A 115,343-nucleotide genomic window follows, 5' to 3' on the forward strand; every position below is an offset into this window, starting at 1 on the left:
ATTTCTTAGTTCCGAAATTTGTTGATAATACCATTGCCGAAAAAATTACAGAAGGCCTGGCGGGTTTTTTTGAAGAAGTGGAAGCTGATGCGGAACATAGCTTACGACACGAAATCACACAGAAACTCTATGCTTTTTCCACCGAAATCAGGGAAGATAAGAAATGGGAAGAACAGTTGCAAACCATCAAGAATGATTTTCTGACAGGCGAAAAGCTGAACAGTTACGCAAATGACATCTGGCAATCCGTTAAGAATGCGGTTCTACACGAACTTGATGCAGAGGATTCGGCTTTAAAGAAATATCTGACTAAAAATTTGGTTGATTTATCCCAAAATCTGCGCACGGATCTTACGCTGAAACAGAAAATTGATGGCTGGGTGCGTCATACGGCTTACAAATATATCTTACGCAATACCCATCAGGCTGGCAACCTCATCAGTACCACGGTAGCTACGTGGGAAGGGCGTGAACTTAGTGAAAAACTAGAATTGGAAGTCGGTAAAGATCTACAGTTTATCCGTGTAAATGGCACATTAGTCGGTGGCTTGGTAGGTTTGCTGATTTATTCGGCGGTTCATTTATTCAGTTAACTAATTTTTTAGTTTCATTCAAAATCCGTTCGTTAATATCCCGGATTAGTTTGGGCCCTTCATAAATAAAACCGGTATATAGTTGTACGAGGCTTGCACCAGCCGCAAGCTTTTCCAACGCGTCATCCGCTGAATGAATGCCGCCCACGCCAATAATGGGGAAAGCCTTGTGGCTTTTTTCGGAAAGAAAGCGGATGACTTCCGTGGAACGATTGCCTAACGGTTTACCAGAAAGGCCGCCACTTTCATTCTTGTCTTCGGACAACAGGTTTTCGCGCGAGAGGGTAGTATTGGTGGCAATCACGCCAGCGATGCCTGTATTCTTTACGATATCAATAATATCCAGAAGCTGCTCCTCGGTTAAATCTGGGGCGATTTTAAGCAGGATAGGTTTCGGTTGGTCTTTTTGTCGGTTAATTTGCTGTAGCGTGCCCAAGAGTTTAGTTAAAGGTTCTTTTTCCTGCAAGGCCCGCAGGTTTGGCGTATTTGGCGAACTTACATTAACTACAAAATAATCTACATAATCATACAGTTTCTCGAAACATACCTTGTAATCGTCAACCGCACGCTCGTTCTCCGTAATCTTGTTTTTACCAATATTGCCACCGATCAGCACGTTTTTATTCTTCTTCAATCGTTCTACGGCGATGTCAACCCCCTCATTATTAAAGCCCATCCGGTTGATGATGGCGTGATCTTTTTTTAGCCGGAAAAGTCGTTTTTTTGGATTTCCGGGTTGTGGTTTTGGCGTGATGGTACCGATTTCAATAAAACCAAAACCCAAATCTGAAAGTTCGCTGAACATCTTGGCGTCTTTATCGAAACCTGCCGCCAAACCCACCGGATTCTTAAATCTCAGGCCGAAGACTTCACGTTCCAATCCCGGATCCGAAATAGGTTTTGGAAGTAGAAATTTCGTGAAAAAAGGGAAATTCTTTAATAAAGTAAAAGTAAAATGATGTACTTTTTCAGGATCGAATTTGAACAGGATTGGGCGGATAAGGCTTTTGTACATGGAGAAAAGTTTTACAAAAATACTAAAACAAAACCAGTGAAAAAGCATCAGCAATCAAAAAATCGGTTCCTGGCATTACCTAAGGTTTGAAGAAGAACTGTAAGGCTTAAAAGCTGATGTTAAAGTATTTTTTGAACTGTGGATACAATATGTGATAAGGGAAAAAGATAAAGATTAATCCGTAGATTACACTCTTCCAGTCGGCTAGAACGAAGAATTTGGTGTATAGATGGAAGGAAACTAAAAAGATTATGGTGAAGGTAAGATATCTTCTGCTGAACGCGCCTAGGACGCATAATGCCTGAAGTATTATCCCAAAAACTGTAAGGACCATCCAAAGGTTTTCAAATTCATACAAGTCGGCCATCCAGTTTGGGATAGGCTGCCCAATAATATAGTAATTATAAGCAGAGTTTACAAGTGCGGCATTTCTTTCGTACCAAGATAGGTCTGGTGATTGAAGCAGGATGTCTTTGGCTATCGACAGCAGTTTCCACACGCCTGCTAAACTATAAGTGATTAAAATGCCCGAATACACATACTGAACGTATTTATAGTCTTTTGCGAGGAGTTTCCTTGGCAGTAAAAACATTGAAAAGAAATAAAACAGGATCAGCACATGACTGTGATGTCCCATGCCGCTATATCCCGCAATGGGCAGGTTCACCAAGAAAACTAATGCAAAGGTAAAAAGCGAGATCAAATATTTTTGCTGAAATAACCCCCAAAGTAAAACCGCCGCCAAAAGAACACAATAAGCGCCATAATAATATACAGAAGGAAAGCCCGGAAAAACTATTTGTTGGATCCATACTTGCGGGTTATAAAATACAGGTGCCCTTTGATGATAATCTAGGAAGTATAGCCACTGTTCGAACAGCCAGTATAGGGTAAATACTCTTACCGCATAATAAGAAATCTGATAATTATATACCGTTAGTTTTTTGTAATCCATTAGAAAGCGGTAATAATTGTTTTTGTGGTGCTGAAGTTTCTTTTGCCAATTTCCTGCGCATTGAATGTTTCTTTAACCAAAATATAATAATCGAATCCCGGCGCGGTGATGTCAGCAAACAGCCTTAATTTCTTAAGGTTTTCCTGCTTTTCAGTGTTATTGGCAATATTGTTTCCGTAGCGGTTGATGATTGCGAATTTGATGTCCGCATCATACACTTCAGATGCCGACTTCATTGTGATGGCGAGTGTGTCTTTATTCTGTACACCATATATCTTGAAAACAACATCCTGTTTAGTGGCGCCGAATGGTTTTGAAAATAATTTCCAGCTGTAAAAAGGATAGATTTCGGGCTTGCCCTTTGAGATTAAAAGATAACTGGCTGCTGTCAAGACGAGGCTGATGAAAAATAGATGAGGTGTATATTTTTTCATTCTGCTAAAGTATTATTTCTTGATGATAAATGGCGGTTTACCAATAGAGATGAAAAGCTAAGCACAAAGCACAAAAAAACTCCTCAGCGTACTGAGGAGTTTGTGTGGGTCCTGAGGGATTCGAACCCCCGACCCTCTGGGTGTAAACCAGATGCTCTGAACCAACTGAGCTAAGAACCCTTTTACCAAATTTCGTTTCTCATTTTGGTGTTGCAAATATACAACGTTTTTTTATTTCTGCAAATTTTTTTCAAGAAATTCGCCTACAATAAAGTTGCTTCCGCCTATGAAAATCATCTCGTCTGTTTTAACATGTTGTTTTGCAGAGAGGTATGCTGCCTGAAGTTCATCAAAGATTTTATAATTAATTTTTGATTTTTTTAATTGCTCCTCATAAAATTTTGGGTGCAGCCCACGGTTGAGGTACGGTTTAGTGAAATAGTAGGTGGCATTGCCCGGTAAAATCTGTAGGACTTCGTCTATCTTTTTATCCTGAACAAAACCTAGTATCATATGTTTGTGTTTCGGGATCTCATTCAACTGGTTGAAAACTTCTTCCAAGCCGGCCTGGTTATGGGCGGTATCACAGATCGTGAGCGGCTGTTGCGAAAACTCAAACCAGCGGCCGAAGAAATGGGTGTTCCGTTGTACGTTCAGCAAGCCGTTTTCTATATGTTTCTCGGATATAACTAAACCTTTGTTTCGCAGTTTTTCGACAAGTGCTATAACAACCTTTATATTCTTCTGCTGATAATTCCCCTTTAAATCTGATGTATAGGCCGCATCCACAGTCGTCGCATCTACAAATTCGGCGCCTGTCTGTTCAGCCTGATCTTTTATTATTCTTTTTACAGTCTCCTTATCATCTCCAGAGATGATGGGGATTTGGGCCTTGATAATCCCTGCTTTTTCTGTCGCTATTTCTTCAATGGTGTCGCCGAGGATGTTCTGGTGGTCCAGTGCCACATTGGTAATAGCGGTAAGCATGGGGGAAATGATATTGGTAGCATCCAGCCGGCCGCCCAGGCCTACTTCAATGATGGCATAATCTACTTTTTGCTGGCTGAAGTATTCAAAAGCCATGACTGTAGTAAATTCAAAGAAAGAAGGGCGGATGTCCGCTGGCAACACCTTCAGTCGGTTGATGAAGTCGTATACGAAGTTTCTGTCCGCATTCAGCCCGTTTATTTTTATCCTTTCAGTAAAATCTACTAGGTGTGGCGAATTATACAGCCCAACTTTATAGCCTGCCTCCTGAAGGATTGAGGCCAGCATGTTGCTGGTAGAGCCTTTTCCGTTCGTACCGCCAATATGGATGGTCTTAATCTGATCCTGCGGATTCCCAAAGAATTCGCATAGCCTTCTGATATTATCCAGGCCGGGTTTATAGGCTTTTTGGCCATCGGTTTGGTAGTTGGGAGCCTGTACGTACAGCCACTCCACAGCATTCTGATAATCCTGATCTGTCATGTTGCAAAAATCAAAAAAACTTCGCCAATAGCGTAATTTTCGGGTAAGAAAAGATGGTTTTTTTAAAAAGTAATCCGATAAGTTCCGGTGGAAGAAGTAGCCGCACGTTCCGCTTTCACATATTGTTTTACCCAACTTACGGAAGTGGAAGTCACGCAGTGATCTGAAATCCCGCCCGACCGTCTGGCAGAAATTACATTGCCTGCTTTATCTACCGTGTAAGAAATGTGTATGGTACCACTTGCCGAACAGTTATGGGAAGGTTGTGCGCCACCGCGCCCCATGGTACCGGGAATAAAACCAATCAGGTTTCGGTCTACCCCTATTTTACTGTCGCCATTGCCATCTCCGCCAAGAGGGTCACCCTGGTTTCCGGTGGTGCCCGTCGTACCTTGTGTAGTGTTTTTAGTTCCGCGCCCTTTTATTAAATTGCCTATGGCTGCATTGCCACGGCCGTCACCTGTAGAAGTGGTAGGTTTGGCAACGGCGGTTTTGGGTGTCGTAGCCTTAGGTTTGGTGTTTTTTTGGGTTTCTGGTGTAGGTGTAGTGGTGTTGGCACTTTTGCCAGTAATCATTTTTTCTTTTACAACAGGTTGTGGTGTCTGTACTTTTGGTTCGGGTTCGGTGACTGTTTGCTGTACAGGCTCGGGCACTGCGGTTTCCGGTGCGGCGGAAATGCTGCCTTCCTGGTCGGCGGGTTCTTCTTCCGTAGCTCCTTCCTGTTGGTCCCCGAAGTTGATCAGCATTGTGGTAATCTCTTCAGGTTTATAAGTAACAGTGGTGAACTGATAGAAAAATATGGTTAGAAAGACCAGGGCCGAGAGCAGTGCTGTGATGACGGCACTGTTCCTGCGGTCGCGGTATTCGCTTTTTTTATGTTCGGCAGCAAAACTCATTAATCATTTTGGATGGTTGCGATGGCCAGATTGAATTTATGGGTTTCTGCGATACCCATTACAAATACGACATCTTTATGCTTGGTATTTTCGTCAGCACGAATGGTAAATGAAGGGTTTTCTTCATCTTTCAAAGCGTTTACCAATACATTTTCGAGTTCTTCTTTAGCAATTTCCTCATCATTAAGGTAATACTTGCCGTCTTCTTTAATGGTAACAGTAGAAGGGTCCTGAACGCTGGGGTTGGTAGCATCAGTCTTTGGCAGTTTTACATCAATCGCACTTTGGCTGATGGCAGAACTTGTAATCATAAAAAAGATCAATAACAGAAATATAATATCTGTCATTGAGGCCATGCTGAATTCGGCGTTTACACGGTTTCTGCGTTTCAGTTCCATTAAAGCGGTTTATTTAGGGCGTCCAGAAAATCGTTTACATGGGTTTGCACTTTTAACACCAAACGGTCTACGTTAGTTACCAGGATATTATAGAAAAAATACGCTGGTATGCCTACGAATAACCCGACCGCGGTAGTAGCCATGGCGGTGTAAATACCCGAAGCGAGCAGTTTCGGACTTACGGCGCCGGTAACATTGGAAATCTCAAAGAAAGCCATGATCATCCCTACAACCGTCCCTAAGAATCCCAACATGGGTGCGGCACCCGAAGCGGAAGCCAGGATGTTGAGGTTCTTCTCAAGTTTGGAAACCTCCAGCTGGCCCTGGTTCTGCATGGCGTTTGAAATGTCAGAGATTGGGCGGCCTATCCTCGCGAGCCCTTTTTCTATCATACGTGCTTCTGGTGAGTCGATGGTGCGGCAATAGTCCATGGCGGTCTGTATTTTACCGTCTTGCACGAAATCTTTAATGTTTTCCAGAAAATTAGGGGTTTCTTTTGAGGCTCTTTTGATGAAGAAATACCGTTCAAAAAAGATGTAAACGGCTAAAATCCCCAGTAAAAAGATAGAAACCATGATGGCATTTCCCAAAATACCGCCGCTGAAGAGTATTTCCCAAAGAGAGAAAACGTGTTCTTCAGCCGTGTTGCCAGGCAAAGTTGTGATCTGTAAAAACATTGTTTGGTTTTTAAAATATTAAATGGAACGGCGAAGGTACCGATATATTGTAACATCACCCCAACATTAAAGAATATAAGGAGGTGGGCTAATCTTCATCCTCTACCTGGATGATATCTGGTTTGAAATGGCATTTCAGTTTGAAAGGGATCGGCTCATCAGCGCCGGTGTAAAAATCGCTGATCTCGCCTTTCCAGCAAAGCTGTAGGTCGCCTTCCGCGGTAAGATCGTAGCTGAGTTCATTATTGAAAAGATAGGCCTCTTCGTCATCATAAAGATCTACTTCGGTGTATATTTCGTCATCAGAATCGTTTATCTGGAAGGATTTTCCTGCAATTTCATCACCATCGATCAGAAAATCAGATATGGTAAGCCGCAACTGTGGGAAATTATACTGCAGGGAGTCATCTTCAACATGATCCACTGAATCATCAGTGATGACATCCACTTCCAGAAAGTGCTGCTTATTGCTATAAACGGCTTTACAGTAAGTGCTGCCGAGGTGGTATTTAAGGGTTTCTTCAGGATGGTAGATTTTTAAAATCCCTTTCATTTCTTTTTAAAAAATAGTGTGTTAAATATTGTTGATAAAAACTTCTTCAACAAAGATAAAAAATTGATTGATTGCGCAAAATTATTACTTTTAAAAGATTTCCACACCGAAAATCCCGCCATCTTCACAGAAAATGATATAATTTAGCCTCTTTAAATTTACGCATGAAAAAGTTTCTTTCCACGTCTTGCTTCATCATTGCAGTTTCAGTAGTGTTTATAGGCTGTAAAAAGACAGATTATCCGCTCACCAAGGAAACTCCGTCGGATATAGATACTGTGGCTGCCAATTATTATGAACAGTATCTAAAGCTTTACCCAATGGAGGCCACTTCCCAAGGGGATTTGCGCTACAATGACCAGTTGCCTATAAATATTGATAAAGATTTTATTTCCGGTGAAATTTCTTTCTATAACTCGGTGCAGAATGATCTAAAGAAAGTGGATTATGAAAGCCTCAGCGACGAGAAAAAAACCATCTACGATGTGCTGGATTATACGCTGGCAGATAAAATTGAACGCTACGCCTATCATCCCGAATACATCCCGTTCACCCAGTTTTCTGGCTTGCCGCTGGAGTTTCCTTTGCTCGGCAGCGGCCAGGGCAGCCAACCTTTCCGTACCGAAAAAGACTATAACGACTGGCTGAGCCGGGCAGAGAAGTTTCCGCTCTGGATGGATACGGCTGCGGAGAATTTCCGCCAGGGCATAAAACAGCGCTATGTGCTCCCTAAGAAACTGGTGGTGAAAATGATTCCGCAAATGGAGGCGGAAGAACTTATTTCTGAAGATTTCGAAAAGAACATCTTTTACGGCCCGGTAAGAAAGTTCCCGCCGAAATTCACCCCCGCGCAGAAAGAGAAATATACCGCTTTGTTTAAAGAACTGGTTTTACAGAGGATCATCCCTGCGTATAAAAAGATGGGTGATTTCCTCGAACGCGAATATTTGCCTAAAGCCCGCGATACCGATGGCATCAATGCATTGCCAAATGGTAAGGAAATCTACGCTTATTATACCAAAAGCTGGACGACTACAGGGAAAACCCCCGAAGAAATTAACAAAATCGGCCAGAACGAGGTCGCCAGGATACGTGCTGAAATGGACAAAGTAAGACAGCAAGTCAATTTTGCCGGAACGCTGGAAGAATTCATCGCGCATATGAAAAACGATCCAAAAGCATTCCCCTATAAGCGCAGTGAAGAGATTCTACAGGCTTTTAATTCAGTTTTACAAAAAATCAGTCCGAAGCTGAAAACCATGTTTACGGTAACACCCAAAACCCCTTTTGAAATAAGACAGACCGAAAAGTTCCGCGAAGCCAGTGCCAGCGCGGAATATGTGGTAGGTACGCCCGATGGTAAAAGGCCAGGCATATTCTATATCCCCATCCCGGACCCAATGAAATTTAATGTGACTTCAGGTATGGAATCGCTTTTCCTACATGAAGCTATTCCGGGGCATCATTACCAGATTTCTCTTCAGCAAGAGAATACCGATCTGCCAGGTTTTATGAGATTCGGTTGGTTTGGGGCGTTTGGTGAAGGTTGGGCGCTGTATTGCGAATCATTAGGTGCTGAATTTGGCCTTTATACCGATCCGTACCAGAAAATGGGCTCATTAAGCGACGAAATGTTGCGTGCGGTACGCCTGGTGATCGATACTGGCCTACATACCGGTACCATGACGCGTGAGGAGGCAATTGCCTATTTCCTAAATAATATTTCCTATGATGAAGCCGCCGCCACTGCCGAGGTGGAACGGTATATGGCCATGCCCGGCCAGGCACTCAGTTATAAGATCGGTTCGCTGAAAATCCGCGAATTAAGGGATCAATATCAGCAACAACTTGGCAGCCGTTTCAGTTTGGCAAAATTCCATGATGAACTTTTAAACCAAGGATGTTTGCCACTTGATGTCCTGAGCCGTAAGATGGAACTTTGGGCAAAAAGACAATAATGTTTAATGATTAAACCCTTTTAAGTTTAAATTTTACACGTATTTTATAAAAATTGCGGGTTATGGGTATTAATTACCATTAATTCTTGTAAATAATTTATAGATGTAAGAATGTATTTGTTAACTTTATCCAGTAAAAAACTATGTCACCCATGGAAGCCAGTTTTCCTTCCTCATCATTTCTCTTGAATCAGCATCTTTACGGCAGCATTCTCCACAAAGCACCGTTTGGTTACTCTTTAATGAATGCCGCTTATGTGATTGAGCATACCAATGAAACCTGGCTGGAGATTGTCGGCAAACGTCAGGAAGAAGTAGTGGGTAAATCAATTTTCGATGTATTCCCGGAAGCTGTAGAGCAGCTTAGCACGATTTTCTCCGAGGATAACCCGCGCGAGACATCTTCTGCGGAACACCGCCTGAAGATCAAAAGAAGTGGCGATGCCGGCGCTGTGTATTTCAATCTCGTATATCAGTCAATTTATGATGAGGTTGGGAATTTTCAGTATTATTCCATCGTTATAATTGATATCACACACCTGGTAAAAATTAAGAACAAGGTGAAAGAGGAAGCAGAGCGCTTGCGGTTGGCCACAGAAAGCTCCTGCACCGGGACTTGGGACCTGAACCTGAAGACGCATGCACTCGTATATTCACCCTCACTGGCAAAGATTTTTGGGTATAATGAGCAGGAAGTGGTTACCCATACACAACTGCGCTCACATCTTATGGAAGAAGACCGCATTAATGTGGTAGACAAAGCCTTTGAAGCCGCCATAAAAACCGGTATCTACCGTTGCGAAGCACAAATAACCGACCGTTTCGGCAACCAAAAATGGATTTTCACCAACGGAAAGATTTTTTACGACGAAGAAGGACTGCCGGACCGAATGCTCGGGATCATGCAGGATGTTACCGAACGTAAACAAAGTGAGATCCGGCAGTTACAAAGTCACCACGAACTAAATACAGCTATTGAAGCTACGAAACTTGGGCTGTTTGAGATGAATCCTGAAACCTTCGAAAAATCAAACTTTTCCCCACGGTTCCTAGAGATTTTAGGCTATGATCCCAAGACAGAAACTGTGGATACGCATGTTCTAGAGCGGCATATTCACCCAGACTTTGTTCATATCCGCACGCAGGCACTTCAGAAAGCCCGCGAAACCGGCGATCTGCACTATCAGACCAAAGTAATCCTTCGCAATGGCAGCATAAAATGGATCGAGCTTTACGGTCGGTTACTTTCTTCTCAAAAAGGCAGCCATGCTTATATTTCCGGCACCATCCGCGATATTACCGACCTTAAGGATTATGAGGAAAAAATAAGCGAAAGTGAAAGGAAATACCGCTTTTTAGCTGATGTAATGCCACAAATAGTGTGGATTCGTGAAGCAGATGGGCAAATGACTTATGTAAACAAATCTACCTTAATCTTTACAGGGCGCCCTTATGAAAACATTACTAAAACCGATGCCTGGGCTGAAATCATACACCCCGAGGATAAAGATGAAAGTCAACGCCTCTGGGAAAAAAGCATTACCGAACTGAAACCGTTTTTTTGTGAACACCGTTTCCGCAATGCCGCCGGTGACTACCGTTGGTTCATGAGCCGCGCCTATCCAGAAGTGGATGAAAACGGCGTCGTGACAAAATGGGTAGGCACCAGCACCGATATTGATGAAATGAAGCGCCAGGAAAGACAGAAAAACGATTTCATCAAAATGGCTAACCATGAACTGAAAACACCAGTAACCACCATAAAAGGTTATGTGCAGTTGCTTAAAAAGATGCGTGGCAATTCTGAAGATCAGTTTCTGGTAAACTCTTTAGGCACTATCGAAAATCAGGTAAATAAATTAAACGCGCTTATTGGCGACCTGTTGGATATTTCGCGGATGGAATCCGGAAACCTGCCACTGAATACCTCGGAAATCTCCATCGTAAAGCTGGTTACAGAAACCATTGAAGATATTAAAGCGTCCGAGCAGAGCCACGACATCATTTTCAGCCTGAGACATGCCGGTGACATCGAAGTGACTGCCGATAAAGACCGTCTTACGCAGGTGCTTAACAATCTGCTTACCAACGCGATAAAGTATTCGCCACAAGCCAATAAAGTGCATGTTGCCCTTTACGTAGAAGATGGGCAGGCCATTGTTTCCGTAGAAGATTTCGGTATCGGGATGGATAAGGAAGAGTTGGGCAAAATATTCCATCGGTTTTACCGTGTATCCGGCGATGATGAGAAAACATTCCCCGGCTTTGGCATCGGTTTATACATCGTGAAGGATATCCTGAAAAGACATGGCGGTAAAATTTGGGTAGAGAGTGAAAAAAACAGCGGAAGCAAATTCTTTTTCTCGCTTCCTGTATCGCAGAAAATATAAATAACAGCGAATATGTATATACTGGTAGTTGATGACAACAAAGATATCTGCCAACTTATTGAGAACATTCTGCTATCAGAAGGTTATCCGGTGAAGTCATGCCGCAATCCGCTGGAGGTAAGCAAAATCATTAGTCAAGAGAAACCAGATCTAATTATTACCGATATGCTGATGTCGGGCTTTGATGGCCGAACGTTGACAAAACAGGTAAGAAACTCCCCGGAAACCCAGGATATCAAGATAATGATGATGTCGGCTCATCCCGATGCCGTCGCTATAAGCGAGCAGATTGGCGTGGATGATTTTCTGACCAAACCATTTGAAATTGATGATTTGGTAGATAAAGTGGCCAGTTTACTTAAATAGTTTGGCTATACACTTTGATTCGGGAACAGCATTTTCGTAATGAAATCTTTTTCCCGGTTGCCGCGCGCAGGCGAATATTCGCGGCCATAGAAGATGATCTGAAGATGAAGGCGGTTCCAGGCAACTTCCGGAAAAATCTTTTTTGCGTCGCGCTCGGTTTCCACCACGTTTTTCCCTTCCGTAAGTTTCCACTGTTTCATCAGCCTGTGGATATGCGTATCTACCGGAAATGCGGGCACGCCAAACGCCTGGCTCATCACCACCGACGCCGTTTTATGGCCTACACCGGGCAGCGCTTCCAGTTCTTCAAAAGTTTGCGGTACAATGCCCTGGTGCTTTTCGATAAGCATCTCCGCCATTTTCTTTAAATTTTTCGCCTTCGTATTGCTGAGTCCGATTTCTTTGATTAAAAATTTAATTTCATCCTCTTCCAAAGCCGCCATTTTAAAAGGGTCGCCCGCCACTTCAAAAAGTTTTGGTGTGATCTCATTCACTTTTTTATCGGTGGTTTGCGCGGAAAGCGCCACCGCCACCAGCAATGTGAACGCATCTGTATGATCAAGCGGAACCGGGACTTCCGGATAGAGTTTCTCAAGTTCAGTCATCACGATTTGGGCTCTTTGCTTTTTTGTCATTTAAATTTTAAATTTGGTCAAAATTAAACATTATGCTAAAGGTTGGCGACAAACTCCCCGAATTTGAAGGTGTAAATCAGGACGGCGAGACAATTAATTCTAAAAATTTTATAGGTAAAAAACTCATCGTTTTCTTTTATCCAAAAGCAAATACGCCCGGCTGTACCGCACAATCCTGCGATTTAAATAATCATTTTTCCACACTTAAAAAAGAAGGTTACCAGTTACTTGGTGTTTCTGCCGATCCGGTAAAAGCACAGAAGAAATTTCATGAAAAATTCGGGTTCCAATATCCATTGCTCGCCGATGAAACCAAAGAGGTCATCGAAAATTTCGGTGTTTGGCAACTCAAAAAATTCATGGGTCGCGAATTCATGGGCATCGTTCGCACGACTTTTATTTTCGACGAAAATGGCGTCTGCACGCGTGTAATCGAAAAAGTAAAGACCAAAGAAGCCGCGAAGCAGATTCTGGAAGAGCAGTAATTAGCTTAACATCCGCTGCGCTTTCCTCACACCTTCAACAAGAATATCGATTTCCTCAAACGTATTATACACCGCAAAACTCGCGCGCACGGTGCCGGCAATTTCGAAGAATGCCATGATCGGCTGCGTGCAGTGGTGTCCGGTTCTTACAGCGATTCCGATTTTGTTGAGAATCATACCGACATCTGACGCGATCCCGATTCCTTCCAGATTAAATGAAACGACGCCAGTTCTGGTCGCTTTTTCACCATAAATTCTAAGACCGTCCAGCTCCAGAAGTTTCTGCTGCGCGTATTCCAGCAAAGCATTTTCATGATTCTGCAAATGCTGGTGACCGATGCTTTCAATGAAATCTGCCGCTGCACCAAGCGCGATGTTTCCGCCTACATTCGGTGTGCCGGCTTCGAACTTGAACGGAAGATCTGCGTAAGTGGTTTTATCAAAAGAACAGGTCGCAATCATCTCGCCGCCACCATGAAACGGCGGAAGTTCCCGCAGGATTTTTTCTTTGCCATAAAGGATGCCCGTTCCCATCGGCGCGTACATTTTATGCCCGGAAAACACATAAAAATCACAGTCGAGTTGCTGGACATCAATCTTAAAGTGCGGGGCCGCCTGCGCACCATCAATAACGATAAGCGCATCCGAATTTTTCCGTGCGAGTGCAATGATTTCTTCTACCGGATTCACTACGCCAAGTGCGTTCGATACATGGTTCACCGAAATCAGACGTGTTTTTTCGCTGAGGTTTTTTTCAACAAAATCAATTTGCAAGATACCATCGCTGTCGATCGGGATTACCTTCAGTTTTGCGCCGGTACGTTCGCAAAGCATCTGCCACGGCACGATATTCGAGTGGTGCTCGAGGTAAGAGATAATGATTTCATCGTCTTTTTTCAGCCAGGCCGTCAGCGAATAGGCGAGCAGATTGATGCCTTCCGTAGTTCCCCTGGTGAAAATGACCTCAAAGTCGTGCTCAGCGTTGATGAATTTCTGGATCTTGCGTCTCGAAAGTTCCATTTCTTCGGTCGCTAACTGACTTAACGTATGAATACCGCGATGCACGTTGGCGTTAATTTCTGTGTAATATTTTTGCCACGCATTTAAAACAGCTAATGGTTTCTGCGAAGTGGCGGCATTATCAAGGTAAACCAGTGGCTTTCCGTTAACGCTTTGATCTAATATCGGGAACTGGTTTCGTATATGTTGAATGTCGAACATTTGAACTTATTTAGAATGCCTCAAATTTACGGAATTTTATCCGGCCTTCAGCTTTAGTCTGTATGGCATCATTACAAAAAAAAGTTCCGGAAAACCTCCGGAACTTTATAATGATGTACTTTTCAACTTAAATCTTAGAAAGCAGATTTCTGAAATTCGTTTTCTCGTCGATGATTCTGCGCAAATCGGCTACCGGAACTCTTTCCTGCTGCATCGTGTCGCGGTCTCTCAAAGTAACCGTGTTGTCCGTCAATGTATCGTGATCGATCGTGATACAGAACGGCGTACCGATCGCATCCTGACGACGGTAACGTTTCCCGATGCTGTCTTTGTCTTCATAAATTACGTTGAAATCAAATTTCAGTTCGTTGAAGATTTTCTCGCCATATTCGCCTAATCCGTCTTTTTTCATCAAAGGTAAAATCGCTGCTTTTACCGGCGCCAACGCAGGCGGAAGCGAAAGGACTGTTCTTTCCGAGCCGTCTTCCAGAACCTCATCTTTCAGTGAATTTGAGAAGATGGCGAGGAAAAGGCGGTCCAGGCCAACCGATGTCTCCACTACGTACGGAACATAGTTTTCGTTTCTTTCAGCGTCGAAATACTGCAGCTTGCGTCCGGAGAATTTCTCGTGCGCGCTCAGGTCGAAATCGGTTCTCGAGTGAATGCCTTCCAGTTCTTTAAATCCAAACGGGAATTTAAATTCAATATCAGCCGCGGCATTTGCGTAATGTGCCAGTTTTTCGTGATCGTGGAATTTGTAGTTTTCTTCGCCCAAGCCTAAAGCCAAATGCCAGTTCAGACGTTTCTGCTTCCACTCTTCATAGAAACCGAGTTCGGTTCCCGGCGGAACGAAAAACTGCATTTCCATCTGCTCGAATTCGCGCATCCTAAAGATGAACTGTCTCGCAACAATCTCATTTCTAAAGGCTTTCCCGATTTGCGCAATTCCGAAAGGCAGCTTATGACGCGAAGTTTTCTGCACATTCAGGAAGTTCACGAAAATCCCTTGTGCGGTTTCGGGCCTCAGATACAGGTCGGTCGCACTTTCCGAGGCGGCGCCAAGTTTCGTCCCAAACATCAGGTTGAATTGTCGCACCTCGGTCCAGTTTTTAGAACCAGTGTCAGGATCGGCGATTTCGAGTTCTTCGATCAAAGCTTTCACATCGGCCAAATCGTTGTTTTCGAGCGATTTTGCCATTCGTGAAAGGATGGTTTTCTGTTTTTGGCGGTATTCCAGAACGCGGCCGTTGGTGGTTTCAAACTCATTCTTATCAAAAGCATCACCGAATCTTTTCGCGGCTTTATCTATTTCTTTCTGGGCTTTTTCCTCCAATTTCGCGCAGTAATCTTCAAGCAAAACATCAGCGCGAAAACGTTTTTTCGAGTCTTTATTGTCGATCAAAGGGTCATTAAACGCGTCAACGTGGCCGGAAGCTTTCCAGATTGTGGGATGCATGAAGATGGCAGAGTCGATGCCCACGATGTTTTCATTCATCTGCACCATGGCTTTCCACCAATATTGCTTGATGTTGTTTTTCAGTTCGGCGCCGTTCTGTCCGTAATCGTAAATTGCTGAAAGTCCGTCATATATCTCACTCGAAGGGAAAATAAAACCATATTCTTTCGCGTGCGAGATCAGTTTCTTGAAAACATCTTCCTGTTTGGCCATCGTAATTAATTTTGCAGCAAAAATAGGGAATTTTTGCCGGATTTTAAGGAGCCGGGAACCTGCTCTCCGCTATATCTTTTGCGGTGATTCCGGCTCCGCTCCATCACCGCAAAAGGATGCCGCTGCGATCAGGGCTATGGGTTCGGTTTCCCTTGGAAGTTTCAGCCAAAAAAAGACGGAATAAGTTCCGCCTTTACGATTGAAAGTCTATTTCTTAGAAATTGTAGCTCAGTGCCATTCCGTTGCCGGCAGTTTCGAGTTTGAAATAGGGCTGAAAAGCGGTGCTTTCGCCGTTTTCAAGTTTTAATGCTTTTTCAGCATTTTTACCTGAAGCAATCGCAAACGGAATCCCGATCGCTACAAGACCGGCACCAATTCCCACCACAGTCCAGGCAGCGCTGGCATCTCTTTTATAGGTCATGCCGTTTCGGGTTTCAGTTTTATTTCCCTGCAATGCGGGGATGATGCCGAAACCAATGGCAAATCCGCCCGTGTACGCGAAAATTTGACCAACCGTGCTGTTGGTTCTGGCTTTACTGAATGCAGTGCGGGCTTCAGGATTACTGAAAACATCACGGTACTTGGAAAATCTGTATTCCTGACCATCTTTAATAAGTCTGTTACTGGAAATGGAAACCTGCCCAACTGCCTGTTGAAAGCACATTGCAAGCGCTAAGAGTAAAAATTTATTCATGTATTATTTTTCGGTGAATCTATTTAAAATTTCTGGATTATCGTGTATATATGATTATCTTCATTTTTATGCGCACAAGATGCTTTTTATAAATGATTCTTTACATATCAATAAATATTTATCGGATAACCGCGGAATGTATAGTTTTTTAGTACTTTTATCTCAAACACAAATTATATGTTAGTGAAAGTCTATGGCAGCGCGATCTTTGGCGTTTCCGCACAAACCATTACCATTGAAGTTAACGTAGATGATCATGGGATTGGCTATCATTTGGTTGGTCTGCCCGATAATGCCATTAAAGAAAGCAGCTACCGCATCTCAGCCGCGCTGAAAAATGTCGGCTACAAGATCCCTGGCAAGAAAATCACCATCAATATGGCCCCCGCTGACTTGCGCAAAGAAGGTTCGGCCTATGATTTAAGCATTGCACTGGGTATTTTGGCAGCTTCGGGACAAATCTTGGCAGAAGATATCGGCAGTTATCTCATTATGGGAGAACTATCACTTGATGGGAGCTTATTACCTATAAAAGGGGTGCTGCCGATTGCCATCAAAGCGCGTGAGGAAGGCTTTAAAGGCATTATTCTGCCAAAACAGAATATCCGGGAAGCCGCCGTTGTAGACCAACTGGAAGTATATGGCATTGTGAATATCAAGGAAGTTATTGATTACTTTAATCAAGGTGTTCCGCTGGAACGTACGATCATCGATACGAGAAAGGAGTTCCAAGAAAAAATCAATTTCTTTCCTACCGATTTTTCGGAAGTCAAAGGGCAGGAAACCGCCAAGCGGGCGATGGAAGTGGCTGCGGCAGGCGGCCACAACATCATTTTAATCGGTCCGCCCGGCAGTGGGAAAACGATGCTGGCAAAGCGTGTACCGAGTATTTTGCCACCGCTTACCTTGCGAGAGGCGTTAGAAACTACTAAAATCCACTCGGTGGCGGGGAAGATTGGTGCTGAAACTTCGCTGATGACGGTAAGGCCATTTAGGAGTCCGCACCATACCATTTCGGATGTAGCACTGGTTGGCGGCGGAAGTTATCCACAGCCAGGAGAAATTTCCTTAGCCCATAATGGTGTCTTATTTCTTGATGAAATGCCCGAATTTAAACGAACTGTTCTGGAAGTGATGCGGCAACCGCTTGAAGACCGTGAGGTTACGATTTCCCGCGCAAAATTTACGGTAAACTATCCAGCAAGTTTCATGCTGGTGGCAAGTATGAACCCAAGCCCGAGCGGGTATTTTCCGGATGATCCGAATAACACTTCGTCTCAGTTTGAAATGCAGCGCTATATGAATAAACTTTCGGGGCCACTGCTCGACCGTATCGATATTCATATTGAAGTACAGAAAGTGGAGTTCGAACAGCTTTCAGACCGAAGAAAAGGCGAGAAAAGTGAGGAAATCCGCAAAAGAGTCCTGAATGCCCGGGCAATACAGACCGAAAGATACCGCGATGCAGACATACATTACAACGCGCAGATGGGTCCCAAAGAACTCGAAAAGCATTGTGAATTGGATGAGACTTCACAAAAACTGATAAAGACCGCAATGGAAAAACTGAATCTTTCTGCCAGAGCCTACGACCGCATCTTGAAAGTCGCTCGTACAATCGCAGACCTGGAGGCATGTGAAGCCATCAGTCCCTCACATATTGCGGAAGCTATACAATACCGCAGCCTGGATCGTGAGTTCTGGAATGTTTAAATAAGCTTTAACTAGTGACAAATGGCTTGATAATCTTTCTATTACGCTCCTTGTTTTCATAACCCAGGTTATAAGAGAAACCAATCCCAAGGGTCTGTTTTAATTGCAGTTTCCGGATCTGGTCATGGTCGTAAAGCAAATCGAGTGTTACAACTGTAGAGATATAGCGGTTGAAGCGGAAATTCAGCGTTCCGTTATAGGCAATATCCACACGTTCTGGATGGTCGATATAATTGCTGAAGAAATTGACCTGATTAACAAGATTGATGTCTTTGTAAATCTTCAAACGGTAAAGTACATTCAACAGTGCACCCAGTTCGGATCTTATGCTTTGCCCGTCACGCTCCAGACCATAACGCCCGGCTTTCTGCAGATAGGGATCTGTGACGATGGTGAATTTGCCATTAACTGGGCGGAAAATCACCTGGAAATTTTCATTAGGATTATAGGAGATACCCAAACCTGCGTTCAGGTAGCCCGGTGCCATAAATCTTGATATGCGGTCCGCAAATGTGGGATCTGGCGTTACGCTGTAATTATAGCCTGGTGAAAACTGCGACAAAAACTGAAAACCCGTAGATAAATAATAGTTTCTGCCAATATCATATCCGTAATTCGTCATGAAGTTAATGTAATCTTCTGTCTTTCTCGAGGATTCTCCTTCAGAAGCTACAAAACCATAACCCAGTTGGATGTGGTTTTCAAGGAAATGCCGGTGATTTTTATAGCTGATGTTGTAATTAACTTTTCCGATGACGCCGATGTTATTATTCCCTCCGGAATTCCAGTTAGAAAATGAAGACTGGTTGAAGACCAAATTGTTCTGCCCGAAATAAAACCAGTGGCGCGGCTGTTTCAATTTAAGGAAATTGTAGGGCGTCACAGGGATTTCTGTAGTGATGTTGGAGATCACCACTTGATCGCGTATTACAATGGTATCTTTAAAATGCACATCAAGATTAATGAGTTTGGGATTGGCCAAACTGTCCAGATCCAACGCGACCGAATCCCAGCGGCGTTGCGAAATAGAATCTATCTCCTTTAAGACCGAACGATGCTCTTGGGCGCTGGCAATACCGAAAATACAGAACGAAAATAGGGTGACAAGCTGTTTCATAGGCTGCAAAGTTAGTTAAAGTATTAAAAACCTTCAAACGGTTATGGTTTCACCTTTTTTGACTGAAAATTTTATCAGGTAATTAAATTTCTGGCCATTTTTGCTTACATTTAAAATTGGCAATGGTTTTGCCAAAAAGAAGCCATGTTTAAAGAATCTCTCAGTTACCATGCTGTCTTATACGCCGCGCTGATGCTGGCTGTCATGTGGCTGGGTTTCGTGCTACAGTCGCTGGGCTTCATCAGTGGCTGTTCGGGCGCCATTATCCCACTGCACCCCGATGGGCTGAAGGGGATTCTCTTCTCACCGTTTCTTCATGGTAATGTAGAGCATATTTTTGGTAATTCTGTGCCGGTTTTCGTACTTGTTTTTCTGTTATTTCAGTTTTATCCTTTTATCGCACGTAAAGTTTTTTTTCTGGGGTGGTTCTCATCATTGTTTTTAGTATGGCTTTTACCACCGATTAATATTTTTACAGGGAACTACGATTTTGTGTGTATCATTGGGGCAAGCGGTATTGTATATGTGCTGGCATTTTTTATTTTCTTCAGTGGTTTATTCCGTTGGAATATGAAGTTGTTTTCCGTATCAATGGTGGTCGCACTGTATTATGGCAGTTTGGTCTGGGGCATCCTCCCGGAGGAATTTTTCTCTCAGCTGGAAGAGCCGAGCCGCATTTCTTGGCAGTCGCACTTGTCGGGCGCGGTCGTAGGCGTAATACTGGCCTATGTTTTCCGTAAAAGTGGTGATAGGAACAAGCGTTTTATTTGGCAATATCCCAATTATTACAGCGAAAAAGATGACAAACTGTGGCAGGATTACAAAGAAAAATATCCAGATGACTTCTCGGAACTGCCTTACCGGAAAAAAGATGATGCCTGGGACAGGCTTGATGAAATTCGGCGGAAATAATTTACCTTTGAAAGGATTAACACTGTACACAAATGTTCTCTGAAGAAACCCTCTATTCCATAGCCCTGCGACGCTGCCCGCTTATTGGTGATATCGTGTTCCGGAAATTGGTAAGAGAGGCGGGCTCGGCAAAAGAAGTCTGGGAACTTTCAAAAACCGGGCTGAAAAACATCCACGGTATTGGGCAGAGAATTTCACACGAAATTGGTCATGATGACCACCTGAAATTCGCGGAAAAAGAACTGGCTTTCTGTGAAAAAAATCAGATTAAAATCCTGCTCCGTCACCAGAATGAACTGCCCACATTGCTTGCGGAGTGCGACGATGCCCCTGCAATCCTTTATCAGAAAGGTGATTTCAACCCACAGCTAACACCCATCAGCATTGTTGGTACCAGAAACATGACGGCTTATGGGAAAGCATTTATCCACCGTTTTCTAGAAGAATTACCCTCACAGCCCGTTGTTACAGTAAGTGGACTGGCCTTAGGCGCAGATACAGAAGTGCATCACATCTCTCTTGAACAGAACATCCCTACCGCGGCTGTGCTGGCGCATGGCTTTCATATGTTGTATCCGGCAAAGAACCGTCGGCTGTCCGAAAAAATCTTGGCTGAAAACGGTGCGTTGTTTACCGAATTCAATTCTTCACAAAAACCCGACCGTGAAAATTTCATCCAGCGAAACAGGATCATTGCCGGTCTTTCGCCTGCGACAATTGTGGTAGAAACTGCTTTCGGTGGCGGCTCTATCAGTACCGCCACTTTCGCCCACCAGTATAACCGCGATGTCTTTGCCCTGCCGGGAAGGATCACTGATAAATACAGTCAGGGTTGCAACCAGCTCATACAGTGCAATAAAGCGGCGGTTATATCTACCGTCTCCGCTTTGAAGGAACAATTGGGTTTGAATAATAAAGAAACGGTAGCTGAGTTATTCCCAACATCTGAAATCAGGAAGCAATTGAATGATAACCAAATAGCTATCATGAATGTGTTGGATAAAAATGTGGCCTATACGCTGGATGAGATTTCGGACCGTATGGGAGTCGCGTCTTACAAAATACTGCCCGATTTGCTGGAACTTGAGATTTCCGGTTACATCAAAGCACTTTCGGGAAGGCAATATCTGGCACTTTAAAAAGATATAATTTTTAAAAATTTATAAATATTCAGTTAACATTCAATTATTATTATATTTAATGCATAAATTGTTAAATTAATAAAAATAAAGTGCTAAATTGTTAATATTTTATCAATTATTAAAATATTTATTGCAAGTTTTGAAAAAAAAATTAAATTTGTTGACAATAATACTCAACCTTTATGGAACACTACAATGCAGAACAAAAAATTCAGGATTTTATCGCCGAGATAGAAGCCAGAAACCCTAACGAACCGGAATTTCTTCAGGCAGTGAAAGAAGTTGCAGTTACTGTAATTCCTTTTATCGCCACTAAAAAACAATATGACGGGATGAAACTCCTAGAGCGTATGGCTGAGCCAGAGCGTACCGTTATTTTCCGCGTGCCTTGGGTAGACGATAAAGGTGAGATTCAGGTAAACCGCGGTTTCAGGATTCAGATGAACTCTGCGATCGGGCCTTACAAAGGCGGTATCCGTTTCCATCCTACCGTTAATTTATCTGTACTGAAGTTTCTTGCATTCGAGCAAACATTTAAAAACTCGCTTACCACATTGCCAATGGGTGGTGGGAAAGGTGGTGCCGACTTCGATCCACAAGGGAAATCTGATATGGAGATCATGCGCTTCTGCCAGGCTTATATGACAGAGCTTTGCAAACATATCGGCCCAGAAACCGATGTGCCGGCTGGCGACATTGGTGTAGGCGCCCGCGAGATCGGATATCTTTTCGGACAGTACAAGAAAATACGAAACGAGTTTACCGGCGTACTTACCGGTAAAGGACTAGCATATGGTGGTTCCCTTATCCGTCCGGAAGCTACAGGATATGGCGTAGTATATTTCGCTGAGCAGATGCTGAAGACGATCGGGCAGGATTTTAAAGGAAAGACAGTCGCCGTATCCGGCTTCGGAAACGTGGCGTGGGGTGTAGTGAAGAAAGCTACCGAACTTGGTGCTACTGTAGTTACCATTTCAGGGCCAGATGGTTATATTTATGATAAAGACGGCATCAGTGGTGAAAAAATAGACTTCCTGCTTGAGCTGCGTGCTTCCGGAAATAACAGAGCGGAGGATTATGTTAAAAAATTCCCTTCTGCTGAGTTTCATGCAGACAAGCGCCCATGGGAAGTAACATGTGATGTTGCGATTCCAGCAGCTACACAAAACGAACTTTTCCTTGAAGATGCGCAAAAGCTGGTAAATAACGGTGTGATTTGTGTGACTGAAGCGGCCAATATGCCATCCACACTTGAAGCGATTAATCACTTCCTGGACAATAAAGTGCTTTTCTCTCCAGGAAAAGCCTCTAACGCCGGTGGTGTAGCCACTTCCGGTCTTGAGATGACTCAGAATTCAATCCGTCTCAACTGGTCGTCTGAGGAAGTTGATGCACGACTGAAAGAAATCATGATCGGAATCCACAAAGCCTGCCGTGATTACGGTACAGAGGAGGACGGATATGTAAACTACGTGAAAGGTGCCAACATCGCAGGTTTCGTAAAAGTTGCCGAAGCCATGCTCGCACAAGGTGTCGTATAATATAAAGCCGGATTGTCTCCGGCTTTTTTAATGATATTCCTGACCCGGGATTTAGGGTAAAAAGTAAAATGAAGGGAAAAGCGCTGATATTCAGTGCTTTTTTATTTTTTATGAAGCTGTTGCTGCATCTGTTCTACAAATTCGTAGGCTGCCGGACAGATGAGGATGTTCTTAATAGTCAGGTGGTTGATTTGATAGATTTTCTTGCGGTCGGTGTGCGGAAATTCGCGACAGGCTTTGGGCCGCACTTCGTAGATGGAGCAGGTGTTATCCGTATTTAAAAACCAGCAGGGCAGGGTTTGCAATACCTTATCAAGGTCTTCATCTGTACGCAGATATCTTGCCTCGAAATCGGCTGGCTTCATACGCAGTGTTTTTGAAATGCGCTCGATATCTTTTTCGGTGAACAATGGGCCGGTGGTTTTGCAGCAATTAGCGCATTGCAGACAATCCACACGGTCGAAAACGCGCTCGTGGGCTTCCTGCACGGCATAATCGAGGTTTTTAGGCGGTTTCTTTTTCAGGTTTTCGAGAAATTTTTTGTGTTCTTTCTGTTTTAAACCTGCCTGGGTTTTGTAAAACTGCAAATCCATGGTGCAAAAATAGCGGTTTCTTTATTACCGGTGTTACAAATATTACCTGCCCCGCAGCCCCGATAGTAACGGTTACCCCGCAGGGAGGCGGCGGAGCGAAGCGGAGCCGCCGACCGAGGAGTATGAGTGGATAGCGGGAATTGTCTGCCCAAAGAAATTAATACTAATTTTGTGTCATGAAACAACTGCAAACACGTGAGGATATAGAGTTGCTGGTCAACAGATTTTATGAAAAAGTGGCTAAAGATGACACCATCGGTTTCTTTTTCACCCAAATTGCTGAGGTAAAGTGGGAGCATCATCTGCCCAAGATGTATGCCTTCTGGGAGTCGCTGCTTTTCGGGCAAGCGTCATATAAGGGAAATCCTATGGCGGTACATTTCCCGATAAATGAATTAAAGGCAATTGAAAAACATCATTTCGAGCATTGGCTGCGCCTCTGGACTGAAACGGTGCAGGAAAACTTTTGCGGCGAGATAGCCGAAAATGCGGTGTACAAAGCCACAAATATTGCCAACCTGATGGCTCATAAAATGGCTATGGCGCGCCGGTAATCTTTACGGAAATATTACTGTAAAGATATACGCTGCCAAATTCACTAAAAGTACAGTCCCGTAAAGGTGGTTGGTCTTGCCCCGACTTAATGAAAGCATGACGATGAATATGGATAAAGCCAGCAGAATGGTAGATTTTAGATCAAGTCCCAATACAAACGGAATGTCGAAAATAATACACATTAAAGCAACTGCTGGAATGGTGAGGCCCACACTTGCCAAGGCAGAGCCCAAGGCAAGATTTATAGAGGTCTGAATTTGGTTTTTTGCTGCCGCGCGAACCGCCGCAAGACCCTCGGGTAACAAAACGACCGTCGCAATAATTACCCCAACTAATGCACGGGGAGCTCCAATACTTTCAACAAGATTTTCAATTACTGGTGAAAGTCCTTTCGCAATGAAGATTACTGCGGCCAAACAAATCACTAATAAGACCAGGCTTATAACTGTCTGAAGATTGCTTGGCGGATCGGCTTCATGGGTAGTCTCGTCTGCCTCTGTTATGATGAAGTAGTTTCGGTGCCGAACTGTTTGAAACATCAGGAACGCACCATAAATTACCAGACAAGCTAAGGAAACAAATATAAGCTGTGGACTGTTATAGAATGGCCCCGTAACACTGGATGTGTAATTTGGTAATATTAATGTTAAGACCAGAATGGCTACTAAACTTACCAAATAAGTGGTAGCAGAACTTCTACTAAGGAACTGCTCGCTATATTTACGGCTTCCTACAAGAATACAAACTCCTAAAATACCGTTTAGGATGAGCATCACGGCCGCAAAAACCGTATCTCGCGCGTAGGTAAGCGCACCTTCGCTGCCAGAAAGCATAAAGGAAATAATAAGTCCGACTTCTAAAATGGTAATACAAATTGCGAGAATGATGGTACCGTAAGGTTCGCCTACTTTATGAGCCACGACTTCAGCATGATGAACAGCAGAAAGTACTGTTGCGAACAACAAAATAGCCCCGAGTATATTGGTAATAATGGTGTTATTTAAAAATCCGCCCAAGTAGAATATAGCGGCGATGATGGGGAAGACGGTATGCCATTGTAGTAGTTTTCTGTATTTCATAAAATGCGATTTTCACAATAATACAAAAATCATCTTAAAAAAACTATTCTGGCAGGAAGAAATTTATCTTTTTATCACTTCCAAAGATAATAATTCTGAAAATCAGTTAGCATGTGAAGAAATAATCCGAGTGATACAATTCTGTATTTACCTTTAAGAAATAGTGTACCAAGAAAATATAATAAAACCATCGGATACGTATGTAATACATGAAAACCAACACTGCCGCGGTTAGGATCAAAGATAGGATTGGCCAATAAATGATCTGCATCTACCAACATGGTGCCCAACATCAGCAGATATGCGCGCCGCCAGTTTTCCCTGAAAAAGATGCTGGCGATGAAATAAGGGAAAATAAAATGTAGGAAATAATGAACCGATTCTCGGAGATAGAACAGCTGTTCCATTAAAAATTTCCTTTTAAAAATTTTTGCCTCAGTTCATCATCAAATCTTTCAATCGCATACCGAAGCGTGGTGCGTGGCATGTGTTGATAATGTTCTTTCAGGAAATCAATAAGTTCGTGCTGGTTTTTTTTGCCCATTTCGCGCAACAGCCATCCGTTTGCTTTATGCATCAGGTCGTGTGGGTGCTGTAAATTATTAGTAACTAGCTCTTTAACTAATGGAAAAGAATTCTTTTTGATATGATACATTGTAGAGACTACCGCTATTCTTTTACTCCAAAGATGGTCTTCATGAGCCAACTTCCTTAGAATATCATCTTCATGGTTTTCATAGCAATATCTACCCAAAATCTTATAGCAGGAGTTATCTACCAAATCCCAATTATTAATGAATTTTTTGTGCGTAAGATAAAACTGTATAATTTCTTCCTGATTCTGCAGATCAATTGTTTTTTCAAACTTTTCCACCAGTATCAGTAAAGCAGTAAGCCGGTGTTCATGTATTTCTGAAGATAAAAGAAGCCCCAGTTCTGGCAAAGTGATTTTATCAGAAAACTGTTTTACAACTTTTCGCTGATGGGGTACCGTTACCCCAATAAACTGGTCGCCTTCCGCATATTGGCCGGGACCACATTTAAAGAATCGTGGGAGATAAGCGGCTTTTTCAGGTTCGGCTAAAGCACCCAACGCAGTTTTTATCTCATGCACAGTACTCATCTTTACTCAGGGTCATTATCGTAATATTCGAACAGAAAATCGTTATAAGGAAATCTGGAGATGTGAATTTTGAGGACTTCATCATAAATGAGTTTCTTCATTTCCTCGAAATTTTCTTTTTTAAGCGCAGAAATAAATACAGTCGGATATTTAGATTTTGACATCCATGTCTTCTTCCATTCATCAAGAGAGATGTTTTCACGCGTTTCTGGCGTAAGGTCATCCTCAGCCTTTTTCACATAGGTGAACCCGTCTATTTTATTGAATATCATGATCATGGGCTTCTGATGTGCGTTGATCTCCATCAGAATTTGGTTAACCGACTCGATATGATCCTCAAAACTTTCATGCGAAATATCCACCACATGTATCAATAAATCTGCCTCGCGTACCTCATCGAGGGTTGATTTAAAACTTTCTACCAACTGTGTCGGCAATTTTCGGATAAAACCCACGGTATCAGTAAGCAAGAATGGCAAATTACCGATGACTACTTTTCGAACGGTGGTATCAAGTGTAGCGAAAAGTTTGTTCTCCGCGAATACCTCAGATTTTGAGATGGCGTTCATCAGTGTAGATTTACCCACGTTGGTATAGCCAACCAGCGCCGCACGAACTACTTTGCCGCGGTTATTGCGTTGGGTAGCCATTTGGCGGTCGATGGTCTTCAGTTTCTCTTTTAGCAGGGAAATTCTGTCACGGATGATTCGGCGGTCGGTTTCGATTTCTGTTTCACCGGGTCCGCGCATACCGATACCCCCTTTTTGCCGTTCGAGGTGGGTCCACATTCGGGTAAGCCTTGGGAGTAAATACTGGTATTGTGCAAGTTCCACCTGTGTTCTGGCGTATGATGTTTGTGCACGTTGAGCAAAGATATCCAGAATCAGGTTGGTGCGGTCGAGGATTTTAACCTCTATCTCACGTTCAAGATTTTTTAATTGGGAAGGCGAAAGTTCATCATCGAAAATCACTGTACCGATATTGTTTTCCTTTACGAAATCGCGTACTTCCTGGGCTTTTCCGCTTCCGATAAATGTTTTGGGATCGGGTTGGGTGAGTTTTTGGGTGAAACGTTTCACTACAGTTGCGCCGGCCGTGAGCGCCAGAAACTCAAGTTCGTCAAGGTACTCGGTGAGTTTGTCTTCGTCCTGATTTTGGGTAACGACACCGACTAATACGGCGTCTTCATATAAATGTTCTTTGTTTTCGAGCATAGTGTATTTTTTCGCTGGGGTTAGACAAAATTAGGTTTTTTCTCCGTTATAAATGAGTTTACAGATGATAAGAATAGTCGTCGCGATCACTGCGATGCTGTTGGTGACCATCATAGAAATGTGCTCTTGTATGATCCCGTACCAAAGCCATAAGCCAGAGCTTACCACGCCGATGATGCATGTTACCAATGAGATCTCCACAGCAGATTTCTCTTTTAATATCTTGATAATCTGTGGGATGAAGAGTGAAGAGGAAAGCCCACCGGCGATAAAACCTATAATTTCGGGATTGATGTCCATTGATTTTTTTAAAGGGTTTTATTCCATTTTTATGCCGTGATTCATTTACCTTTGATCATAAAATAAGGTTGATGAGTATAGAAATAATATCAAATTCATTAGAAACTGAACGTCTGAACTTAAAACTTGTGGATATAGAAGATGCCGGGTTTATTTATGATTTGTATAATCAGCCAAGGTTCTTACAGTTCATAGGGGATAGAAAGATACGTTCCGTACAGGATGCGGCACGGTATATCATAGAAAAATTCCGGCCGCAGATTGAAAGTTTAGGCTATGGTAATTATGTCGTCATCCGGAAAGAAGATGGTACGAAACTGGGCTCTGTAGGCGTATTTACAAGGGATGGGCTGAATGTTCAGGATATTGGGTTCGCAGTGTTGCCACAGTTTGAAGGTTTTGGCTATTTTACTGAAGCGGCCATGAAGGTTTTAGAAGTGATACATGCTCAGTTTGGGGTATCAAAAGTTTCTGGGATTACGGCTTTAGATCATTACGCCTTACAAAATGTTTTACAAAAGCTTGGGTTGAAATATATTAAATTAATCCGACTGTCTGGTGAAGATGAAGATTTGATGTATTTTGAAGGATTGGTGCAGCATTGTATTCAATAAAAAAGGAAGCCTGCTGCTTCCTTTATATTAATTAATGTAACTCTTTGGCGCTCGCTTCGCTCGTGCCAAAGTAACATTTACTCCTTCCAGTCAACTACCGCACGGATGAACGCCTCGGCGTTTTCAAGCGGGATATCGGGCAGGATCCCGTGGCCTAAATTTACAATATAGCGGTCTTTCCCGAAGCGGTTGATCATTTCTGTTACCATTTTTTTTATAGTTTCTGGCGAAGAATATAGCCTTGAGGGATCGAAATTCCCCTGGAGGGTTTTATCGGCTGTTAATTGGCGGGCGTGTTCGGGCCGGATTGTCCAGTCTACACCGAGCGCAGAAGCTTTTGAAGCTGCCATTTCTTCCAGGGCAAACCAGCAGCCTTTACCAAATACCACCACGTGCGTCAGTGGGCTCAATGCCTGTACAATTTGGTTGATATAAGGCCAGGAAAACTCCTGATAATCATAAGGGGAAAGCATGCCGCCCCAAGAATCGAATACCTGTACAGCAGAAACGCCTTTCTCAACTTTACGTTTAAGGTAGGCGATCGTGGTATCGGTAATTTTCTGTAGCAGCAGATGCGCGGCTTCAGGGTGTTGGAAGCAGAAACGTTTGGCTACATCAAAAGCTTTCGAGCCCTTGCCTTCCACACAATAGCAAAGGATCGTCCAAGGTGAGCCAGCAAAACCGATGAGTGGGATGTTGTTATCAAGTTTCTGAAGTGTGAGCTCGATGGCGTCGAATACATAACCCAAAGTATCATTAACATCCGGAACCTCTATGTTCTGTACCTGTTCCAAAGTGCGGACCGGCTTTTCAAGCCACGGGCCAACACCTTCGCGCATTTCAAAATTAAGGCCCATCGCTTGCGGAACTACCAGAATGTCAGAGAATAATATGGCTGCATCTAAAGGATATCTTCGGATCGGCATCATGGTAATCTCCGCGGCAAGTTCTGGTGTTTGGCAACGGGTGAAAAAATCATATTCATCGCGAAGCGCACGGAATTCCGGCAGAAATCTCCCTGCCTGTCTCATCATCCAAACAGGTGGCCTTTCTACAGTTTCGCCTCTTAATGCTTTTAAATAAAGGTCATTTTTAATCATATCTAAATTTTTAGCCAGCTATCGGATGCTGTGTGCTGAGATAAGTTTCAGCAAGTCATCCAGGTTGCTTTCTGTGCTGGTAATAATAGGGTTTTTTGTAAATTTCCTAAGTTCGTTTGCGGTAGTTTCTCCGATTGAAAAAATCTGTAAGCCATCCAGTGAATTGAACTTCGCAAAACTACGAACTCCGCTCGGACTAAAAAAACACACGGCGTCATAATTTCCTGGAATATCGGGATATAGCAGCGTAGTTTCGTAAACGGGGATCTTACGGTAAGAAATATTCTGTAGCGGTAACGTATTGTTCAGTACATTCAGAGCCAAATTCCCACAGAAATGCAGGAAGCGCTCCTTAGAACTGTTTTCTATAATAAACTCTGAAAGTTCCTTGGCGTGTCTTGTAACTTTAAAGGTACCGAAACCGTTTTTACGCACTTCCTTTTTAGTAGCAAGTCCTACAGTGTATATTTTATTGAAGTTTTTGCTGGTGAAGTTTTCATCGGGTACAAATCCGTTCTCAAAAAAACTCCGTACGCCATTTACGCTGGTGAAAATCAGTGAATAATCTTTAAGGTCAAATGGTGAAACCTGCAAGGGAGAAGTCTTGATCACTTCCACGAAATCATAAGAAAAATGACTCCCTAATTTTTTGGAAATCATCAAGCTATTGAACTTTTTTGTAAACAGGACCTTCATTTTCAGCTGTGCCGGTTAAATACTGTTTTTAATTTCTTCCATTAAAGCTTTGCCGCCGTTAGCCAAGATCTTTTCTGCCATTATTTTCCCATGGTCTACGCCGGGTTCCCAATCAAAAATCTCATCAGTTTCGATGCAGTTTTGCCCATCCAGCGAACACAGTCGCCCGATGAATCTCACCTGTCCCTGTTCGTTGATTTCTGCAAAAGCACCAATTGGCGCAGTACAGCCGCCTTCAAGGGTGTTCAGGAAGCTACGTTCGATATTGATGCAGATGCGGGTTTCATGGTGATTGATGTCTTCAAAAACGGCTTTCAGTTCCACATCATCCTTACGTCCACAAATGGCGACTACGCCTTGCGCGGGTGCGGAAACCATCATCGGAAGGTGTTCGTAATCAATTGATAAGCCCATTCTTTCAATGGCTGCGAGAGAGAATAAAGTAGCGTCGAAATTCTGTTCCTCGAGTTTTGCGAGCCGCGTCTGTACATTACCGCGAATGTCGGAAAACGCTGTCTCCGGGAATTCTTTCAGCCAGAAGGCACGGCGGCGCAGGCTGCTGGTGGCGATTTTCAGTTTATGAAGTTCGAGGGTGGCCGCATCTTTTCTTCTTACCAGCACATCCTGCGGATAATCGCGTTCAAGAACCGCGAAAATTTCGATGCCTTCGGGCATTTGGGTGGGGATGTCTTTTAGGGAATGTACGGCAATATCTACTTCATTATTCAGCAGGGCAATATCCAGGTCTTTGGTGAAGACGCCTGTAATACCCAGTGTATAAAGAGGTTGGGTAAGGTTTTTATCACCGGTGGAAACTACGGGGGCAATATCGGTCAGCAGGTTCTTGTTCTGCAGATGTCGTGCTACTTCGCGGGCCTGCCACATTGCGAGCGGGGAGTTGCGGGTCCCTATTTTAATGCTTTTCATTGAACTCGTTATTGGGCTGTTCTACTAATATCTCGTGCATCAGGCGGCTGACTTCCTCCGCTTTCCACGGATTGTCGATGATGTATTTGGCAAACCTGTTGGTGATTTTCTGGATCATCTTATCAGAAAGTTGCATGTCGTACACATCCACATATTTATGTTTTTTGTGGATGTTGTGCATCTCATTACGCTCCATGTTTTTTAGCACGGCCTTGAAGTGATGGATGTTGGGCGCGAGCTTGCGTTTCTTTTCCCACTCCAGGAAGTCCTTGGTCATTTCACGGATGATTTTTTCGGCTTTTGGGATTTCTTTTTGGCGCGAAGCCATGGTTTCATTGATTTGGCGCGAGAGTTCATCTACATCCACCAGTTTCACGTTTTCGTTTTCGGTAATGTTTTTCTCCACATTATTGGGGATGGAGAGGTCAATCACCAGCGTTTCTTTACCGTTTGGGAAGTGGGTTTTATTGATAATCGGGTGTTGCGCGCCTGTGGCGACAATTAAAATATCGGTTTGCGTAAGTTCTTGTGGCAGTTGCTCGAACCCGATGTGGGGTATTTTATATTTCTCTGCGATTTTCTCTGCTTTATCGGCGGTACGGTTGGCTACTTTTACTTTAGGTTTGTAAACGTGTTTTACCAGATTTTCTACCGTATTCTGCCCAATTTCGCCTACGCCTAAAAGCAAGATGTTTTTTTCAGCGATCTTCGGCTGATTTTTAAGGATGTAATGCACTGCCGCGTATGATACCGAAGCGGCACCGTTTGAAATGCCCGTCTCGTTCTTGATTCTTTTGGAAATTTGAATGGCGGAATTGATGGCGCGTTCCAGATAAGGATTTGCGTTTCGCTTTACTTTTTTGAACCGATGGTACGCGTTCTTGATCTGCCCAATGATTTCGAAATCACCAATAATCTGGCTTTCGAGACCGGCGGCAACTCGGAAAAGGTGGTTCAGTGCTTCCTCATGTTTTAGGATATTCACATACTGCATGAATTCTGTAAGGCTTACGCCTACGGTTTTGCAGTAAAGTTCGGCAATCAGCAGGTAGTTTGGAGAGGTAGTGTAGATCTCCGTACGGTTACAGGTAGAAACTACAAAAGCGTCACCCAGGTTCTTTTCATGAATTTCATTCACAAAATGCTTGATATTCTCATCAAAAAATGAAAATTTGCCCCGCGTTTCGGCATCAGCTTTTTCAAAACTGACACTCAGAACGGAAAAATTAGCGGTTTTGTGAATGTTTGAATCGTGGTTCATAAAGCAACCGCAAATTTATGATTTTTAATTGAATTGGCGAAAGCATAGGCTTTTGGACCTCACGTTTTATAAATGAACTTATTTGCTACAACAGCCGAATATTTTTATGGGATAAGAAAATAATAATCAGTTCTTAAAGTTATGAAAGATAATATGGTTTTTAATAAAATTTTAACCAAAAATCGACTTTGGTAATTCTTAGAACTGTTCTAAATTTATATCTTTGTACACTTAAAAAAATCACGAGAAAAAATGGGTTTATTCGATATGTTCACGCAGGATATTGCGATTGATTTGGGAACTGCAAACACACTGATTATACATAATAATAAGATCGTGATCGATCAGCCATCAATAGTGGCGATTGAGCGTTCCAGCGGCAAACCGATTGCAGTAGGCGAACAGGCAAAGCACATGCAGGGGAAAACCCATGAGGATATTAAAACCATCCGCCCACTGAAAGATGGGGTTATCGCAGATTTCCACGCTTCCGAGCACATGATCAAGGAGTTCATCAAGCAGATCCCGGGGATTAAAGGGAAACTCTTTCAGCCAACTTTGAAAATTGTAATCTGTATCCCTTCCGGCATCACCGAGGTTGAAAAACGTGCGGTAAGAGATTCTGCACAAAAAGTGAACGCGAAGGAAGTAAGGCTGATTTATGAACCAATGGCTGCGGCAATTGGGGTAGGCATTGATGTGCAGAAGCCTGAAGGTAACATGATTATCGATATAGGAGGAGGGACTACCGAAATCGCCGTAGTAGCGCTTGGCGGTATTGTATGTGATAAATCCGTAAAAATCGCTGGCGATGTATTTACCAATGATATCGCTTACTATCTGCGCACCCATCATAATCTTTATATTGGAGAAAGAACCGCGGAACGTGTAAAAATTGAGGTAGGATCCGCCGTTGAGGATCTGGATGTGGAGATGGAAGACATTCCGGTGCAGGGCCGTGATTTGATTACCGGTAAGCCAAAGGAAATTATGGTGAACTATAAAGAAATCGCACGCGCCCTTGATAAATCAATTATCCGTATTGAAGATGCGGTGATGGAAACCCTATCTCTTACGCCACCTGAACTGGCCGCCGATATTTATAAGACCGGTATTTACCTGGCTGGAGGCGGCGCGCTACTGCGCGGTTTGGCAGACAGGCTGCATAAAAAAACGGGCTTGCCGGTTTTCGTAGCGGAAGACCCACTAAGGGCCGTAGTACGGGGTACTGGTATCGCACTAAAGAATATGGATAAATTCAATTTCCTTATTAAATAAATTCAATAATATTTCAATTCGCTGTTAACTGATGGGTTTTTTGCTGCGATTATTTTCGAAGAACGGTCTCTTCGTTTTCTTTGTGTTTCTGCAGCTGGTTGCTTTAGTACTAATTTTCAGCCGTAATTCCATGCAGCAATCATGGTTGGCGGGTCAAACCGCGGCCTTCAACTCGTGGGTTTCGGGTTATATTGACGAGGGTGCTTCTTATCTGAAACTCAAGCAGATTAATGAGCAGCTGGTCTTGCAGAACAAAACCCTGATGGAACAGGTGTATGGTAAGAATGCAGCCGAAATACCTGTGTTCCGTAAAGTACACGATACCATCGGTGGCGGGCAAATCTATACTTTTGTAGATGGGGAAATTGTATTCAACAGCATTAACCGGAAAGACAATTATTTTACCATAAACCGTGGACTGAGAGATGGCGTACAGGCGCAGATGGGCGTAATGGCGCCCAATGGCATTGCCGGTATTGTGATAAACGCGACTAATTCTTATGCCTTGGTCCAGTCAGTTCTAAGTGTGAATAAAATTAAAATCAACGCCTCATTGAAGAAATCAGGCTATTTTGGGACGCTTACCTGGCGAGGTGATGATTCGCGCATCATGCATCTTTCAGATATCCCTAAATATGTTCCGCTACAGGTTGGCGATACAGTAATTACAGATGGCAAATCGGCTATCTTCCCGCAGGGGATCATGATTGGGCGTGTCGCGGGATATGAAGTGGACAGTAAGACTGGTTTTTGGGATATTTCTGTGGAACTGAGTGAAAAAATGGGCAACCTGAGTAAAATTTATGTAGTAAAACACCTTAAAAAAGCAGAAGTAAAACGCATTCAGGATACATTGCAGGCCACCATAAAAAGAGAAAATGATTAGCAGAACGCTGTTTACCGATATTTTGATGATTGTATTGTTGATCGCATTACAAATCTTTGTGCTGAACCGTATTACGCTTTTCGGTAAATATACGCCCGTGCTTTATCCGGTTTTTGTAATGTTCTATCCCTTCTTCAGAAACCGGTACCAGTTTCTTGGGTTGAGTTTTCTGTTAGGGTTGGGCATTGATGCATTTCTTTATACCTGGGGGATTAATGCTTTTGCCACTACGCTAATTGCTTATTTTCGTACGCTGATCTTCCGAACATCTACCGATACTTCTACGGATTTCTTCTCATTTCAGTCACTGCAATGGTCGCAGTATTTGTTTTTTATTCTTTCCAGTATTTTTCTACATCAATTATTGGTTCAGTATATTGAGTTTTTCAAATTCAGCCGTTTTCTAGAGATTTTCCTCAATGTGGCTGCAACCAGTGCCATTTCATTTGTATTCATTATATTATATACCTTAGCGTTTAAAATCAAACAGAAAGTTTGAAATCACAGTATCTTAAAATTACTTTTACACTGGCCATAATTGCAATAATCTTCATTGCGAGGCTTTCCTATTTGCAACTGTTTACCGATCGTTACGCGCTTAATGCGGCGAACACCTCCATCAAAACAGAATACATCATCCCACAGCGCGGCATTATTTTCGACCGCAACGGTAAAATCATGGTAGGCAACCAACCGTCCTATGAAATTTCTTTTACAGAAGCACTCATCCGGCCAGATTTTGATACGCTGGCGTTCTGTAATCTCATGAGAATCACCAAAAGTGATTTCATTAAGACGGTGAATGGCATTAAGAATGAAAAATATTACTCAAAGCTCACCCCCATGACTTTCATGAAGAACCTGAGCCGGGAGGATATTGCAAGAATCCAGGAAATCATCTTTAAATATCCCGCCTTTAACATTGTTTCCAGACCACAGCGCCAATACGAGGTTTCTACCTCAGGGAATCTCTTGGGTTATACTAATGAAGTGAATGAGAGAGACATTAAAAAAGATTCCCTGTATTATCTTCCAGGCGACTTCATTGGCAGGTCTGGGGTTGAAAAATCCTATGAAAAGGTGTTGCGTGGGGAAAAAGGCATACAGTATATCCAAAAAGACATCCGCTTAAAAAGTATCGGTTCCTATAAAGGTGGCGCGCTTGATAAAGAAGTGGTTACGGGGAAAGACATCACACTGACTATTGACTATGATTTGCAGCGGATAGCCGAAGAAATGTTGGTGAACAAACAAGGCGCCATCGTAGCGCTGGATCCTACCAATGGCGAAATATTAGTGCTCGCCACCGGCCCGGATATTGATCCTAACCTGTTTACCGGCCCCAATAAGACCAAGAATCTCTATCGCCTACAGATGGATACTATTTATAATAACCGGCCTACATTCGACCGATCAATCCAGGCAGCATATCCACCAGGCTCCACCTTTAAATTGCTTACGGCTGCAGCGGCCATGCAAATGGGCGTGATGGATGAAAATACCATTTTCCCCTGTGGTGGCGGTTTCAATTACCGTGGTTTAAGAGTGAAAGGTCACGGTGGTGCAGATCCGCTGATCCCGGCCATTCAGGTGTCCAGTAACTGTCATTTTTCGTATGCTTTTATCGCGATTATGAATAAATACCCCGGTAATCCCAGCAAAGGGGTAGATGAATGGAAGGAAATCATGAGCAGTTTCGGGTTGGGTGAATTTTTAAATAATGATTTGGCTGTAGGCGCACGCGGCAGAATCCCAAGTGGTGCTTTCTATGAGAAAAGAAGTGGCAAGAAAGACTGGAGTTCTGCTTATACGATGAACGGCTCAATATTCAACGGAATGGGGCAGGGTGATGTTCTGCTGACGCCTTTGCAAATGGCAAACTCTATAGCGGCGATTGTAAACAAAGGTTGGTATTATACGCCACATATCGTGAAGTCTATTGACGGGAAACCAAACCCCGATCCCCGTTTCAAGGTAAAACATAAGACCTTGGTTGACCCTAAACATTTCGAACCAATCATTAAGGGGATGGAAGCTGTGGTGCTTAATGGTACCGCACGGGGGTTGAAATCAAACGATTTTACCATGCTTGCCAAAACAGGCACGGCACAGGTCCCCCAGGGAAAAGATAATTCTATATTTGTACTCGCGGCGCCGGCTGACAAGCCAAAGATTGTTATTGCTGCGGTGATGGAGCATGCCGGTTTTGGCGCTACTTGGGCTGGCCCGGCGGCTACGGTGATTGCCGAAAAATATCTTACCGGTGACCTGAAACGCGAACATCTATATAACAAGATGGTAAACGCGAGTTTCATGCCCGAGTACCGACGCCAATGGGTGGCGGAACTGAAACGTAAAGGCCTCTATAAAGAAACAGATAAAGATGTTGTAGCCCTGGAGCAGGTTCAGGATAGCCTAAAGTTCATTAAAAGTGAAGTGCTGCGCAGCAAACTAATCCTCAAGAGAGACTCTATCCAACGCAGACTACAAACCAAAACAAAAGCAAAATGAAGTGGGCAGAAGGAATTGATAAACTGAGTATTTTTCTTTATCTGGCAATTTCTGGTTTTGCAGTAGCCAACATTTATAGTGTTGACCAAGGCTTGGGGCAAAAGCAGTTTATATTTTTCTGTATTTCGCTGATTGTGGGCTTAATCATCTTTTTGATGAGGACGAAGTTTTTCGAAAACTTTGCTGGCATATTTTATTTCTTGGGTGTCATTCTACTGATCGGGCTTTTCCCGTTCGGCACTGAGATTCTGGGACAGAAGAACTGGTATAAAGTAGGCGGATTCACGATGCAGCCGGTGGAGTTTGCGAAGATTGGCGTAGCGCTGATGCTGGCTAATTACGTGTCGGGCGGTGACTTTAATCTGAAATATAAGAAATCGCTCTATGCATCGCTTGCCATCATCGGGGTGCCAGCGCTGGTGGTGCTTATCATACCTGATGTAGGTTCTTTACTTGTCTTTACGGCTTTCTTCATTGCGCTTTATCGTGAGGGTTTGAATGGTTGGTTTTTTGGTGTCGGGGCAATCTTGGCGGGTGTTTTCCTTATTGCATTGGGGGTGAATCCGTTATATGTAATCGCGGGCTTAGCCATTATTTATCTGCTTATTGTTTTCTTTAATAATAACAGAATTCATTGGAATGTTGTTTCTGTTTCTGCGATGGTTGCATCTTTTCTGTTATTAGCAGGCTTGGCATACGGTGCGCCGACCATCCTGGAAAAACTGCCGAAACACCAGCGCGAACGTATAGAAGTGCTTTACAAAGGTGAAAAAGCTTTTCGCGATACCTCAGGTTACAATCTATTATATTCTAAAACAGCGATTGGTTCTGGCGGTTTCTTTGGTAAGGGGTATATGGAAGGCTCCGTAACGCGTGGCAAATTCGTGCCTGAGCAGGAAACGGATTATATTTTCTGTACGGTTGGCGAAGAGTGGGGCTTTTTAGGCGCATCTTTATTGGTTGCTTTTTATGCGATCTTCATCGGCAGAATCTATTACCTGTCCGAGAAGCAGAAGTCTGCATTTAACCGTGTTTTTGGCTATAGTTTCGCGTCTATTCTCTTAATGCATTTCGCGATCAATTTGGGGATGGTGATGGGGCTGTTTCCTACGGTAGGTATTCCTTTGCCTTATTTCAGCTATGGGGGAAGTTCTTTCCTGGCATTCTCGATCATGACGTTTATCTTCTTTAAACTGAACTACACCGACCGTAACAGTCTGGTATAATAAAAGGCTATATTCATTCTGACCTCATAGGTACTTGTCGTCAAAAACATTGATATCGCCTGTATCTGCTATTTAATGGATATGTTTTAGCCAACATATGAAAACTTAAATGCACAAAAAAAGCTGCTTTTACAGCAGCTTTCGATCGGATCAATTATTATTTTTAATTATTTGCGAAATTTATATTTACAGAGTCTGGGTTGATTACCCGTTTTGCGAAACGGTATTTTGGTCCCCAGTAAGAATCATTCAGCGATGAAATCATTACCCCGCGGGAGGTGGCAGCGTGAATGAATTTTACTTCTCCGTCAGCAGTTACGTTTTCCACGATTCCTACGTGAGAGATACGGCCTCTACCTTGCGAAAAGAATACAAGGTCACCTTTCTGTAGGTTTTCTTTCTGTACACTTTCACCTTCCTGTGCTTGTGAAGCGGCTACCCGTGGAAGCGTCATACCTGTTACCGTTCCGAAAACTGAAAGTACGAAAGCTGAACAATCAATCCCGCTACGGCTCATTCCGCCATATTTATAAGGAGTCCCTAGGTACGTTTCGGCTTCAGCCAGGATGTCATCAATCCTTTTGGTAAACCGGATGGTTTTGGCGATTTCATCATTTTTCAGCGTAGCTTCCATGGTTCTGGCAGCGGCTAATTTTTCTTCTGCGAAATTGCTTACAAGTTGAGATTTAGCGACTTCTAATTTTTTATTTTCAATAGATGCAAGTTTGGCACCTGATTTGTATTGTTCTTTGTAGGTTGCCGGAGCAGATACTACATAATTTGTTACACAAGACTGTAAAGAAAAAACAGCGGTAATAGCAACTAAATAATACAGAACTCTTCTCTTCATATATATTTGATTTTCTGTGTTAATAACTGATACTTCGTTTTAAATGCAAAGCAAAATTAGGTATTCAGGCTCGCGTAGGGGTTAAAACACCCTTTATTGAAAGCTATTTTAACACATTTTAACACTATTTTTTGTATTGTTAAAAGAAAAGAAATTGCAACTCCCTTATTTTAGGGGGTTGCATTTTTGTTTGTTTTAAGATTTGTTAACATTTAAAGTTTCTATATAAATGATTATTGATTTCTATTACACAAATTTTTAACGGTCTTGCGCATTAAAAACTCCGGACGCAATGCCGGAGTTATGATTGTATTAAACTTATCTATCTGGTAAATAGCAGTTCACGGTATTTTGTCATAGGCCAAAGTTCATCATCAACCATCATTTCCAACGCATCAGATGACTCGCGGATGACCTCGAAAAACGGTTTTACGTCATTACAGAACTTTTCCGCCATTTGTTGAGAATTTTCGCTGTCTTTTGCAATCTTTATTGCTTCAAGGAGGTTTTCCACTTCTAATTTAATGACTGAAACATGCGTAGATATCTGCGAAATCATATTCATCTGTTCCTTGGCCAGGTCGCGGAAGTCTTTTTCACCAAATATTTCCTTTAAACCTTTTACATTTTCAATAAGGCGGTTCTGGTAGTTCAGGGCGCATGGGATGATGTGGTTGCGGGCAATATCTGCCAGCACAGTAGCTTCAATCGCAATTACGGTAGCGTACTTCTCTAATTTTACTTCGTTACGGGCTTCAATTTCACGGTGTGTGTAGATGCCGAGTTCTTCATAAAGCTCGATGAATTTCGGATCGAGTTCGCGGCCCAGCGCTTCCGGAGTGGTCTTTAGATTGTTTAGGCCTCTTTTCTGAGCTTCTTCAGCCCAACTGTCAGAATATCCATCACCTTCAAACATAATGTTTTTTGACTCCTTTATATATTCACGAAGTATATTGAAGATCGCTTCGTCTTTTTTAAGGCCTTTCTCAAAAATAAGTTGATCCACCTCTTTTTTGAAGGTGCGGAGTTGTTTCGCCATGATGGAATTCATCACAGTCATTACTTCCGCGCAGTTTGCCGAGGAGCCTACCGCCCTGATTTCAAATTTATTTCCGGTGAAAGCAAAAGGGGAGGTTCGGTTTCTGTCTGTGTTATCCAGAAGGATTTCCGGGATTTTGCCTACGACATTCAGTTTGAGCTCCGTTTTTTCCTCGGGTGATAACTTGCCATCAGTAACTTTTTCTAATTCCTCTAAAACACTGAAGAGTTGTGTGCCGATAAAGGCAGAAATGATTGCCGGTGGCGCTTCGTTCGCGCCTAAGCGGTGGTCGTTACTTGCCGATGCGATGCTGGCGCGCAGCAAATCTGCATAATCATGAACCGCTTTCAGTGTATTTACAAAAAAGGTAAGGAACTGTAGGTTTTTCTTTGGGTTTTTCCCCGGACTTAATAGGTTTTCTCCAGTGTCGGTGGCTAGACTCCAGTTGTTGTGTTTTCCGCTTCCGTTTACACCGGCAAAGGGTTTTTCATGGAAAAGTATATGGAAGTGGTGTTTGTGCGCAACCCTGGCCATGATGTCCATTAATAGAGAGTTATGGTCTACCGCTACATTTACTTCTTCGAACATGGGGGCAAGCTCAAACTGGTTTGGTGCTACTTCATTATGACGGGTAGTTACAGGAATGCCCAGTTTCATCGACTCGATTTCAAGTTCTTTCATGAAGTTCATTACCCTGGTTGGGATAGATCCAAAGTAATGGTCGTCAAGTTGCTGTCCCTTTGCGGGGGAATGCCCCAGAAGAGTTTTCCCGGTAATCACCAAATCTGGCCGAGACTGATACAGTGCGGAATCTACCAAGAAATATTCCTGTTCCCAACCCAGTGTTGGGGTTACCTTGGTGACATTTTTATCAAAATAAGATCTGCAAACATCCGTGGCGGCTTCGTCAACGGCATGGAGTGCACGTAATAACGGCGCCTTGTAATCAAGCGTTTCACCAGTGTATGAAATAAAAATAGAAGGAATGCAAAGCGTGGTGCCCATAATAAAAGCGGGTGAGGTCGGGTCCCAGGCAGTGTAGCCTCTTGCTTCAAAAGTGTTTCTTATTCCACCATTAGGGAAGGAGGACGCGTCCGGCTCTTGCTGAATAAGCATGTTACCGCTGAATCTTTCAATGGCTCTGCCTCCACCGTCTTCAATAGGTGTGAAAAATGAATCGTGCTTTTCGGCGGTGGAACCTGTAAGTGGCTGAAACCAGTGTGTGTAGTGTGTGGCGCCTTTCGAAAGCGCCCAGTCTTTCATGGCAACCGCTACCTGGTCAGCAATGTGACGTGGGATTTTGCTTCCTTTTTTAATGGCGTCCATAATGGATCGAAACGCTTCCTTCGTCAGATATTCCCTCATGGTTTCTTCAGAAAAAACGTTGGCGCAGAACAGTTCTGACAGTTTTGCCGGTACAGTGACCGCATTGTCTTGTCTGAAATTTTTGAAAGACAGGGTTTCTAATGCTTTAAATCTTAAATGTGACATGGTTCGGTGATTTTTATGGGGGTAAATGTACAAAAAAATGCTTTTTCACAATAAAAAAGTTTAAAAATATAGGGGGTGATAAATAATATCTGTTTCTGGTGACTTTTTTGTGCTTGTATAAACCTGCTTAAAATCAGGTCTTATGGAAATTTCGGGGATATGTGGTATCTTTGCCAAAAGATACACTATGGTAAACTCTCGTGCTCGCGAAACTACTGAAGCTATTGAAAGGCTCTATGTTTCAATGCGACATTTATTCTATCGCGGTTTTTTCAAGCCATCCGGCATCTCCGGCGAAAGTCTCCGTTCACTGTTAATGACGATCAACCCAGAAATCTACGGAACAATGGGTGTCCCGAACAAAATAGAACTAGATGGGTTATTGTATGTGCTGGACCGTCTGCCCGAAGGCATTGAGGAATGTTCATTCATCCACCTCACTTCTGATGAAGGTTTTGAGAAAGGCAGTTTTGAAGTCATTGTCCCCAAGAAACGCCGCCGCAACTGTTACCGGATTGATGAGCACCAAATGAATATTGAGGTGCTTTTGGGCCGTTCCGAAATCTATGATATCCTTACACACCTTACCTTCTTATATATAGAAGCCGATAAAATTCGGGAACTGGCCTTTGTGGCTGACGAGAACGACCGTCCTACGCGCGCCTGGAAAATCATTGAGGAAGTCGCAAAAGGCAGCAAGAAATACAGCCGTAAAGAAAAGGAAGTCGCGCTGATTCACCTTTCCTCATTACTAGGAAGAACTTTTGATGAAACACTGAACGCGTATAATAACTTCGGTGATGATGCCAACCCAGACAGGTTATTTAAGATCATCTATCATCTCGGGAACGAAAGTTTCAATGATTACAAGAAGATCCGTGAACGCGAGGTGCACTTCTCGGCCATCCTTCGCGAACGTGTAGGCCATCATTTCTTTGGTGAAAAATGGGCGAACAAAGTAAAAACCGTATTGGCGGAAAATAACCTGCACATGCGGCCGCTGCATATTATCTCCGCAAACATGCATTCGGTGAAAAATATGCTGTACGCAAATGATGCACTGGATAAAAAACTTTCAAAGACAGTAGATTACAAACTCTACGAAGAAATTTCAAATAAAAAATCATTACAGGAAAAAATACTGGTGCACAGCCAGAAGGCAGGCCTGATATATATTGACGACCAAAGCGGTAGCAATATCGATGTACAGATCATTGACCTTGCCAAGACAGATCTTACAAACACCCCTTTCGGTGAGCTGGGCTTCCAGGGGGAAGATGTGGTGATGGTGTTCGACTATGCTTTTGGTGAGCAAGCCTATGAAATTATGGACGAATTGCTGCGTCCTTATGATTTTAATGAGGAGATATATACCATGAAGGTGAAGTCGATCTCTATTATGGGGAAAGCCGGCATCCTGATGGGCGGCAAAGGGGACATCATGATCCCGACTTCACACGTCTTTGAAGGAACCGCGGACAATTATCCGTTCGAAAACGCGCTTTCACTCGCAGATTTCGAGGATGATGAGCTTCAGGCTTTCGAAGGAGGCATGGTAACCGTACTGGGCACTTCGCTACAGAACAAAGATATTTTACGCTATTTCATGGACACGTCTTGGAAGGCAATTGGCCTAGAGATGGAAGGTGCGCACTATCAGAAAGCCATACAGGTCGCTTCGAAGATCCGTCATCACATTTCAGAAGACCTCTTCGTAATGTATGCCTATTACGCTTCCGATAACCCGCTGGAAACCGGCTCTACGCTTTCATCAGGCGGTTTGGGGCTTACCGGTGTAAAGCCAACCTACCTAATCACCCTTAAAATTCTCGAGAAGATTTTAAGCAGTGGCAAACCACCGATGCCTCAATAGCATTTTTTAAAAGAAAGACCTTTTTACTTTGCAGTGAGAAGGTTTTTTTATGGTGCTACCGCGGCCTCCAGATAAAAATTCTTATCTTTCAGCTCCAAAAAAATAATTTTAAAGATGAAGAAAGGCTTTCTTTTAATGCTCTGTTTTGCTTACGGATTGTTTTCGGCGCAGCAAGGTCCTTATTATCAGCAATATGCCAAATATAAGATGGATATTGATGTAGATGCGGCAAATTTCACATACAAAGGCAACCAAACCATCACTTATACCAATAATTCACCAGATGAACTGAAGGTGGTTTACTTCCATCTTTATTGGAATGCCTTCCGGCCTGGCTCTATGATGGACCAAAGAGTACAGAATCAGGGGAAAAACGGGGATTCCCGGTTGCAGCGTGACGGTATTTCGCGCCTAGCCTCGATCCCAGAAGGTGAAGAAGGCGCCCAGAATATCCGTTGGATCAGACAGAATGGTAGGGACCTGAAGTTTGAAATCCAGGAAACCATCATGAAAGTGGTGCTTAACACACCTTTGAAACCCAATTCATCCACAACTTTTACAATGGAATGGGATGCGGTAATTCCGCACCAAATTCGCCGTGCAGGCAGAAATAACCGTGAAGGGATTGATATGACCATGACGCAGTGGTACCCTAAAATCGCTGAGTATGACTATGATGGCTGGGCTACATTCGATTATATCGGCAGAGAGTTCCATGCACCGTTTGCTGATTTTGACGTGACCATTAAAATTGACAAAGATTACGTAATTGGTGCCGGCGGAACATTAGAGAATCCTTCTGAAGTTAAAGGATACCAAGCTAACGCATCTGTTAAATCTGATAACAGGAACAAAGCTACATGGCGCTGGACGGCTAAAAACTTGCTTGATTTCGCCTGGGCAGCCGACCGCGACTATACCGTAGAGGAGTTTACAATCTTAGACGGTCCGAAAGTATATTACGTATATCAGAAATCTGAGCGTACCGCACTTTGGGAACAGACAAAACCCTATGTCACCAAATTCTTTCAGTTGATGAATGCGACCTTTGGTCGTTACGTTTATCCATCATACTCCTTTATACAAGGCGGCGACGGCGGTATGGAGTATGGGATGTGCACGATGATTCTGGGTGAAGGCCGCTCACTGGAAGGTTTAGTAGGCCTCATGGTGCATGAAGGCGGGCACTCATACAACCAGCAGATCCTGGCATATAATGAAAGCGTAAGACCTTGGATGGATGAGGGGTTCACCAGTTATTACGATGATTATGTGATGCATCAACTTTTTCCACCGGCAGAGCCAGTGGCAAACCCGTTTGTAGGCTCCATTAAATCTTATGTGAATTTTACCAAGACAGGTAAAGAAGAACCGGCGGTTTGGCTGGCAGACCATCATGATAACGGCAGCGCCTATTCGATCGCGTCTTACGTAAAAGGAGACCTTTTCCTAGTGCAACTTGGGTACATCATGGGCGAGCAAAATCTTTCTTTAGTAATGAAAGAATTTTACAATCAATGGAAGTTGAAACACCCGACAGACCGTGATTTTATGCATATCGCACAGAAAATTTCCGGGATGGACCTGAAGTGGTTTCATCATTATTGGATCAACACCACCAAAACCATCGATTATGCCATTAAAAATATAGAATATGGCCCCGAATCCACGACTATTACCCTGGAAAATAAAGGGCAAATCCCGATGCCGATAGATTTCTCGGTGATGACAAAGGAGAAGAAAGTGATCAATTACCATATCCCGTTGAACATGACGCATACCTGGAAGACCAAAGACATCTACGGAGATTTCTCTACGCTTGCTTATTGGCCCTGGACCCAGAAAGAATATCGCGTGACCGTTCCTTACACAAAATCTCAACTTTCTGCCGTAGGCATAGATTTCTCTCAACGTATGGCCGATGTGAACCCTGAGGATAATTTTGTAGAAACAGATAAAGATCCGAAACCGAAAGCGAAATAGTGCTATGACCACGATTGTAATCAACATTGGGAATACGAATATCCGTTTCGGACTTTTTAATGACGATACCTGCGAAATTTCCTGGATTCTCAATACCAAACCTTATCGTACCAGTGATGAGCTGATGATTCAGTTCATGATGATGTATCAGACTCATAAGATTGATGCTGAGAAGGTCGATAGGATCATTATCGGTTCCGTAGTCCCACAGCTCACCCATGATGTTGGCAGGGCCATGCAGAAAATTCATGGTAAAAAGCCTGTAGTTGTAGACAGGAATACACCTTCCGATGTACAGCCCAAATCACGGCAAATGGGTACGGATATTTACGCAAATCTGGTAGCCGCACACCACCTTTACCCTAACAGGAAGAAGATTATCTTTGATTTCGGTACTGCACTTACCGCAAGCTGTATTGATGAGCACGGAGAAACACTGGGAGTCATTATCGCCCCCGGCATCATCACTTCATTAAACTCCCTGATCCATGATACTGCCCAACTGCCGGAAATTGAATTGGTGAAACCGAAACAAGTGCTGGGATTAGATACGGTTTCATGCATGCAAAGCGGCATGGTATACGGTTATTTGGGGATGGTAGAAGGTTTTATAGCGCGTATTAATGAAGAAGTGCAAGACAATTGCTATGTCATCGCTACCGGCGGTGTTTCGCACGTTTATAAGCCACTTACCGAAAAAATTCACATGGCTGATCGCCTGCATACGCTGAAAGGACTCTACTTTTTAGGTGAATCTGCTTCTCAATGAATTGCTGTGCGGATGGTAAACCACTTTGCGTAAATGAATATGGTTTTTAGAACACTCAACGCTTAATTATTTTGTCTAAATACCTTTAGGAATGTACTTTACAATAATTAAGATAATTCGTTAAACGAACGTATCATCTTTTACTTTTGAAGAAATCTTTCACCAATTGTGAACATTCGTCCTCTAAAATGCCCAGTACAATTTCGGTTTTTGGGTGAAGTGACAGGTTTTTATTGATGAAGCCGCGCTGTTGGTCCCGTGCGCCAATTATTACTTTCGAGATTTGCGACCAACTGAGTGCCCCGCTGCACATCACGCAAGGCTCCATAGTTACATAAAGCGTGCAGTTTTGCAGATACTTACCACCCAGATAGTTGGCTGCCGAAGTAATGGCCTGCATTTCCGCGTGGGCTGTAACATCATTTAGTGCTTCAGTAAGATTGTGGGCTTTGGCGATAATTCTGTTGTTTGATACGATGATGCTACCAATCGGTACCTCGTCTTTCTCTAGTGCATGATAGGCTTCCTGTAGCGCAATCTTCATAAAATATTCATCCGTAAACATAGGCGAATCAAGTTTTCAAAGTAAAGCTGACCGAAGAAATTGAAAAAGTTTTTCTAAAAGGTAGAAAGTAAAGATTTCTACTCCAAATCCATACTTATCGGAAGCCGGAACCGATAGCGGACTGGTGTGCCGTTAAGTTTGGCCGGTGTAAATTTGTTTGGCAGCAGATACATGGCAATTTCAGCTTGCCGGTTAAATGTAGAATGATCTCCTTCTGCCTGGACTTCGGTGATGCTGCCATCGCGGTCCACCACAAATACCAACTGTGTCTTAAATGTTTTTGCTTCGGGCAGTATGGCGTCATGATAAAATAAATCAGCGATCTGTGTACGCAAAATCCCCAGGCCACCTGGGTATTGCGCTTCGTAATCAAGCGATTGCCTGTCGGGGTTTTTTAAAGAAAGATTTGGTAGTTGCTCCCCTTGTATTCGGGCTAAGTCTTCCCGGTTTTTCACTTTAATCAAGGTATTGATGTAGGCGGTGTTTTCTATGCTGTCGAGTTTCTGCATGAACTCGGTATAGTCTTTCCTAATGGCAGGTTTGCGGTCTGCGGGTTCTTTGTCGTATTTTTTCCGGAACTCTCTGTCGAGCATCAGCCGCTGATAGTCAAAGAACTGTTTGGTGGCACGGAACTCTTCGTTTTGTTGCGCTGCCAAAAAGCTGCACCACAATAATGTTATCAATATAAAGTTCCTGTAAAACAACGTTTGAAAATTTATTAAAACATCCCCAGTTCAAAGCGGGCTTCCTCGCTCATCATATCCTTATTCCAGCTGGGTTCGAAGGTAAGCTCCAGATCTACTTCGCGTACGCCTTCCACTTCCGATACTTTTTCGCGCACCTCAGCCGGTAAGCTTTCGGCCACAGGACAGTTGGGGGTAGTTAAAGTCATAATTACCTTTACATCGCCCTCCTCAGAAATCTGTACGTCATAAATAAGCCCAAGTTCGTATATGTCAACAGGAATCTCCGGGTCATATACCGTTTTCAGCTGTTTGATAATATTTTCGCCAATATCGGCTATCTGATCGTCTGTATAAGTCATGCTAAATATCTTTTGGGTAAATAAGTTATTCCAGCCGTTGCAGAAGAGGTTCTTGTCGCATCCGGCGGAATATGTTTGCCAAAGTTAACACATCTTTTTCACAATATTGAACAATTCTAAATAAGTCTTTTTCTATATGATAGATTGATGCTACCATTGAGCCATCTATGTCATCTTTCGGTGTTGGGATCTGGAAGACGTGCGCAAGTAATTCAAGCGAGATATAAGATTTGTAATCACCGAATTTCCACAGTTCCATCGTGTCCAAATGTGGGATTTCCCAGGGTTTTTTACCAAACATCTGGAAGGGTACCGGTGGCTGCATTCCGTTGATTATGAAACGCCGCGCTATCCACGGGAAATCGAACTCTTTACCGTTGTGGGCACACAAGATCACATCCCGAAGCTTCGGCCGGTTAAAAATCTGTCCAAACTCGTCCAAAAGTTTGGCTTCATCATCTCCATAGAAGCTTTTGATCAGCAGTTTTTCGCTTTTATCTAACATCCCTACACTGATGCAGATGATCTTGCCGAACTCTGCCATAATGCCGCCACGTTCAGCATAGAAGGCTTCGGCAGTGTAATCTTCCCGGCGCTGCACCTTGGTCTTTTTGTCCCAAAGCGTTTGTCCCGCCTCACCAATATCTTCCCAATTGCTGTATTGCGGAACGGTCTCTATATCGAGAAATAATACTTTTTCCAGCGGAATATGATGCAGCATGATATGTGTTTTTGGTGATTACTCTGTTTTGGTTTCCTGTGCTTTTCGTACAGAAACTACATAATTATAAGTCAATTCATGTTGTTCATCTGTCAACTTGGCTTTTGGCGCCATACTGTTCATAATACCTACCCAATCCTGGGCGGAGTAAGCAGCGGGATTTGGCAAATCATGGCAGCGCGCGCAGGAGTTTTCAAAAATAGTTTTTCCCATCGCCAGGTGTTCGGCGGACAGGGTTTTGCTGTCCTCTACTACCTTAGGTTTCGGCGTACACGATACAGTGAAGATGATCACTAAAATTGATGATGAGAAGACGGCTTTCTTTAGTTCTTGGATACTAGGATTGGTCATAGAATGTTCGTTTCATTCAAAAATAAACAAATTTCCTCAACAAATCTTTAAAGCAGTTATTCATTTTAAATATTTCAGGCAGCGATCAGCACAACTTTATATCACATATTTTGTATTTTTGGGTAATGACATCTTTTTCAATACCACAACTTGTACAGGGGATCCTTAGCGGTAACAAACGGTTGCTTGCCAAAGGCATCACGCTGATTGAAAGTAAAAAAAGCGAGCACCGCCAGCTCGCTGATGAGCTTTTGCATGAAATACTGCCACATACAGGAAGTTCGGTAAGGGTAGGTATTACCGGCGTACCGGGCGCGGGTAAATCAACATTCATTGAAAATTATGGTAAACTTCTGCTTGAAAATGGCAAGAAAGTAGCTGTTCTGGCCATAGATCCCAGTTCATCGATTAATAAAGGCTCTATCTTGGGTGATAAGACGCGTATGGAAGAGCTGGCCAAAGAAGTCAACGCGTTCATCAGACCTTCCCCAAGTTCAGGATTTTTGGGTGGTGTCGCAAATACTACTTTTGAAACCATGCTGCTCTGCGAGGCTGCGGGATATGATTATATCCTGATAGAAACCGTCGGTGTGGGCCAAAGTGAAGTGTTGGTAGCAGATCTTACCGATGTGTTCCTGTTTCTGAAAGTCATTGGCACGGGTGATGAACTGCAGGGAATAAAACGTGGGATCATGGAAATGGTGGATGTCGTCTTCATAAATAAGGTTGAAGAAAACAACCTGCTGAAAGCTAAGAATACAAAAACAGAACTGCTGCGGGCGCTACATTTTCTGCCCGAAAAGGAAAAAGGATGGAAGGTACCGGTGCTGCTGGGCTCAGCTTTGAACAATGAAGGTTTGAATGAAATCTATCAAAAAGTGAATGAATTTGTTAACCTAAAAAACGCAAATGGCACTTTTTTAAAAGTACGTGAGCAGCAGGCTGAAAAACGTTTTGATTATTGGGTCCACGAGTATATCCTACAGAAGGCTCGAAGTGAAAACTCGGATGAATTTTACCAGAAGCACAAAAAAAATGCTTCATCCCTGGCATCTAATCCCAGTTCTGAAGCAAAAAAGTTTGTCGAACGTCTTTTAGGCAAACCGGCTACGGAGTAACAGGGTTCTCCATGATATACCCATCATAGGAAATAGGTTGCCGGTCGTTCGAATCTATCGATACATAGGCTTTGCCGTTAGCGAAAACTTCGATAATTATACGTCGCACCTCATTGTTGTCGTTAGGAGAGATGGTATAGATGCGGCTTCCTTTCTTACCCTCGGCCTGCACTAGCGAAAAATCTTTAGAAGTAAAGCGGTAAGAGTTTTTACTGGTATCATAACTTGGGGTGTACATTCTGCCAAAGTAAGGCAATTCAACCAGTAACTCATTACTCTTTAGACGGATTGTATAGCCATAATCCAACTGAAGCATCCGTGTGGAACTTGAGTTCGGTAAAGAATTCATTACATTCACTACATCAAAATTGGTAGGAACGGCGCGCTGTGCCATAAAAGTAAACTCCCCGGACTGTAAAAGTGCATTTACTTTTTCTCGCGGGATGTTAGTGGTTGACCCACAGGCTGATAAAAGCATCAGCATCATGACTGATAAATATAAGGTTAGGTTTTTCATCATCTTTTTTAATACATTTAAAGCAAATATAATGCAAGGCGCCAAAAAATAGCTTTTTAATTGGAATAAAAATTGTAAACAAGAAAAAAAACAGAAATTTAAAGTTATGAAAAACGTAAATAAACTATTAGGGATCGGGTTTTTGTCGCTTACCATGTTGGCATGTACTACAAACCCGATTACCGGCAGAAAATCTCTACAGATAGCCAACGATCAGGAGATTTCGGCTATGGCATTACAGCAATACCGCGAAACGTTATCAAAATCTAAAGTAATATCCGGCACCAGCGCCGCAAACAGTGTGAAAAATGTAGGCGCTAGAATTAAAAATGCAGCCAATAATTATTACCGAAGCATTGGTCGGGCTGATGATATGAACAACTATCAGTGGGAATTTAATCTTATTGATGATAAACAAGTTAATGCCTGGTGTATGCCCGGCGGAAAAGTAGCTGTATATACCGGCATATTACCCATTACCAAAAATGATACTGGTTTAGCAGTGGTTATGGGCCACGAAATTTCTCACGCGCTCGCAGGTCACGGCAATGAAAGAATTTCCCAGGCCATGGCTGCGCAGTATGGTGGCGCCATCTTAGGAGGGGTAACAAGTGGCCAGATGGCTACCATCTTTCAACAGGTTTACCCTATCGGAGCACAGGTCGCATTGTTAAAATATGGCCGTGCACAGGAACTGGAAGCCGATGAAATGGGACTTTATCTAATGGCAATGGCCGGATATGATCCACGGCAGGCGCAACCGTTCTGGGAAAGGATGGAGGCCTCAAGTGCCGGTAACAGACCTCCGGAGTTCTTATCAACCCACCCAAGTCCTGAAAGTCGACGTTCAGACATTCAAAAAAGGCTTCCAAAAGCATTAGAGTATTATAAAGCCGCAGGCGGTAAAATATAGAACAGACAGTAACACTAAAGCCTTCCTGAAAATTAATCATTCTTGGGAAGGTTTTTTAATCATCCATAAAATGAAAAATTTACACTTTATAGGTTTCCTGCTATTGGGACTTGCTTTTTTGCTGTACTATCTGCTACCGGAGTTTTCTTTCGTGAAACTGTTTGAACCCATCAGTCTGATGGGGATACTTGCCGGTATCGGTATCGGGCTGATCATCGGGGGTATCGTAGGCTATGTAAGTAAAGGTTCGGCGCTGAAGGAAGAACATAGACGCCGTGAACTTGCCCAGCTTCGGAAAGAAAAAGAAGAACTGGAAAAACAGGCACTGGCTAACCAGCACGCTGCTGAAAAGCTTAAAAACGAAAATCCCCAGAATTTTTATTAATCTGAGGATTTTCTTATTTCTATAAAAGAAGTGCTTAAAACTTATAGCCAAGGCCTAGCATGAACAGGCTGGGGCGGTTATCATACACTATTTGTTGGTTCTCATCTGCGACAGTCGTTACAAATTCTCGTTGGTCCTTAGAGAAAGCTCCTTCGTATTTGGCTGAAACGATCAGGTTTTTAAGTTCGCTTTGCAGACCAAATTGATAGCCCACTGTGAAGTCTTTGGTTTTTACCTGTTCTACAAAACTACGGAAATTATCTCCTTTGCTTAAGTTAAAAGTACCAACGGGTCCTATAAAAGCGCTTAATGTATTCCCCAATAATCTGTACCCTAACAAAACGGGTACATCAATTCGGTTTGTTTTGGCTTCCAGGGTAGTTTCCTGGCCCGTAACATCCGTAACAGTTGCTTCATTTTTAAAGGTAGAATAATAAATCTCGGGCATCAGATAAAGTGACATGGGCAAATCTGCCTTTAGGGAAAGGCCTATATTGAAGCCGGTGATGTTCTTGCCTTTTTCAGAAATAGCAGTATTGGTGGCATCTTTAAAATTTTTCCAGGTAGCGGAACTTGTCGGGATAAGTACGTTGGCTTTTCCGGCGAATGAAAGCTGTGCCGAGGCAAAAATGCTGGCTCCCAGCATCGCTATGGTGAATATTTTAGTCATTATTATTAGGTTTGGTTACAACCTTATCAATTGACGTTTTGTTGGTCTCAAGGAAGTACTCGCGCAGTTCTTTGAAAAGTTCCGAAGAGTAAACGAAATCAATCAGGTTCTTATTGCCTGCATTAATCAGGATGTCTTTATTGCCTTCCCATTCCTTGATGCCTAATCGCAGATATACAATTTTCTCGCCAATTGTCATCACCGAGTTCATGTCGTGCGAGTTGATGATGGTAGTTGTATTATATTCTTTGGTGATCTCCATCAGCAAATCATCAATGATATTCGAAGTATAAGGATCGAGCCCCGAGTTCGGTTCATCGCAGAACAAATATTTCGGGTTGTTTACGATCGCGCGTGCAATTGCCACCCTTTTCTGCATGCCGCCTGAAATTTCAGAAGGATATTTACGGTTGGCTTTTTCAAGATGTACACGGCCAATCACTTCAAGCACGCGTCTTTTTTTCTCGCGGTAAGACAGGTTGGTGAACATATCTAACGGGAAGGCTATGTTTTCTTCCACCGTCATGGAGTCAAATAGTGCGCTCCCCTGGAATACAGTGCCGATCTCTGACCGTAGTCCCTGTTTTTCTTCGCGTGACATGTTGTTAATGTTTCTGCCATCGAAAAGTATTTCCCCCGAAGTCGGCTGAAATACATTCAACAAACTTTTAAGGAAAACTGTTTTTCCCGAACCACTCTGCCCGATGATGAGGTTTACTTTACCCGTTTCAAAAGTGGTACTGATGCCTTTTAGAACCTCTATGCCATCGAAACTTTTCTTTAAATCTTTTACTTCAATCATCAGCTGAGGAACATTTGGGTTAAAATTAAATTGGTGATAATGATGGCTACGATCGTCCATACTACCGCTTGTGTACTTGCGCGGCCCACTTCTAACGAGCCACCTTTTACGTTATACCCGAAAAACGCGGGGATGGTGGCGATAAGGAACGCGAATACCGCTGTTTTAAAGAAAGCATACCAAATGAAATGTTGTGGCATATACATCTGTATCCCGGTAATATAATCTGCCTTGCTCCAGCTTCCGGTAGCAACACCTGCCAGGTAACCACCCCAGATACCAAATACGATACTGATCGCGATAAGTAATGGGTTAAAGACTACGCTGGCAATTATTTTAGGTAAAATAAGGAAGTTTGGGGAGTTTACGCCCATAATGTCCAGCGCGTCAATCTGTTCCGTCACGCGCATGGTCCCGATACTTGAGGCGATATATGAGCCTACTTTTCCGGCTAAGATTACCGATATGATGGTAGGAGCAAACTCCAGTATCAATACCACTTTGGTAGCATAACCGATGAACGAATTAGGGATTGGGAAGGTGGATGCCTTGAAGTTGTTAGACATCTGAATAGCTACAACCGCCCCTACAAATATAGAGGTGAAGAGTACGAGCCCGAAAGAATTAACGCCCAAATCATTGATTTCCCGCATGAAAAGTTTACCGAAAACAGATGATTTCTGCGGGCGTTTTATGGTTTTTGACATCAGGAGGAAATAACCGCCCAACTCGCCCAAAAATTTTTTTAACATTTCGCTAAATTAATGTTTTATTTATTTCTAAAATTCTTAATTGGCATTTTTATCTCCGCCCAGAACTAAAAACACTGTTTTAAAGATAATCACCAAATCGAGCATGAAACTCCAGTTTTTTACGTAAAAAGCATCCGCCAGTATACGTTTCTGCATTTTAATATCCATATTTCCGCTGTCGCCCCGAAGCCCGTTTACCTGCGCAAGCCCGGTTACACCCGGTCTCACCAAACTTCGTACCGAATATCTGCCAATTTTAAGTTTATAGAAGTCATCCACCAGCAACATATGGGGACGTGGTCCTACAACCGACATCTCACCTTTCAGTACGTTGATGAACTGTGGCATCTCATCCAGACTGGTTTTGCGTAGAAACCTGCCGATTTTTGTAATCCGCGGGTCATTTTTACCAGTCGTTGTCTGTACAGCATCTTTGTATGCATACATCGTACGGAATTTAATACAGTTAAACACCCCATCATGAAAGCCATATCTTTTCTGTATGAAAAAAACGGGTCCTTTGCTGTCAAGTTTTATCAAAAAGGCAATTAATGGGAATAGCCAACTGGCGATGAGGACTAGGATAACTATGGAAAAGGCAATGTCAAAAGTCCTTTTCAGGACAATGTTCGTGAGGAAATCTAACGGAAATTTTGAGCGCAGCAATATCGGCTGCATATCGATATAAGCCAAGTCGTATTGAAAAAAATTATTTCGGGAAGCGCTTGGGACTAATGATATGCGTACTTTATGAAGTTCGGCCAGTCTGTAAATCTCCCGTTCTTCGTGTTTTTCAAAACCTGCTGTGGAAAGATATACTGTGTGGATCCCATGCAGGTGCCAAAAATCAATCAGTTGATCGAAATCCAGAGTCTGCTGGTCCGGATATTCAAAAATTTTAAAACCATAATCTTTCCTTTGCTTCAAGATGTCTTTAAGGATTTCTGTGGAAGCATCTTTGCTCAGGAACATTACATTCCGGTAGTTGATCCCCAGCGTCCGCAGATACTTCAGCATGAAAAATATAATAGATTTCACGAAGAACAGCATGAAAAACAGCCAAATGGCGATATAAAACTGATCTCTACCCAAGAAATTATTGTTACTTACTTTGGCCATTAGCATGACGCCAAAAATAAAGATGAATATATGGGTGATTAACCGCTCGAGGTAGATGGTATATGTAAGATTCCGTGCGACGGAGTAAAGTTTGGTGCGCCCACTCAGTAAGATCCAGAAGAATGTCAGCAAAAGTATCGTGAAGATGTTCTGCTCCCAGACATCTGCTGTATATTGTTCCTTATGATTCCTTATGAAATAAAAAAGAAATACCCCGGCAATAACCAGTACATCCAATAAAATGATGACAAGTTTAAAGTACCTGGAATACCGAATTTTCTGCATGAAACCGAATTACATCAGGTAAATTTACCATATTTTATGGAATATTCAAATATTTATGTGTCTGTACTGAAGCCTGCCATTTAGGGTTTGCAAGGATAAAGTCGGTGATCTTAGGATACATTTCATTACGTTTGCTCCACTCGCTTTGTAGATACAGTCTACATGTGGGTGCTACTTTGGCAGCCTGTTCTTCTGCGAACTTAAAGTCATTATTGTTGAACACGATGACTTTCAACTCTTTTGCGAGATTGTAAATTTCGGGGAGCGGTAAACCAGTTTTTTTGGGAGAAAGGGTAATCCAATCCAAAGTACCGCTTACAGGGTACGCGCCAGAAGTTTCTATATGTATCGTACAGCCCAGTTCCTTCAATCTGCCGGTTAGTATATCGAGATTCCACATCAGTGGTTCGCCACCGGTTAAAATAATGGTTTTGCAGTGTGCCGCGGCAGTTTCGGCGATATATTCGGCACTCATCAGCGGGTGCAGGTCTGGGTCCCAACTTTCTTTCACGTCGCACCAGTGGCAGCCTACATCGCAGCCACCCAGACGAATGAAATAGGCGGCTTTGCCGGTATGGGCACCTTCGCCCTGTAAGGTATAAAAATGCTCCATCACCGGAAGCATTTTCCCTTCTTTCATTAAGATATTTTCTTCTTCTTTAGTCATTATAAACAGAGGTTTTGTATGCCAGGATGGTGTTTTTCATCAGCATGGCGCGCGTCATGGGTCCTACGCCTCCCGGTACAGGAGTGATGGCAGAGGCGATTGCACGGCAGCTTTCAAAGTCTACGTCACCGGCCAGGTAATAGCCCTTTGGCGAATCATCATCAATCCTGGTAATTCCGACATCGATGATGATGGCCCCTTTTTTAATCATATCCGCTTTTAGGAAACCAGGGTCACCCAGGGCGGTGATTACGATGTCGGCGTTTTTAGTAAACTCCTCGATATGAGGGGTGTAGGAGTGTGTGAGTGTTACAGTAGCGTTGCCTGGGAAATCCTTGCGCCCCATCAGGATACTCATGGGTTTGCCGACAATTCTGCTGCGACCAATGATGACGCAATGCTTACCCTTTGTATCAATCTGGTATCTTTCAAGAAGTGTGAGGATGCCGAATGGCGTTGCCGGTAGAAAGGTATCCATTTCAAGAGCCATTTTCCCGAAATTTTCCGGGTGAAAGCCATCCACGTCTTTCCTGGGGTCAATCGCCATAATGATTCTTTCTTGGTCGATCTGTGGTGGTAATGGCAACTGAACAATAAAGCCATCTACTTCTTTAGAAAGGTTCAATTCATGTATTTTCTCGAGCAGTTCAGCTTCTGAAACCGTACTCGGGAATTTTATCAGGGAAGAACGGAAACCTACTTCTTCGCAATCCTTTATTTTGTTGTTCACATAGGCAATGCTGGCACCGTTGTGTCCTACAAGGATCGCCACTAGATGTGGTGGACGGCGTTTTGCAGCTACTATCTTCTTAACTTCTTCGCGGATTTCTTTCTTTATTTCCTTTGAAACTTTAAGTCCATCGAGAATCTGTGTCATTTTTACTTTTTTTTAGATTTATCTCTGCGTTTTATAATAATTCATCAACCCGTTGGTGGAGGAATCGTGTGAGGAAATATTTTCCGTGTCTTTCAGTTCCGACAAAATTTTTCCTGCCAGCACTTTGCCAAGTTCTACCCCAAACTGGTCAAAGCTGAAGATGTTCCAAATAATCCCTTGAACGAAGATTTTATGCTCGTAAAGCGCAATGAGCTGACCTAGTGAAAACGGATTTAACTCATTGAAAATGAAAGAATTGGTAGGGGAGTCTCCGCTAAAGACTTTATAATTTAAAAGTTTTTCAATTTCTTCAGTTGATTTGCCCGCAACTTCCAGTTCGGCTTTAACTTCATCTTCATATTTACCGAATGCCAGCGCCTCTGTCTGCGCAAAAAAGTTGGCCAGCAGCTTGTCCTGATGATCAGACACGTTGTTGCAGGATTTGGCATAGGCAATAAAATCTGCCGGAATAAGTTCAGTCCCCTGATGTATGAGCTGGTAAAATGCGTGCTGACCATTAGTCCCAGGTTCGCCCCAAATAATAGGGCCGGTCTCGTACTCTACGTATGCGCCATTTCTGTCTACTGACTTTCCGTTACTTTCCATATCTCCCTGCTGTAGATAAGCCGGGAAACGATCCAGGTACTGTGAATAAGGGAGTACCGCATGTGTGCTGGCTGTGTAGAAATTGCGGTACCAAATACCTAAAAGCCCCATTAAAACGGGTACATTTTCTTTAAAATCGGCTGTTTTAAAATGTATATCCGTTTCGTGTGCCCCCTTTAATAACTGCTCGAAATTATCATATCCTATAGAAAGTACAATGCTTAGCCCGATCGCACTCCACAAGGAGTAGCGTCCGCCAACCCAATCCCAAAACTCAAATATATTTTCCTCCGCGATGCCAAACTCTTTCACCGCTGGAACATTCGTTGATAACGCTACGAAATGCTTCGCTACATCCTCTTGCTGTGCGCTTCGCAGAAACCAATCTTTGGCAGATTCCGCATTCGTCATGGTTTCCTGTGTGGTAAATGTTTTTGATGCGATGATGAAAAGCGTAGTTTCCGGATCGAGGTTTTTCAGCGTTTCGGCGATGTGATTGCCATCTACATTAGAGACAAAATGTACATTCAAGCGGGTTTTAAAATGCTTCAATGCGGAACACACCATTACAGGACCTAGATCTGATCCGCCAATACCAATATTTACTATATCGGTCATCTGTTTTCCTGTAAATCCTTTATGATCGCCGGATATCACACGTGTAGAAAAAGCCTTCATGTGATGCAGTACTTTCCTAACGGCCGGTTTTATGTTTTCACCATCTACCATTATGGGCTCTTCCGTGAAATCGCGCAATGCCGTATGAAGTACCGCCCGGCCTTCGGTTTCATTAATTTTTTCTCCCGAAAACATCGCACTTATGGCATTCTTTAATTGGGTTTCCTCGGCCAGTTGCAGCAGTAGGTCAATAGTCTCTTGATTGATGAGATTCTTCGAGTAATCAAACAGATAACCATCACGCTTTACAGAAAATTCCGAGAAACGGTGAGGGTTTTCCTGAAATAACTTCCTAAGTTCAAAATCGTGCTGGGAAAAATGTGCTTCAAGATTTTGCCAGGCCTGCGTGTGGAGAGGGTTGATTTTAGGTAGCATGCTGTTACGGATTTGGATTAGATGTTTGTTTTTTAAATAGATGTAAATACTGCGCAAATTTACGGAAAATAAAAACCTCCGTGAAATTCGCGGAGGTGTGTGTTTCTGAAATTTATCGGCTAACCGACTTGCTTGTTCTTTATATATGTAGGAAGATTACCAGCGCCGCCGTACCAGTTGCAATAATATGCTTCTTTCTTACTGGTTAGGATATGTGTGTCGTGGCTGCTTACTTTTCAATCGCCAGGTCTATCACTTCGCTCATTCGGCTTACGTAATTTATCTTCAGATTTTTAAGGTAATCTTTCTTGATGTCTTCTACATCTTTTCGGTTCGCTTCAGAAAGTATGATTTCGGTGATTCCGGCGCGTGTCGCCGCAAGCAGTTTTTCCTTAATACCACCAACCGGCAGCACTTTTCCGCGCAGGGTAATTTCCCCGGTCATCGCAAGATGTTCTTTTACTTTCTTATTCTTAAAGCTTGATACAATGGATGTCAGCATCGCGATCCCTGCCGAAGGGCCGTCTTTTGGTGTAGCACCTTCCGGGACGTGAACGTGTATGTTTTTCTTCTGGATATCTTCCGCTGTAATGCCAAGTTCCTCGTGTTTGGCTTTAATGTATTCCAGCGCGATTGTGGCGGATTCTTTCATTACGGTTCCCAGGTTTCCGGTCATCGTCAGGTTTCCTTTTCCTTCGCTGAGGATACTTTCGATAAATAAGATGTCACCACCCACCTGTGTCCACGCCAGGCCGGTCACCACGCCGGGTACACCGGTAATCTCTGAAAGGTTTTTCGGACGCGGAACCCCAAGGATTTCATCAATTTTAGTTATGCTGATCTTCGGGTCGTACGTTTGTTCCATCGCGGTTTGTAACGCTGCCCAACGTGCGATAGCGGCAAGTCTTTTCTCCAGGGTTCTTACGCCACTTTCGGAGGTATGCGCGTCGATGATGTGTTTTAATTCAGCATTCCCGAGTTTAAAAGCATTAATGCCGAGGCCGTTTTCTTCCTGTTGTTTCTTTATCAGGTGTCTTTTGGCGATTTCTACTTTTTCCTCTAAGGTATAGCCTGCGATCTCGATAAGTTCCATACGGTCGAGTAGCGGGCGCTGTACGGTTGAAAGTGAATTTGCGGTGGCAATAAACATCACTTTAGACAAATCATACCCCATTTCGAGATAGTTATCGTAGAAGGAATGATTCTGCTCCGGATCCAATACTTCCAGTAGTGCAGAACTTGGGTCGCCATGTATACCTTGGCCAATTTTATCAATCTCATCCAATACAATCACCGGATTTGATGTACCCGCTTTCTTAATGGACTGAAGGATCCGCCCGGCCATCGCACCAATATAGGTTTTTCGGTGCCCCCGGATTTCGCTTTCATCATGAAGGCCACCTAAGGAAACCCGCACATATTTTCTGCCCAGCGCGTCAGCTATAGATTTTCCGAGTGAAGTTTTACCAACCCCCGGCGGCCAACCAGGCATAAAATCGGTGACTTCATGTTGTTTTTCAATTTCAGTACGGCCATGTGCTCCAGGATTCTTTTCTTGATGTCTTCGAGACCGAAATGTGCCTTATCTAAGACTTTTTGTGCTTTCGCGATATCGAAAATATCTTTAGAATAGTTTTCCCACGGTAATTCTGTGAAAAAATCAAGGTAATTCCTTTGCACGTTATAGTCTGGCGAACTTGGGTTCTGGCGTTGCAGGCGGTTGATCTCTTTTTTGAAATGTGTTTCTACCTCATCCTTCCAGGTAAGGGTTTTGGCTTTTTCCAGGAGTTCCTCAATGTCAGATTCGGGACCGCCGCCGAGTTCTTCTTGTATCGCACGCATCTGTTGGTTCAGGAAGTATTCGCGCTGGCTCTTATCAAGCTCGCGGTTGGTTTTCTGGTGTATTTGGTTGCGAAGTTCAAGTTTGCGGAAGTCCTCATGCATCAGTTCATAACATTTCTGTGCGCGCAGGATGAGGTTTTTTTCTTCCAGAAGTTTCTGCTTATCGGTAGATTCGAAATTGGCGTTGGTGCAGATGAAGTTTAGCAAATCTTCATTGCCGTTCATGTTTTTAATTGCAAAGCTGGCAGCAGAGGGGATATTCGGGTCCAGTTCGATGATTTTCAGGGCGAGATCTTTAATATTCTCAAGCAAGGCATTGAACTCATCGGTTTTTCGGCTGTGTACATCTTTCAGTTTAGTGATTTCTGCTTTGAAATAGGGTTTTGTTTCAGTGAAATTTTTAACGGAAAATCTTTGGAAGCCGCGTGTAATAGCAGTGATGTTACCTTCCGGAAGCTTGATGATCTTAATGATCTTTGCTAAAGTGCCTACTTTATAAAGGTCTTTTTCCGTAGGGTTTTCAATGCTCGAATTTCTTTGGCTTAGGATGCCGATAAATTGATTGTTTTTTTGGGCCTCCTCCAGCAGTTTTATCGACATTTCGCGCCCGGCAGTAATCGGGATGACTACTTTTGGGAACATCACCATATTCCTCACCGGTAAAATTGGAAACTCGGTTTGGTCGTTATCTGGTGAAATATCAATAAATTCAGAGAGGTTGATTTCCTCAGCTACGATGCTGAAACTGTCATTCATTAGTTCGTCGAAGTTATGTTCGTTAAATTCTGCCATAATATCATGAAATGACATATTGTCATTCTTTAGGTATGCATTCAAGCCTGTATCTGTATAAGTAAAGCTGAAATTTGTGTAAAGTATAATTGTAAGGGTGAAATCACAATCGGTGTGCCATTAGTCTTTTGCGACAAAATTGGCTGCTTTGTGAAAAAATAAACCATTCATATTGAAAATTTTTCTTAATCTGTTAAAAATGTGTATTTTCGCAACCTGATAAAATTTATAGAAAAAGATGGCAATTTTAGGAGAGATTAGAAGCAGACCTTGGCTCTTGATGGGTATTATTGCGTTGGCAATGTTGGCTTTCGTGGTAAATCCGGATAGTATTGAGAAGCTATTCGGCGCAAAACCCGGTGTATATGGCGAAGTGAACGGGGAGGAAATTACTAAGGAAGAGTATGATGATCAGCTCTTTATCCTTCAACAGCAGGCCCAACAACAAGGGCAGCCCGATACCGGTCTCGAAGAGCAGGCCTGGCAGATGCTGGTACAGTCGAAATTAATTAAGCAGCAGTTTGAGAAAATGGGACTTACTTTAACCGAAGATATGTTCTGGAATCAGCTGCAGTTTGATCCTATGTTTGCCCAAAACCAAGAGAACTTTGATGCCAAAGGGAACTTCAAGGTTCAGGAAATAAAAAAACAGATTGCCGATTTGCAAAGCAGCGGCAACGTAGAAATGTACAACAACTGGCTGCGTGCGCGTAGAGCGATTGAGTACCGAATGATGGCGCGCCAGGTATTTGCCAACGTCTCCACAGGGATTACCGCAAGCAAGAAAGAAGCTGAGGAAATGATGCGCCAGCGCGACCAGGTAGCCAATATCGACTTTGTGAAAATAGATTATAATAACTTCGCACAGAAAAATCCTGTAAAAGTAACTACACAGGATCTGGCAGATTATATTAAAAAGCACCCCATCCTTTTCAAACGTGATGCGAGCAGAAACCTAGGTCTTGTATATTTCCCGGCAGCAGCCAGTCCACAGGATGAAGCAGCGACTCAGGCAGAAATCAACAAGCTTTTCAACCAAGGTACTGATGTGAGTGAGGGTAAAGAGAACTTCCTGAATACGACCAATGACTCGATGTTTATAGCTCTCCACAGTGATATGCCATTCAATCCGCAGTATTTTTCAGCAGACCAGTTACCGGCTACCATCAAAGATAAAGTGGCAAGTGCCGCGGTAGGTACAACCTTCGGTCCATACAAAGAGCAGAATTTCTACGTAGTTTCTAAATTATTAGATAAAAAACCATCCGATTCTACACTTTCCCGCCATATCCTTATTACTTACAAAGGAAACCAAGCCGGCGCCAATGAAACCAGAAGTAAGGAGGAAGCTAAAAAACTTGCAGATTCTATCGGGGCAGTTGTAAAAGCAAATCCTGCTAAATTCACCGAGTTTTTGAAATACTCCTCAGATCCCGGCTCCGCAGCACAGGGTGGAAGCGTGGGTTGGACGACTCCTGCCACGCCTTTCGTTCCTGAATTCCTGAGCTTCCTTGCCAATAATGGTAAAGGCGCGACAGGGGTGGTGGAAACACAGTTCGGTTATCACATCATCAATATCGAAGACAAAAAATCTGGTGCGATGACGTATAAAGTGGCTAATTTGGTAAAAGCCATCAAACCATCTGACAAAACAGAGAATGAAGTTTATACCAAAGCCACAAGATTCATTCAGCAGGTGCAGGGCAAGTCATTTAACGATTTCTCTAACTTGGCTAAAAAGGCCAACTACCAATTCTTGAATCCAAAAGAAATCGGTCGTTTCCAAGGGCAATTGCCAGGTTTGGGTACCGATAAGGATCAGGAAATCATCGCTTGGGCATTCAACAAGAAGCGCGAAAAAGGCGATACGGAAATATTTACTGTAGATGGTACTGGTGACCGAGTTATAGCTTACCTAAATGGCATCCAGGATGCCGGAACTGCAGATCCTGAAGCGGTAAGAGACCAAATTGAGCCAATTGTCAGAAACAAGAAACTCGCTAAGATCATCTCTGATAAAATAAATGCAAGCAAAGCGACAAGCCTTGACCAGATTGCAAAACAGTTTGGGACTTCCAAACTTGCTGGACAAGTGAATATGCTGAGCCCACAGGTAGCCGGAGCGATGGAACCACGCGTGGCTGGTGCCGCTTTTGGTGTAGCAAAAGGCAAACTCTCCATGCCGGTAGAAGGTATGACTGGTGTTTACGTTCTCGTGAAAAACTCTGAGACGGTGAACAAACAACCAGGCGATATCAAGCAAGTGACAGAAGCCATCGCCAGCCAAAATTCACAACAGTTTGGGCAGGCGCTGCTGAAGAGCCTTCAGGCAAATGCAAAAATTAAAGACTACAGAATCGAGTTGTATAACCAGGCAGCTCAACAATAAAAGCTATAAGTTTACTACAGAAAAGCGGCTCCCAGAGTCGCTTTTTTTCATTTTTATCAAGAGAGGTCCGAAATTTGAGTTTGTTTAAAATGTATTATATTTGTTTCCTAAAAATTACGCAAAAGTGAAGTTCACCAAAGAAATAAAAGCAGGTTTAATCGCTGTTTTGGCGATAATAGGGTTTGTAATCCTTTTTCAGTTCATGAAGGGCAAAAGCCTTTTTACAACCGATAATATTTTTTATGCAAAGTTTGATAATGTAGAAGGTCTGGAGGCTTCCAATCCCGTCTCGATTAATGGATTAAAAGTTGGTCAGGTCGATGAGATTGTACCCATTACCCAGAAAGACGGGCGCATACATTTTGTAGTGAAGGTAACGGTGGATGATAACTTTAAGTTTTCAAGGAAATCCACACTTGAGATTTTTGAACCCGGCCTGATGTCGGGGAAACAAATGCGGGTGAATTTAGCGTATGGCGGCGATACCGCGAAAGATGGCGATACCTTGAACGGCGCGTTTAAACTTTCGATGATGAACAACATTTCGTCTCAGGTAGGTCCGGTAAAAGATCAACTACAGATTGTATTGAAAAGGGTAGACTCCCTTACTAACAATGCCAACCAATTGCTGAATGATGACAATAAGGCGGAAATCCGCGCGCTGCTGATCAATCTTAACCGTACCGTAGCTTCTTTCGAGGGGACATCGCGCCAGACCAATGCCTTACTTGCAAATAACGATCCGCGTATCCAGGCCATGCTTGATAACGCAAATTTGGCCACCATCAGTGCCAGAACCGCTATTGACAAATATGGTCGCGTTGCCGAGCAGGTAGATGTGCAGAAATTAAACAATACCATTGACCGACTTAGTGTAACGGCCGACAAACTGAACGGTGTTATTTCCGGCATACAAAATGGGGAAGGATCTCTTGGTAAACTTGCCAAAGATGAAGAACTTTACCGGAACTTGAATGAGTCTTCAGCCAATCTTAATAATTTAATCTTAGACCTGAAGGCAAACCCGAAGAGATACCTAAACTTCTCGGTATTCGGTAAAAACAGCAGTACAAAAGACTAAAAACCTCTCAGTATGCAATATATTGACAATATTGTTTTCTTTATCGCCCTAATCGCAGGCTTCGGATTATTTTTTAAAAGTCTGAAAGAGATTTACCGAAATATACAACTGGGCCGCAAAATCGATCGCAACGACAATCCATCCGAAAGATGGGCTACCATGGCAAAAGTGGCGCTGGGCCAAAGTAAAATGACGAAACGCCCCATAGCGGGTATTTTACATATCATTGTATATGTGGGGTTTATTATCATCAATCTTGAACTTATTGAGATTATTGTAGATGGTGTTTTCGGTACACACCGTTTTCTCACTGGCATATTTGGGGACTCCTTTTACGCGGCATTTACAGCTACGTTAGAGGTGTTGGCGCTGCTGGTATTGGTTTCCGTGATTATCTTCTTTATCCGCCGGAATTTCTTTGGCGTGAAGAGACTTACGATGAAAGAACTTTTCGGTTGGCCAAAACAAGATGCCAATTGGATTCTTATCATTGAATTTGCCTTGATGATGGCTTTCTTCACCATGAATGCAGCAGATTGGGCTTTGCAGCAAACCGGTCACTTGGGCGCGCATGGTAACTTCCCCGTTTCATCCGTTGTGCTGGGACCAATCTTTCAAGGATTCGGTGAGACAACTTTAGTCTTGCTGGAGCGTGGGGCATGGTGGTTTCACTTCCTCGGCATTCTGTTCTTCATGAATTATCTGTATTATTCAAAACATCTTCATATCATTTTTGCGTTCCCTAATACTTGGTTTGCCAATTTAGAGAAAAAAGGTAAGTTTAATAATTTGGCCTCCGTCACCAATGAAATCAAATTGATGATGGATCCCAACGCTGATCCTTATGCCGCGCAACCCGAAGCCGATCCGAACGCTACACCCGAAAAATTTGGTGCAGATGATATATTTGATTTAAACCAGGTGCAGTTGCTTAACGCTTATTCCTGCACCGAATGTGGACGTTGTACAGCGGTTTGCCCAGCTAATATCACCGGAAAGAAACTTTCGCCACGTAAAATTATGATGGATACCCGTGACCGTATTGAAGAGGTAGGGAAAAACATCAACAAGAACGGGAAATTTGTTGATGACGGAAAGAAACTCATCGACGATCATATACAGAGAGAAGAAATTTGGGCTTGTACTACTTGTAATGCCTGTGTAGAAGCCTGCCCGGTACTTATTGATCCTTTATCCATCATAATGGAGGTTCGCCGGTATCTGGTGATGGAACAATCTGCCGCACCACAGGAACTGAACGCGATGATGGCAAATGTTGAAAACAACGCTGCGCCTTGGCAGTATAACCAGGCTGATAGAATGAATTGGGTCCATGAAAACTAACAATGCTTTCACCCCATTTTCTTAAACTAGCAAATTTATACCATGGATTTCACGATAAAAACAATGGCAGAGTATGCTGCCGAAGGTAAATCTCCGGAAGTACTGTTCTGGGTAGGCTGCGCTGGTAGCTTTGATGACCGTGCCAAAAAGATTACACGCGCTTTTTGCAAAATTCTTAGTAAGATCAATGTGGAATTCGCTGTTTTAGGTCCAGAAGAATCCTGCACCGGTGATCCTGCAAAACGCGCCGGGAACGAGTTCGTGTTCCAGATGATGGCGTTAACCAACATCGAAATCCTCAACGCTTACGAAGTGAAAAAAATAGTGACGGCCTGCCCGCACTGTTTTAATACCATCAAGAATGAATATCCCAATCTGGGCGGACATTATGAAGTGATTCATCACACACAGTTCCTGAAGCAATTGATGGAAGAAGGTCGCCTGAAGGTAGAAGGCGGTAGCTTCAAAGGGAAAAAAATTACCTTCCACGACCCTTGTTATCTTGGTCGCGGTAACGGCGAATATGAAGCCCCAAGAATGCTTCTCGAAAAACTGGATGCCGAACTTGTCGAGATGAAACGCTGTAAGACCAACGGACTGTGCTGTGGTGCTGGCGGCGCGCAAATGTTTAAAGAACCGGAAAAAGGGCATAAAGACATCAATGTGGAACGTACCGAAGAAGCCCTGACGGAAAATCCGAACGTTATTGCGACCGGTTGCCCATTCTGTATGACCATGATGACCGACGGTGTAAAACATTTCAATAAAAATACAGAAGTTGCCGTTAAAGATATAGCGGAACTATTAGCAGAAGCCGAAGATTTGTAATGAACAAATACCATTTTATAATCATTGCAGGTCTCTTTCTATTGATTATGAATATTTGGTCGGCAGACTTCCTAATTGATAAAATAAACTACTGGGCTATCAGCAGTAACATATTACTGGTAATTTTAGGAATAATGGAATTAAGAAAGAAAAAGAATGAAAATAGAAGAATCTAATATAGTTGAAACAAACGATTATCGCGTCATCATCTACCCGGCATCGCGACCTTTTACAGCTAAAGAAAGTAAAGTGATCACCGAGAAATTGTACGACTTCCTTTCCACTTGGGCTGCGCATGGCAAGCCACTTTCCTCAAGTTTCAAGATAGAGAAGAACCAGTTCATTGTCGTATGTGTAGATGAAGAGAAAGAGGTAGCTTCAGGATGTTCCATTGATGCTTTAGGCGCCATCATGCGCGAGATTGAGCAAGAGTTTAGCCTTGGCCTTTTTGACCGTATGAAAGCCAGTTTCGTAGAGAACGGAGAAGTGAAGACGATGAAACTACAAGATTTCAAAAAAGGTTTGAAATCAGGTAAAATCCCAAAAAACATTGAGGTTTTTGATTTTTCAAAGAATACCTATATTGCCTTTTTAAGCGATTTCCTGCTTCCACTGAACCGCAGTTGGGCTGGGATATACGCAGAATAAAGAAACTTACCGAAGAAATAACAGCCCTTTTAAAGTATGAAGCTTTAAAAGGGCTTTTTATTGCTATTTTTGTACAGGATGCAGAAAATTCTATTTCTTACCACCGCGCACACTTACCAAGATGACAGGATTTTTTTTCATCAGGCAAAAGAATTGGCTGCCCATGGGTTTACAGTGAAAATATGTAGCCTTTCATCAGAGTTTCAGGGTGAATCGGATGGTATTTTAATCGAGTCTTATGATATTCTGCACCAGTCGCCGCATGTTAAGAAAAGCGTTTTTCAAAGGATCTGTGCGGCTTTCGTACCAGATCTTGTTATCGCTTCCGAACCTTTAGCCGTTATTTCGGTAGCGAAATATTGTAAACAACATCACATCAAGCTGATATATGATGTGACTGAATGGTATCCTTCCAAGCGGATGCTGGCTCCGTACCGGTCTTTTTTAAAGGTTTTTCAATTCTTCAAATTTTTAAATATTCAGCTTTACGCAGGATTCCTGAGCAGCCATTTTATATTTGGTGAGCAGACGAAAATGTTTCCGTTGTCATCATTTTTCTTCTTTAAGTCACATATCATTCTTCCTTACTATCCTTCACAGGAATATGTAAGACCGGCAGTTAAGGAATTGAATACTAATCAGTTAAAGCTTTGTTATACAGGCGTTTTTTCTAAAGAGAAAGGTATTGGTAATTTCCTGAAAGCCGCGGATTGTTTACAGAAGGAGAAACCAGAACTTCAGTTGTCGCTCCTGTTGATTGGTGGTACAAGAGATGAGAAGGAGACAGAATATTTCAATCAACTTCTTACGGGTTATCAGTTTGATCATGTTAAAATTCAAAAACCAGTCTCGTTCTCAACATTTGCCGATTCTTATGCCGAAGCCGATATCTGTTTTGACCTTAGAGAGAAAAATATAGAGAACGACCATTGTCTGCCGATTAAGCTCTTCTATTATGCGGCATCGGGCAAGCCGGTCATTTATACGAATCTTAAAGCCATAAGGCAGCACCTAGATGTGGAGCAGTTCGGTTATTTGGTTCCGCCGGAAGATGCATGGTTGATTGCACGTAAGGTTGCAGCTTATCTTGATGATCCTGCATTGTATGCCGAACATGCGAATAATGCGCGGCGGCTTTTCCAGGAAAAGTATAATTGGGAATCAATCAGTGATGGATTTGTAAAATTCATTAAAAACGCATTGCCGTGAAATGAAGGTGATTTTACAGACTTTTCTCACACGTTTTTTAATCTTAGGCCTTAATTTCGGGTTGCTAATTCTTACAACAAATCTTTGGGGCATGGAAGGTAAAGGCATGATTTCGCTACTGATTGCGGACCTGGCGATCGTCACATTTCTGAATAATATACTTTCCGGCAGCAGCGTATCTTATTACGCCTCGAAGTTTGATGAGATACAAATAGTTTCCGCAGCTTATCTTTGGTCTTTGGTTATTGGTTTTGTAGCCCCTTTGTTGATCAGTCTCGCCCATCCGGTGGAGTATCTGGGATATTTGGTCGCGCTTTCGGTTATGTTTTCTCTGCTTTCTGCGAATATTAATCTGTTCGTTGGTAGAAATGATATCAAGAACTATAATATCTACCTGAGTGGCCAGCAGGCTGTACACATCATCTTAATCCTATTTGTGGTGTACGGACTGCGCATGAAGTCAGTAGATGTATATTTCATGACGCTCTTCTTATGTTATGCCGTTCTTTTTATCCTGAGTTTCCTGAGGCTTATTAAAACATTCGGGGACAGAAGTGCCTTATTTAGCTGGCGTTTGTTTCAAAAGATGTTTAATTACGGATGGAAAATACAGATCAGTGCGTTTCTACAATTCCTGAATAACCGTTTGTCTTTTTATTTTTTAGAGTTTTTCCGTGGTATTGCCAGTGTGGGCATCTTTGCGGTGGGTGTCGCGGTTTCGGAGGCGGTCTTGGCCATCAGCAGAAGTTTATCTGTGATTTTATATTCCGATTTGGTAAGCAGTACCGCCCATGACCACGCCATTGAAAAAACCAAGATTTCACTCAAGATCAGTTTCTTGATTAGCTCCGTTTTCTTACTGTTTTTAGTAGCAGTGCCGGGATTCGTCTATGAGTTCATTTTTGGTAAAGATTTCTCGCAGACGCGGATCATCGTTTTATTATTATCTCCGGGGATTTTGGCCATGGCTGTAAGTAACATCATAGGGCACTATTTTGCGGGTATCAATAAACTTGGGATTTTGAATATGAAGTCGGTTGTAGGCTTTGTTTGTACCGTCGCGCTATCATTATATGCGGTACCGAAATGGGGCATCTATGGTGCCTGCACTGTCACTTCGCTTTCTTATTTATTTTCTTCAGGCTTGCTTTTTTATTATTTTTATCAGCGTACACCGTTTTCAGTTAGGGATTTTTTGCTTACAAAAACCGAAGTACGAAAATTGTACAGCAAATTAAGGCAAGCTAAATAATTGCGGCAGAAATTCTATCTTTGTAATTATGAAAAACGGGCTTTTTCTTTTATTTTTCGTGCTTTTCCTCGCATCATCTTGTAGAAATGATGAGCAGGAGGTACAACAGATTGATCAGGTCTTGCGTCTTTATATCGATTCTGCGGGCCGAGACATGCTGAACAGCAATATCACCGGCACTTACCGGAATATACGCCTGAATGATGTATATGGCATCACCGATACCGCACCCGTAAGTTTCCTACTTAAAAAAGATTCTGATACGCTCAATTATTTGGTATATATTGCTGGTGCGCGGCGGATAGGCATCGATTCCGCAGGGACAACTAAAACTTATGAATCTAAAATTGCGCTGACATTCGACCGCAAAATCAATGATTCTACATCCTTCGCGGTAAATGATACCATGACGATACGATATTCCTGGACGCCCGAACTTTTTCAGATTTCGAAGGTTTGGTATAATAATGCGGATGTTTTCACTAAAAATGCCGGCCAGCCCAACATCATTAAAATAAAAAAATAGTCAGTCCCTACTCAAAATTGTAAATTTGTAAACATTGGGACTCTAAGACCTCAATATTACTTTAATAATAAATACATGCTACAGGTTAATTTTCTGCGCGAAGAACGCGAACGTGTTTTAGAAGGTTTAAATAAAAGGAATTTTAAGCAGCTACAATTGGTAGATGACGCCATTGAAGCGGATGACCAAAGAAAAAAATATCAATTTGAATTGGACCGTAACCTTTCTGAAATGAACAGAATATCCAAAGAGATTGGTATTCTGATGAAAGAAGGAAAAAAACAGGAGGCAGAAAACGCCAAAACCCAAACAGCCGAATTTAAGCAAAACTCACAGGAACTGCAGCAAAAACTGAAAGAAGCAGAGGCGCGACTGCTCGAAATCCTTTATCAAATCCCCAATATCCCTTATAAGCAAGTTGTGGCGGGCACTTCTGCTGAAGATAATGAAATCGTTTATCAATCCCATGATGTTGAAGGTCTTGGTGAAGGTGCGGCACCGCACTGGGAACTTGCCAAAAAATACAACCTTATAGATTTTGAGCTCGGTGTAAAGATTGCCGGTGCTGGTTTCCCTGTATACTTCGGGAAAGGCGCTCGCCTGCAGAGGGCTTTGGTGCAGTATTTCCTCGATAAGAATACAGAAGCCGGGTATATAGAAGTCAATCCGCCTCATGTAGTAAATGAAGCCTCTGGCTACGGTACTGGCCAGCTTCCGGATAAGGAAGGGCAGATGTATTTTGTGAATGAAGATAATCTTTACCTAATCCCGACAGCCGAAGTCCCAGTGACCAATCTTTACCGCGATGTATTGCTGGATGAGAAGGAACTGCCGATTAAAAACACGGCTTTTTCACAGTGTTACCGCAGGGAAGCTGGTAGTTACGGCGCCCATGTACGAGGCCTGAACCGCCTTCATCAGTTTGAAAAGGTAGAAATCGTAAGGCTTGAAAAGCCTGAGAACTCCTATGAAGCGCTTGAAGAAATGGTGGCGCATGTCAAATCAATTCTGGAAGATCTTGAGTTACCGTTTCGGATCTTAAGACTTTGCGGTGGTGATATGGGTTTCACTTCATCCATGACTTATGACTTTGAAGTTTGGAGCGCTGCACAAGAAAAATGGCTTGAGGTTTCTTCGGTGTCTAATTTTGAGACCTTCCAGGCGAACCGATTGAAATGCAGATTCAAAGGAGAAGGCAAAACGCAGTTGGTACACACGCTGAACGGTTCTGCCATGGCTTTACCAAGAATTATGGCCGCACTGCTTGAAAATAATCAAACAGGAGACGGTATAAAAATTCCAGCAAAAATCGCGGAATATACGCGTTTTGATGTGATTGATTAATTAGAAAAATATGAATAAGCCCGTCTTACAAATCGCGAAGACGGGCTTTTTAATTCTTTTTAGAGAGGTGATGACAGCGTTGTTAGGGCTTTAAGCCCTAACAACGCTAAAGCGTATTATTTAGTTGTCACTGTAATGAATTTGTCTTTATGGGTAAGGCTTTTACCTTCGTTAAGCAAATCCTGAGTTCGTACGTTAATTTGCAGTGTTTTATCATCAATCTGTTTCACGAAATCGTGTTTGCCTGTGATGGTAGCAATAGGTTGCTGAAATTTTATCGTATTGGTGAAATTCATGTTGAACATCTTCATCATGCCCAGCATTCCCTGTGCCATTTGCCGCCCATATGCTTCTGCGGAATCGCTTTTTGTTTTCGGTGCCGTATTATTTTCAGGACTTTTTTTAGCCATTTCGGTCAGGAATTCGGTTGCATTGAATTTCTCCGTATCAATCGTTAATGTTTTTCCGTTCCAGGTAGCGATGTTTTGTATCTGTAAGTTCTTCAGTTGTTTGTTCTGTGACAGCAAGGTGGCAATTTCGCCGGGCAGTAGCCTGTCGTATTTCATGGAGAGTCCGTACACCTGGCCTTTCTCCTTATTTAGTTTCAGGAACATTTTCTTCAGCACTTTTACAGAATCCTGGTGCAAAGTAATCTTCCCATCTTTCTGTAAATCGTAGAGGCTTTTCCATTGTGTAGTAAGATTGCCCAAAGTTTTAGCTTGTGGTATCGCTTGGTTTTTGTTATTCAACATATTCAGCATGCCGAGGGCGCTCTGGTCCATCAGAATATTAGATTCCATGCTAGTCGAGGCATCTTTATAATAAGAGGTTTCGGTATTTACGGAACATGCTTGTAGCGCAAAAATCCCAAGACCGCAAGCCCAAATTTTTAGTGTTGACATAGGCGATTTTTGCATTTTAATTCAAAAGTTATACCTAAGTCGTTAGACTATCAAATGGAGGGAAAATGCTTAATGGCAATTCTCGTGGTTACCGTGATGGTGTTCGTGGGTATCATGGTGGTTGACCTGCAAGACTTCTTTCTTTGGTGAAAGGTAAGGGATACCAATTTCCAAACCGCGTACAACAAATAACCCACCCAGAATCAGCATCATGGCAGGGACAAATTTTAAAATTTTAATTCTGAAAGCGGTTGTCATCAGATTTCCGAGCAACACGATGAAAAACATGAATGGAAGCGTGCCCAATCCAAATAATCCCATGAATGTGGCGCTTTGCCAGATGCCGCCAGCGGCTAAACTCGCGGTAAGTGCCATATATACCATACCGCACGGTAGGAAACCATTGAGGATCCCGGTGGTAAAGCGCGATCGGTAATCTGCTTTTTGTAGCAGTTTGCCTAAATTCATTTTAATTTTCAGCAAGAATTTTGAGAAGAAAGGGATTTTTGAGGCAAAATCTTTTCCACCAAACGAAAATACAGCCATGAGTATGAGGGTGATGCCTACAAAAACAGTAAGATACTGCTGGAAGCCCGCCATCTGGAAGCCTTCACCAATGATGCCAAGTATGGCACCCAAAAATGCATAAGTGAAAATCCTGCCGAACTGATAGGTAAGGTTTTGCAGGTAATAATTTGCGGCCTGTTTTTTCGTAAGGCCCATAGAAAGTGCGATAGGGCCACACATGCCGATACAGTGGAAGCCGGAAGCAAATCCTAAGGCAAGCGCAGAAAAAACCAATGCTATTTCCATAGAACGTCGTAATCCACCTGATAAGGTTTATTGTCTTTCTGCCATTTTAATTTCAGCGTGTAAGAGCCGGCCATAATTACTTTTGAAGGTATGGTAAATTGCCCGTTTCCGTTCAGGTTTACTTCTTTTTTAACATCAAGGTTAGAGTCATCTGTACGGAACAGGTTAAATTCTACCTGAGTGGTTTCTGGCTTGATGTTTTGAGGGAATGTAATGGTAATCCCCGCTTTGTTCTGTTCATAAGAAGGTTTTTCCGGCAGATTTTCCGCATTGTTTTTTGCATCAATGGTTTCCTGATAGACTAGTTCTTCTTGATAATAATTGTCTGATATTAGTTCAGAATTTTTCATACCGTTAGAGAATACGAATATCAAAAACAGGATGAATGCGATAAAGGAGCCGAGAGCCAAAACGATACCGTGTCCCCAGCTAAAATTTTTAAGCATATTTATTAGAATTGTAATTTGAAGGGGCCTTCGAAGTATGTATCGAAAGAATCCAACAGTTCACCTTTTTGGTTATAAACGCCAATTGTTACATTTTGTTTTGAAAGTTTGATTTCATTTTCCGGGAAACTGATATTCACCGTACCTTTCGTCATCTGGTCTTTCTTCAGTAGGATTTTATTGGTCCCGCTTAAGGTAATTTGTCCGTGCGCCGGGGAAATCACTTTAATGGTCACCAACTGATCCTCATTGGATTTGTTTAAGAAGGTGTAATTATAAGTGTTATTTATCTCACCATCTCTCACGAAGAAAGTACTACCGGCTGGTTTTATGAATTTTGCTTCCATCGCGCCGCGGCTACTTAACAGGAAGCCCAGGAAGCCTACCAATAACAGAAGCACCACAGAGTATGCCTTCATTCTGCCGGTAAAGCGGAACGTATCCTCTTTCTCTATCTCATCTTCTGTCGCATAGCGGATAAGACCAGTGGGGAGACCAACTTTTACCATTACCTCATCACACGCGTCGATACAGGCGGTACAGTTCACACACTCCAATTGTTGGCCATCACGGATGTCGATACCTGTTGGGCAAACAACAACACATTGGTTACAGTCGATGCAATCGCCTTTTCCGGCAGCGCGGCGATCTTCACCTTTGCGCCATTTCGAGCGGTTTTCCCCACGCTTGAAATCGTAATATACATTGATGGTCTGTTTGTCGATCAGTACGCCCTGAAGTCTGCCATAAGGACAAACAAGTGTACACACCTGCTCGCGGAACCATGCAAACGTAAAATAGAATGCCGCTGTGAAGATGATCATCACCAGAAAACTCGTGAAGTTATTCAGCGGACCTTCTTTCACCATATCAAAAACACCCTGATAACCGATGATGTACATAAACATCCAGTGGGTGATGATCAATGATATGATGATGAAGATAAACCACTTCAAGGAGCGCTTCCAGATCTTTTCAGCGTTCCATTCTTGTCGGTCAAGTTTCATCTGTTTATTCCGGTCTCCTTCGATAAGATAATCGATCTTTCTGAAGATCATTTCAAGAAAGATGGTCTGTGGGCAAATCCATCCACAGAAAATACGGCCAAAAACTACCGTGAATAGAATGATGAATACGATGGACGTAATGGCCCCTAACGCTAAAATAAAAAAGTCTTGCAGGTAAAAAGGTTGTCCCGCGATGAAGAATTGCCTGTCAACTAAATTAATTAGCAGAAAAGGGTTTCCATTGATTTTAATAAAGGGTAAAACGAAGAATATTGCGAGCAATAACCAGGCAACTACAGTCCTATAGTTGGTATAGCGGCCTTTTGGCTTGCGGGGATATACCCACTTCCTTTTACCAGATTGGTCCATGGTACCTACAGAATCGCGAAAGGTTTCTGCTTCGATTACTTGCCCTTGTCCACCTCTGAAATTTTCATCTAACGACATATTCTAACTCATTTTAAAAACAAAAACATAATACACTATTTTTTACAATAGCGCATTATGTTCATAATTATATTTACTGGCTAAAATTATTTTTCCCAAACCACAGGGTTCCCCTGCGGAGCCGCACCGCCATTTGCTGGCGTAACTGGCGGCTGTTCCTGGTTAATATGATAAACATAAGCTGCTACATTTTGTATATCAAACCCAGAAAGAACGTTGTTTTTACCGAAAGCCTGCATTGTAGGGTTGTTCTGGCTACCGTTCTCCACCATATGGAATACGTTTTTAAACAATGTTTTTTCAGGTTGGTTAATCCATGCATTATCGGTAAGGTTGGGACCGATACCACCTTTACCACCATCACCGTGACAAGATACACAGTTTGTTTTGAAGACCTCTTCACCAGCCGCTATATTATCTGGCGAATATACAGCGTTTTCGATTGTTGGTGGCGGTGTGTTTTTTAAATATTCAGCGATATTTGCGGTCTGTGCTTTGTACTCTTCATCATATTCCACAATAGGATTCGCAAAATCACTGAATGAATAAGAGACTAAATATACCACACAATAGGCTACACCAAACCAGAAAAGGCCTAACCACCACTTCGGTAGCTGATTGTCAAGCTCCATGATGCCATCGAAACCGTGGTCGATAAGAATATCTTTTTCTTCCGTAGCCGACTGTTTTTTAAAGGCATCATTATATAGTGCTTTAAAGTAAGGGACTTTTTTAGCTTCCAGATACGCTTGTTTTTCCTCGTCGCTCAGGGTTTTGAATTTTGTGTTTTCTACCAAATCACCAATCGCGTTCTGTATCATGGCGATGATGGAAGCGATGATCACTGTTCCCCAGAAATATGGAGATAATAGGAAGGTTGAGTTCTGGATGAACATGTAGCAAAGTACCATTAGGATTGCTACTATAATCAGGATGGTTATATAAACCGGGGTTCTCTGTTTCATTGTGGAAATTAATTAGAAATTAAGAGTTTTTATCTTCAATATCGTCATCCAAAGGCGCATTAGCTTCTTCATCGTAATATTTTTTCGGTCGTGAAAAAACATAAAACGCAATCCCCAGAAAGCAAATCAGAAACAATAACAGCGCCAATGTCTGGTAAAGACCATTATTTTCTGAGTTCGATAAAATATCTTTTACGTTTTGAGGGATCATGACGTACTTTTTTGATTATTAGTTGGTACTTGCTGTTTTAATTTCAGTCGTTTTAATATCGGTACCCAATCGCTGTAGGTAAGCGATAAGTGCGATGATTTCCTTCTTTTCCAGTGGCGTGAAGTTAGCACCCTCGGCTGCTTTTCTGTCTTCGTAGGCTTTTTTCACGTCTGGTGCTTCTGCGTAGATCTGGCTAACCACAAGTTTTGCTTGGTTGTCTGCCCATTGGTCTGCAGAATCTATCTGAGCCTGGGTATAAGGAACATCAAAACTGTTCTTCATCAATTCTACCTTTGCCTTCATCTTGCTTCGGTCCAGGTCGTTAGCGATTAACCATGGGTAACGTGGCATGATGGAACCTGCAGAAGTTACTCTTGGGTTTAGCATATGTTTATAGTGCCAAGAGCTTGGGTTTTTACCGCCTTGTCTGTGCAAATCAGGTCCCGTTCTTTTAGATCCCCAGAGGAATGGTCGGTCATATACGAATTCGCCAGCTTTGGAGTATTGCCCGTTTTTACCGTTAAAACGTACAACTTCATCACGGAATGGACGAATCATCTGTGAGTGACAAGAGTTACAGCCTTCACGGATGTAGAGATCACGCCCTTCCAGTTCTAATGGTGAATAGGGCTTCACAGCAGCGATTGTTGGTACATTTTCTTTAACTGCCAGGGTAGGTACAATTTCTATCAATCCACCGATAGCTACGGCAATGAATGAAAGGATACCCATTACAAGCGGAGTTCTCTCCAACCAAAGGTGGTAACCTTCACCTTCTTTTCGCTTTTTACCTACGTTACCAAGTGCAGGAGCCTCTGCAGGTACTTCCTTCTGGAATGAGCCCTGCCGTACGGTTGCTACTACGTTTACAACCATTAAGATGGCTCCGGCGATGTATAATAATCCTCCTACGAAACGCATTTGATAGTAAGGAATAATAGCGGTTACAGTATCCAACCAGTTTTTATACACCAAAGTACCGTCTGGATTAAACTGCTTCCACATTAAGCCTTGCGTGAAACCGGCGATGTATAAAGGCACCGCATAGAATATAATACCCAAAGTACCTAGCCAGAAGTGCCAGTTAGCCAATTTTACAGACCAAAGTTTGGTTCTCCACATAATTGGGAGTAAGTAATAAATCATACCGAAGGTCATAAAGCCATTCCAGCCTAATGCACCAATGTGTACGTGACCAATTACCCAGTCGGTAAAGTGACCAATTTTATTTAAAGTTTTTGTTGCTAAAAGTGGTCCCTCGAAGGTAGCCATACCGTAGCACGTAATAGCTACAACAAAGAATTTCAATACAGGGTTTTCGCGAACTTTATCCCACGCCCCTCTAAGCGTAAGAAGACCGTTCAGCATCCCTCCCCAAGATGGTGCGATAAGCATGATAGAGAAACCTGTGCCCAAAGCCTGCGCCCAACCTGGAATTGAAGTATACTGAAGGTGGTGAGGACCAGCCCAGATGTAAACAAAAATAAGTGACCAGAAGTGGATAATAGAAAGTTTATAAGAGAATACCGGGCGGTTTGCCGCTTTTGGAAGGAAGTAGTACATCAAACCAAGGATCGGTGTCGTAAGTACGAAAGCTACCGCGTTATGGCCATACCACCACTGTACCAGAGCGTCTTTTACCCCTGCGTAGGCAGAATAGGATTTCCAGCCGGTAAATGATAACGGCACCTCCAGGTTATTGAAGATGTGCAGCATCGCAATTGCCACCCAGGTACCGATAAAGAACCATATGGCCACATACAGGTGACGCACACGTCTTCTCATGATGGTTCCGAACATGTTGATACCGAAGATCACCCAGATCACTGTAATCAAAATATCAATAGGCCACTCGTGCTCGGCATATTCCTTAGAAGTGTTGATACCCATGAGGAACGTAATCACTACAGCTACAATCATCAACTGCCAGCCCCAGAAGTGTATCCACGAAAGTGTATCGCTGAACATCCTGGTCTTAAGCAATCTTTGGATGGAATAGTAAGCCCCCGCAAAGAAACCGTTACAAACAAATGCGAAGATTACCGCACTGGTGTGCAGCATACGGATACGCCCAAAACCAAACGCACCCTGAGAGTTAATTAACCCCTGAAGATTCCCGCTTTGTAAACTCTTAATGGTAGCATCATCGGTACCAAAAATAAACTCAGGAAGTTCGGGATAGAAAAGCATCAGTGCGGCGATAAGCCCCAGCAGAAAACCTACAAGGCCGAAAACCACGGTCGCATAGAGGAACGCTCGCACAATATTATTGTCATAACTAAACTTTTGTGTTTCCATATTACTATTCACTTATTTCTTCTGTATTTTTTATTTGTTTTTCAGTGTTTTTACTGTTGTCGGTTTCGGTTTCCTCCTTTATTTCAGAGTCGAGCAATATGCGTACGGCCGGCGATTCATCATCTTCAAACTGTCCCTTCCGGACACTCACTATAAAAATGACTAAGAAAATCACAGCTACGGAAACGCTGCATAGAATCATTAAATATAAAATATCCATTCCGTGCAAATTTAGGTAAAAACCGGTTCAAATTTAATTAAAAATTATGATAAACATCACCTAACGTTAACTGTATTTAACATAATTTAAAAAGCAGCGGTATTTAGTAATTGTATCTTCTTGATAATTAATAAGATATGGCTAATTTTTAATGAGTTTAAAATACTTTGTACTGCGCCACCAAGTCGCCACGGAAGTGAAGATCACCACACTGATGGAACTGATGGGCATGATGATGGCCGCAAACAGCGGAGACATATTCCCCGTCACGGCAAAACTGAGGCCTATGATGTTATAGAAGAAGCTGATGGCAAAAGTCATCTTTACAATCACCATGGAGTCTTTCGCGTAATTCAGGTAATGATCCAGCGAGGACAATCGCCCGCCCGCCATAATCACATCCGAAGAAGGTGTGAAAGAGTGTGTATCGTCGGCCACAGCAATCCCTACATTGCTTTGTTTCAGTGCGCCCGCGTCATTCAGGCCGTCGCCCAACATGGCTACTCTTTCATTTTGGTCTTGTAGATGCTTGATGTAATTCAGTTTGTCCTCAGGTGTTTGGCTAAACGCCATGCCGGTATATTGCGGGATGATCTCCTTCAATGGTTGTTCCTCCGAAGCGTTATCACCACTAAGAATATGCACCCGGTAATCGCGTAGCTTACCGAAAAGGCTTTTCAGGTTTTGTCGGTACTCATTTTTGAAGATGAATTTACCCAGCAATTCACCGTTTTTGTTTACGTAAACAGCGGTTTCCAGATTTACCGGCGTGCCGCCAGCCAGCTTTGCCGAACCCACTTTATACTTGGTCCCACGAACTTCCGCTTCATAGCCTTTACCTGCGGTTTCGGTATATTGGGTGACCGGGAAATACTCATCATCCATCTCTATGTAGTCATACAAAGCCTTTGAAAGTGGGTGATTGGAGTTTTTTACCAGCGTTTTGATGTTTTTTAAGTCCTGCTCGGGAATTTCCTGACCTTCGTAAGTGATTTTAGCTTCCTTATTATGGGTGATTGTGCCGGTTTTATCGAAAACAAGGGTGTTGATTTTCGAGAGTTTTTCAATCGTCAAAGTGTCTTTCACATAAAATTCATTCCGCCCCAGGATCCGCATCACATGTCCGAATGTAAATGGTGCAGAAAGGGCCAAGGCACAAGGGCACGCAATGATGAGGATGGCAGCTACCACCTGGAACATTTTTTCAAAATCGTGCTGTCCCCAGTAAATCCCAGCTATCAGTGTAATGCCTAAGATAATGAAAGTGAAGTATTTGGATATTTTATTGGTGAGCGTATCAAGGCCGGTTTCATGTTTCTTGAAGGCTTCTTTGTTCCAGAGTTGCGTAAGGTAGCTTTGGTTCACGGTCTTTATCACTTCAAGTTCAAGTAGAGAACCTACCTGTTTTCCGCCCGCAAAAATCTTGTCGCCAGGCTTTTTTTGGATTGAAGCGCTTTCGCCGGTAATAAAACTGTTGTCAATATTACCTTCACCATTGATGAGGATGGCATCCACCGGTATGATTTCCTGGTTGCGCACCATGATGCGGTCGCCGATCTTGAGGTCAGAGAGTAAGATGTTCTGCTGTTTTCCGTTGAAATCTACTTTCGTAACGGCGATGGGATAGAAGGATTTGTAGTCGCGGTCATAGGACAAGGCGCTGTACGTCCTTTTCTGGAAGATTTTCCCCATCAGCATGAAGAACAGCAAGCCGCAAAGCGTATCGAAATATCCAGGACCATAATCTGTCAGTATTTCATAGATGCTGCGCCCGTACAGCATGATGATGCCCAGTACGATAGGCACGTCAATGTTTACGACTTTATTCTTCAGGCCATACCAAGCCGATTCAAAATAACCCCAAGCCGAATAGAAAACTACGGGCGTCGCCAGGAAGAACATGATGAAGCGGAACAGATGTTTGTACTTTTCCATCCACATATCCGTGGTGCCCATAAGTTGCTCGGCATATTCAGGGTAACTGAAGAACATGCCGTTTCCGAACGCAAAGCCTGCCACCGCAAGTTTCAATATCAAAGAACGGTCGAATCGCTCTTCCTTCTGGTCGGCGGTTTCAAGATTAATAACCGGTTTATAGCCAAGATCGGTTAAGAATTTTGCGAGTTCGCTGAGTTTCAGTTCATGATGGTTAAAGGAGATCTGAACCGTCTTTCGGGTGAAGTTCACCTGGGAATAATTGATGTTTTTATTCAGCGTATGCAGGCTTTCGAGCAGCCAGATACACGAAGAACAGTGAATGACAGGGATCTTGAAATTCACCAAAGAGGTGTTTCCTTCGGAAAAATTAGTGACTTTGTCGAAAATCTCAGGTGTGTCCAGATAATCGAACTGGGTGTTGTTGCCGTCATCAGGCCGGATGCCCGAGCGTTTGTTCAGTTCATAGAAATCGCCCAGATTGTTCAGATTCAGGATTTCATATACAGATTTACATCCTGTGCAGCAAAACACCTTCTCATCGAACGAAATTCGTTCTTTATCGATGGTTTGGCCGCAATGGAAACAGTTTTCAGGCATTCTACTGGAAAAAATTGAATGCAAAATTATGATAAATAAATTTGTGCCAAGGTTTTAAATACCCTATTTTTGCTGATAAATGTCATAATATGTCGCTGGAAAAACAAATGTTAATTGAAGATCGTCTGTTGAAAGTTTTTAATGATGAATCTTTTAAGCAAATGCTTTCCCCGGAAGATTATACGCACTATCTCTCGGTAAAACAAATCCTGAAATTCCATAAAGGAGAAACCATTTTTGAAGATGGCGGTACGCCAAACGGGGTGTATTTCCTGAACAAAGGGACCGCAAAACTCTCTAAACAGGGTTTTTATGGTAAAGAGCACATCCTTCGTTTTATTAAAGAAGGGGACTTGATTGGTTACCGCTCTTTGTTATGTGGCGAGCAATTTCAGGCAAAAGCCGAAGCCATGACGGATGTGGAAGCCACCTTCCTGCCATCGGATGTGTTTCTTCATCTGCTGGAAGTAGGCCCGGAACTCTCTTTCGTCATGCTACAGAAAATAGCCTATGAACTTGGCGAATCTTCTAATACCGTAACCTTTCTGGCGCAGAAAACAGTGCGTGAAAGACTTGCGGAAATCCTTCTTCTCCTTGAACAGAAGTTGGGCACAGACCCGGAAGGTTTCATTAAAATTACCTTAACACGTGAAGAAATCGCGAATCTTGTAGGGACTGCTACCGAAAGTGCTATCCGCCTGATTTCAGAATTTAAGAGCGACGGGCTTATTGAGGCCGACGGCAGAAACCTGAAAATCCTGAACCGCGACAAACTTATTAAATTAGGTCACGTTACTTTATAAGAGTTTTATTACCTTGCTGTTTTAAAATTCAACTCTTAAACGCTTACTATCATGTCGGTACATTCTGAAATCAAGAAGATCACTACGGAAACACTTCGTAAAATGAAGTTCGACGGTGAAAAAATCACCATGCTCACCGCATACGATTTTACTACCGCCAAAATGGTAGACGCGGGCGGGGTAGATTCCATCCTGATCGGTGATTCGGCTGCCAATGTGATGGCCGGTTTTGAGACTACGCTTCCCATTACGCTCGATCAGATGATTTACCACACCCAGTGTGTGGCGCGGGGAGTAACACGGGCGCTCATCGTAGCAGACCTGCCGTTCGGTACTTACCAGAGTAATTCTGAAAAAGCATTGGGATCCGCCGTGCGAATGATGAAAGAAGGCGGTGCGCACGCGGTGAAGATTGAAGGTGGCGCGGAGATCGAAGATTCTATACGCAAGATTGTAAATGCCGGCATCCCTGTGATGGGCCATTTGGGATTGACGCCGCAGTCGATTTATCAGTTCGGTACTTACAAAGTGCGTGCAAAGGAAAATGCCGAGGCAGAAAAGCTGCTTGCCGATGCCAAACTACTCGAAGAGTTGGGTTGTTTTGCTTTGGTTCTTGAGAAAATACCGGCGGAACTGGCCAAAATGGTGACAGAAAGTGTTTCCATACCCACCATCGGGATCGGCGCAGGTGCAAACTGCGACGGACAAGTGCTGGTTTACCATGATATGGTGGGCATGAATAAAGGATTCGCGCCCAAATTCCTGCGCAGGTACCTGGATTTATATACCGAAATTACCGGTGCTGTAACCCAATATGTGAAAGATGTGAAATCGGCAGATTTCCCTACCAAAAACGAAAGTTATTAATAAATGAATACAAATACCCAAACCATTCAGGGAGTGTTGTCAATTGCCGCGCTGATTTGCCTGTTAGTCGGTTTTTTCAACCTTTTTTCCCCTGAAATCAACGGGATACTTTATCACCATGTTTTTTATGTGTTGATTGGTGCCAGCTTTTTCTTCCAGGCTCCCACGTTCACTAATAAAAACATGATTTACCCGATGTACGCGGCAGCAGTGCTATGTGTGGTAGGCGCGTTTTTACCGCAGGATTCTCAGTTTGCTTTTATTAAGACGATCGGGTTGTTCGCGGGCGTACTATTGTCTATCTTTAACAGGCCACGCCCGGTACGCAGAGCTTAATAATCCCCGGATTTTGATATGCTTTCAAAATAATTTGCGAGCAGTTTTCTTTCATCTGAAGTAAGATTGGCTTCCGGATGCTGCGCGATGTAACCTGGCATCGGCATCGTATAATCCTTCACGGAGGTGATGGTATTCTTCAGCATGCTTTTCTTTAAATCAGTGTTATAAGTTCCCCAAACAGAAAAGTTCAGGTGTTCCCGCCCTTCACTAACGTGGTTTTTAATCGACCATGAAATTGGTGCTACATAAGCATAATCGGGATATACCGTTTCGTTTGAATGGCAGTCGTAACACGCTTTCTTCAATATTTTTTGAACAGCGGGTGGGGTATTTAACACGCTTACGAAATTCACTTTCTTATCTACCGGTGCGTTGGTACGGTCGATAGGGATAAACTGTATCAGTGCAATCACTATCAGGCCCCAGTAAAGAATGTTTTTAAAGATTTTCATTGTTTTATCGGTTGTCTGAAGTTGCAGTGGCCGGCTGTTTAGCGATTTCAGTATTTTTCAGGTCCCAACTTTCACGGATTTCCCATAGTGGGCGTACATCCACAGTTTTGTGATACAGATAAACTTCTTCCGCAAAGGTTCCGCTGGCTAAGTCCGCAGCTTCCCACAGGCCATTCTCATTACTGTCAACCAACAGTCTGGCCCTATATCTCCCAGGTTTTAATGCGGTGAATATCTGTTGGTTACCGGAACTGTATACGGAATACGCGATAGTGTTGTTCTCAGTCAATAATTGCAGCCAATATTTGTTTTGGGGCGCATTTTCGAGCGTGAGGATGAAGGAGCCGTAATTTTCTGTTCTGTCGGTTTCGAAATCGAAACGATATGACTTGGTGATGGTTTCATAGAATGAAGAAACGGTTTCGCGCGGTACGGTAAGCGAATATTTCTTTCCTTCCTTAAAATCAGACGTGATGTGTATTTCATACGGGTTACGCGCCGAAATTCTTGCTGTAAAAGGTTGTTGGGTGCTGTCGGAAACCAAGGTCCATTTCTGTGGGTCGATGGTATCGATGGCATAGTTCGAACTGATCGCAAAATCATTTCCCGGAGGCAACATATTTCCTTTAGCGTTAGATACAATCATTTCATTCTTCGTGTTGTACCGGTAAAAAGTCGAAACAGTGTCTTGCGTTACTCCGTTATCGTAACTGAAACGCAGGTTTTCACTGGCAGTGATCCCGATATTGCTTTTTTCAGCATCAAACCAGATGTTTACAGAGTCAGATTTTGGGCGGTGGGTGATCTTATAATCCTGAAGTTTCTCGTTCAGCGAAGCCACTTTCACACGATCGGGATTTCCCTCAAAAATCATTAAAATGCCACCCGGGGTTTCTTTCATTTCTACATAACGGACGCTCTTACGCGAAGGGTAGAGGGTTATATTCAGCCCTGAGATACTTTTATCAAGTGTAATAGGCTCGCGGCTGAAACCTACATTTTCGTTTCCGGGATCGTATACGGAATTGGAGTTGCTGTCTTCAAAGGCTAAAATCCGGTAATTTCCTGGTGAAAGATAATTCAGTTCATAGTAACCGTCTGGGTCGGCTTTGGTGATGTAATAGGGTTTCTGGCGGTAATTTAAAGAATCCTGATCGCGGTAAAGGCCAACAACCAAATTACGCTCATCCTTACTGTTCGTGGAGTTTTCAAAGATTGTTTTCAGTTCGCCACTGATGTAAAGTTCATCAATTTTTTCACCCGTAGAAAAGGCAAAATTGTAATACCGAAGCGGATTTCCTTCATTATTATCCTGTATCGCGTTGCCGAAATTGAAGTTATATGTGGTATTGGCTTTCAGCGTATCATCCCATTTGATCAGCAAATATCTGTTAGGCGTGCCGGATGGGATAATCTTCGTCATCTTCTGCAAAGGCGGCGAAATAATCAACTGCCTATTGATATCCTTCAAGGTAATGTATTCATCAAAATCTATCCGAAGTTCCCGGATATCGAGGGGTACATTTACACGCGGAGTATCAATATTACTGCCCGTTACTTGCGGTGCCAGCGTGTCTCTATCACCTCCTACGGGCGAACCTACGCGGGCACAAGCCTGCAGCAGCAATGTAAATATGAACAGATAAAAGAGCTTCCTCATCACGAATTTTGCACAAAATTAATAAAATTATTCGCTGTAGCTTTCCACGGCAGCAGCCGGATGACTCCCAGAAGCTTCCTTCGCATGTCCGCTGTCGCTGATGATCTTCTGGAGTTTCGCTTTTTCCGGCGGGAAATCCTCAAACAAACCAGAAAGCGCCATTGATGAATATACACGTTGAGAATATTTGTTACCGATCGCAATAATGGTGACATTTGACTTCAGCAAATGTGCAAAGACCGAATTGGTCCCGTGCCACCAGCCGTTGTGATACGTCAGTTTTTCACCATTATCGAAAATCTTCATCCGGAAACCTATTCCGTAGTTATTTACCCCCGGTCTTTCATTGCTGTAAGGCTCGAAAATCAGGTTATGAAGGTCAAGATCAAGGAACTGTTTGGCGTAGAGCGCTTTAGAGAAGTTCAATAAATCGCGTGGTGTAGTGTACACGTTTTTATCTCCATAAATAGCATCCAAATGATCATAAGGATATACTTTAGGACCGTTTTGAAAGAAAGATTTTGCGGCAGAGAGGGTGTCTTTTTCCTGAAAGATATAAGTATGCTTCATCTTCAGTGGCCGGAAAACCATTTGCTGCATCGCCTCCGGGAAAGGTGTCGCGGTCACTTTCTCGATGATTAAAGCCAATAGCACGTAATTGGTATTGCAATACATGAAGCCGGTGTCGGTATTGCGCGCAAGTTCGGGCTTGTATTTGATTAAGAAATGCAGGATGTCTTGATTTGACAGAAATTTCTTGTCAAGCTCAGCAGGTCTGGGTTGTATCTTTTCTATGAAATACTCGTATTTCGGTAAGCCGCTGCGCTGGGTAAGCAGCGTAAAAACAGTGACTTTCGGGTACGGAAAACCTGGGAATATCTTTGTAAGTGGTTCGTGGAGATTAAGTTTGCCAGCTTCTACCAACTTCATCGTAGCCATCGCCGTAATGGATTTCGAGATGGATGCTACGTGCAACGCCACGGTATCGTTAATAGGGTTTTGCTGAAAATCCTGGCTGTATCCGCGGTAGCCTTCATAGAGGATTTGGTCGCCTTTTGCGACTAAAAAGCCGCCCCACAAATCGCCTTTCACCCATACTTTTTCATAATATCGGTCTATCACCTCCACAATAGAGTCTTTATTCTTCAGCCGGTTATCGCGTCTTTTGAAAATCTCATCCAGATCTATCCCCCCAAAATTAGGCAGTGAGGTTGCTGGCGTCTCTGGTTCGCTGTTTGCTTTGGTGCAGCTGCTTAGGGTAAAAATGCTCAGGAGGATGAATACAATCCTGCGAAGTATGACCATGTGTGATAGTTAAAGACAAAAAAGTTCCGCAAGATAAGGGATTTCCCTACAAAATAGATAAGGCAGCGGTCATAAAGATTTGTTAAGAACCGCCGAACTGTGCCAGAATCTTATCTACGATTACCTGTGCAAGTTTCTCTTTGCTCTGTATCGTCCAGCCTGCAATGTGCGGCGTAACAATCACTTTCTCAGAGTTTAAAAGATACTTCAGGTCTTCATTTACGTGCTCGATGTTTTCAAATGAAGGTTTCTCGAATTCCAGTACATCCAGGCAGGCACCTTTTATTTTCCCGTTTTCCAGTGCGTTTTTCAGTGCGGCTGTTTTCACATGTTTCCCGCGGGCGGTGTTGATCAGGTAGAAGTTTTTTTTCATTGCTGAAATAAACGCTTCGTCAATTAAATGATGGCTTTCTGGCGTTTCCGGCAAATGAAGGCTGATGATTTCTGCCTCTTGCTGAAGTGTCTCTAATGAAACCTGTGTGGCAAACGCATCGGAAAGATCTGGCAGTACATCATGAAAGATCACTTTCACACCAAAACCTGAGAGCCGCCGTGCAACAGCTTTCCCCATATTTCCGTAACCAATGATGCCAAAGGTTTTGCCTAACAGTTCGTCGCCGCGGTTTTCCTCGCGCTTCCAGATGCCATGTTTCACTTCCTGCGCTGCAATGAAAAGGCGATGCATCAAAATCAGCAACATACCCACTACATGCTCTGCCACCGAGTCCCGATTGCCTTCAGGTGAGTTTATGAGGCCGATGTTGAGTTCCTTGGCCAGATCAACATCAATATTTTCCATGCCGGCGCCAACGCGTGCGACAAATTTTAGATTTTTACCTTTCAGAAGCAAACTTTTGTCGATAGGGATGCGACTTCGCAGGATGATGCCATCAAATTGACCTATTTTTTGAAGAATATCTTCGTAGCTTGAGGTGGTGTCTTCTTCTATCGAAAAGCCTTTCGCCGAAAGCTGTTCTGTAATAAGCGGATGATTTTTATCGAGTTGTAGGATTTTCATCAGCTATCCTGAAAAAGTTTCTTCAGTTCAATGGATTCTGTGGGTTTCATTCGGCCTGATAAGATCAGTGAAAGTTCCTTACGGCGCTGTGCTGCTGCGTAACGGCTGTGTTCAAGCTCGGTTTCAGGCTCAATTTTTGGGATTGGGATGGGCCGGTTAAATTCATCAACAGCTACAAACGTATAGATGCCTTCGTTGGTATGGATTTTCTTCTGATTAATTGGGTCATCCAGCCAAACATCCACATAAATTTCCATAGAAGTTGAAAATGCCCGCGAAACCTTCGATTCCAGCACTACAATGCCGCCCTCTGGAATGGGATGGTTGAAGGAAACATGGTTTACCGAAGCCGTAACTACACGGCGTTCGCAATGGCGGGCTGCAGAAATAGAGGCGCAACGGTCCATTTTCGCAAGAAGTTCGCCACCGAAGAGATTCCTGAGGGAGTTGGTTTCGTTTGGCAGAACGATATTGGTCATCACCGTTAGCGATTCTGAGGCTTTTTTAATTTTTTCCATGTATGTGAGGTGGTTTTTACGGCGGCTAAAGTATCCGTCTTTAATGTATCTGAAATTACCTGCACCGTGGCAGTGTCTTTCTTTATGATTGTTTGCTTTTTTGGTTGGGGTGCAGCCGGTTTCTCTTTAAGTAGGGATTTCTTCCCGAATATAAGTTCAGGCTGTGTCGCTGCAAAATACCCAAGAACGCCGACAATCATTAATAATGGGAGTAACCAATTAAGCGTTCTCCCGAAGCGGTAAGGTTTTTTTTCTGTCGGAACAGCGCGCGATTTCTTGATGTCCGATATTTTAATTTCTTCCAGACCGTAGAAATCGGGGGCGAGATTTTCTAACCGAAGCCCAGAAAAGTACGGTTGGCTGCCATCTGTCCTGAAAGTGCCGAGGCCTTCCAGGGAAAGTGCACCTTCTTTTTCGATGGTGGCGTTCCAGTAACTTACTTCCTGCTGAATGTCAGCTTGCGCATCGTTTACGGGAATGTTTTTTTCCTGAGCTAAATAATGTGCGAAAGTATCATCCGCTATATTCGGGTGTGGGTCGAACGCCACTTCTTTGCCCGGCGGAAGGATTCGGTTAGTGGTACTTTCGACCACCGCGTTGGTGTTTTTCAGATAGAATATACCGAAGTTCTCAACAGAAACTTTGCCGTGTTTTTTCAGGAAATTGAACAGATGCGCAGAAAAATTCATGATGGCAAATTTATGTTTTTTGACTGACTTAATCAAAAACAAAAAAGACCGCTGTAGCAGCAGTCTTCATAAGGTTATGGGATAAAAATTATCGTGCAAATTTCACTATTTCGGTTGTCTTGCCGGTTATCTTGACCAAATAGATGCCGTGTTTGGATACGTTCAGGTCAATCGCGTTTCCATCAGCGGACGTTTTGATGGTATGTACCAACTTGCCGGACATTTCATACACTGTAATCTCTATACTACCTTTATGGGAAGTGTAAAGTTTGCCGTTGATGACCGTAGATTTTTTTGTAGTCATACCATCAGCAGTGGCCAAGGAGGAGAGGGTAGTAGGAGTAAAACCGAAGTTGGCAGCCATGAGGTCTGCAGATTGGTTGGTTGCGCCATTCTGTTGATTCTTGAAGACAAACCCCAGGTTAGTGATGCTAGTACCCGTAGGGAAAACCTTATTACCATTGGTGAAGGCTTTAGTACTAAGGTTTATGGTACCTACATACGCAGAGGCCGCGGCGTCCCAGTTCATCGTAACATTAGAGTTAGACCAAGCATCTTCGTACAATGTGCCTGTGCTGTTGCTGTTAGCGGGACTCCATACGTGTACCCAGAAAGTGGGTGCCTCGAAACCGGGGCTGTAGATGCTATAATCGTTATTTGCGCCGTAAGTTAGCTTTACTACGCCGGGTGAGGTTACCTGTACTACCAACTGCGCAGAAAGAAGCGCCGCGGTGAAAATGGAAAATGCCAGGGAATAGAATTTTTTCATGTGTATATGTTTTAATTATCACCAAAATAATTAAAATATTATCTCAGCACATCATTCCATTGATTTATTTATAATTACTCCCCAGGATATGTACGCTTACCCCAAAAAGAAAATTAGTACCAGCCTGGGAAAAATATACCGGACCATCATACACATATCCATTGTTAATGTATTTTTGGTTTAAAATGTTATTAATTAGAAGTTTAAAATCAATTACGGTGCGTTTAAACGGTACGCTGTATTTCATGTTTAGATCAGTCAGGAAATAATCATCAAGCCGAAAGTCTGGGTTGTTGGTGTTGTCTAAAAACTGTCTCCCAATATATTGATTATTAAGTGATAAGCTCAATTTATTGTTTGGTGTGAAATTCACCGATAAATTCGCGATGGTAGCCGGTGAAAATGAGATCGGGGTGTCGCCTACCTCTACAATGCCTTCATCCGTCTCATAGCGGAAGTTGATGTTTTCATTTTTACTTAAAGTCAGGTTTCCGGAAATATTCCATTTAGCGGAAAGTTTCGCCAACGCACCCAGTTCTAGCCCCAGACGGTAACTGCGCCCGGAGTTCACGCGGATGAATTCGCCGATATTGTTAATTTGCCCGCTCAGCACAAGTTGATTTGCGTAATTCATGTAGTAAATGTTTCCGGTAAATGAGAAGTCGCCCATGCGTTTCTCGATCCCCGCCTCGAAATCATATAATTTTTCGGCCTCAGTCTCAGGGTTGGCAAAAAGATCATCGCGGTTGGGTTCGCGGTGTGCCACAGCGGCAGAAATAAAGATCTTACCGGCTTCAATCTTATAGTTAATGCCTGCTTTCGGGTTGAAAAAAGTCCATTTCTTATCTAAATTTTGGCCTTCATCATCGCCTTGGAGCAAGATCTTCGTGTTGTATGAAATGTTTCGGAGTTGTAAATCCCCGAAAAACTCAAAACGGTTTTTTGTAACGATAAATTTCGCAAATCCCGCCGCTTCATTTTTCAGCGAATTGTTTCTGTAATATTCATGTTCATCGATTTGTGGGAAATACACGCCCGTCACATTTCCAAAATGACGCCCATAATATTGATTACCAACCAATCCGAAATTCAAATCCAAGTTTTCAAATTTCCCGTATAAAGTTGAAACTACTCCATAAAAATCATTATCTAACCATTTTTTTCTGATGAAATCGCTTCTTTTAATCTCGGTACCGGTTTGGAAAATATTGGGAAGATTGTATTTTGAAAATTTAGCATCTTGCTTATAATTTTCGTAATAACCTTTGCCTTTGGTGTAGTGGAAAGTGGTTTCCATATTCCAACGGTCGTTCAGTTCCTGTTCCCACAAAAGCTGATAATGATTTTGTCGGTAATTATCGGTTTCATTATCATAAAAACCAATAATATTTTCCCAGTTCGCATCATAGATCGCCCCGGAATAGTTGAATTTTGGGTTGGTTTCCCAAGTTGCTTTATCGATTCCGTTCCAGGCTTGGTATGTTTTTTCTTTGCCTCCAAACGCCATCAAACGGATTTTGGTTCTGTTTTCTTCAAAAAGCGCGGTAAAGTTGTAAGAATTAAGATCAGAAAAAGCCCGGTCGATATATCCGTCAGAATGAATGTGGGTATAACGCCCCATCAATGACAGCCGGTCTTTCCAGAATTTACCGGAACCGATTTCGGCGGAGTATTTATAGGTGTTAAACGATCCGTAGCTGTTGTCGGATTTTATATAAAACTTCTCCTCCGGATTTTTAGAAATCACGTTGACACTCGCGCCAAAGGCAGAAACTCCGTTAGAAGATGTCCCTACACCGCGCTGAATGATGATTTGTGAAGCCGAACTGGTGAGATCCGGAACATTTACGAAAAAAGTTCCCTGGGATTCCGAATCATTGTACGGAATGCCGTTCATCATTACATTGATGCCGTTTCCACCCACGCCGCGTATGCGCAAACCTGTGTATCCTATGCCGTTACCCGCATCTGAGGTAGAAATTACAGAGGTCTGGTTTTTTAATAAAATGGGTAGGTCCTGGCCTAGATTCCTGTTGCCGAGGTCTTTTTCAACGTTGATGATTTCTTTGGAAACCGGTAATCTTCGGGTGAAATTCACGCTTTCGATTTCATGAATTTTCAACGTGTCCTGCGCTTGCGTCTGCGCCAGATAGAGTGGCCCTGCGAAAAGGCCTAAAATAAAAAATCCTTTCATTCTTTTAATTTTTTTTAATATTAATTGAATAAAAGGGGCGATTAAAAAGTATGACCTTTTTTAATTTAACAATGCCACAACATTGGTAAACGACATATCGGTACACTTACAAAGTTCCCTAAACAGCATTACCTGTTCCAGGTTCATTGGGTATAATCTCAGCTTTTTACAGCACCCCTTTAGTTTCAGGCCACGAATTTAATGATAATTTCTTAATAACCTTTATTATTTTCATCCACGAAATAATAGTGGGTCCCGTCTTTAGTCACCTCAAAAAGTTTAGCCAGCTTCCAGCTGAAATTTCTTTTGATATCGCTGTATTCAAAAGGGATGATGATGTTGTTGCGCACATCGATCACACCAAAACGGTTATTTTTCGATGCGATGATCATCGGGTTCTGTAGGTCGTCACCTTCCAGAATGTGCAGATAATCGTATTGCGGATAAATGGTGAACTGCCGGTAATCGCCCGGATTCTCGAACTTTGAGTCTTCAATGACGCCGTACATATTGTTCATCACATAGCCATGGAATAACTGGCTTTTAAATTCTGGGCTGCATTTGCCTAGATCGCTGTTTTTAAACTGATAGACGCGTGTGCCGGCTTCATTGATGCGGTAATCAATACCATTCAGCCTTACGGATGCGTATTTGTTGGTACCGAATTTCTGGATTTTAATATTTGGTGAATGAAGTAGATTACAATCCTCAGCAAAGAAGCCTACATTGCTGTAAATGTGCGGGATCACGACTTTTCCGGTTTGGTTGATAAAACCGAACTTCCCCTTGCTTTTCTGTGGGATAAGTGCTGGGATATTATCATTAATTTTTAATAAATCTTTTACAGGTGCCGTTCTTACAGCCGGTTTCTGTATGTTATTATTTGAATTTTTGCTTTGGGCAGTACCAAAAACACAAACCAGACTGAATAGGCAGATGAGCAACTTCATAAGAATCGATTTCAAAAAATGATGTGCAAAATTAAGGTTTTAAAAATTGCGGAGTACACCGAACGCCACGATGATAACAAACAAGAGTAAAAGCGTTTTCCATCCTGTAAGTAATGCATGCATTTTTGGGAATTTTCGCTTTAACGTTCCATAACTGAATAGATATAACGCAAAAAAATACGGTATTGCGATGACCAACAGCGCATTATAAACAAAAGCTTCCCGGATATGCAGGTGAAGCAAGGCATGTAAGGCACGCTGCGCCCCACAGCCTGGGCATTGATAACCGGTCACTGCTAAAAAAGGACACGCCGGAAAAAAACCAGTGGAGGGATCGAAAATGAAATACACCGCGATGACTAGCGTGATTGCGATAATCCCCATCCATTGGTTTGCAGTGAAAAAACAACTTTTCATGCCAGAAAAATAATCAATTAAAACATAACCCTAGTATTCCGTAGAAATCACCCCTGAAATCATAGATTTATACCATCGCATTTATAACGATTCTAAATGATTAAAGTCATATTTGAAAGTAAAAAATTTGTAAATTTGAGTTCTCAAAAAAAATCAAAAAAAATTATAGATATGATATTCGATTTTGATATGATCAAAGCGGTATATGAACGCTACCCCGAAAGAATCGCGAAAGCACGCGAAGTAGTGGGCAAGCCGCTTACCTTATCCGAAAAAATTCTTTACACCCACCTTTGGGAAGGCAATGCTACACAAGCACACGAACGTGGAAGTTCTTATGTAGATTTCGCGCCAGACCGTGTAGCGATGCAAGATGCTACCGCGCAGATGGCACTATTGCAGTTTATGCAGGCCGGCAAACCGAAAGTGGCCGTGCCTTCCACCGCGCACGCCGATCACCTTATCCAGGCACGTGTAGGCGCAGAGGCAGATTTACAGGAAGGGATCAATAAAAATTCAGAAGTATTCAACTTCCTGAGTTCCGTTTGTGATAAATACGGTATCGGTTTCTGGAAGCCGGGCGCCGGGATTATTCACCAGGTAGTACTCGAAAATTATGCTTTCCCCGGCGGAATGATGATTGGTACCGACTCTCATACTGTAAACGCAGGTGGATTAGGGATGGTAGCCATCGGTGTTGGCGGTGCTGATGCTGTGGACGTAATGGCTGGTATGGCTTGGGAACTTAAGATGCCAAAACTGATTGGTGTTAAATTAACCGGTAAACTTAACGGTTGGACTTCCGCTAAAGATGTCATCCTAAAAGTAGCCGGAATCCTAACCGTAAAAGGCGGGACTGGCTGCATCGTAGAATATTTTGGTGAAGGCGCAGAAAGCCTTTCCGCTACCGGCAAAGGAACCATCTGTAACATGGGTGCAGAGATTGGCGCCACTACTTCTACCTTCGGTTACGACGACTCTATGAGAAGATATTTGGCTGCCACCGGAAGACAAGCCGTAGTGGACGAAGCGGATAAGATTGCGGAACACTTAACAGGTGATGCCGAAGTTTACGCTAACCCAGAACTATACTTCGACCAAGTAATTGAAATAAACCTTGATGAGCTTGCGCCACACCTTAACGGCCCTTTCACACCGGATTTGGCTACGCCAGTTTCCGAGTTCAGAGAGAAGGCAGAAGCTAACGGCTGGCCACTTGATGTAGAGTGGGCACTGATCGGTTCTTGTACCAATTCTTCCTATGAAGATTTATCCAGAGCCGCTTCCATTGTAGAAGATGCCGTAGCTAAAGGCGTGAAGCCAAAAGCGATTCTGGGGATTAACCCAGGGTCTGAGCAAGTGAAATATACAGCTGAGCGTGACGGATTTTTAGATTCCTTCAGAAAATTTGAATCAGCCAGAATCTTTACCAATGCCTGCGGACCATGTATCGGCCAGTGGGACCGTGAAGGTGCTGAAAAAGGCGAGAAAAACTCCATCATCCACTCCTTCAACAGAAACTTCGCGAAAAGAGCTGATGGTAACCCGAATACGCACGCTTTCGTAGCTTCGCCAGAAATGGTAGCCGCAGTTGCCATATCCGGGCGTTTGGATTTCAACCCGATTACTGATACCTTGACCAACCAGAACGGTGAGCAGATCAAACTTGATGAGCCAAAAGGTTTTGAATTACCTCCACGGGGCTTTGATGTAGATGATAACGGCTATCAGGCACCTTCTGAAGACGGGTCTCAAGTTCAGGTAGTGGTAAATCCTGATTCGGACAGACTTCAGTTGCTTGAACCATTCCAACCATGGGACGGTCAAAATATTTCCGGAGCCAAACTTTTAATCAAAGCATTCGGGAAATGTACTACCGACCATATTTCGATGGCAGGCCCATGGCTGAAATACCGAGGTCACCTTGACAATATTTCTAACAATATGTTAATTGGCGCCATCAATGCCTATAACATGGAAACCAATAAAGTAAAAAATACTTTAACAGGTGAATATGATGAGGTACCGAATGTGGCCAGAGCATACAAAGCAGCCGGAATTGCTTCTGTAGTAGTGGGTGACCAGAACTACGGTGAAGGTTCATCACGTGAACATGCCGCAATGGAGCCAAGACATCTAGGTGTTCGTGCGGTTTTGGTAAAATCATTCGCGAGAATCCACGAAACCAACCTTAAGAAGCAGGGAATGTTAGGACTTACTTTCAATAACCCTGATGATTATGATAAAATCTTCGAAGATGACACCATCAACTTCCTGGATCTGGACCAGTTTGCACCCGGCAAACCTCTGACGCTGGAGTTTGTACATGCAGACGGTACTAAAGATTTAGTTCTTGCGAACCACACGTATAATGAGCAGCAAATTGGCTGGTTCCGTGCAGGTTCTGCGTTGAATCTTATCGCAGAGGAAGCGAAGAAGAATGGGTAATGCCATGCAATTGATAACTAAACCGCTCATTTACTAGGCGGTTTTTTTGTGTATCTGTAACAAAGTGGAAGTTTGGTGGTCTTATTAGGATAATCATTTAGCAATTTATCTTTTTATCAATGAAAAAATCACTCGTAATTCTTTCTACCATTACCTTTTTAAATTCTTATGCACAGGAGAAACCCAAAACAGACAGAGAAACCAATATTGAAGGAGTTACCGTAGTTAAAGCTAAGAAAACCGTCGAACAGAAAGCGGACCGTACCATTTTCGATTTCTCGGAGCAGCCACAACTGAACTCCGGGTCGCTGATGGAAGGTGTGAAGAAACTTCCGGGCCTTGTGGTAACAGATCTTGCTGGAATGATGTATCAGGGCAAGATCCTCGATGTTTATATGGATGGCCGCCCACTGAATATCACTTCAAACGAGCTGAACGGTTTTTTGGAAGGTATGCCCGCCAACTCCGTGGAGCGTATCGAGATCATCACACAGCCGGGCGCAGAGTTTCCGGCGACTTCGGGTGGTGCGATCTTAAACATCATTACTTCGAAAACCGCCAGAAATTACCTTTCGGCCACTTACTCGGGGAACTACAGTTTTACCAATTATGACAAATATAGAAACCGCACCAATAATTCATTAAGTTTAAATGCAAAGAACAGGTATTTCGGCTGGCAGCTCAATATAGGCCAAAGCTATCGTGAGAACCTGATGTCTGCGACTATTGACGATCTTTCTACAACGCGAACTGATGGCCGCCGCCGCGGCTATTTTGCCAAAGCTGCCATGACTTTTGATATCTCGTCAGACCGTCTTTTGCTGAACTATGATATCTACCACAACAATAACGATAACTTTACATCCAGTACCGGGCGCTATTTCGGCACACCTTTCCAGACCGAAGACGATGCGAACACCTTTAATGTCCGTCATGAAGCCGTAGCCACTTACCAAAAAAGGTTCGCTGATAAGAATAAAAAACTGGATTTTAAGTATAACCTAAGCAATTCGTCGTCAGAGTTTGAGCAAATCAATCGCCTGCAGGATGTTGCGGTACTGCAGAATAATTCTGAAATGAACGTTTCGACTTTTAAAGTAGATTATTCACAACCGCTGAACATTCTGGATGAAGGCAAGATCAGTTTCGGTGGGTTGTTCGATATTCAGAATTTCACTACCGAAAGCGAAGGCATTACCAATCTCGACTACGAACGGCAAACGGCGTCCACGTATCTGGAGTTTCAGACAAAACTCAAAAAATTCGATTTCATTTTAGGTACGAGAGCTGAAAATTATGATATTTCCGGCATCTCCCGAGCTTACGACAATGGCGGAAATCTGGTGGAAAAGGATTTGATTCCGTTCAACAAATTCCAGTTCTTCCCGAACGCGAGCGTACAGTATAATTTTATCCCTAAAGTGTATTTCGCGCTTAATTATAACAGGAAAATTACGCTTCCAAGCATCTCGGCGCTGAATCCGAACAACAGCGTTTACCAGAACGGAAACACTGTCACCACAGGAAACCCGAATCTGCAACCCACAATCTTCGACAATTATGAAGTGAAAGTTTCGATGTTCGATTACGCGTTTATCGGCTACAGCGTCAGCAATGCGAAGAACCAGGTGATGCAGCTTGTGACGCGCGAAAAGGTGACAGATCCTGTGACGGGCCTTGAAAATGAATTCATCAGAAACCGCCAGGAAAACATCTCGGAACTCACCGTGCACAATTTCAATGTCGGTTTGCCGATTCCTTTGATGATCTTTTCGACGCCATTAAAGGAGATCATGAACTTCAATTTCAATCCTGATAAGATCAATTTCATATACGTGTATGCGGCTTACCAAAAGCATGTTCTGCCCGATGTGGACACGAAAGGATTCCTGATGCTGAATCTCAATTCGCAGTTCATCTTACCTAAAGATGTCAAACTTTCCATCAATTATTTCCTGATCCCGCGCAATGCGAATTACTATTATTTCCAGACGGTGAATCCTGTCGGGAACAATGTTGATGTTACGCTTTCGAAGAAATTCATGAAAGACCGGTTGAGCGTATCCCTATTTGCAAATGATATTCTGAACGGACAGCAAATGTCTTTCCGCTCGGTCGCAGCCCAGCCAAATGTGGTTTTGATGAATAAATTTGACAGCAGGAACTTCGGATTTTCAGTCAATTATAAAATCCCGACCAGAAACAAACTGGCAAAAGAAGCGCCGAACATGCTGAATCAGGAGAAAAAAGATGACGGCGGCCTGCTCAATCAAATGCCGTAATTTGTATGAGTTAAATCGTGGAGCTGTGCACGGTCGATGACTTGCGATAAATTCAGCCTTTATCGAAACTTAGAAACAGCCATGCAAATTTTGTGTGGCTTTTATTTTTAGATAGGATGTTACTCAATCATTTTAAATAAAAAAAATGCCCAAGGGAACCCCATGGACATTTTGTTAAAACAAAGGTTATTTTTTAGTTCGTACTTATTAGCGCAATGTTAAGAGACGCATCAGACAGCGTTGCTTGTTCGCCATCCGAATAGATGTACAGGCGGAGTACGTCGCCTTTATTGAAATAGGCTACCCTTTTGTAAAGCATGGTCCACCTCTTGGTGCCAGTCTGAAGGGTGTAGTTTGTCTGCCAAATCCCCTCAGGCGTATCAACATTAGAAGTGTGAACTGCCTGGAAAATGTTTCTCTGGGCACTGCCGTCGGTAAGTCTGACGGTCGATTTTATCAGATAAGTACCGTTTACAGGTACGGTGTATGTATTTGCAGTACTGTTCCACGTGCCATTGCCAATGTTTTTAGTAACATTTGGCAACGGAACGGTATTGAACGCACCTGCAGCAATAGTTGCGGCAGTATTACCTCCGTTGCCGGTACCTAATGAAGCTGTAAATATCACAGAGCCGGCTTTTGGCTCCAAAGATTTCCAAACGGTTCCATCAAAATAATAATATCCTTTCGTAATTACCTGCGAAGTCGGCGTAGTGGTAGCGCCTGCGGCATCGGTTACATAAACTATCGCGCCGGTCTGGTTGGTTCCGTAGCTTGTCTTGGCATTTAGTTGCGCGAGCGTAATTCGTGGTGCGATGATTCCGTCTGGTAAGGTAGCAGTCGTAGGAGCGCCTACGATGTCAAGGGTAGATTTAGGATCTTGCGTGTTGATGCCTACATTTTGTGCATTTACCCATCCTATGCAGAATACAGTTAGGTAAAGAAATTTTTTTTTCATGTTTAAAAAGTTTGTTTTTCCTGCAATATATCACAATAAATCAATTTATCTTAATCTTTCTTTAAAATTTTGCATCTTTTTGTACAAAGTTATTCTCCCTGAGCAATACGCTCGCAGGCTAGCCAAACACTATCGTTCTGGGGAACGGGTGCAATAATCTCGATGCTTTCTTTAGTCACAGGATGCACGAACTGAAGCTTCCTGGCATGCAGATGAATTCCACCGTCAGGATTTGAACGTGCAGCGCCATACTTCAGGTCGCCTTTGATGGGCACACCGATTTTTGAAAGTTGCGCGCGGATCTGGTGATGCCTGCCGGTCTCCAGATCGATTTCGAGCAGTTGGAAATTATCGAGTTGTTTAAGGATCTGATAGTTCAGGACAGATTCCTTCGCATTGTCGGTAGGTTTTATGAAAACCGTGGCCTTATTCGTCTTTTCGTTTTTTTGCAGGTAATGCACAAGCCTTCCGCTGGCGGGAATCTCATTTTTACTAACCACGGCCCAGTAAGTTTTCTGGATTTCGCGGTTTTTCACCATCTGCGTGAGCCGCGTCAGTGCCTTAGAGGTTTTAGCATAAATCACAAGTCCGGAAGTCGGGCGGTCAATCCGATGAACAAGGCCCAGGAAAACATTTCCGGGTTTCTGATCCCTTTTTTTGATATGATTCTTGATGAGATCAAGCAAAGACTCATCGCCGGTTTTATCTCCCTGCACCAACTGGCCCGCTTTTTTGTTGATAATCAGCAGGTGATTGTCTTCGTAAATGATTTGGGAGGCGATTGTGTGATTCATAATGCAAAAATACGCCTTTCATCAGGTTATTGCCTTGTCTTTCTCCGGTTTTGAAGATATTCTTGAAAGAAAGTTTGCTGAGATTCAAAGGCGAGTTCTTTAATGGACAAATCTTCAGGTTTAAGCCAGAGGACTTCTGTGATTTCTGATTCCTCCAGCGTCAAGGCTGCTTTCTCAGCTATTTCAGTGCTGAAAAACAAATCTAACGTGTTGTAAACGATGTCTTTATATTCGTAAATATTAGGCAGGCTTTTTAAGTATTTAAATTTTTCTGGCCTGATTTTTATTCTAAGTTCCTCCTGGATTTCGCGGCTGCAGGTTTCCTCGGCGCTTTCTTTAGGATCGGTAAATCCGCCCGGCAAATCTAGTTTCCCTTTTTTAGGTTCCTGATTTCTTCTGGTGAGCAGGATTTCGTCTCCACAGGATATAATGACCGCTACGGCGCCGGCTACATTATGGTACAATACGTAATCGCAGTTCCGGCACGACCATTTTGATACACCGTCCCACAGCAGGCTTTGTCTGCCGCATTTTGCACAGTAAGTAAGATTATTCATAAACTTTGTTGCGCGGATGGAAGTTCAGGATCACATCCCGAAGTTCTTCGTTTTTCAGATGCGTGTATATTTCGGTAGTGGTAATGCTTGAGTGGCCCAACATTTCCTGGATATAGCGTAAGTCCGCGCCATTTTGCAAAAGATGAGTGGCAAATGAATGCCGGAAGGTATGTGGCGAGATTTTCTTATTGATGCCAGCTTTTTCCGTCAGTTCCTTTATGATGATAAAGACAATGACGCGGGACATGGCGGAGCCGCGACTGTTCAAAAACAGGATGTCTTCACACTTTTTGTTGATTTTATATTTCGATCTTACCTCAGTGATGTAGGTTTTAATAAGTTCTGCGGTATATGCGGCTAAAGGCACGAACCTGCTTTTATCCCCTTTCCCGTCGACTTTCAGATAGGATTCGCGGAAATTGATGTTTGAAATCTTAAGGTCGATGAGTTCAGAAACGCGCAGGCCACAACCATATAAGACCTCGATCATACATTGGTTTCTGCGTCCTAAATCGGTGGAGATATTGATGGCCTTTATGATTTTTTCCACATCATCGAAGCTTAACGTATCTGGCAGGTATAACCCCAGTTTGGGACTTTCAAGAAGGGTGGTGGGATTGTCTTCGCGGGCTTCGTCTTCTACCAGATATTTAAAGAAAGCTTTAATGGAGGATATCCACCGTGCCTGCGAGCGTTCACTGAATTTTTGTTTCGACAGCTGGAAGAGATATTCCTGTATATGTTCGTAAGTGATTTCAAGTGGGCCAGTGTTGTCGATCATCACCTCGGCGTAGTCGCGCAGTTTACGGATGTCCCGCAGATAGGCATCAAGGGTGTTGTCAGAAAAATTCCGTTCAAATTTCAGGAAGTTTTCAAAGTCTTTTATTTTTTCATCCCAGGTAATCATGGCTTTGTGTTTTTCTTGGTTAAAGTAATTGGTCCGCCGAAATCTTTAATATCCTGATGCCGTGATTCTTCAGGAATTCGATACCTGAATTATCCGAATAATCATCAATGTACACAATCTTCTTTATCCCAGCCTGCAACGCGAGTTTACTGCATTCCTTGCATGGCGAAAGGGTAAGATATAGTGTAGCGTCTTTAGCGGATTGGGTAGAGCCGGCAAGCTTCAGTATAGCGTTAGCCTCTGCATGCAGCACATACCAGTGGGTTTTACCGGTGCCATCTTCACAACAGTTTTCAAAACCAGAGGGCGTACCATTGTATCCATCGGAAATGATCATGCGGTCTTTTACGATTAATGCGCCTACTTTTTTTCTTTTGCAGTGAGAAAGTTTGGCCCATTCCGTGGCCATTTTCAGGTAGGCCAAGTCAAATTTTGTAGGTTCCAAATAAAATTGCTTACTTATATTAAAATGAAGGTTTTCTTTTTTCCAGAAAAGCGGCTACGCCTTCCTTCTTATCATTCATTTCGAAGAGTTCACCGAAGGATTTAATTTCTGTTTCAAAACCTTGTGCTGTATCATATTGGTTAATCGCAGCGATGGCTTTTGAAATGCCCATTGGCGAGTTTTGTGAAATAGCGAGTGCCAATTCTTTTGATTTATCCAGAAGTTCTGCCTGACTAAAAACTTCGTTTACGAGCCCGATCTCTTTCGCACGTGCAGCCGGAATCATTTTGGCGGAGCATATCATTTCGTTGGCCAATCCTTTGCCTACCAGTTTCGGCAAACGCTGGGTGCCCCCATAACCAGGGATAAGGCCAAGTGTTACTTCCGGAAGTCCCAGTTTTGCGTTATCAGACGCATATCGGATATGACAGGCCATCGCCAACTCGAGTCCGCCGCCTAATGCGAAGCCGTTTATTGCAGCGATTACGGGTTTGCGAAGGTTTTCTATTTTATTGAAAAGGATGTTTTGTCCGTTTCGGGCCAGTTCTTCGGCTGCCGCGGTACCATAATCCGAAAATTCTTTGATGTCAGCACCTGCGACGAAAGATTTTTCCCCATGACCTATGAGGATGATGCAGCGTATCTCTGTATCGGTCTCTAAAGTTTCAAAAGCATGGCTTAATTCGCGGATGGTTTCTGCGTTCAATGCATTAAGGCTTTGCGGTCGGTTGATGATGACTGTAGCAATTTTCTGCTCTTTCTCTATCAGGATGTTGTTGTAATTCATATTCGTTAAGAAATATTCAATTTTGCAAATTAGCAATTTTTTTCCACTTTGGGTGTTTACTTATAACTGATTCATGGTATGGCTCATCATATTTGCATCAATATTCACCTGTAGTCCCATGGCGATCTTCATACCCAACTCGATATTGGCTCTGAAAAAATGACATAACTGGCGGTTGATGATTGAGTGTTTTTCGGGGCCACTCACCTGTTTCATAGATTTTATAATGTTTTCCACTAATATGGCGCGTGTTTCATCGGTAAGCGCTTTGGTGTAAAATAGGCCGGGTTGGGTGTAATGATCGTCCTCATGGTCATAACTGGTGAAAGTAGTTAACGCAGCATGTGAGATTTCGCTGGCGAAATATGATGGTTGTATGTAAGGATTTCTGTTGACCTGTAGTTGTTCTGCGTGCAGGCCGGTGCGGTTCTGGTGGGCATCTGTATAAGCGAAAATACGCGTTTGTAGCATCTTATCCGGTGAAAATCCGATACCCGGAACAATCGTGCCCGGTGAAAAAGTAGCTTGTTCTACATGAGAGAAATAATCCTCGGGGATTTTATTCAGTTCAAGATCGCCCACTTCGATGAGCGGGAAATCATCTTGCAGCCAAACCTTGGTGACATCAAAGGGGTTCCAGCGATATCCATTGGCCTCTTCCATGGTCATTATTTGTATAAACAGGGTCCATCTGGGATAATTCGCGGTATCAACAGCATGTACCAGGTCTTGCTGGGCAAAGTCTGTTTTATCAACTTCAGCACCGGTAAAATTTTTGGTCCCTTGCTTTGGTTTAAAATGGAATTTAACCCAAAAGCGTTCACCTGCAGCATTTATAAAGGCATAAGTGTGGGTGCCGTAACCATTCATGTGGCGATAACCAAAGGGAATCCCGCGATCCGATGAATTTATGAGCAGTTGATGGAGCGATTCTGGATGGGTGCTGTAGAAGTTCCAACGTGCGGTTTCGCTTTTAAGGTTTGTGCGAGGATCACGGCTGTGCGACTGCATGAAGGCCGCGAAGTTTGAAGGTTCTTTTACATAAAAAACTGGGCTGCTGCTGCCTACCAAATCCCAATTGCCTTCTTCTGTATAAAATTTCAGGGAGAAACCGCGGATGTCGCGTTCGGTATCAGCGCTGCCTTTTTCTGCCAACATGGTAGAGAAACGTGCGAATATTTTGGTTTCTTTCCCTATTTCAGAAAAGAGTTTGGCGCTTGTATATTTCTTTAGGTCCTGGGTTACGGTAAATTTGCCGTAAGCACCGCTGCCTTTGGTACTCAGGTAACGCCCGGGAGACTTTTTTTGTATCTGTTTCACGAGGTGGTTTTGCATATATGCCTGATGTAGCGGCTGGTTATTGGGTGCGTCAGTAGGATTTATAGGGGTTTTGAATTGGTTATGATCCATAACAGTAGAATTATCGAACAAATTTAATTAATTGTAACAGAATAACATCCGCTTTGGATTTAAAATAGATAAAACACTTAAATTTGCCATAGATAAACTTAATTAAATGAATATTCAGCAATTAGAATATCTTATCGCGGTGGATAAGTATAAGCATTTCGGCAAGGCCGCCCAATCGTGTTTCATTACGCAGCCTACGCTGAGCGCGATGATACAGAAGTTCGAGGATGAACTTGATGTGAAGGTGTTCGACCGCACCACACACCCAATTCGTACCACTGATGTAGGTATTCAGTTGATTGAGAAGGCGCGCCAGGTGATAGATGCTGTAAATGATCTGAAGAACCAAGCCAGCTTGCTGAATAACGTACTGGCAGGAAAACTTAATTTAGGCATCATTCCTACGACTTCAAGTTATATTTTGCCGGAAGAGATCTTCTCTTTCCTTCAGGAGAATACCAAAATCGAACTGAGCGTAAAGGAAATGACTACCGATAACATCATTAAGGCGCTGAAATCGGGGGAACTGGACGCCGGGATCATCTCTACGCCTTACGATGCGGCTTCAGAGTTTTATCAGCAGTTTCTGTTTAATGAAGAGTTGATGATTTACTCTTCCGAAAAAGTCTCTAAAGATACTTTTGTACTACCGGAGGATGTTGACAGCACGAAAGTGTGGCTTTTAGAGGAAGGTAACTGCCTGCGTACCCAGTTTGAAAACATCTGTATGCTGAAGGAAAATTCGCTAAAACCTAAAAACCTCGATTTCTTGGCTTCTAACATCAATACCTTGATACAAATGGTGGACAAGGTAGGGGGACTTACCATCATCCCGGAGTTGGCCGTTCCGCAGCTTTCAGCCCAGCAGAAGGAAAAGATAATGCGTTTCCGGAAGCCTTTTCCGTTCCGCGAGATCAGCATGATTTACTATAAGCCAACTTACAAGCAGAAAATCCTGGATGAAATGGCCGCTTCTATTAAAAAATCCCTCAAAGGAAAACTTAATTACGATAAAAGCCCGGAAGATTACACAGGGGTAAAACCGCAGTAGTGGAATTGCAAAATAATTTTGCGGTTAATGAAATACTCTGTAAATTTGCGGACTAATCATGAGGAAAAATTTGAGCTGATTGCAACCTCGCTAAAAAATGCTAAAACAGATTTTCTATTTTAGTTTCTTTTGTGCCTCAGCTTTCCTTTATTTTTAACTAAAAAAAACAAAAGAAATATGTCCTATTTATTTACGTCCGAATCGGTTTCCGAAGGACATCCGGATAAAATTGCTGACCAGATTTCCGATGCGCTGATAGATCATTTCCTGGCCTACGACCCACAATCGAAAGTAGCCTGCGAAACCCTGGTGACCACAGGTCAGGTAGTGCTTGCCGGTGAAGTAAAATCAGATGCTTACCTGGATGTTCAGGATATTGCCCGTAAAGTCATCAACGAAATTGGCTATACCAAAGGCGAATATATGTTTAATGGAGATTCGTGTGGCGTAATTTCCGCTATTCATGAGCAAAGCCCGGATATCAATCAGGGGGTGGACCGTGTAGATGAAAATGCCGATTTCGAAACCAAGGCCAACGCGCAAGGTGCCGGTGACCAAGGCATGATGTTCGGTTATGCTACCAATGAGACGGATAATTATATGCCGCTGGCACTGGATCTGGCACACACCATCCTACGGGAGCTTTCCAAATTACGCCGTGAGAATGAAGCGATACAATATCTTCGACCTGACGCGAAATCACAGGTGACTATTGAATATTCTGATGATCATAAACCGATCAGGATAGATTCTATCGTGGTTTCTACCCAACATGATGAGTTCGGCAGCGAGCAGGCCATGCTTGAGAAAATTAAAAAAGACATCATCGATATCTTGATCCCGAAAGTTCGGGCAGCACAAAAACCTGAGATACAGGCACTCTTTAATGATCAGATCAAGTACCATATCAACCCGACCGGCAAATTCGTAATCGGTGGGCCACATGGCGATACCGGTCTTACCGGCAGAAAAATCATCGTTGACACTTACGGTGGTAAAGGAGCCCACGGTGGTGGCGCCTTTTCGGGGAAAGACCCATCAAAGGTTGACCGCAGCGCAGCCTACGCTACACGCCATATCGCAAAAAATCTGGTCGCGGCAGGCGTGGCAGATGAGGTGTTGGTACAGGTTTCTTACGCGATTGGTGTGGCAGAACCCTGCGGGCTTTTCGTGACGACCTACGGAACTTCAAAAGTAAACCTTACCGATGGTGAAATCGCCGAAAAATTGAAAACGATTTTCGATTTGCGACCTTATGCCATTGAACAGAATTTGAAACTCAGGAACCCTATTTATCAGGAGACAGCTTCTTATGGGCATATGGGCCGTAATTATTATGTAGCCGATAAAACATTTAATATCGGTAAGCACAATCAAAAAACCGTCAAGGACCTGGAGTTCTTCACATGGGAGAAACTCGACCGTGTAGATGATATCAAACAGGCTTTCGCATTATAATGAAAAACCAACTGCTTTATCAAAAGGTAAAGCAGTTTTTTTTAACTTTACCACCAATTCTTAATCTAACTTATGAAGAACATTATTGCAGTTTTGGCGTTTATGATGTTGTGTTTCAGTAATTTGAGCAAGGCGCAGCTTACCGTGCACAAGTTGGTACATGCAGGATATGCTTACCAGAACATGAGTTTTGGCGAAGTGGGCGGCAGGTTACTTTTTTTAAAGACAGATGATGTAGTATATCGGCTGGGTGCAGCCGCATTGATGGGTTCTTCTAACGGCGAATTTGCCATCTTGCCAAAACTACAGGGGGACATCCTGCTGAATTTTGAAAGAAATGTAGATCTTTATCATTCCTATTATTTTTTGGCCGGCACGGAGGTGACTACCAAATATATCGCTCCAAAGATAGGGGTTACGCTACTCGGGCTGATAGACCTTACGGGCGGTTATGCATTTTCTTTCGATAAACAAGGGATCAATGGTAAAGAACTGAAAGGCTTCAATTTTAATTTCACCATCAATTTACCGTTGGTGATGCTACAGGACCTGGCAGAGTAATATATTTATATGAAATATTTATAAATATTAACAAAGTATTAACTTTTTGCTTAATTTTACAATCGTTAAATCAATCGCTATCGGATAAAACTTTTACTTCTTACTTAATACTTACAATCAACACCGGCCCGCGCCGGAACACCGTTTTGGGTTAAAACAGAAGAAAGTCATGAACACACAACCAGATAGCCGGTTGATCTCCGAATACCGAAGTGGCAGCGAAAAAGCCCTCGCCATACTCATTGAGAGACACCAAAAAGACCTTTTCTCTTTCATCTTCTATAAATTGATGGATGAAGATTTGGCGAACGACATATTTCAGGATACCTTCATGAAGATTATCGTTACGCTGAAGGAAGGGCGTTATAACGAAGAAGGCAAATTCATCCTATGGGCAAAAAGAATCGCCCATAACCTTATTATAGACCATTTCAGGCTAAAAGCCAAGCAGGTCAAAGTCTCCGAAACATCTTATGAGAACGATGAATTCTCTATTTTCGATTTACTTGCAGGCAAAGAAGAAAATATTGAAGAAAGGCTGATTAGCCAACAAATAAAGGATGACCTTACAAGGATGTTGGTGTATCTGCCAGAGAACCAGCAAGAAGTCATCAAACTCCGCTTTTTCGATGGGCTAAGTTTCAAGGAAATTGCAGATCATACCGGAAGCAGTATCAATACCACTTTGGGCCGCGTGCGCTACGCCCTCATCAACCTACGCAAGATCATGGAAGAACACCGCATAATTTTAACGCGGTAATAATATTTTAAAGGTTTTTTCGTTTTTTAGGTAAATGACACATTGCCTATGAAAAAAAATGACACCTTAAACGAAAAACTTTTGAAACCCAAAAAGCAAACCGTTGATTTCCTGCTTCGTTTCTCAAAAAGCATCGCAATCCTCAAAACGCCCTATAAGAGCGAGGTGATTGCGAAGAACTAAAATTTAAATTCCCTAAATTTGTGCTGTATGAAAATTCAGCACATTTTTTTTGACCTCGATAATACCCTTTGGGACCACCGCCGGAACGCTTATCTTACCCTAAAAGACATCTATAAAAGAGAAGACGTATATAAAAAATACAGCTTGCCCTTCGAAGAGTTCCATAAAGAATATTTTACCATAAACGAACGGCTTTGGGAGCAGATCCGCGATGGCGAAATTGATAAAGAATACCTGCGCGCGCACCGCTTTTACGATTCGCTACTTTTCTTTGGGATTGATGACCAGGCGCTCGCCGACACCTTTGAACGTAATTTTCTTGATGAGATACTTAATTATAATGACCTGGTAGATGGCGCCTTCCAGTTGTTGGAATATCTTTCGGCCAAAGGTTACACACTGCACATCCTTTCCAACGGTTTCGAGGAAGTGACGTACAGGAAATGCGAACTTTCTGGCATTAAGAATTACTTCCAGACCATTACCAGCGCAGATGAAATAAATGTTCGGAAACCAAACCCCGAAATCTACGATTATGCCTTAAAGAAAGCCGGCGCAATAAAAGGAGAGAGCATGATGATTGGTGATGACTGGATCGCCGATATAGAAGGCGCGAAATCCTTCGGTTTGCAGGTTATTTTCTTCGATGTATTTCAAGATAATTATGAGGCTGAAGACGTGCAGGTAATAAAACATCTGACTGAAATTAAGCACTTGCTCTAATGAACGGATAAAAAACGTCCGCACGTTTTACTAAAAACATACGGACGTTTTACCAAAAACATATGTACGTTTCATGAAACGTACGTATGTTTTTATATACCCTTGCGAAGCCCCATGTTCAGACGCCTAAGCTGGCCCTCACACGTGCCAGTGTTTTGGCTGCAATTTCCCTGGTTTTTTCGGCGCCCTGTTGCAGTTTAGCCTCTAGTTCGGGCAGGTTTTCCAGATAATAGGTATAGCTTTCGCGCTCTTTTTTAAACTTATCTAAAATCAAATTCAGCAGTTCAGTTTTCGCGTGGCCATAGCCAAAGTTTCCGGCAAGATACTTCTGTTCAAGCTCTTTCGTTTGCTCCGCGGAAGCGATAAGTTTGTATATCGCGAAAACTTTGTCGGTTGCAGGATCTTTGGGTTCTTCCAGGCTCTTAGAATCTGTCTCGATGCTCATGATCTGTTTTTTCAGCTGTTTTTCCGGCAGAAAAATGTTGATGATGTTGCCTCTTGACTTCGACATTTTATTTCCGTCCGTACCAGGAACATATTTCGTGTCTTCCTGCAGCTCAGCATTCGGTAACACAAATACCTCACCCATCTGATGATTGAAGCGGGCGCCCATGTCTCTTGCCATTTCCAGGTGCTGAAGTTGGTCTTTGCCCACTGGCACCACTTCGGCATCGTAAAGCAAAATATCAGCGGCCATCAGTACCGGATAGGTGAAAAGCCCGGCATTTACATCTTCTAAACGGTCGGCTTTATCTTTAAAGGAATGCGCGAGGGTAAGCCTTTGATAGGGGAAAAAACATGAAAGATACCATGAAAGTTCGCATACCTCCGGGATGTCGCTTTGCCTGTAGAAAAATGTTTTTTCTGTATCAAGACCGCAGGCAAGCCAGGCCGCTGCGATTTCGTAGGTGTTTTGTTTAAGTTCTTCGGCGTTCTTAATCTGTGTTAAAGAATGCAGATTGGCGATGAAGAGGAAAGATTCGTTCTCGGTTTTTTTAGAAAGTTCAATGGCGGGGATGATGGCGCCCAGCAGGTTGCCTAAATGTGGTGTGCCTGTAGACTGTATGCCTGTAAGTATTCTTGACATATATGTTGTAATAAGTTTGTAAACCAGCGGTAATCACAAAAATAAGCAATTATTCAGCGAATGAAAAATCCCCGGGTGATTTCGGGGATTGGTAAGTGATTTTTATAGATCGAACCCTTCCGGGAACGCTTTTTTGCGAAAGATTAACAGCAGTAGCCCCCCAACGGTAATGGCAGAATCTGCAATGTTAAAAATGTATCTAAAGAACTCAACATGTTTGCCACCAATGATCGGCCAGCTTTCGGGTACCCACCAATCTACCAGCGGGAAGTGCAGCATATCGACCACGCAGCCCTTCATGAAGTGCGAATATCCCTCGCCGAAAGGTACTACTTTAGATATCCCACCATAATCAATCCAGCGGTTTACTGATTCGTCGTACATGGTGCCGCTGTCAAAAATAAGTCCGTAAAACATTCCGTCGATAAGATTTCCGATGGCACCCGCGAAAATCATGGCCATTGGGATCAGCAGGTAATTGCTATGGATACCTTCTTTGAGCCACTTCCGGAAGAGATAGATCATCCCGCCAATAAGGAAGATCCTGAGGATTACCAACGCATACTTACCTAAAAGGCCCCCGAAATGCAGGCCATAAGCCATGCCAGGATTCTCTACAAAGGTGAGCTTAAAGCCCGGTAATACATCCACGCTTTCGCCAAGGTGGAAGTTGGTTTTAATGTAAAATTTAGACAATTGATCGGCCAACAGAATGATGAAGGTAATAAGTGCGATCTTCTTCATTACTGTTCGTTCTTGGGTTTGTCTTTGTGGTTTTTAGGTGTTTTGGGAGCGGTGCGCGGTGCGCTGCTCTGGCTTTTGGTATTTCTGGTGTGAAATTTTTCGTACCGTATTCCCATATCTTTCATCACGCTTTTCAGCGCGTTCAGTTCCATCTGGTTTTTGGGATGAACGATTAATGATTCCATTATTTAATTTTTTTTGAGAGTTCTTCGAGGCGTTTTTTGTCTTTCGGCGTTAGGTCGTCCGTGCCATTTTCGCTCATTTTTCCTAACAGTCGGTCAATTTCGAGTTCTCTTTCCCTTCTTTCAGCGTTAAACTGATCGTCGGGACTCACGTACTTTTTCACCGTTCCGGAAGTACTCCGTCGGATACGTTTTCTAAAGAAAAGAAAAATGATAGCGACTGCCGCAAGGATGAGAATGGCCTCCAAAACTGCCTGTCTTTTTTAATTAAATAGGTTTATAATGCGGTTGATTGTCAGTTGCATCATAAACCTAATAAATTTTTTGTGAGGATATTAGCGTTGCAGATTTTTCGCCTCAATGCTTAGGGTAGCGTGTGGTACAGCCCTCAGTCGGTCTTTACCGATCAGTTTACCAGTTACACGGCAAATTCCGTAGGTTTTGTTTTCAATACGGATCAGGGCGTTCTTAAGGTCGCGCACGAACTTTTCCTGGCGTCCGGCAAGGATTGCATTCTGTTCCTTGCTTAAGGTTTCTGCGCCTTCCTCGAATGCTTTGAAGGTGGGCGAAGTATCATCAGTACCGTTGTTTTGGTCGTTGATGAAGCTTTCGCGGATCAGCATGAGGTCTTTTTCTGCTTTATCTATTTTTTGTTGAATCAGTTCTTTGAACTCTTTCAAATCAGCGTCACTGTAGCGTTGTCTTTCTTCTGCCATAATACTTGAATTTAGGTCATGAGTTAATTTGATAACAGGTTATTCATTATTACTAACCTATTCCCGCATCATCACATTTTGTTAATATTTACCTTGAATTTCTTTTCATCAATTTCTATTTCGTCAAAAATTGAGAGTGAATTTACAATTTCTATTTTATCCGACAATACTTCTTCCGAAATATATGCTTTGTTCGCCAGCAACTCATTTTCAAAGGGCGAACGCGGTTCTATTTCAATTGAAATTCTATCGGTTAACTCGAAATTTTTGTCTTTCCTTAAATTCTGAATTCTGTTTACAAATTCGCGCGCGATTCCTTCAGATTTTAATTCTTCCGTCAGTGTCAAATCTAATGCCACAGTTGTTTTTCCTTCGCTGGCGACCGTCCATCCGGGGATATCTTTAGTTAAAATCTCCACATCGGCGAGCGTTATTTCGTGTCCGCCAATGGTCATTTTGCCTTCTTTTTCAAAATCCGCGATCTGTTCGGAAGTCATCGAAGTGATTTCGGCACCCACCGTTTTCATATCTTTCCCGAGCTTCGACCCTAAAGTTTTAAAATTGGGTTTGATCTGTTTTACAATAAGATGCGAGGCTTCATCCGCGTTGATCAGCTGAAGTTCCTTCACGTTTACTTCCTGTTTTATAAGGTCTGAAACTGCTTTGATCTGCGCTTCCGTTTTAGCGTCAAGTACCGGAATCATCACCTTCTGTAGTGGCTGGCGGACTTTGATGTTTTCTTTTTTTCTTAAAGAGAAAACCATCGATGTAATCTGCTGTGCCAAATGCGTTTTTTCAACCAGATCCTGGTCGATAAGTGCTTCATCGGCTTGTGGGAAATCTGTTAAATGTACAGATTCAGCCTCATCTTTACCGGTGATTTTGTTCAGGTCCTGATAAAGCTGATCCATGAAGAAAGGCGCGATAGGAGCCGCAATTTTTGCTACAGTTTCCAGGCAAGTGTAGAGCGTTTGGTAGGCCGAAATCTTGTCATCGGTGTAATCTCCCTTCCAGAATCGCCTTCTGCAAAGCCTTACGTACCAGTTACTTAAATTGTCATTAACGAAATTATTGATGGCGCGCACTACTTTCGTTGGCTCGTAATCATTGTAAAATTCGGTGACATCTTTTACCAAAAGATTCAGTTCCGAAAGGATCCAGCGGTCGATTTCCGGCCGGTTTTCAATGTCTTTTTCGGAATAATTAAATCCGTCAACATTGGCGTACAACGCAAAGAACGAGTACGTATTATAAAGTGTCCCGAAGAATTTCCGGCGTACTTCATCGATTCCTTCCACATCAAACTTGAGGTTTTCCCACGGGTTTGCGTTTGAAATCATGTACCAGCGCGTAGCATCAGGACCGTATTTCTTTAAAGTTTCAAACGGGTCAACGGCATTGCCGAGTCTTTTCGACATTTTCTGGCCGTTTTTGTCCAGAACCAAACCGTTCGACATTACATTTTTATAGGCAACAGAATCGAAGACTGCGGTACCAATCGCATGCAGCGTATAGAACCAACCTCTGGTCTGATCAACGCCTTCCGCGATAAAATCTGCCGGGAAAGCTTTGTTTTGATCGATCAACTCCTTGTTTTCGAACGGATAATGCAGCTGCGCATAAGGCATCGAACCCGAATCAAACCAAACATCGATAAGGTCACTTTCACGTTTCATTGGCTTTCCGGAAGGTGAAACCAAAGTGATTCCGTCCACAATATTTTTGTGTAGATCTATTTTTGCGTAGTTTTCTTTCGACATGTTTCCGATTTCGAATCCTTTGAATGGATTTTCAGTCATGAAACCAGCGTCAATCGATTTCTGAATTTCAGTCATCAATTCTTCCACAGAACCGATAATGATTTCTTCTTTTAAATCTTCGGTACGCCAAATCGGCAAAGGGATTCCCCAATATCTTGAGCGCGAAAGATTCCAGTCGTTTACGTTTTCGAGCCAGTTGGCAAAACGTCCTTCACCGGTAGATTTCGGTTTCCAGTTGATGGTTTCGTTGAGTTCTACCAGACGGTTCTTTACCGCGGTCATTTTTACAAACCAAGAATCCAACGGATAATAGAGCACAGGTTTATCGGTCCTCCAGCAATGCGGATAGCTGTGGACGTATTTTTCTACTTTAAAAGCTTTATTTTCAGTCTTTAAAAGTATCGCAAGTTCCACATCCCAGGATTTCTCTGGAGCGGTTCCTTTGTCGTAATATTCGTTTTTAATGTATTTTCCGGCGAAAAGTTCAGGCGTATTTCCACCTGAAATAAATCTTCCCTGAAGATCAACCAAAGGCACAAGGTTGCCGTTCGCATCTTTTACCAACATTGGCGGAATGTCGTTTTCTTTGCCCACGCGCGCGTCATCTGCACCGAAAGTTGGCGCGATGTGGACGATCCCCGTTCCGTCTTCTGTCGTGACAAAATCGCCGATGATGACTCTGAAAGCATTTTCGGGATTTTCCGCAGGTGAAAACCACGGAATTAATTGCTCGTATTCTGTTCCGGCTAAATCTTCGCCGGTAAATTCAGCAAGAATTTGATAAGGAATTACTTTGGTTTCGGAAGTATAATTAGCGAAATCTTCGCTTGTTGCTTCTGCGTATTTCTTACCAAAGTTCTTCTGAACCAATGCTTTAGCTAAGATAATATTGATTGGCTCAAAAGTGTATTGATTGAAAGTTTTAACCAACACATATTCAATGTCTTTCCCAACCGCAAGCGCAGTGTTCGAAGGTAATGTCCACGGAGTAGTGGTCCATGCCAGAATGTGAATTGGCTCTTGATTCTTGGTTCTTGTTTCTTGGTTCTCGTTATCAAATTCCGCCCAATGCAGTGCGCCGCCGCAAGTCGCGCCAGCGATTTGGTCTGTATCAATCGTGCTTTCAGGCTTATTTAAACCAAATTTTTCCGCTGCTTTTGCAGACAATGTTTTGACCTTGAACTGCGCAACCACCGTTGTGTCCGAAACATCGCGGTACGTTCCCGGCTGGTTCAGTTCGTGTGAACTTAAACCCGTGCCTGCTTTCGGTGAATAGGGCTGGATGGTGTACCCTTTATAAAGCAGGTTTTTATCGTAAAGCTGCTTCAGAAGCCACCAAACGGTTTCCATGTATTTGGGTTCGTAGGTGATGTAGGGATCATCAAGATCAACCCAATAACCGATCTTTTCGGTAAGGTCATTCCAAACATCAGTGTAGCGCATCACCGCATTGCGGCACGCCTGGTTGTATTCTTCCACCGAAATCTTCGTCCCGATGTCTTCTTTAGTAATTCCAAGTTCCTTTTCAACGCCGAGTTCTATTGGTAAGCCGTGCGTATCCCAGCCCGCTTTTCGGAAAACCTGCTTTCCGTTTTGGGTTTGGTAGCGGCAGAAGATATCCTTCAGCGCGCGCGCCATCACGTGGTGGATGCCGGGCATCCCGTTCGCTGAGGGCGGACCTTCATAGAAAACATACTCCGGCTGGCCCTGGCGGATCTCAACCGATTTTTTAAAGGTTTGATTGGTGTTCCAAAACTGCGAAACATTTTCTGCAACCGCAGTGAGATCCAGGTTTTTATATT

112 protein-coding genes, 1 tRNA gene, 1 pseudogene and 1 riboswitch (2 of these 115 cut by a window edge) are annotated in these 115,343 nt (G+C 43.0%); of the genes and pseudogenes, 42 read left to right on the forward strand and 72 right to left on the reverse strand.

What is annotated here, in order from left to right; genetic code table 11:
• On the forward strand, positions 1-593 hold the 3' end of the coding sequence (locus CO230_RS00285; protein ID WP_122026780.1) for a DUF445 domain-containing protein. It extends 652 nt beyond the left edge of the window; only the last 593 of its 1,245 coding nucleotides appear in the window; the start codon falls outside the window, past its left edge; it ends in the stop codon at positions 591-593.
• Here the strand turns inward: CO230_RS00285 and CO230_RS00290 are convergent.
• From CO230_RS00290 to CO230_RS00330, 9 genes are all read right to left on the reverse strand, one after another.
• Positions 586-1,608, reverse strand: coding sequence for a quinone-dependent dihydroorotate dehydrogenase (locus CO230_RS00290; RefSeq protein ID WP_122026781.1), 1,023 nt, complete (start codon positions 1,606-1,608; stop codon positions 586-588). The two genes, CO230_RS00285 and CO230_RS00290, sit on opposite strands and share 8 nt — an antisense overlap.
• A gap of 106 nt (positions 1,609-1,714) precedes the next feature.
• Positions 1,715-2,563 (reverse strand): hypothetical protein, encoded by an 849-nt coding sequence (locus tag CO230_RS00295; RefSeq protein ID WP_122026782.1) that lies wholly within the window; start codon positions 2,561-2,563, stop codon positions 1,715-1,717.
• A complete protein-coding gene (locus CO230_RS00300) occupies positions 2,563-2,997 on the reverse strand; it encodes a hypothetical protein (protein ID WP_122026783.1) in 435 nt (144 codons plus the stop codon). Before CO230_RS00300 ends, CO230_RS00295 begins: the two co-directional genes overlap by 1 nt.
• Before the next feature lie 105 nt (positions 2,998-3,102).
• Positions 3,103-3,177, reverse strand: a tRNA-Val gene (locus CO230_RS00305).
• 51 nt (positions 3,178-3,228) lie between these two features.
• Entirely contained in the window at positions 3,229-4,467 is a 1,239-nt protein-coding gene (locus CO230_RS00310; RefSeq protein WP_122026784.1) for a bifunctional folylpolyglutamate synthase/dihydrofolate synthase, read from the reverse strand.
• Between the two features lie 62 nt (positions 4,468-4,529).
• Positions 4,530-5,363, reverse strand: a complete 834-nt coding sequence (locus CO230_RS00315) for a ferric siderophore ABC transporter substrate-binding protein (protein WP_122026785.1) — start codon at positions 5,361-5,363, stop codon at positions 4,530-4,532.
• Positions 5,363-5,761, reverse strand: a complete 399-nt coding sequence (locus tag CO230_RS00320; RefSeq protein ID WP_122026786.1) for an ExbD/TolR family protein — start codon at positions 5,759-5,761, stop codon at positions 5,363-5,365. The genes CO230_RS00315 and CO230_RS00320 overlap by 1 nt, the downstream gene beginning before the upstream one ends.
• Positions 5,761-6,438: a MotA/TolQ/ExbB proton channel family protein gene (locus tag CO230_RS00325; protein ID WP_122026787.1), complete on the reverse strand. Its 678-nt coding sequence runs from the start codon at positions 6,436-6,438 to the stop codon at positions 5,761-5,763. Before CO230_RS00325 ends, CO230_RS00320 begins: the two co-directional genes overlap by 1 nt.
• Before the next feature lie 88 nt (positions 6,439-6,526).
• Positions 6,527-6,991 (reverse strand): hypothetical protein, encoded by a 465-nt coding sequence (locus CO230_RS00330; protein WP_122026788.1) that lies wholly within the window; start codon positions 6,989-6,991, stop codon positions 6,527-6,529.
• 164 nt (positions 6,992-7,155) lie between these two features.
• On the opposite strand from CO230_RS00330, the gene CO230_RS00335 reads away from it, so the two are divergent.
• From CO230_RS00335 to CO230_RS00345, 3 genes are all read left to right on the forward strand, one after another.
• Positions 7,156-8,949: a DUF885 domain-containing protein gene (locus CO230_RS00335; RefSeq protein ID WP_122026789.1), complete on the forward strand. Its 1,794-nt coding sequence runs from the start codon at positions 7,156-7,158 to the stop codon at positions 8,947-8,949.
• Positions 8,950-9,101: 152 nt separating this feature from the next.
• A complete protein-coding gene (locus CO230_RS00340; RefSeq protein WP_162989944.1) occupies positions 9,102-11,339 on the forward strand; it encodes a PAS domain-containing sensor histidine kinase in 2,238 nt (745 codons plus the stop codon).
• 12 nt (positions 11,340-11,351) lie between these two features.
• Positions 11,352-11,705 carry a PleD family two-component system response regulator gene (locus CO230_RS00345; RefSeq protein ID WP_122026791.1) on the forward strand — a complete coding sequence of 118 codons (354 nt, stop codon included), beginning with the start codon at positions 11,352-11,354 and terminating at the stop codon, positions 11,703-11,705.
• Positions 11,706-11,710: 5 nt separating this feature from the next.
• On the opposite strand, the gene nth is transcribed toward CO230_RS00345, so the two are convergent.
• Complete coding sequence (gene nth / locus CO230_RS00350) at positions 11,711-12,340, reverse strand: endonuclease III (RefSeq protein ID WP_122026792.1); 630 nt, start codon at positions 12,338-12,340, stop codon at positions 11,711-11,713.
• A 32-nt stretch (positions 12,341-12,372) separates the two neighbouring features.
• Between nth and bcp the strand changes: the two genes are divergently transcribed.
• On the forward strand, positions 12,373-12,825 hold the full coding sequence (bcp, locus tag CO230_RS00355; protein WP_122026793.1) for a thioredoxin-dependent thiol peroxidase: 453 nt from the start codon (positions 12,373-12,375) through the stop codon (positions 12,823-12,825).
• Here bcp and CO230_RS00360 read toward each other — a convergent pair whose 3' ends face one another.
• From CO230_RS00360 to CO230_RS00375, 3 genes are all read right to left on the reverse strand, one after another.
• Positions 12,826-14,046, reverse strand: a complete 1,221-nt coding sequence (locus tag CO230_RS00360; protein WP_122026794.1) for an aminotransferase class V-fold PLP-dependent enzyme — start codon at positions 14,044-14,046, stop codon at positions 12,826-12,828. It lies immediately after the preceding gene.
• Positions 14,047-14,173: 127 nt separating this feature from the next.
• A complete protein-coding gene (locus CO230_RS00365; protein WP_122026795.1) occupies positions 14,174-15,715 on the reverse strand; it encodes a glycine--tRNA ligase in 1,542 nt (513 codons plus the stop codon).
• A gap of 214 nt (positions 15,716-15,929) precedes the next feature.
• Positions 15,930-16,409 (reverse strand): hypothetical protein, encoded by a 480-nt coding sequence (locus tag CO230_RS00375; protein ID WP_122026797.1) that lies wholly within the window; start codon positions 16,407-16,409, stop codon positions 15,930-15,932.
• Between the two features lie 177 nt (positions 16,410-16,586).
• Between CO230_RS00375 and CO230_RS00380 the strand changes: the two genes are divergently transcribed.
• Entirely contained in the window at positions 16,587-18,122 is a 1,536-nt protein-coding gene (locus CO230_RS00380) for a YifB family Mg chelatase-like AAA ATPase (protein ID WP_122026798.1), read from the forward strand.
• 7 nt (positions 18,123-18,129) lie between these two features.
• On the opposite strand, the gene CO230_RS00385 is transcribed toward CO230_RS00380, so the two are convergent.
• The gene (locus tag CO230_RS00385; RefSeq protein WP_122026799.1) at positions 18,130-19,239 is read right to left on the reverse strand and encodes a DUF3078 domain-containing protein; all 1,110 of its coding nucleotides are present in this window, start codon (positions 19,237-19,239) and stop codon (positions 18,130-18,132) included.
• Positions 19,240-19,383: 144 nt separating this feature from the next.
• Here CO230_RS00385 and CO230_RS00390 point away from each other — a divergent pair, with 144 nt between their 5' ends.
• The 3 genes from CO230_RS00390 (at position 19,384) to gdhA (ending at position 22,834) form a co-directional block, all read left to right on the forward strand.
• Complete coding sequence (locus CO230_RS00390; protein ID WP_122026800.1) at positions 19,384-20,151, forward strand: rhomboid family intramembrane serine protease; 768 nt, start codon at positions 19,384-19,386, stop codon at positions 20,149-20,151.
• A gap of 32 nt (positions 20,152-20,183) precedes the next feature.
• The gene (gene dprA, locus CO230_RS00395; protein WP_122026801.1) at positions 20,184-21,290 is read left to right on the forward strand and encodes a DNA-processing protein DprA; all 1,107 of its coding nucleotides are present in this window, start codon (positions 20,184-20,186) and stop codon (positions 21,288-21,290) included.
• 185 nt (positions 21,291-21,475) lie between these two features.
• Positions 21,476-22,834, forward strand: coding sequence for an NADP-specific glutamate dehydrogenase (gene gdhA, locus CO230_RS00400; RefSeq protein ID WP_122026802.1), 1,359 nt, complete (start codon positions 21,476-21,478; stop codon positions 22,832-22,834).
• 101 nt (positions 22,835-22,935) lie between these two features.
• Here the strand turns inward: gdhA and CO230_RS00405 are convergent, their stop codons facing one another.
• A complete protein-coding gene (locus CO230_RS00405) occupies positions 22,936-23,427 on the reverse strand; it encodes a YkgJ family cysteine cluster protein (RefSeq protein ID WP_122026803.1) in 492 nt (163 codons plus the stop codon).
• A gap of 176 nt (positions 23,428-23,603) precedes the next feature.
• Between CO230_RS00405 and CO230_RS00410 the strand changes: the two genes are divergently transcribed.
• On the forward strand, positions 23,604-23,981 hold the full coding sequence (locus CO230_RS00410; protein WP_122026804.1) for a group III truncated hemoglobin: 378 nt from the start codon (positions 23,604-23,606) through the stop codon (positions 23,979-23,981).
• A gap of 3 nt (positions 23,982-23,984) precedes the next feature.
• Here the strand turns inward: CO230_RS00410 and CO230_RS00415 are convergent, their stop codons facing one another.
• From CO230_RS00415 to CO230_RS00435, 5 genes are all read right to left on the reverse strand, one after another.
• Positions 23,985-25,061: a calcium:proton antiporter gene (locus tag CO230_RS00415; RefSeq protein WP_122026805.1), complete on the reverse strand. Its 1,077-nt coding sequence runs from the start codon at positions 25,059-25,061 to the stop codon at positions 23,985-23,987.
• 74 nt (positions 25,062-25,135) lie between these two features.
• Complete coding sequence (locus CO230_RS00420; protein WP_122026806.1) at positions 25,136-25,468, reverse strand: DUF6122 family protein; 333 nt, start codon at positions 25,466-25,468, stop codon at positions 25,136-25,138.
• Entirely contained in the window at positions 25,468-26,184 is a 717-nt protein-coding gene (locus CO230_RS00425) for a DNA alkylation repair protein (RefSeq protein WP_122026807.1), read from the reverse strand. The genes CO230_RS00420 and CO230_RS00425 overlap by 1 nt, the downstream gene beginning before the upstream one ends.
• A 2-nt stretch (positions 26,185-26,186) precedes the next feature.
• Positions 26,187-27,398, reverse strand: coding sequence for a GTPase HflX (gene hflX, locus CO230_RS00430; RefSeq protein WP_122026808.1), 1,212 nt, complete (start codon positions 27,396-27,398; stop codon positions 26,187-26,189).
• Positions 27,399-27,428: 30 nt separating this feature from the next.
• Positions 27,429-27,698, reverse strand: coding sequence for a SemiSWEET family transporter (locus CO230_RS00435; RefSeq protein ID WP_122026809.1), 270 nt, complete (start codon positions 27,696-27,698; stop codon positions 27,429-27,431).
• Positions 27,699-27,769: 71 nt separating this feature from the next.
• Here CO230_RS00435 and CO230_RS00440 point away from each other — a divergent pair, with 71 nt between their 5' ends.
• On the forward strand, positions 27,770-28,312 hold the full coding sequence (locus tag CO230_RS00440; protein WP_122026810.1) for a GNAT family N-acetyltransferase: 543 nt from the start codon (positions 27,770-27,772) through the stop codon (positions 28,310-28,312).
• Positions 28,313-28,389: 77 nt separating this feature from the next.
• Here the strand turns inward: CO230_RS00440 and hemE are convergent, their stop codons facing one another.
• The 4 genes from hemE to hemA are packed head-to-tail and all read right to left on the reverse strand — an operon-like array spanning position 28,390 to position 32,296.
• A complete protein-coding gene (gene hemE, locus CO230_RS00445) occupies positions 28,390-29,412 on the reverse strand; it encodes a uroporphyrinogen decarboxylase (protein ID WP_122026811.1) in 1,023 nt (340 codons plus the stop codon).
• An 18-nt stretch (positions 29,413-29,430) separates the two neighbouring features.
• Complete coding sequence (locus CO230_RS00450; protein WP_228438153.1) at positions 29,431-30,072, reverse strand: uroporphyrinogen-III synthase; 642 nt, start codon at positions 30,070-30,072, stop codon at positions 29,431-29,433.
• Between the two features lie 51 nt (positions 30,073-30,123).
• Positions 30,124-31,035, reverse strand: coding sequence for a hydroxymethylbilane synthase (gene hemC / locus CO230_RS00455; RefSeq protein ID WP_122026813.1), 912 nt, complete (start codon positions 31,033-31,035; stop codon positions 30,124-30,126).
• A complete protein-coding gene (gene hemA / locus CO230_RS00460) occupies positions 31,022-32,296 on the reverse strand; it encodes a glutamyl-tRNA reductase (protein WP_122026814.1) in 1,275 nt (424 codons plus the stop codon). The genes hemC and hemA overlap by 14 nt, the downstream gene beginning before the upstream one ends.
• A 252-nt stretch (positions 32,297-32,548) precedes the next feature.
• Here hemA and CO230_RS00465 point away from each other — a divergent pair, with 252 nt between their 5' ends.
• Genes CO230_RS00465 through rodA form a run of 5 tightly spaced genes read left to right on the forward strand, consistent with a single transcriptional unit; the run spans position 32,549 to position 38,197 of the window.
• Positions 32,549-33,574 carry a rod shape-determining protein gene (locus CO230_RS00465; protein ID WP_122026815.1) on the forward strand — a complete coding sequence of 342 codons (1,026 nt, stop codon included), beginning with the start codon at positions 32,549-32,551 and terminating at the stop codon, positions 33,572-33,574.
• A gap of 31 nt (positions 33,575-33,605) precedes the next feature.
• A complete protein-coding gene (mreC, locus tag CO230_RS00470; protein ID WP_122026816.1) occupies positions 33,606-34,460 on the forward strand; it encodes a rod shape-determining protein MreC in 855 nt (284 codons plus the stop codon).
• Positions 34,453-34,959: a rod shape-determining protein MreD gene (locus CO230_RS00475; protein ID WP_122026817.1), complete on the forward strand. Its 507-nt coding sequence runs from the start codon at positions 34,453-34,455 to the stop codon at positions 34,957-34,959. Before mreC ends, CO230_RS00475 begins: the two co-directional genes overlap by 8 nt.
• Positions 34,956-36,971 carry a penicillin-binding transpeptidase domain-containing protein gene (locus tag CO230_RS00480; protein WP_122026818.1) on the forward strand — a complete coding sequence of 672 codons (2,016 nt, stop codon included), beginning with the start codon at positions 34,956-34,958 and terminating at the stop codon, positions 36,969-36,971. Before CO230_RS00475 ends, CO230_RS00480 begins: the two co-directional genes overlap by 4 nt.
• Positions 36,968-38,197, forward strand: coding sequence for a rod shape-determining protein RodA (rodA, locus tag CO230_RS00485; protein WP_122026819.1), 1,230 nt, complete (start codon positions 36,968-36,970; stop codon positions 38,195-38,197). Before CO230_RS00480 ends, rodA begins: the two co-directional genes overlap by 4 nt.
• A gap of 163 nt (positions 38,198-38,360) precedes the next feature.
• Here the strand turns inward: rodA and CO230_RS00490 are convergent, their stop codons facing one another.
• Both CO230_RS00490 and CO230_RS00495 read right to left on the reverse strand, forming a co-directional pair.
• The gene (locus tag CO230_RS00490) at positions 38,361-39,047 is read right to left on the reverse strand and encodes a C40 family peptidase (protein ID WP_122026820.1); all 687 of its coding nucleotides are present in this window, start codon (positions 39,045-39,047) and stop codon (positions 38,361-38,363) included.
• A 322-nt stretch (positions 39,048-39,369) separates the two neighbouring features.
• Positions 39,370-41,577, reverse strand: coding sequence for a glutamine synthetase III (locus CO230_RS00495; RefSeq protein WP_122026821.1), 2,208 nt, complete (start codon positions 41,575-41,577; stop codon positions 39,370-39,372).
• A 187-nt stretch (positions 41,578-41,764) separates the two neighbouring features.
• Between CO230_RS00495 and CO230_RS00500 the strand changes: the two genes are divergently transcribed.
• From CO230_RS00500 to CO230_RS00510, 3 genes are all read left to right on the forward strand, one after another.
• Positions 41,765-43,450, forward strand: a complete 1,686-nt coding sequence (locus CO230_RS00500) for a DUF6909 family protein (protein WP_122028828.1) — start codon at positions 41,765-41,767, stop codon at positions 43,448-43,450.
• 114 nt (positions 43,451-43,564) lie between these two features.
• A complete protein-coding gene (locus CO230_RS00505) occupies positions 43,565-45,433 on the forward strand; it encodes a M1 family metallopeptidase (RefSeq protein ID WP_122026822.1) in 1,869 nt (622 codons plus the stop codon).
• A gap of 4 nt (positions 45,434-45,437) precedes the next feature.
• Entirely contained in the window at positions 45,438-46,202 is a 765-nt protein-coding gene (locus CO230_RS00510; RefSeq protein ID WP_122026823.1) for a type III pantothenate kinase, read from the forward strand.
• A gap of 133 nt (positions 46,203-46,335) precedes the next feature.
• On the opposite strand, the gene CO230_RS00515 is transcribed toward CO230_RS00510, so the two are convergent.
• From CO230_RS00515 to CO230_RS00535, 5 genes are all read right to left on the reverse strand, one after another.
• Positions 46,336-46,767: a nucleoside deaminase gene (locus CO230_RS00515; protein ID WP_122026824.1), complete on the reverse strand. Its 432-nt coding sequence runs from the start codon at positions 46,765-46,767 to the stop codon at positions 46,336-46,338.
• A 77-nt stretch (positions 46,768-46,844) separates the two neighbouring features.
• Entirely contained in the window at positions 46,845-47,423 is a 579-nt protein-coding gene (locus CO230_RS00520; protein ID WP_228438154.1) for an energy transducer TonB, read from the reverse strand.
• Between the two features lie 62 nt (positions 47,424-47,485).
• Entirely contained in the window at positions 47,486-47,812 is a 327-nt protein-coding gene (locus CO230_RS00525; RefSeq protein WP_122026826.1) for an SUF system Fe-S cluster assembly protein, read from the reverse strand.
• Positions 47,813-47,837: 25 nt separating this feature from the next.
• Complete coding sequence (locus CO230_RS00530; protein ID WP_122026827.1) at positions 47,838-48,533, reverse strand: ribonuclease H-like domain-containing protein; 696 nt, start codon at positions 48,531-48,533, stop codon at positions 47,838-47,840.
• Between the two features lie 18 nt (positions 48,534-48,551).
• The gene (locus CO230_RS00535) at positions 48,552-48,884 is read right to left on the reverse strand and encodes a cytochrome C (RefSeq protein WP_122026828.1); all 333 of its coding nucleotides are present in this window, start codon (positions 48,882-48,884) and stop codon (positions 48,552-48,554) included.
• Positions 48,885-49,009: 125 nt separating this feature from the next.
• Here CO230_RS00535 and meaB point away from each other — a divergent pair, with 125 nt between their 5' ends.
• A complete protein-coding gene (gene meaB, locus CO230_RS00540) occupies positions 49,010-50,002 on the forward strand; it encodes a methylmalonyl Co-A mutase-associated GTPase MeaB (RefSeq protein WP_122026829.1) in 993 nt (330 codons plus the stop codon).
• Here meaB and CO230_RS00545 read toward each other — a convergent pair.
• A complete protein-coding gene (locus tag CO230_RS00545; RefSeq protein ID WP_122026830.1) occupies positions 49,992-50,522 on the reverse strand; it encodes a DUF4251 domain-containing protein in 531 nt (176 codons plus the stop codon). The genes meaB and CO230_RS00545 overlap by 11 nt on opposite strands.
• 103 nt (positions 50,523-50,625) lie before the next feature.
• Between CO230_RS00545 and CO230_RS00550 the strand changes: the two genes are divergently transcribed.
• Both CO230_RS00550 and CO230_RS00555 read left to right on the forward strand, forming a co-directional pair.
• Complete coding sequence (locus CO230_RS00550; protein WP_122026831.1) at positions 50,626-51,432, forward strand: M48 family metallopeptidase; 807 nt, start codon at positions 50,626-50,628, stop codon at positions 51,430-51,432.
• 70 nt (positions 51,433-51,502) lie between these two features.
• On the forward strand, positions 51,503-51,817 hold the full coding sequence (locus CO230_RS00555; protein WP_122026832.1) for a hypothetical protein: 315 nt from the start codon (positions 51,503-51,505) through the stop codon (positions 51,815-51,817).
• 34 nt (positions 51,818-51,851) lie between these two features.
• Here CO230_RS00555 and CO230_RS00560 read toward each other — a convergent pair whose 3' ends face one another.
• The 8 genes and pseudogenes from CO230_RS00560 to lon all read right to left on the reverse strand — a co-directional run bounded on the left by CO230_RS00560 (position 51,852) and on the right by lon (position 61,282).
• On the reverse strand, positions 51,852-52,487 hold the full coding sequence (locus CO230_RS00560) for an outer membrane beta-barrel protein (protein WP_122026833.1): 636 nt from the start codon (positions 52,485-52,487) through the stop codon (positions 51,852-51,854).
• Positions 52,480-53,289, reverse strand: a complete 810-nt coding sequence (locus tag CO230_RS00565; RefSeq protein ID WP_122026834.1) for an ABC transporter ATP-binding protein — start codon at positions 53,287-53,289, stop codon at positions 52,480-52,482. The genes CO230_RS00560 and CO230_RS00565 overlap by 8 nt, the downstream gene beginning before the upstream one ends.
• Positions 53,289-54,041 carry an MlaE family ABC transporter permease gene (locus tag CO230_RS00570; protein WP_122026835.1) on the reverse strand — a complete coding sequence of 251 codons (753 nt, stop codon included), beginning with the start codon at positions 54,039-54,041 and terminating at the stop codon, positions 53,289-53,291. The genes CO230_RS00565 and CO230_RS00570 overlap by 1 nt, the downstream gene beginning before the upstream one ends.
• A 36-nt stretch (positions 54,042-54,077) precedes the next feature.
• Complete coding sequence (locus CO230_RS00575; RefSeq protein WP_122026836.1) at positions 54,078-55,445, reverse strand: exopolysaccharide biosynthesis polyprenyl glycosylphosphotransferase; 1,368 nt, start codon at positions 55,443-55,445, stop codon at positions 54,078-54,080.
• A gap of 34 nt (positions 55,446-55,479) precedes the next feature.
• Positions 55,480-56,112, reverse strand: coding sequence for a 7-carboxy-7-deazaguanine synthase QueE (locus tag CO230_RS00580; protein WP_122026837.1), 633 nt, complete (start codon positions 56,110-56,112; stop codon positions 55,480-55,482).
• Positions 56,105-56,989, reverse strand: a complete 885-nt coding sequence (locus tag CO230_RS00585) for a bifunctional 5,10-methylenetetrahydrofolate dehydrogenase/5,10-methenyltetrahydrofolate cyclohydrolase (protein WP_122026838.1) — start codon at positions 56,987-56,989, stop codon at positions 56,105-56,107. The genes CO230_RS00580 and CO230_RS00585 overlap by 8 nt, the downstream gene beginning before the upstream one ends.
• Before the next feature lie 18 nt (positions 56,990-57,007).
• Positions 57,008-58,648 (reverse strand): glucose-6-phosphate isomerase, encoded by a 1,641-nt coding sequence (gene pgi / locus CO230_RS00590; protein WP_122028829.1) that lies wholly within the window; start codon positions 58,646-58,648, stop codon positions 57,008-57,010.
• Between the two features lie 229 nt (positions 58,649-58,877).
• A pseudogene (gene lon / locus CO230_RS00595) lies at positions 58,878-61,282 on the reverse strand (endopeptidase La).
• A 238-nt stretch (positions 61,283-61,520) separates the two neighbouring features.
• Between lon and CO230_RS00600 the strand changes: the two are divergent.
• The 9 genes from CO230_RS00600 (at position 61,521) to serS (ending at position 71,903) form a co-directional block, all read left to right on the forward strand.
• Complete coding sequence (locus tag CO230_RS00600) at positions 61,521-63,671, forward strand: peptidylprolyl isomerase (RefSeq protein ID WP_122026839.1); 2,151 nt, start codon at positions 61,521-61,523, stop codon at positions 63,669-63,671.
• Between the two features lie 124 nt (positions 63,672-63,795).
• A complete protein-coding gene (locus CO230_RS00605; protein WP_122028830.1) occupies positions 63,796-64,752 on the forward strand; it encodes an MlaD family protein in 957 nt (318 codons plus the stop codon).
• Between the two features lie 12 nt (positions 64,753-64,764).
• Positions 64,765-66,096, forward strand: coding sequence for a 4Fe-4S dicluster domain-containing protein (locus CO230_RS00610; RefSeq protein WP_122026840.1), 1,332 nt, complete (start codon positions 64,765-64,767; stop codon positions 66,094-66,096).
• A 42-nt stretch (positions 66,097-66,138) separates the two neighbouring features.
• Positions 66,139-66,924: a (Fe-S)-binding protein gene (locus tag CO230_RS00615; RefSeq protein ID WP_122026841.1), complete on the forward strand. Its 786-nt coding sequence runs from the start codon at positions 66,139-66,141 to the stop codon at positions 66,922-66,924.
• Positions 66,925-67,080: 156 nt separating this feature from the next.
• Positions 67,081-67,572, forward strand: coding sequence for a hypothetical protein (locus tag CO230_RS00620; RefSeq protein WP_122026842.1), 492 nt, complete (start codon positions 67,081-67,083; stop codon positions 67,570-67,572).
• Positions 67,573-67,650: 78 nt separating this feature from the next.
• Positions 67,651-68,781 carry a glycosyltransferase gene (locus CO230_RS00625; protein WP_122026843.1) on the forward strand — a complete coding sequence of 377 codons (1,131 nt, stop codon included), beginning with the start codon at positions 67,651-67,653 and terminating at the stop codon, positions 68,779-68,781.
• A 1-nt stretch (position 68,782) separates the two neighbouring features.
• On the forward strand, positions 68,783-70,033 hold the full coding sequence (locus tag CO230_RS00630) for a lipopolysaccharide biosynthesis protein (protein WP_122026844.1): 1,251 nt from the start codon (positions 68,783-68,785) through the stop codon (positions 70,031-70,033).
• A gap of 28 nt (positions 70,034-70,061) precedes the next feature.
• On the forward strand, positions 70,062-70,559 hold the full coding sequence (locus CO230_RS00635; protein ID WP_122026845.1) for a hypothetical protein: 498 nt from the start codon (positions 70,062-70,064) through the stop codon (positions 70,557-70,559).
• Positions 70,560-70,634: 75 nt separating this feature from the next.
• The gene (serS, locus tag CO230_RS00640; RefSeq protein WP_122026846.1) at positions 70,635-71,903 is read left to right on the forward strand and encodes a serine--tRNA ligase; all 1,269 of its coding nucleotides are present in this window, start codon (positions 70,635-70,637) and stop codon (positions 71,901-71,903) included.
• Between the two features lie 116 nt (positions 71,904-72,019).
• Here the strand turns inward: serS and CO230_RS00645 are convergent, their stop codons facing one another.
• The 9 genes from CO230_RS00645 to CO230_RS00685 all read right to left on the reverse strand — a co-directional run bounded on the left by CO230_RS00645 (position 72,020) and on the right by CO230_RS00685 (position 81,747).
• Complete coding sequence (locus CO230_RS00645) at positions 72,020-72,805, reverse strand: hypothetical protein (RefSeq protein ID WP_122026847.1); 786 nt, start codon at positions 72,803-72,805, stop codon at positions 72,020-72,022.
• 69 nt (positions 72,806-72,874) lie between these two features.
• Positions 72,875-73,618 carry a sulfite exporter TauE/SafE family protein gene (locus tag CO230_RS00650; RefSeq protein WP_122026848.1) on the reverse strand — a complete coding sequence of 248 codons (744 nt, stop codon included), beginning with the start codon at positions 73,616-73,618 and terminating at the stop codon, positions 72,875-72,877.
• Entirely contained in the window at positions 73,609-74,064 is a 456-nt protein-coding gene (locus tag CO230_RS00655) for a FixH family protein (protein ID WP_122026849.1), read from the reverse strand. The genes CO230_RS00650 and CO230_RS00655 overlap by 10 nt, the downstream gene beginning before the upstream one ends.
• A 5-nt stretch (positions 74,065-74,069) precedes the next feature.
• Positions 74,070-75,518, reverse strand: coding sequence for a cytochrome c oxidase accessory protein CcoG (ccoG, locus tag CO230_RS00660; RefSeq protein WP_122026850.1), 1,449 nt, complete (start codon positions 75,516-75,518; stop codon positions 74,070-74,072).
• A gap of 86 nt (positions 75,519-75,604) precedes the next feature.
• Entirely contained in the window at positions 75,605-76,483 is an 879-nt protein-coding gene (locus CO230_RS00665) for a c-type cytochrome (RefSeq protein WP_122026851.1), read from the reverse strand.
• 19 nt (positions 76,484-76,502) lie between these two features.
• Positions 76,503-76,694 carry a cbb3-type cytochrome oxidase subunit 3 gene (locus tag CO230_RS00670; protein WP_122026852.1) on the reverse strand — a complete coding sequence of 64 codons (192 nt, stop codon included), beginning with the start codon at positions 76,692-76,694 and terminating at the stop codon, positions 76,503-76,505.
• An 18-nt stretch (positions 76,695-76,712) separates the two neighbouring features.
• The gene (ccoN, locus tag CO230_RS00675; protein ID WP_122026853.1) at positions 76,713-78,992 is read right to left on the reverse strand and encodes a cytochrome-c oxidase, cbb3-type subunit I; all 2,280 of its coding nucleotides are present in this window, start codon (positions 78,990-78,992) and stop codon (positions 76,713-76,715) included.
• Positions 78,993-78,996: 4 nt separating this feature from the next.
• Positions 78,997-79,194, reverse strand: a complete 198-nt coding sequence (gene ccoS / locus CO230_RS00680) for a cbb3-type cytochrome oxidase assembly protein CcoS (RefSeq protein WP_410492882.1) — start codon at positions 79,192-79,194, stop codon at positions 78,997-78,999.
• 159 nt (positions 79,195-79,353) lie between these two features.
• Positions 79,354-81,747: a heavy metal translocating P-type ATPase gene (locus CO230_RS00685; protein ID WP_122026855.1), complete on the reverse strand. Its 2,394-nt coding sequence runs from the start codon at positions 81,745-81,747 to the stop codon at positions 79,354-79,356.
• Positions 81,748-81,836: 89 nt separating this feature from the next.
• Here CO230_RS00685 and CO230_RS00690 point away from each other — a divergent pair, with 89 nt between their 5' ends.
• From CO230_RS00690 to CO230_RS00700, 3 genes are read left to right on the forward strand one after another with little or no spacing between them, the layout of a single operon-like run.
• On the forward strand, positions 81,837-82,550 hold the full coding sequence (locus CO230_RS00690; RefSeq protein ID WP_122026856.1) for a Crp/Fnr family transcriptional regulator: 714 nt from the start codon (positions 81,837-81,839) through the stop codon (positions 82,548-82,550).
• 51 nt (positions 82,551-82,601) lie between these two features.
• Positions 82,602-83,417: a 3-methyl-2-oxobutanoate hydroxymethyltransferase gene (gene panB, locus CO230_RS00695; protein ID WP_122026857.1), complete on the forward strand. Its 816-nt coding sequence runs from the start codon at positions 82,602-82,604 to the stop codon at positions 83,415-83,417.
• Positions 83,418-83,420: 3 nt separating this feature from the next.
• Complete coding sequence (locus CO230_RS00700) at positions 83,421-83,753, forward strand: hypothetical protein (protein WP_122026858.1); 333 nt, start codon at positions 83,421-83,423, stop codon at positions 83,751-83,753.
• Here the strand turns inward: CO230_RS00700 and CO230_RS00705 are convergent.
• The 10 genes from CO230_RS00705 to CO230_RS00750 form a co-directional block, all read right to left on the reverse strand.
• On the reverse strand, positions 83,750-84,208 hold the full coding sequence (locus CO230_RS00705; protein WP_122026859.1) for a heme-binding domain-containing protein: 459 nt from the start codon (positions 84,206-84,208) through the stop codon (positions 83,750-83,752). The genes CO230_RS00700 and CO230_RS00705 overlap by 4 nt on opposite strands.
• A gap of 4 nt (positions 84,209-84,212) precedes the next feature.
• Entirely contained in the window at positions 84,213-85,868 is a 1,656-nt protein-coding gene (locus CO230_RS00710; protein ID WP_122026860.1) for an Ig-like domain-containing protein, read from the reverse strand.
• A 27-nt stretch (positions 85,869-85,895) separates the two neighbouring features.
• A complete protein-coding gene (locus CO230_RS00715; RefSeq protein WP_122026861.1) occupies positions 85,896-87,173 on the reverse strand; it encodes a serine hydrolase domain-containing protein in 1,278 nt (425 codons plus the stop codon).
• Positions 87,174-87,255: 82 nt separating this feature from the next.
• Positions 87,256-88,191 (reverse strand): 2-hydroxyacid dehydrogenase, encoded by a 936-nt coding sequence (locus CO230_RS00720; protein WP_122026862.1) that lies wholly within the window; start codon positions 88,189-88,191, stop codon positions 87,256-87,258.
• Positions 88,191-88,709, reverse strand: coding sequence for an acyl-CoA thioesterase (locus CO230_RS00725; protein WP_122026863.1), 519 nt, complete (start codon positions 88,707-88,709; stop codon positions 88,191-88,193). Before CO230_RS00725 ends, CO230_RS00720 begins: the two co-directional genes overlap by 1 nt.
• Positions 88,676-89,398, reverse strand: a complete 723-nt coding sequence (locus CO230_RS00730) for a hypothetical protein (protein WP_122026864.1) — start codon at positions 89,396-89,398, stop codon at positions 88,676-88,678. The genes CO230_RS00725 and CO230_RS00730 overlap by 34 nt, the downstream gene beginning before the upstream one ends.
• Positions 89,399-89,486: 88 nt before the next feature.
• The gene (locus tag CO230_RS00735) at positions 89,487-90,167 is read right to left on the reverse strand and encodes a T9SS type A sorting domain-containing protein (protein ID WP_122026865.1); all 681 of its coding nucleotides are present in this window, start codon (positions 90,165-90,167) and stop codon (positions 89,487-89,489) included.
• Between the two features lie 64 nt (positions 90,168-90,231).
• Positions 90,232-92,361 (reverse strand): TonB-dependent receptor, encoded by a 2,130-nt coding sequence (locus CO230_RS00740; protein WP_122026866.1) that lies wholly within the window; start codon positions 92,359-92,361, stop codon positions 90,232-90,234.
• Between the two features lie 96 nt (positions 92,362-92,457).
• A riboswitch (TPP riboswitch) is annotated at positions 92,458-92,550 on the reverse strand.
• Between the two features lie 23 nt (positions 92,551-92,573).
• Entirely contained in the window at positions 92,574-93,311 is a 738-nt protein-coding gene (locus CO230_RS00745; RefSeq protein WP_122026867.1) for a WG repeat-containing protein, read from the reverse strand.
• Between the two features lie 39 nt (positions 93,312-93,350).
• Complete coding sequence (locus tag CO230_RS00750; protein WP_122026868.1) at positions 93,351-93,728, reverse strand: DUF2752 domain-containing protein; 378 nt, start codon at positions 93,726-93,728, stop codon at positions 93,351-93,353.
• A 171-nt stretch (positions 93,729-93,899) separates the two neighbouring features.
• Between CO230_RS00750 and CO230_RS00755 the strand changes: the two genes are divergently transcribed.
• Positions 93,900-96,176, forward strand: a complete 2,277-nt coding sequence (locus CO230_RS00755) for an aconitate hydratase (protein ID WP_122028831.1) — start codon at positions 93,900-93,902, stop codon at positions 96,174-96,176.
• A 119-nt stretch (positions 96,177-96,295) separates the two neighbouring features.
• Positions 96,296-98,458: a TonB-dependent receptor domain-containing protein gene (locus CO230_RS00760; protein WP_122026869.1), complete on the forward strand. Its 2,163-nt coding sequence runs from the start codon at positions 96,296-96,298 to the stop codon at positions 98,456-98,458.
• Positions 98,459-98,651: 193 nt separating this feature from the next.
• Here CO230_RS00760 and CO230_RS00765 read toward each other — a convergent pair whose 3' ends face one another.
• The 7 genes from CO230_RS00765 to CO230_RS00795 form a co-directional block, all read right to left on the reverse strand.
• Positions 98,652-99,416 (reverse strand): hypothetical protein, encoded by a 765-nt coding sequence (locus tag CO230_RS00765; RefSeq protein WP_122026870.1) that lies wholly within the window; start codon positions 99,414-99,416, stop codon positions 98,652-98,654.
• 89 nt (positions 99,417-99,505) lie between these two features.
• Positions 99,506-100,210, reverse strand: coding sequence for an RluA family pseudouridine synthase (locus CO230_RS00770; RefSeq protein WP_122026871.1), 705 nt, complete (start codon positions 100,208-100,210; stop codon positions 99,506-99,508).
• A 26-nt stretch (positions 100,211-100,236) separates the two neighbouring features.
• The gene (locus CO230_RS00775) at positions 100,237-100,767 is read right to left on the reverse strand and encodes an NUDIX hydrolase (protein WP_122026872.1); all 531 of its coding nucleotides are present in this window, start codon (positions 100,765-100,767) and stop codon (positions 100,237-100,239) included.
• Positions 100,760-101,671 carry a site-specific tyrosine recombinase XerD gene (gene xerD / locus CO230_RS00780; protein ID WP_122028832.1) on the reverse strand — a complete coding sequence of 304 codons (912 nt, stop codon included), beginning with the start codon at positions 101,669-101,671 and terminating at the stop codon, positions 100,760-100,762. Before xerD ends, CO230_RS00775 begins: the two co-directional genes overlap by 8 nt.
• A gap of 22 nt (positions 101,672-101,693) precedes the next feature.
• A complete protein-coding gene (locus CO230_RS00785; protein WP_122026873.1) occupies positions 101,694-102,119 on the reverse strand; it encodes a deoxycytidylate deaminase in 426 nt (141 codons plus the stop codon).
• Positions 102,120-102,138: 19 nt separating this feature from the next.
• Positions 102,139-102,906, reverse strand: coding sequence for an enoyl-CoA hydratase-related protein (locus CO230_RS00790; RefSeq protein WP_122026874.1), 768 nt, complete (start codon positions 102,904-102,906; stop codon positions 102,139-102,141).
• A gap of 60 nt (positions 102,907-102,966) precedes the next feature.
• Positions 102,967-104,316 carry a catalase gene (locus CO230_RS00795; RefSeq protein WP_122026875.1) on the reverse strand — a complete coding sequence of 450 codons (1,350 nt, stop codon included), beginning with the start codon at positions 104,314-104,316 and terminating at the stop codon, positions 102,967-102,969.
• 106 nt (positions 104,317-104,422) lie between these two features.
• On the opposite strand from CO230_RS00795, the gene CO230_RS00800 reads away from it, so the two are divergent.
• The 6 genes from CO230_RS00800 to CO230_RS00820 all read left to right on the forward strand — a co-directional run bounded on the left by CO230_RS00800 (position 104,423) and on the right by CO230_RS00820 (position 109,052).
• On the forward strand, positions 104,423-105,367 hold the full coding sequence (locus CO230_RS00800; protein ID WP_122026876.1) for a LysR substrate-binding domain-containing protein: 945 nt from the start codon (positions 104,423-104,425) through the stop codon (positions 105,365-105,367).
• A gap of 177 nt (positions 105,368-105,544) precedes the next feature.
• Positions 105,545-106,825 (forward strand): methionine adenosyltransferase, encoded by a 1,281-nt coding sequence (metK, locus tag CO230_RS00805; protein WP_122026877.1) that lies wholly within the window; start codon positions 105,545-105,547, stop codon positions 106,823-106,825.
• A gap of 72 nt (positions 106,826-106,897) precedes the next feature.
• Positions 106,898-107,386 carry a hypothetical protein gene (locus CO230_RS00810; RefSeq protein ID WP_122026878.1) on the forward strand — a complete coding sequence of 163 codons (489 nt, stop codon included), beginning with the start codon at positions 106,898-106,900 and terminating at the stop codon, positions 107,384-107,386.
• 169 nt (positions 107,387-107,555) lie between these two features.
• On the forward strand, positions 107,556-108,146 hold the full coding sequence (locus CO230_RS00815) for a sigma-70 family RNA polymerase sigma factor (protein WP_122026879.1): 591 nt from the start codon (positions 107,556-107,558) through the stop codon (positions 108,144-108,146).
• 48 nt (positions 108,147-108,194) lie between these two features.
• On the forward strand, positions 108,195-108,329 hold the full coding sequence (locus CO230_RS12500) for a hypothetical protein (protein ID WP_262601854.1): 135 nt from the start codon (positions 108,195-108,197) through the stop codon (positions 108,327-108,329).
• Positions 108,330-108,356: 27 nt separating this feature from the next.
• Positions 108,357-109,052, forward strand: a complete 696-nt coding sequence (locus tag CO230_RS00820) for a YjjG family noncanonical pyrimidine nucleotidase (protein ID WP_122026880.1) — start codon at positions 108,357-108,359, stop codon at positions 109,050-109,052.
• A gap of 118 nt (positions 109,053-109,170) precedes the next feature.
• On the opposite strand, the gene trpS is transcribed toward CO230_RS00820, so the two are convergent.
• From trpS to ileS, 6 genes are all read right to left on the reverse strand, one after another.
• Positions 109,171-110,139 (reverse strand): tryptophan--tRNA ligase, encoded by a 969-nt coding sequence (gene trpS / locus CO230_RS00825; protein WP_122026881.1) that lies wholly within the window; start codon positions 110,137-110,139, stop codon positions 109,171-109,173.
• A 102-nt stretch (positions 110,140-110,241) separates the two neighbouring features.
• Positions 110,242-110,883 carry a lipoprotein signal peptidase gene (locus CO230_RS00830; protein WP_122026882.1) on the reverse strand — a complete coding sequence of 214 codons (642 nt, stop codon included), beginning with the start codon at positions 110,881-110,883 and terminating at the stop codon, positions 110,242-110,244.
• Complete coding sequence (locus CO230_RS00835) at positions 110,883-111,068, reverse strand: DUF2683 family protein (RefSeq protein ID WP_122026883.1); 186 nt, start codon at positions 111,066-111,068, stop codon at positions 110,883-110,885. Before CO230_RS00835 ends, CO230_RS00830 begins: the two co-directional genes overlap by 1 nt.
• Complete coding sequence (locus CO230_RS00840) at positions 111,068-111,313, reverse strand: DUF6576 domain-containing protein (RefSeq protein WP_122026884.1); 246 nt, start codon at positions 111,311-111,313, stop codon at positions 111,068-111,070. Before CO230_RS00840 ends, CO230_RS00835 begins: the two co-directional genes overlap by 1 nt.
• Before the next feature lie 87 nt (positions 111,314-111,400).
• Complete coding sequence (locus CO230_RS00845) at positions 111,401-111,781, reverse strand: TraR/DksA family transcriptional regulator (protein WP_122026885.1); 381 nt, start codon at positions 111,779-111,781, stop codon at positions 111,401-111,403.
• A 71-nt stretch (positions 111,782-111,852) separates the two neighbouring features.
• Positions 111,853-115,343, reverse strand: the 3' portion of a protein-coding gene (ileS, locus tag CO230_RS00850; protein ID WP_122026886.1) for an isoleucine--tRNA ligase. The gene runs 16 nt beyond the window's last position; 3,491 of the gene's 3,507 nt are visible here — the last part of the coding sequence; the start codon falls outside the window, past its right edge; the stop codon is at positions 111,853-111,855.

The sequence above is a fragment of the Chryseobacterium sp. 6424 genome (genome assembly GCF_003692615.1).
Lineage (GTDB): Bacteria > Bacteroidota > Bacteroidia > Flavobacteriales > Weeksellaceae > Kaistella.

Bases quoted from the DNA above. Each gene is read 5' to 3' on its own strand.
- nth (WP_122026792.1), bottom strand. From the start codon at position 12,340: ATGACAAAAAAGCAAAGAGCCCAAATCGTGATGACTGAACTTGAGAAA.
- CO230_RS00635 (WP_122026845.1), top strand. From the start codon at position 70,062: ATGAAAAACGGGCTTTTTCTTTTATTTTTCGTGCTTTTCCTCGCATCA.
- CO230_RS12500 (WP_262601854.1), top strand. From the start codon at position 108,195: ATGAAAAAAAATGACACCTTAAACGAAAAACTTTTGAAACCCAAAAAG.
- CO230_RS00740 (WP_122026866.1), bottom strand. From the start codon at position 92,361: ATGAAAGGATTTTTTATTTTAGGCCTTTTCGCAGGGCCACTCTATCTG.
- CO230_RS00800 (WP_122026876.1), top strand. From the start codon at position 104,423: ATGAATATTCAGCAATTAGAATATCTTATCGCGGTGGATAAGTATAAG.
- ccoS (WP_410492882.1), bottom strand. From the start codon at position 79,194: ATGATTCTATGCAGCGTTTCCGTAGCTGTGATTTTCTTAGTCATTTTT.
- CO230_RS00580 (WP_122026837.1), bottom strand. From the start codon at position 56,112: ATGACTAAAGAAGAAGAAAATATCTTAATGAAAGAAGGGAAAATGCTT.
- CO230_RS00340 (WP_162989944.1), top strand. From the start codon at position 9,102: ATGGAAGCCAGTTTTCCTTCCTCATCATTTCTCTTGAATCAGCATCTT.
- CO230_RS00770 (WP_122026871.1), bottom strand. From the start codon at position 100,210: ATGAATCACACAATCGCCTCCCAAATCATTTACGAAGACAATCACCTG.
- CO230_RS00665 (WP_122026851.1), bottom strand. From the start codon at position 76,483: ATGAAACAGAGAACCCCGGTTTATATAACCATCCTGATTATAGTAGCA.
- CO230_RS00500 (WP_122028828.1), top strand. From the start codon at position 41,765: ATGGTAAACTCTCGTGCTCGCGAAACTACTGAAGCTATTGAAAGGCTC.
- CO230_RS00715 (WP_122026861.1), bottom strand. From the start codon at position 87,173: ATGGTCATACTTCGCAGGATTGTATTCATCCTCCTGAGCATTTTTACC.
- CO230_RS00510 (WP_122026823.1), top strand. From the start codon at position 45,438: ATGACCACGATTGTAATCAACATTGGGAATACGAATATCCGTTTCGGA.
- CO230_RS00420 (WP_122026806.1), bottom strand. From the start codon at position 25,468: ATGGAACAGCTGTTCTATCTCCGAGAATCGGTTCATTATTTCCTACAT.
- hemA (WP_122026814.1), bottom strand. From the start codon at position 32,296: ATGAACCACGATTCAAACATTCACAAAACCGCTAATTTTTCCGTTCTG.
- CO230_RS00730 (WP_122026864.1), bottom strand. From the start codon at position 89,398: ATGAATTTTTCTGCGCATCTGTTCAATTTCCTGAAAAAACACGGCAAA.
- CO230_RS00620 (WP_122026842.1), top strand. From the start codon at position 67,081: ATGAAAATAGAAGAATCTAATATAGTTGAAACAAACGATTATCGCGTC.
- CO230_RS00425 (WP_122026807.1), bottom strand. From the start codon at position 26,184: ATGAGTACTGTGCATGAGATAAAAACTGCGTTGGGTGCTTTAGCCGAA.
- gdhA (WP_122026802.1), top strand. From the start codon at position 21,476: ATGGAACACTACAATGCAGAACAAAAAATTCAGGATTTTATCGCCGAG.
- CO230_RS00300 (WP_122026783.1), bottom strand. From the start codon at position 2,997: ATGAAAAAATATACACCTCATCTATTTTTCATCAGCCTCGTCTTGACA.
- meaB (WP_122026829.1), top strand. From the start codon at position 49,010: ATGACATCTTTTTCAATACCACAACTTGTACAGGGGATCCTTAGCGGT.
- CO230_RS00655 (WP_122026849.1), bottom strand. From the start codon at position 74,064: ATGCTTAAAAATTTTAGCTGGGGACACGGTATCGTTTTGGCTCTCGGC.
- CO230_RS00310 (WP_122026784.1), bottom strand. From the start codon at position 4,467: ATGACAGATCAGGATTATCAGAATGCTGTGGAGTGGCTGTACGTACAG.
- CO230_RS00615 (WP_122026841.1), top strand. From the start codon at position 66,139: ATGGATTTCACGATAAAAACAATGGCAGAGTATGCTGCCGAAGGTAAA.
- CO230_RS00760 (WP_122026869.1), top strand. From the start codon at position 96,296: ATGAAAAAATCACTCGTAATTCTTTCTACCATTACCTTTTTAAATTCT.
- CO230_RS00685 (WP_122026855.1), bottom strand. From the start codon at position 81,747: ATGCCTGAAAACTGTTTCCATTGCGGCCAAACCATCGATAAAGAACGA.
- CO230_RS00650 (WP_122026848.1), bottom strand. From the start codon at position 73,618: ATGGAAATAGCATTGGTTTTTTCTGCGCTTGCCTTAGGATTTGCTTCC.
- CO230_RS00645 (WP_122026847.1), bottom strand. From the start codon at position 72,805: ATGTCAACACTAAAAATTTGGGCTTGCGGTCTTGGGATTTTTGCGCTA.
- CO230_RS00545 (WP_122026830.1), bottom strand. From the start codon at position 50,522: ATGATGAAAAACCTAACCTTATATTTATCAGTCATGATGCTGATGCTT.
- CO230_RS00360 (WP_122026794.1), bottom strand. From the start codon at position 14,046: ATGTTCGACATTCAACATATACGAAACCAGTTCCCGATATTAGATCAA.
- CO230_RS00600 (WP_122026839.1), top strand. From the start codon at position 61,521: ATGGCAATTTTAGGAGAGATTAGAAGCAGACCTTGGCTCTTGATGGGT.
- bcp (WP_122026793.1), top strand. From the start codon at position 12,373: ATGCTAAAGGTTGGCGACAAACTCCCCGAATTTGAAGGTGTAAATCAG.
- CO230_RS00750 (WP_122026868.1), bottom strand. From the start codon at position 93,728: ATGAAAAGTTGTTTTTTCACTGCAAACCAATGGATGGGGATTATCGCA.
- CO230_RS00575 (WP_122026836.1), bottom strand. From the start codon at position 55,445: ATGCAGAAAATTCGGTATTCCAGGTACTTTAAACTTGTCATCATTTTA.
- CO230_RS00560 (WP_122026833.1), bottom strand. From the start codon at position 52,487: ATGACTAAAATATTCACCATAGCGATGCTGGGAGCCAGCATTTTTGCC.
- CO230_RS00410 (WP_122026804.1), top strand. From the start codon at position 23,604: ATGAAACAACTGCAAACACGTGAGGATATAGAGTTGCTGGTCAACAGA.
- ccoG (WP_122026850.1), bottom strand. From the start codon at position 75,518: ATGTCGTTAGATGAAAATTTCAGAGGTGGACAAGGGCAAGTAATCGAA.
- CO230_RS00475 (WP_122026817.1), top strand. From the start codon at position 34,453: ATGATTAGCAGAACGCTGTTTACCGATATTTTGATGATTGTATTGTTG.
- CO230_RS00320 (WP_122026786.1), bottom strand. From the start codon at position 5,761: ATGGAACTGAAACGCAGAAACCGTGTAAACGCCGAATTCAGCATGGCC.
- CO230_RS00625 (WP_122026843.1), top strand. From the start codon at position 67,651: ATGCAGAAAATTCTATTTCTTACCACCGCGCACACTTACCAAGATGAC.
- CO230_RS00505 (WP_122026822.1), top strand. From the start codon at position 43,565: ATGAAGAAAGGCTTTCTTTTAATGCTCTGTTTTGCTTACGGATTGTTT.
- CO230_RS00670 (WP_122026852.1), bottom strand. From the start codon at position 76,694: ATGATCCCTCAAAACGTAAAAGATATTTTATCGAACTCAGAAAATAAT.
- mreC (WP_122026816.1), top strand. From the start codon at position 33,606: ATGGGTTTTTTGCTGCGATTATTTTCGAAGAACGGTCTCTTCGTTTTC.
- hflX (WP_122026808.1), bottom strand. From the start codon at position 27,398: ATGCTCGAAAACAAAGAACATTTATATGAAGACGCCGTATTAGTCGGT.
- CO230_RS00705 (WP_122026859.1), bottom strand. From the start codon at position 84,208: ATGAAAATCTTTAAAAACATTCTTTACTGGGGCCTGATAGTGATTGCA.
- CO230_RS00815 (WP_122026879.1), top strand. From the start codon at position 107,556: ATGAACACACAACCAGATAGCCGGTTGATCTCCGAATACCGAAGTGGC.
- CO230_RS00550 (WP_122026831.1), top strand. From the start codon at position 50,626: ATGAAAAACGTAAATAAACTATTAGGGATCGGGTTTTTGTCGCTTACC.
- CO230_RS00720 (WP_122026862.1), bottom strand. From the start codon at position 88,191: ATGAAAATCCTACAACTCGATAAAAATCATCCGCTTATTACAGAACAG.
- CO230_RS00345 (WP_122026791.1), top strand. From the start codon at position 11,352: ATGTATATACTGGTAGTTGATGACAACAAAGATATCTGCCAACTTATT.
- trpS (WP_122026881.1), bottom strand. From the start codon at position 110,139: ATGTCAAGAATACTTACAGGCATACAGTCTACAGGCACACCACATTTA.
- serS (WP_122026846.1), top strand. From the start codon at position 70,635: ATGCTACAGGTTAATTTTCTGCGCGAAGAACGCGAACGTGTTTTAGAA.
- CO230_RS00365 (WP_122026795.1), bottom strand. From the start codon at position 15,715: ATGGCCAAACAGGAAGATGTTTTCAAGAAACTGATCTCGCACGCGAAA.
- CO230_RS00325 (WP_122026787.1), bottom strand. From the start codon at position 6,438: ATGTTTTTACAGATCACAACTTTGCCTGGCAACACGGCTGAAGAACAC.
- metK (WP_122026877.1), top strand. From the start codon at position 105,545: ATGTCCTATTTATTTACGTCCGAATCGGTTTCCGAAGGACATCCGGAT.
- CO230_RS00450 (WP_228438153.1), bottom strand. From the start codon at position 30,072: ATGATTTCCAAAAAATTAGGGAGTCATTTTTCTTATGATTTCGTGGAA.
- CO230_RS00830 (WP_122026882.1), bottom strand. From the start codon at position 110,883: ATGAAGAAGATCGCACTTATTACCTTCATCATTCTGTTGGCCGATCAA.
- CO230_RS00435 (WP_122026809.1), bottom strand. From the start codon at position 27,698: ATGGACATCAATCCCGAAATTATAGGTTTTATCGCCGGTGGGCTTTCC.
- panB (WP_122026857.1), top strand. From the start codon at position 82,602: ATGTCGGTACATTCTGAAATCAAGAAGATCACTACGGAAACACTTCGT.
- CO230_RS00490 (WP_122026820.1), bottom strand. From the start codon at position 39,047: ATGAAGAGAAGAGTTCTGTATTATTTAGTTGCTATTACCGCTGTTTTT.
- CO230_RS00555 (WP_122026832.1), top strand. From the start codon at position 51,503: ATGAAAAATTTACACTTTATAGGTTTCCTGCTATTGGGACTTGCTTTT.
- CO230_RS00835 (WP_122026883.1), bottom strand. From the start codon at position 111,068: ATGGAATCATTAATCGTTCATCCCAAAAACCAGATGGAACTGAACGCG.
- CO230_RS00390 (WP_122026800.1), top strand. From the start codon at position 19,384: ATGTTTAAAGAATCTCTCAGTTACCATGCTGTCTTATACGCCGCGCTG.
- CO230_RS00535 (WP_122026828.1), bottom strand. From the start codon at position 48,884: ATGACCAATCCTAGTATCCAAGAACTAAAGAAAGCCGTCTTCTCATCA.
- CO230_RS00700 (WP_122026858.1), top strand. From the start codon at position 83,421: ATGAATACAAATACCCAAACCATTCAGGGAGTGTTGTCAATTGCCGCG.
- CO230_RS00315 (WP_122026785.1), bottom strand. From the start codon at position 5,363: ATGAGTTTTGCTGCCGAACATAAAAAAAGCGAATACCGCGACCGCAGG.
- rodA (WP_122026819.1), top strand. From the start codon at position 36,968: ATGAAGTGGGCAGAAGGAATTGATAAACTGAGTATTTTTCTTTATCTG.
- CO230_RS00690 (WP_122026856.1), top strand. From the start codon at position 81,837: ATGTCGCTGGAAAAACAAATGTTAATTGAAGATCGTCTGTTGAAAGTT.
- CO230_RS00290 (WP_122026781.1), bottom strand. From the start codon at position 1,608: ATGTACAAAAGCCTTATCCGCCCAATCCTGTTCAAATTCGATCCTGAA.
- CO230_RS00610 (WP_122026840.1), top strand. From the start codon at position 64,765: ATGCAATATATTGACAATATTGTTTTCTTTATCGCCCTAATCGCAGGC.
- CO230_RS00570 (WP_122026835.1), bottom strand. From the start codon at position 54,041: ATGTTAAAAAAATTTTTGGGCGAGTTGGGCGGTTATTTCCTCCTGATG.
- hemC (WP_122026813.1), bottom strand. From the start codon at position 31,035: ATGAAAAGCATTAAAATAGGGACCCGCAACTCCCCGCTCGCAATGTGG.
- CO230_RS00755 (WP_122028831.1), top strand. From the start codon at position 93,900: ATGATATTCGATTTTGATATGATCAAAGCGGTATATGAACGCTACCCC.
- CO230_RS00440 (WP_122026810.1), top strand. From the start codon at position 27,770: ATGAGTATAGAAATAATATCAAATTCATTAGAAACTGAACGTCTGAAC.
- CO230_RS00525 (WP_122026826.1), bottom strand. From the start codon at position 47,812: ATGACTTATACAGACGATCAGATAGCCGATATTGGCGAAAATATTATC.
- CO230_RS00335 (WP_122026789.1), top strand. From the start codon at position 7,156: ATGAAAAAGTTTCTTTCCACGTCTTGCTTCATCATTGCAGTTTCAGTA.
- hemE (WP_122026811.1), bottom strand. From the start codon at position 29,412: ATGATTAAAAATGACCTTTATTTAAAAGCATTAAGAGGCGAAACTGTA.
- CO230_RS00415 (WP_122026805.1), bottom strand. From the start codon at position 25,061: ATGAAATACAGAAAACTACTACAATGGCATACCGTCTTCCCCATCATC.
- CO230_RS00775 (WP_122026872.1), bottom strand. From the start codon at position 100,767: ATGAATAATCTTACTTACTGTGCAAAATGCGGCAGACAAAGCCTGCTG.
- CO230_RS00495 (WP_122026821.1), bottom strand. From the start codon at position 41,577: ATGTCACATTTAAGATTTAAAGCATTAGAAACCCTGTCTTTCAAAAAT.
- CO230_RS00380 (WP_122026798.1), top strand. From the start codon at position 16,587: ATGTTAGTGAAAGTCTATGGCAGCGCGATCTTTGGCGTTTCCGCACAA.
- CO230_RS00530 (WP_122026827.1), bottom strand. From the start codon at position 48,533: ATGCTGCATCATATTCCGCTGGAAAAAGTATTATTTCTCGATATAGAG.
- CO230_RS00330 (WP_122026788.1), bottom strand. From the start codon at position 6,991: ATGAAAGGGATTTTAAAAATCTACCATCCTGAAGAAACCCTTAAATAC.
- ccoN (WP_122026853.1), bottom strand. From the start codon at position 78,992: ATGGAAACACAAAAGTTTAGTTATGACAATAATATTGTGCGAGCGTTC.
- CO230_RS00745 (WP_122026867.1), bottom strand. From the start codon at position 93,311: ATGAAGTTGCTCATCTGCCTATTCAGTCTGGTTTGTGTTTTTGGTACT.
- CO230_RS00515 (WP_122026824.1), bottom strand. From the start codon at position 46,767: ATGTTTACGGATGAATATTTTATGAAGATTGCGCTACAGGAAGCCTAT.
- CO230_RS00630 (WP_122026844.1), top strand. From the start codon at position 68,783: ATGAAGGTGATTTTACAGACTTTTCTCACACGTTTTTTAATCTTAGGC.
- CO230_RS00295 (WP_122026782.1), bottom strand. From the start codon at position 2,563: ATGGATTACAAAAAACTAACGGTATATAATTATCAGATTTCTTATTAT.
- CO230_RS00725 (WP_122026863.1), bottom strand. From the start codon at position 88,709: ATGGAAAAAATTAAAAAAGCCTCAGAATCGCTAACGGTGATGACCAAT.
- CO230_RS00585 (WP_122026838.1), bottom strand. From the start codon at position 56,989: ATGACACAGATTCTCGATGGACTTAAAGTTTCAAAGGAAATAAAGAAA.
- CO230_RS00795 (WP_122026875.1), bottom strand. From the start codon at position 104,316: ATGGATCATAACCAATTCAAAACCCCTATAAATCCTACTGACGCACCC.
- CO230_RS00790 (WP_122026874.1), bottom strand. From the start codon at position 102,906: ATGAATTACAACAACATCCTGATAGAGAAAGAGCAGAAAATTGCTACA.
- CO230_RS00820 (WP_122026880.1), top strand. From the start codon at position 108,357: ATGAAAATTCAGCACATTTTTTTTGACCTCGATAATACCCTTTGGGAC.
- CO230_RS00385 (WP_122026799.1), bottom strand. From the start codon at position 19,239: ATGAAACAGCTTGTCACCCTATTTTCGTTCTGTATTTTCGGTATTGCC.
- pgi (WP_122028829.1), bottom strand. From the start codon at position 58,648: ATGCTACCTAAAATCAACCCTCTCCACACGCAGGCCTGGCAAAATCTT.
- CO230_RS00810 (WP_122026878.1), top strand. From the start codon at position 106,898: ATGAAGAACATTATTGCAGTTTTGGCGTTTATGATGTTGTGTTTCAGT.
- dprA (WP_122026801.1), top strand. From the start codon at position 20,184: ATGTTCTCTGAAGAAACCCTCTATTCCATAGCCCTGCGACGCTGCCCG.
- CO230_RS00765 (WP_122026870.1), bottom strand. From the start codon at position 99,416: ATGAAAAAAAAATTTCTTTACCTAACTGTATTCTGCATAGGATGGGTA.
- CO230_RS00710 (WP_122026860.1), bottom strand. From the start codon at position 85,868: ATGAGGAAGCTCTTTTATCTGTTCATATTTACATTGCTGCTGCAGGCT.
- CO230_RS00845 (WP_122026885.1), bottom strand. From the start codon at position 111,781: ATGGCAGAAGAAAGACAACGCTACAGTGACGCTGATTTGAAAGAGTTC.
- CO230_RS00735 (WP_122026865.1), bottom strand. From the start codon at position 90,167: ATGAAAAAATTCTATTCCCTGGCATTTTCCATTTTCACCGCGGCGCTT.
- CO230_RS00565 (WP_122026834.1), bottom strand. From the start codon at position 53,289: ATGATTGAAGTAAAAGATTTAAAGAAAAGTTTCGATGGCATAGAGGTT.
- CO230_RS00405 (WP_122026803.1), bottom strand. From the start codon at position 23,427: ATGGATTTGCAGTTTTACAAAACCCAGGCAGGTTTAAAACAGAAAGAA.
- CO230_RS00375 (WP_122026797.1), bottom strand. From the start codon at position 16,409: ATGAATAAATTTTTACTCTTAGCGCTTGCAATGTGCTTTCAACAGGCA.
- CO230_RS00465 (WP_122026815.1), top strand. From the start codon at position 32,549: ATGGGTTTATTCGATATGTTCACGCAGGATATTGCGATTGATTTGGGA.